This is a genomic window from Paraburkholderia sp. J11-2 (genome assembly GCF_905220185.1).
Taxonomy (GTDB): domain Bacteria; phylum Pseudomonadota; class Gammaproteobacteria; order Burkholderiales; family Burkholderiaceae; genus Paraburkholderia.
In genome coordinates, this window is the sequence record NZ_CAJMYY010000001.1 from 399,853 (window position 1) to 505,552 (window position 105,700).

The 105,700-nt window shown below is 65.1% G+C and carries 89 protein-coding genes, 1 tRNA gene and 2 pseudogenes (1 of these 92 cut by a window edge); 58 read left to right on the forward strand and 34 right to left on the reverse strand.

All coding sequences use genetic code 11. From position 1 onward, the window contains the following. The 3 genes from U5A57_RS01845 to nagE form a co-directional block, all read left to right on the forward strand. Positions 1-204, forward strand: partial view of an SIS domain-containing protein gene (locus U5A57_RS01845; protein ID WP_321907821.1) — the 3' portion only. It extends 804 nt beyond the left edge of the window; only the last 204 of its 1,008 coding nucleotides appear in the window; its start codon lies beyond the left edge, outside the window; it ends in the stop codon at positions 202-204. 12 nt (positions 205-216) lie between these two features. After that, a complete protein-coding gene (gene ptsP, locus U5A57_RS01850) occupies positions 217-2,808 on the forward strand; it encodes a phosphoenolpyruvate--protein phosphotransferase (protein ID WP_321907633.1) in 2,592 nt (863 codons plus the stop codon). 120 nt (positions 2,809-2,928) lie between these two features. Continuing rightward, entirely contained in the window at positions 2,929-4,689 is a 1,761-nt protein-coding gene (nagE, locus tag U5A57_RS01855) for an N-acetylglucosamine-specific PTS transporter subunit IIBC (RefSeq protein ID WP_321907635.1), read from the forward strand. Positions 4,690-4,772: 83 nt separating this feature from the next. Here nagE and cydB read toward each other — a convergent pair whose 3' ends face one another. From cydB to rpoH, 4 genes are all read right to left on the reverse strand, one after another. Then, positions 4,773-5,909, reverse strand: coding sequence for a cytochrome d ubiquinol oxidase subunit II (gene cydB, locus U5A57_RS01860; RefSeq protein ID WP_321907637.1), 1,137 nt, complete (start codon positions 5,907-5,909; stop codon positions 4,773-4,775). Positions 5,910-5,946: 37 nt separating this feature from the next. Next, a complete protein-coding gene (locus U5A57_RS01865) occupies positions 5,947-7,533 on the reverse strand; it encodes a cytochrome ubiquinol oxidase subunit I (RefSeq protein ID WP_321907640.1) in 1,587 nt (528 codons plus the stop codon). Then, positions 7,520-7,822 (reverse strand): cytochrome oxidase putative small subunit CydP, encoded by a 303-nt coding sequence (gene cydP, locus U5A57_RS01870; protein ID WP_321907643.1) that lies wholly within the window; start codon positions 7,820-7,822, stop codon positions 7,520-7,522. The genes U5A57_RS01865 and cydP overlap by 14 nt, the downstream gene beginning before the upstream one ends. Positions 7,823-8,010: 188 nt before the next feature. Then, positions 8,011-8,946: an RNA polymerase sigma factor RpoH gene (gene rpoH, locus U5A57_RS01875; protein ID WP_321907645.1), complete on the reverse strand. Its 936-nt coding sequence runs from the start codon at positions 8,944-8,946 to the stop codon at positions 8,011-8,013. A gap of 578 nt (positions 8,947-9,524) precedes the next feature. Between rpoH and U5A57_RS01880 the strand changes: the two genes are divergently transcribed. Further along, positions 9,525-9,908 (forward strand): nuclear transport factor 2 family protein, encoded by a 384-nt coding sequence (locus U5A57_RS01880; RefSeq protein WP_233879491.1) that lies wholly within the window; start codon positions 9,525-9,527, stop codon positions 9,906-9,908. A gap of 140 nt (positions 9,909-10,048) precedes the next feature. Here U5A57_RS01880 and leuA read toward each other — a convergent pair whose 3' ends face one another. Both leuA and ybiB read right to left on the reverse strand, forming a co-directional pair. After that, complete coding sequence (gene leuA, locus U5A57_RS01885) at positions 10,049-11,695, reverse strand: 2-isopropylmalate synthase (RefSeq protein ID WP_321907649.1); 1,647 nt, start codon at positions 11,693-11,695, stop codon at positions 10,049-10,051. Between the two features lie 583 nt (positions 11,696-12,278). Next, the gene (gene ybiB / locus U5A57_RS01890) at positions 12,279-13,241 is read right to left on the reverse strand and encodes a DNA-binding protein YbiB (protein ID WP_321907651.1); all 963 of its coding nucleotides are present in this window, start codon (positions 13,239-13,241) and stop codon (positions 12,279-12,281) included. 288 nt (positions 13,242-13,529) lie between these two features. Between ybiB and U5A57_RS01895 the strand changes: the two genes are divergently transcribed. Together U5A57_RS01895 and maiA are read left to right on the forward strand one after the other, a co-directional pair. Next, positions 13,530-14,228, forward strand: a complete 699-nt coding sequence (locus U5A57_RS01895; protein ID WP_321907654.1) for a fumarylacetoacetate hydrolase family protein — start codon at positions 13,530-13,532, stop codon at positions 14,226-14,228. Positions 14,229-14,272: 44 nt separating this feature from the next. Beyond that, positions 14,273-14,920, forward strand: a complete 648-nt coding sequence (maiA, locus tag U5A57_RS01900; RefSeq protein WP_321907656.1) for a maleylacetoacetate isomerase — start codon at positions 14,273-14,275, stop codon at positions 14,918-14,920. A gap of 97 nt (positions 14,921-15,017) precedes the next feature. On the opposite strand, the gene ftsY is transcribed toward maiA, so the two are convergent. Beyond that, positions 15,018-16,187 carry a signal recognition particle-docking protein FtsY gene (gene ftsY, locus U5A57_RS01905; protein WP_321907658.1) on the reverse strand — a complete coding sequence of 390 codons (1,170 nt, stop codon included), beginning with the start codon at positions 16,185-16,187 and terminating at the stop codon, positions 15,018-15,020. Between the two features lie 290 nt (positions 16,188-16,477). Here ftsY and rsmD point away from each other — a divergent pair, with 290 nt between their 5' ends. The 3 genes from rsmD to U5A57_RS01920 all read left to right on the forward strand — a co-directional run bounded on the left by rsmD (position 16,478) and on the right by U5A57_RS01920 (position 18,072). Next, on the forward strand, positions 16,478-17,119 hold the full coding sequence (rsmD, locus tag U5A57_RS01910) for a 16S rRNA (guanine(966)-N(2))-methyltransferase RsmD (RefSeq protein WP_321907659.1): 642 nt from the start codon (positions 16,478-16,480) through the stop codon (positions 17,117-17,119). A gap of 108 nt (positions 17,120-17,227) precedes the next feature. Next, a complete protein-coding gene (coaD, locus tag U5A57_RS01915) occupies positions 17,228-17,731 on the forward strand; it encodes a pantetheine-phosphate adenylyltransferase (protein WP_321907661.1) in 504 nt (167 codons plus the stop codon). Positions 17,732-17,811: 80 nt separating this feature from the next. Then, entirely contained in the window at positions 17,812-18,072 is a 261-nt protein-coding gene (locus U5A57_RS01920; RefSeq protein ID WP_321907664.1) for a YfhL family 4Fe-4S dicluster ferredoxin, read from the forward strand. 70 nt (positions 18,073-18,142) lie between these two features. Here U5A57_RS01920 and hisC read toward each other — a convergent pair whose 3' ends face one another. The 8 genes from hisC to U5A57_RS01960 form a co-directional block, all read right to left on the reverse strand. Further along, complete coding sequence (gene hisC, locus U5A57_RS01925) at positions 18,143-19,210, reverse strand: histidinol-phosphate transaminase (RefSeq protein ID WP_321907667.1); 1,068 nt, start codon at positions 19,208-19,210, stop codon at positions 18,143-18,145. A gap of 15 nt (positions 19,211-19,225) precedes the next feature. Next, positions 19,226-19,828 carry an aminoacyl-tRNA hydrolase gene (gene pth / locus U5A57_RS01930; RefSeq protein ID WP_321907670.1) on the reverse strand — a complete coding sequence of 201 codons (603 nt, stop codon included), beginning with the start codon at positions 19,826-19,828 and terminating at the stop codon, positions 19,226-19,228. 149 nt (positions 19,829-19,977) lie between these two features. Further along, a complete protein-coding gene (locus U5A57_RS01935) occupies positions 19,978-20,586 on the reverse strand; it encodes a 50S ribosomal protein L25/general stress protein Ctc (RefSeq protein ID WP_321907671.1) in 609 nt (202 codons plus the stop codon). Positions 20,587-20,752: 166 nt separating this feature from the next. Continuing rightward, positions 20,753-21,709, reverse strand: coding sequence for a ribose-phosphate pyrophosphokinase (locus U5A57_RS01940; RefSeq protein ID WP_321907823.1), 957 nt, complete (start codon positions 21,707-21,709; stop codon positions 20,753-20,755). 89 nt (positions 21,710-21,798) lie between these two features. Next, positions 21,799-21,875, reverse strand: a tRNA-Gln gene (locus U5A57_RS01945). Positions 21,876-21,925: 50 nt separating this feature from the next. Beyond that, the gene (gene ispE, locus U5A57_RS01950) at positions 21,926-22,828 is read right to left on the reverse strand and encodes a 4-(cytidine 5'-diphospho)-2-C-methyl-D-erythritol kinase (protein ID WP_321907672.1); all 903 of its coding nucleotides are present in this window, start codon (positions 22,826-22,828) and stop codon (positions 21,926-21,928) included. An 87-nt stretch (positions 22,829-22,915) separates the two neighbouring features. Continuing rightward, entirely contained in the window at positions 22,916-23,578 is a 663-nt protein-coding gene (gene lolB / locus U5A57_RS01955; protein ID WP_321907673.1) for a lipoprotein insertase outer membrane protein LolB, read from the reverse strand. Continuing rightward, positions 23,578-25,413 (reverse strand): tetratricopeptide repeat protein, encoded by a 1,836-nt coding sequence (locus tag U5A57_RS01960; RefSeq protein WP_321907675.1) that lies wholly within the window; start codon positions 25,411-25,413, stop codon positions 23,578-23,580. Before U5A57_RS01960 ends, lolB begins: the two co-directional genes overlap by 1 nt. A 122-nt stretch (positions 25,414-25,535) precedes the next feature. On the opposite strand from U5A57_RS01960, the gene mutM reads away from it, so the two are divergent. After that, entirely contained in the window at positions 25,536-26,366 is an 831-nt protein-coding gene (gene mutM, locus U5A57_RS01965) for a bifunctional DNA-formamidopyrimidine glycosylase/DNA-(apurinic or apyrimidinic site) lyase (RefSeq protein WP_321907677.1), read from the forward strand. Between the two features lie 15 nt (positions 26,367-26,381). Beyond that, the gene (mutY, locus tag U5A57_RS01970; protein WP_321907678.1) at positions 26,382-27,515 is read left to right on the forward strand and encodes an A/G-specific adenine glycosylase; all 1,134 of its coding nucleotides are present in this window, start codon (positions 26,382-26,384) and stop codon (positions 27,513-27,515) included. A gap of 29 nt (positions 27,516-27,544) precedes the next feature. Here mutY and U5A57_RS01975 read toward each other — a convergent pair whose 3' ends face one another. The 11 genes from U5A57_RS01975 to kdsD form a co-directional block, all read right to left on the reverse strand. Continuing rightward, positions 27,545-28,180, reverse strand: coding sequence for an LON peptidase substrate-binding domain-containing protein (locus U5A57_RS01975; RefSeq protein ID WP_321907680.1), 636 nt, complete (start codon positions 28,178-28,180; stop codon positions 27,545-27,547). Between the two features lie 42 nt (positions 28,181-28,222). Further along, a complete protein-coding gene (gene rapZ / locus U5A57_RS01980; RefSeq protein ID WP_321907682.1) occupies positions 28,223-29,116 on the reverse strand; it encodes an RNase adapter RapZ in 894 nt (297 codons plus the stop codon). 150 nt (positions 29,117-29,266) lie between these two features. Beyond that, a complete protein-coding gene (hprK, locus tag U5A57_RS01985; protein ID WP_028201859.1) occupies positions 29,267-30,235 on the reverse strand; it encodes an HPr(Ser) kinase/phosphatase in 969 nt (322 codons plus the stop codon). 171 nt (positions 30,236-30,406) lie between these two features. Beyond that, a complete protein-coding gene (ptsN, locus tag U5A57_RS01990) occupies positions 30,407-30,862 on the reverse strand; it encodes a PTS IIA-like nitrogen regulatory protein PtsN (RefSeq protein ID WP_028201860.1) in 456 nt (151 codons plus the stop codon). Positions 30,863-31,225: 363 nt separating this feature from the next. Continuing rightward, positions 31,226-31,582, reverse strand: coding sequence for a ribosome hibernation-promoting factor, HPF/YfiA family (hpf, locus tag U5A57_RS01995; protein ID WP_028201861.1), 357 nt, complete (start codon positions 31,580-31,582; stop codon positions 31,226-31,228). Between the two features lie 173 nt (positions 31,583-31,755). Then, the gene (locus tag U5A57_RS02000; protein WP_321907684.1) at positions 31,756-33,273 is read right to left on the reverse strand and encodes an RNA polymerase factor sigma-54; all 1,518 of its coding nucleotides are present in this window, start codon (positions 33,271-33,273) and stop codon (positions 31,756-31,758) included. A 278-nt stretch (positions 33,274-33,551) separates the two neighbouring features. Then, on the reverse strand, positions 33,552-34,343 hold the full coding sequence (lptB, locus tag U5A57_RS02005; RefSeq protein ID WP_321907686.1) for an LPS export ABC transporter ATP-binding protein: 792 nt from the start codon (positions 34,341-34,343) through the stop codon (positions 33,552-33,554). Further along, on the reverse strand, positions 34,340-35,029 hold the full coding sequence (lptA, locus tag U5A57_RS02010; RefSeq protein ID WP_321907687.1) for a lipopolysaccharide transport periplasmic protein LptA: 690 nt from the start codon (positions 35,027-35,029) through the stop codon (positions 34,340-34,342). The genes lptB and lptA overlap by 4 nt, the downstream gene beginning before the upstream one ends. Positions 35,030-35,060: 31 nt before the next feature. Further along, entirely contained in the window at positions 35,061-35,660 is a 600-nt protein-coding gene (gene lptC / locus U5A57_RS02015; protein WP_321907689.1) for an LPS export ABC transporter periplasmic protein LptC, read from the reverse strand. Beyond that, the gene (locus U5A57_RS02020) at positions 35,657-36,211 is read right to left on the reverse strand and encodes an HAD family hydrolase (RefSeq protein ID WP_321907691.1); all 555 of its coding nucleotides are present in this window, start codon (positions 36,209-36,211) and stop codon (positions 35,657-35,659) included. Before U5A57_RS02020 ends, lptC begins: the two co-directional genes overlap by 4 nt. Then, entirely contained in the window at positions 36,211-37,197 is a 987-nt protein-coding gene (kdsD, locus tag U5A57_RS02025; RefSeq protein WP_321907693.1) for an arabinose 5-phosphate isomerase KdsD, read from the reverse strand. The genes U5A57_RS02020 and kdsD overlap by 1 nt, the downstream gene beginning before the upstream one ends. Before the next feature lie 208 nt (positions 37,198-37,405). Between kdsD and U5A57_RS02030 the strand changes: the two genes are divergently transcribed. From U5A57_RS02030 to U5A57_RS02090, 13 genes are all read left to right on the forward strand, one after another. Further along, on the forward strand, positions 37,406-39,418 hold the full coding sequence (locus U5A57_RS02030; RefSeq protein ID WP_321907695.1) for a cation:proton antiporter: 2,013 nt from the start codon (positions 37,406-37,408) through the stop codon (positions 39,416-39,418). A 111-nt stretch (positions 39,419-39,529) separates the two neighbouring features. Then, on the forward strand, positions 39,530-40,096 hold the full coding sequence (locus U5A57_RS02035; RefSeq protein ID WP_321907697.1) for an adenine phosphoribosyltransferase: 567 nt from the start codon (positions 39,530-39,532) through the stop codon (positions 40,094-40,096). Positions 40,097-40,128: 32 nt separating this feature from the next. Then, positions 40,129-40,743: a LysE family translocator gene (locus U5A57_RS02040; protein WP_321907698.1), complete on the forward strand. Its 615-nt coding sequence runs from the start codon at positions 40,129-40,131 to the stop codon at positions 40,741-40,743. A gap of 18 nt (positions 40,744-40,761) precedes the next feature. Beyond that, positions 40,762-41,631 (forward strand): NUDIX hydrolase, encoded by an 870-nt coding sequence (locus U5A57_RS02045; protein ID WP_321907699.1) that lies wholly within the window; start codon positions 40,762-40,764, stop codon positions 41,629-41,631. Positions 41,632-41,702: 71 nt separating this feature from the next. Further along, the gene (purU, locus tag U5A57_RS02050) at positions 41,703-42,572 is read left to right on the forward strand and encodes a formyltetrahydrofolate deformylase (RefSeq protein WP_321907700.1); all 870 of its coding nucleotides are present in this window, start codon (positions 41,703-41,705) and stop codon (positions 42,570-42,572) included. Positions 42,573-42,821: 249 nt separating this feature from the next. After that, a complete protein-coding gene (locus tag U5A57_RS02055; RefSeq protein ID WP_321907701.1) occupies positions 42,822-44,147 on the forward strand; it encodes a nitrate/nitrite transporter in 1,326 nt (441 codons plus the stop codon). Between the two features lie 45 nt (positions 44,148-44,192). Beyond that, positions 44,193-45,587 (forward strand): NarK family nitrate/nitrite MFS transporter, encoded by a 1,395-nt coding sequence (locus U5A57_RS02060; RefSeq protein ID WP_321907702.1) that lies wholly within the window; start codon positions 44,193-44,195, stop codon positions 45,585-45,587. A gap of 208 nt (positions 45,588-45,795) precedes the next feature. Then, positions 45,796-49,530 (forward strand): nitrate reductase subunit alpha, encoded by a 3,735-nt coding sequence (locus tag U5A57_RS02065; protein WP_321907704.1) that lies wholly within the window; start codon positions 45,796-45,798, stop codon positions 49,528-49,530. Further along, positions 49,527-51,080 (forward strand): nitrate reductase subunit beta, encoded by a 1,554-nt coding sequence (narH, locus tag U5A57_RS02070; RefSeq protein ID WP_321907706.1) that lies wholly within the window; start codon positions 49,527-49,529, stop codon positions 51,078-51,080. The genes U5A57_RS02065 and narH overlap by 4 nt, the downstream gene beginning before the upstream one ends. A 16-nt stretch (positions 51,081-51,096) precedes the next feature. Continuing rightward, entirely contained in the window at positions 51,097-51,822 is a 726-nt protein-coding gene (narJ, locus tag U5A57_RS02075) for a nitrate reductase molybdenum cofactor assembly chaperone (protein ID WP_321907707.1), read from the forward strand. Then, positions 51,819-52,502, forward strand: coding sequence for a respiratory nitrate reductase subunit gamma (gene narI / locus U5A57_RS02080; protein ID WP_321907709.1), 684 nt, complete (start codon positions 51,819-51,821; stop codon positions 52,500-52,502). The genes narJ and narI overlap by 4 nt, the downstream gene beginning before the upstream one ends. 286 nt (positions 52,503-52,788) lie before the next feature. After that, positions 52,789-54,798, forward strand: coding sequence for a type IV pili methyl-accepting chemotaxis transducer N-terminal domain-containing protein (locus U5A57_RS02085; protein WP_321907711.1), 2,010 nt, complete (start codon positions 52,789-52,791; stop codon positions 54,796-54,798). Between the two features lie 36 nt (positions 54,799-54,834). Beyond that, positions 54,835-55,539 (forward strand): response regulator transcription factor, encoded by a 705-nt coding sequence (locus U5A57_RS02090; RefSeq protein ID WP_321907713.1) that lies wholly within the window; start codon positions 54,835-54,837, stop codon positions 55,537-55,539. Positions 55,540-55,567: 28 nt separating this feature from the next. Here the strand turns inward: U5A57_RS02090 and U5A57_RS02095 are convergent, their stop codons facing one another. After that, positions 55,568-56,653, reverse strand: a complete 1,086-nt coding sequence (locus U5A57_RS02095) for an AI-2E family transporter (RefSeq protein WP_158756884.1) — start codon at positions 56,651-56,653, stop codon at positions 55,568-55,570. 100 nt (positions 56,654-56,753) lie between these two features. Then, on the reverse strand, positions 56,754-59,645 hold the full coding sequence (uvrA, locus tag U5A57_RS02100; protein ID WP_321907716.1) for an excinuclease ABC subunit UvrA: 2,892 nt from the start codon (positions 59,643-59,645) through the stop codon (positions 56,754-56,756). A 220-nt stretch (positions 59,646-59,865) separates the two neighbouring features. On the opposite strand from uvrA, the gene U5A57_RS02105 reads away from it, so the two are divergent. The 6 genes from U5A57_RS02105 (at position 59,866) to U5A57_RS02130 (ending at position 66,490) form a co-directional block, all read left to right on the forward strand. Further along, positions 59,866-61,041, forward strand: coding sequence for an MFS transporter (locus tag U5A57_RS02105; RefSeq protein ID WP_321907718.1), 1,176 nt, complete (start codon positions 59,866-59,868; stop codon positions 61,039-61,041). A gap of 152 nt (positions 61,042-61,193) precedes the next feature. Next, positions 61,194-61,733, forward strand: coding sequence for a single-stranded DNA-binding protein (locus U5A57_RS02110; RefSeq protein ID WP_158756887.1), 540 nt, complete (start codon positions 61,194-61,196; stop codon positions 61,731-61,733). A 258-nt stretch (positions 61,734-61,991) separates the two neighbouring features. Then, a complete protein-coding gene (gene hcp / locus U5A57_RS02115; protein WP_321907720.1) occupies positions 61,992-63,659 on the forward strand; it encodes a hydroxylamine reductase in 1,668 nt (555 codons plus the stop codon). Positions 63,660-63,676: 17 nt separating this feature from the next. Next, entirely contained in the window at positions 63,677-64,699 is a 1,023-nt protein-coding gene (locus tag U5A57_RS02120) for a 2Fe-2S iron-sulfur cluster binding domain-containing protein (protein ID WP_321907722.1), read from the forward strand. Positions 64,700-64,853: 154 nt separating this feature from the next. Then, positions 64,854-65,522 (forward strand): transcriptional regulator, encoded by a 669-nt coding sequence (locus tag U5A57_RS02125; RefSeq protein ID WP_321907724.1) that lies wholly within the window; start codon positions 64,854-64,856, stop codon positions 65,520-65,522. Continuing rightward, positions 65,519-66,490 carry a threo-3-hydroxy-L-aspartate ammonia-lyase gene (locus U5A57_RS02130; RefSeq protein ID WP_321907726.1) on the forward strand — a complete coding sequence of 324 codons (972 nt, stop codon included), beginning with the start codon at positions 65,519-65,521 and terminating at the stop codon, positions 66,488-66,490. Before U5A57_RS02125 ends, U5A57_RS02130 begins: the two co-directional genes overlap by 4 nt. 34 nt (positions 66,491-66,524) lie before the next feature. Here U5A57_RS02130 and U5A57_RS02135 read toward each other — a convergent pair whose 3' ends face one another. Then, positions 66,525-67,400: a LysR family transcriptional regulator gene (locus U5A57_RS02135; protein WP_321907728.1), complete on the reverse strand. Its 876-nt coding sequence runs from the start codon at positions 67,398-67,400 to the stop codon at positions 66,525-66,527. Positions 67,401-67,536: 136 nt separating this feature from the next. Between U5A57_RS02135 and U5A57_RS02140 the strand changes: the two genes are divergently transcribed. The 6 genes from U5A57_RS02140 (at position 67,537) to U5A57_RS02165 (ending at position 76,818) form a co-directional block, all read left to right on the forward strand. Next, positions 67,537-68,856, forward strand: coding sequence for an MFS transporter (locus tag U5A57_RS02140; RefSeq protein ID WP_321907730.1), 1,320 nt, complete (start codon positions 67,537-67,539; stop codon positions 68,854-68,856). A 245-nt stretch (positions 68,857-69,101) separates the two neighbouring features. Continuing rightward, on the forward strand, positions 69,102-69,743 hold the full coding sequence (locus U5A57_RS02145) for a response regulator transcription factor (protein WP_321907732.1): 642 nt from the start codon (positions 69,102-69,104) through the stop codon (positions 69,741-69,743). Next, the gene (locus tag U5A57_RS02150) at positions 69,740-70,525 is read left to right on the forward strand and encodes a response regulator transcription factor (RefSeq protein ID WP_321907733.1); all 786 of its coding nucleotides are present in this window, start codon (positions 69,740-69,742) and stop codon (positions 70,523-70,525) included. The genes U5A57_RS02145 and U5A57_RS02150 overlap by 4 nt, the downstream gene beginning before the upstream one ends. A gap of 26 nt (positions 70,526-70,551) precedes the next feature. Then, positions 70,552-71,235 (forward strand): response regulator transcription factor, encoded by a 684-nt coding sequence (locus U5A57_RS02155; RefSeq protein WP_321907735.1) that lies wholly within the window; start codon positions 70,552-70,554, stop codon positions 71,233-71,235. Between the two features lie 237 nt (positions 71,236-71,472). After that, complete coding sequence (locus tag U5A57_RS02160; protein ID WP_321907736.1) at positions 71,473-72,201, forward strand: aquaporin; 729 nt, start codon at positions 71,473-71,475, stop codon at positions 72,199-72,201. 132 nt (positions 72,202-72,333) lie between these two features. Continuing rightward, entirely contained in the window at positions 72,334-76,818 is a 4,485-nt protein-coding gene (locus U5A57_RS02165; protein WP_321907737.1) for an ATP-binding protein, read from the forward strand. 190 nt (positions 76,819-77,008) lie between these two features. On the opposite strand, the gene U5A57_RS02170 is transcribed toward U5A57_RS02165, so the two are convergent. After that, positions 77,009-77,953, reverse strand: a complete 945-nt coding sequence (locus U5A57_RS02170) for a LysR family transcriptional regulator (RefSeq protein WP_321907739.1) — start codon at positions 77,951-77,953, stop codon at positions 77,009-77,011. 454 nt (positions 77,954-78,407) lie between these two features. Here U5A57_RS02170 and U5A57_RS02175 point away from each other — a divergent pair, with 454 nt between their 5' ends. The 3 genes from U5A57_RS02175 (at position 78,408) to U5A57_RS02185 (ending at position 81,389) form a co-directional block, all read left to right on the forward strand. Next, positions 78,408-79,583: a porin gene (locus U5A57_RS02175; protein WP_321907740.1), complete on the forward strand. Its 1,176-nt coding sequence runs from the start codon at positions 78,408-78,410 to the stop codon at positions 79,581-79,583. Between the two features lie 247 nt (positions 79,584-79,830). Then, complete coding sequence (locus tag U5A57_RS02180; protein WP_321907741.1) at positions 79,831-80,265, forward strand: CHRD domain-containing protein; 435 nt, start codon at positions 79,831-79,833, stop codon at positions 80,263-80,265. Between the two features lie 155 nt (positions 80,266-80,420). Continuing rightward, positions 80,421-81,389, forward strand: a complete 969-nt coding sequence (locus tag U5A57_RS02185) for an alpha/beta hydrolase (protein WP_321907742.1) — start codon at positions 80,421-80,423, stop codon at positions 81,387-81,389. Here U5A57_RS02185 and U5A57_RS02190 read toward each other — a convergent pair. Then, positions 81,359-82,246: an EcsC family protein gene (locus tag U5A57_RS02190; RefSeq protein ID WP_321907743.1), complete on the reverse strand. Its 888-nt coding sequence runs from the start codon at positions 82,244-82,246 to the stop codon at positions 81,359-81,361. The genes U5A57_RS02185 and U5A57_RS02190 overlap by 31 nt on opposite strands. A 122-nt stretch (positions 82,247-82,368) precedes the next feature. Between U5A57_RS02190 and U5A57_RS02195 the strand changes: the two genes are divergently transcribed. Both U5A57_RS02195 and U5A57_RS02200 read left to right on the forward strand, forming a co-directional pair. After that, the gene (locus U5A57_RS02195; RefSeq protein WP_321907745.1) at positions 82,369-83,964 is read left to right on the forward strand and encodes an MDR family MFS transporter; all 1,596 of its coding nucleotides are present in this window, start codon (positions 82,369-82,371) and stop codon (positions 83,962-83,964) included. 85 nt (positions 83,965-84,049) lie between these two features. Further along, the gene (locus U5A57_RS02200; RefSeq protein ID WP_321907746.1) at positions 84,050-84,526 is read left to right on the forward strand and encodes a MarR family transcriptional regulator; all 477 of its coding nucleotides are present in this window, start codon (positions 84,050-84,052) and stop codon (positions 84,524-84,526) included. A 35-nt stretch (positions 84,527-84,561) separates the two neighbouring features. Here U5A57_RS02200 and U5A57_RS02205 read toward each other — a convergent pair whose 3' ends face one another. Then, positions 84,562-85,842, reverse strand: coding sequence for an amino acid deaminase (locus U5A57_RS02205; RefSeq protein ID WP_321907748.1), 1,281 nt, complete (start codon positions 85,840-85,842; stop codon positions 84,562-84,564). 127 nt (positions 85,843-85,969) lie between these two features. On the opposite strand from U5A57_RS02205, the gene U5A57_RS02210 reads away from it, so the two are divergent. From U5A57_RS02210 to U5A57_RS02220, 3 genes are all read left to right on the forward strand, one after another. After that, on the forward strand, positions 85,970-86,896 hold the full coding sequence (locus U5A57_RS02210) for a MurR/RpiR family transcriptional regulator (RefSeq protein WP_321907750.1): 927 nt from the start codon (positions 85,970-85,972) through the stop codon (positions 86,894-86,896). Positions 86,897-86,930: 34 nt separating this feature from the next. Then, positions 86,931-88,412, forward strand: coding sequence for a D-aminoacylase (locus U5A57_RS02215; RefSeq protein ID WP_321907752.1), 1,482 nt, complete (start codon positions 86,931-86,933; stop codon positions 88,410-88,412). A gap of 84 nt (positions 88,413-88,496) precedes the next feature. Further along, a complete protein-coding gene (locus tag U5A57_RS02220; protein WP_028201897.1) occupies positions 88,497-88,886 on the forward strand; it encodes a RidA family protein in 390 nt (129 codons plus the stop codon). A gap of 46 nt (positions 88,887-88,932) precedes the next feature. Here the strand turns inward: U5A57_RS02220 and U5A57_RS02225 are convergent, their stop codons facing one another. Together U5A57_RS02225 and U5A57_RS02230 are read right to left on the reverse strand one after the other, a co-directional pair. Next, positions 88,933-89,277: a helix-turn-helix domain-containing protein gene (locus U5A57_RS02225; protein ID WP_321907755.1), complete on the reverse strand. Its 345-nt coding sequence runs from the start codon at positions 89,275-89,277 to the stop codon at positions 88,933-88,935. Further along, a pseudogene (locus U5A57_RS02230) lies at positions 89,274-89,647 on the reverse strand (type II toxin-antitoxin system RelE/ParE family toxin). Before U5A57_RS02230 ends, U5A57_RS02225 begins: the two are co-directional and overlap by 4 nt. A gap of 472 nt (positions 89,648-90,119) precedes the next feature. Here U5A57_RS02230 and U5A57_RS02235 point away from each other — a divergent pair. The 14 genes and pseudogenes from U5A57_RS02235 to U5A57_RS02295 form a co-directional block, all read left to right on the forward strand. Then, a complete protein-coding gene (locus U5A57_RS02235; protein ID WP_415765053.1) occupies positions 90,120-91,079 on the forward strand; it encodes an IclR family transcriptional regulator in 960 nt (319 codons plus the stop codon). Continuing rightward, positions 91,076-92,101 carry a 2-dehydro-3-deoxygalactonokinase gene (locus tag U5A57_RS02240; protein ID WP_321907760.1) on the forward strand — a complete coding sequence of 342 codons (1,026 nt, stop codon included), beginning with the start codon at positions 91,076-91,078 and terminating at the stop codon, positions 92,099-92,101. The genes U5A57_RS02235 and U5A57_RS02240 overlap by 4 nt, the downstream gene beginning before the upstream one ends. A gap of 66 nt (positions 92,102-92,167) precedes the next feature. Next, positions 92,168-92,857, forward strand: coding sequence for a 2-dehydro-3-deoxy-6-phosphogalactonate aldolase (locus U5A57_RS02245; protein ID WP_321907762.1), 690 nt, complete (start codon positions 92,168-92,170; stop codon positions 92,855-92,857). Then, a complete protein-coding gene (locus tag U5A57_RS02250) occupies positions 92,854-93,633 on the forward strand; it encodes an SDR family oxidoreductase (protein WP_321907765.1) in 780 nt (259 codons plus the stop codon). Before U5A57_RS02245 ends, U5A57_RS02250 begins: the two co-directional genes overlap by 4 nt. A gap of 144 nt (positions 93,634-93,777) precedes the next feature. Then, the gene (locus U5A57_RS02255) at positions 93,778-94,785 is read left to right on the forward strand and encodes an arabinose ABC transporter substrate-binding protein (RefSeq protein ID WP_321907767.1); all 1,008 of its coding nucleotides are present in this window, start codon (positions 93,778-93,780) and stop codon (positions 94,783-94,785) included. A gap of 77 nt (positions 94,786-94,862) precedes the next feature. Continuing rightward, complete coding sequence (araG, locus tag U5A57_RS02260; protein WP_321907768.1) at positions 94,863-96,374, forward strand: L-arabinose ABC transporter ATP-binding protein AraG; 1,512 nt, start codon at positions 94,863-94,865, stop codon at positions 96,372-96,374. Between the two features lie 21 nt (positions 96,375-96,395). Further along, positions 96,396-97,412 carry an L-arabinose ABC transporter permease AraH gene (araH, locus tag U5A57_RS02265; protein ID WP_321907770.1) on the forward strand — a complete coding sequence of 339 codons (1,017 nt, stop codon included), beginning with the start codon at positions 96,396-96,398 and terminating at the stop codon, positions 97,410-97,412. Positions 97,413-97,461: 49 nt separating this feature from the next. Further along, complete coding sequence (locus tag U5A57_RS02270) at positions 97,462-98,262, forward strand: SDR family oxidoreductase (protein ID WP_321907772.1); 801 nt, start codon at positions 97,462-97,464, stop codon at positions 98,260-98,262. Further along, on the forward strand, positions 98,259-99,173 hold the full coding sequence (locus U5A57_RS02275) for an SMP-30/gluconolactonase/LRE family protein (RefSeq protein ID WP_321907774.1): 915 nt from the start codon (positions 98,259-98,261) through the stop codon (positions 99,171-99,173). Before U5A57_RS02270 ends, U5A57_RS02275 begins: the two co-directional genes overlap by 4 nt. 319 nt (positions 99,174-99,492) lie before the next feature. Beyond that, on the forward strand, positions 99,493-100,659 hold the full coding sequence (locus U5A57_RS02280; RefSeq protein WP_321907776.1) for an aldose 1-epimerase: 1,167 nt from the start codon (positions 99,493-99,495) through the stop codon (positions 100,657-100,659). 140 nt (positions 100,660-100,799) lie between these two features. Beyond that, positions 100,800-101,615, forward strand: coding sequence for an orotidine-5'-phosphate decarboxylase (gene pyrF / locus U5A57_RS02285; RefSeq protein ID WP_321907778.1), 816 nt, complete (start codon positions 100,800-100,802; stop codon positions 101,613-101,615). A gap of 183 nt (positions 101,616-101,798) precedes the next feature. Next, positions 101,799-102,227 (forward strand): nuclear transport factor 2 family protein, encoded by a 429-nt coding sequence (locus tag U5A57_RS02290; RefSeq protein WP_321907780.1) that lies wholly within the window; start codon positions 101,799-101,801, stop codon positions 102,225-102,227. Between the two features lie 815 nt (positions 102,228-103,042). Further along, positions 103,043-103,483, forward strand: a pseudogene (locus U5A57_RS41645) (ESPR domain-containing protein); the annotation flags it as partial. Between the two features lie 39 nt (positions 103,484-103,522). Further along, positions 103,523-105,700: beta strand repeat-containing protein (locus tag U5A57_RS02295; RefSeq protein WP_415774571.1), on the forward strand; the 2,178-nt coding region annotated here is incomplete at its 3' end.

Genomic DNA, 105,700 nt, shown 5'->3' on the forward strand with positions numbered 1-105,700 from the left:
GAAAAGCGCGGTGCGCGCGTGCTGCTCGCGGCGCCCGCCGACGTACACGGCGCAGCGTTGCCGCTCGAAACGGCTGCCGATGCAGCGCTCGATCCCATCGCGGCCATTCTGTCGTTCTACGTAATGGCGGCGGGCCTGGCGGCCGCGCGCGGGCGCAATCCCGACGAGCCGCGTTACCTGAACAAAGTCACCGAAACCCACTAGATTGGAAAGCGAATGGAACGCATCGAGGAGTCTCGCCTGATGGATCCGCATACTCGCGTCGAGGGGCACATCGTCCTGGTTTCGCCGCTCACCGGGCCGGTCGTGCCGCTCGCGTCGGTGCCCGACCCGGTGTTCTCGGAAGGCTTGTTCGGCGACGGCATTGGCGTCGACCCGCTCATCGGCCGTGTCGTCGCGCCGTGCGACGGCATCGTCGCGCATCTCGCGCGAACCGGCCACGCGGTGACGCTGCAAACGGCCGAAGGCGCACAGGTGCTCGTGCACGTCGGCATCGACACCGTCGAGCTGAACGGCAAGGGTTTCACGACAAAAGTCGCGCAGGGCGCGCAGGTGCGCCGCGGCGACACGTTGATCGAGTTCGATCTCGACGTGGTGGCGTGCAATGCCCCGAGCCTCGTCTCGGTGGTCGCGATCGCCAATTCGGATGCATTCGAAGTGGTCGAGCGCGCGGGCGCGGGCCACGTCGAAGCGGGCAAGTCCGCGCTGCTCGTGCTGCGCGTGCGTGACGGCGCAGAGATCAACACGGCCCACGAACTGGTTGCGAACGAAGTGCGCCGCAGCGTGACGCTCACGCATGCGGGCGGCCTTCATGCGCGACCGGCGGCACGGGCGCGCGAAGCGGTGCGCGGCATCGACGCGCGCGTCGAGGTCCGCTTTGGCGAACGCAAGTCCGCCATCGAAAGCGTCGTGGGCTTGCTGGGCCTCGGTGCGGGCGAGGGCGCGACCATTGAACTCGTCGGCATCGGCCGGGAGGCGCAGCGCGCCGTGGACGCCGTGGCAAACGAGCTCCTGCGCGAAGCGCCCGGTGAGGGCGGCGAAGCGCCGGCGCGGCAGCAGTCGCCCGCGCCCGTGATGCAGGAAACCGCCGCCGCAGCATCCACCGCCGAGCCGGGCGTGCTCGCGGGCGTGTGCGCGGCGCCGGGCGTCGCGGTGGGCAAGCTGGTGCGCTGGGACGAAGCCGAACTCACGCCGCCCGAACTCGCGAGCGGCTCATCGGCCGCGGAGAGCCGTCTGCTCGACCAGGCGATCGCCGCTGTGGACGCCGAACTGAACCAGAGCGTGCGCACGGCTTCGCAGCGCGGCGCGATTGGCGAGGCGGGCATTTTCACGATGCACCGCGTGCTGCTCGAAGACCCGACGCTCGTCGACGCCGCGCGCGACGCGATCAGCCTCGGCAAGAGCGCGGGCTACGCGTGGCGCGAAGCGATTCGCGCGCAAATCGTGGTGCTCGGCCAGGTGGACGATCCGCTGCTCGCGGAGCGTGCCGCCGATCTGCGCGACCTCGAAAAGCGCGTGCTGCGCGCGCTCGGTCTTTCGAACACGGCCGCGCGCGCGCTGCCCGAAGAGGCCGTGCTCGCCGCCGACGAATTTACGCCTTCCGATCTCGCAACGCTGGACCGCAAGCGCGTGATGGCGCTCGTGATGGCACGCGGCGGCGCGACCTCGCACGCGGCGATCATCGCGCGTCAGGCCGGCATTCCGGCGATCGTCGCGCTCGGCGACGCGCTTCACTCGGTGCCTGAGGGCACGGAAGTCGTCATCGATGCGCTCGCAGGCCGCTTTGCCTACACGCCGAGTGCGCTCGACATCGAACGTGCGCGCAGCGAGAAGCAGCGTCAGGCCGGCGTGCGCGAAGCGAACCGCCGCACGTCGCACGAGGCCGCTGCCACGCGCGACGGCCATGCAGTGGAAGTCGCCGCGAACATCGCGACGCTGGAAGATGCCAACACGGCGGTGGAGAACGGTGCGGACGCCGTGGGTCTGCTGCGCACGGAACTGCTGTTCATCCATCGCCAGGCTGCGCCGACCGTGGAAGAGCATCTTCAGAGCTACCAGGCCATCACGGACGCGCTCGCGGGCCGCACGGCGATCATCCGTACGCTCGACGTGGGCGCCGACAAGGAAGTCGACTATCTGACGCTGCCGCCCGAGCCGAACCCGGCGCTGGGTCTGCGCGGCATTCGCCTTGCGCAGGTGCGGCCCGATCTGCTGGACGACCAGCTGCGCGGCCTCCTTGCCGTGAAGCCGGTGGGCAAAGTGCGCATCCTGTTGCCGATGGTGACCGACGTGGGCGAGCTTGTACGCCTGCGCGAGCGTATCGATACGTTCGCACGCGAAGCGGGCCGCACCGAGCCGATCGAAGTGGGCGTGATGATCGAGGTTCCCTCGGCTGCACTGCTCGCGGATCAGCTTGCGCGCCATGCGGATTTCCTCTCGATCGGCACCAACGATCTCACGCAGTACACGCTCGCGATGGACCGCTGCCAGCCCGATCTCGCGGCGCAGGCCGACGGGCTGCATCCGGCCGTGCTGCGTCTCGTGGCAGCGGCGGTCGAGGGCGCGAACAAGCACGGCAAGTGGGTGGGCGTATGCGGTGCGCTGGCGGGCGATCCGCTCGCGGTGCCGCTGCTCATCGGCCTCGGTGTGACGGAACTCTCCGTCGATCCGGTTTCCGTGCCCTCGATCAAGGCGCGCGTGCGCAAGCTCGACTACAACGATTGTCGCGAGCGCGCTAAAAATGCGCTCGCGCTCGAATCGGCGCAAGCCGTGCGTGCGGCAAGCCGCGAAATCTGGCCGCTCGATTGATGGTTTCTGTTTCACCCACCCTAAGCAATCCTTAAAAACACGCCGGTGTGCGCAGCGATCGCGCGCCGGCCTCTCTCACCCACACACGTCAAGCAAGAGATAGAGACTGGAGGCAGTTCAATGGATGGCAATCCGTTTCTCAAGATACAAAGCCTCGGCCGCGCGCTGATGCTTCCCATCGCAGTGCTGCCGGTCGCCGGCATCCTGCTTCGCTTCGGCCAGGCCGACATGCTCAACATCAAGATCATCGCCGACGCGGGCGGCGCGATCTTCGATAACCTGCCGTTGCTGTTTGCGATCGGCATCGCCGTGGGCTTCGCGAAGGACAACAACGGCGTAGCCGGCCTCGCGGGCGCGCTGGGCTATCTGGTTCAGACCGCCGTGATGAAGGACATCAACGACAAGCTCAACATGGGCGTGCTGTCGGGCGTGGTGGCCGGTGTCGTCGCGGGCATGCTGTACAACCGCTTCAAGGACATCAAGCTGCCCGAGTTCCTCGCGTTCTTCGGCGGCAAACGCTTCGTGCCGATCGTCACAGGGCTCACGTGTCTCGTGCTCGGCATCGTGTTCGGCTTTGTGTGGGGACCGGTGCAGGGCGTGATCGACACCGCCGGCCACTGGCTCACCACGGCGGGCGCGATCGGCACCTTCGTGTACGGCTTGCTCAACCGCCTGTTGCTTGTCACGGGTCTACACCACATCCTCAACTCGCTCGTGTGGTTCGTGTTCGGCTCGTTCACGCCGGCAGCCGGCGGCGCTGCCGTCACGGGCGACCTGCACCGCTTCTTCGCGGGCGACCCCACGGCGGGCAGCTTCATGGCCGGCTTCTTCCCGGTGATGATGTTCGGCCTGCCGGCAGCGTGCCTCGCCATGCTGCACGAAGCGCCGAAGGACAAGCGCGCGATGGTGGGCGGCCTGCTGTTCTCGATGGCGCTCACCTCGTTCCTCACGGGCGTGACCGAGCCGATCGAGTTCACGTTCATGTTCCTCGCGCCCGTGCTCTACGCGATCCATGCGGTGCTCACGGGGCTGTCGCTGGCGATCTGCTCGCTGCTTGGCATCAAGCTCGGCTTCACGTTCTCGGCGGGCGCGATCGACTACGTGCTGAACTACGGGCTCTCCACGCATGGCTGGTATGCAATTCCGCTCGGTGTGGTCTATGCGGTCGTGTACTACGGGCTGTTCCGCTTCTTCATCCGCCGCTTCAACCTGCCCACGCCGGGCCGCGAAGCTTCGGCGGGCGATACGGCCATCGCCTCGACGATGTCTGGCGTTGCGGTCGCGGCTGGCGGCTCGGCCACGGCGGCGTCGCTCTCGCGTGCTGCGCGTTACATCGATGCGCTCGGTGGCGCGGCCAACCTGAAGGTGGTCGACGCGTGCACGACGCGTCTGCGTCTCTCGGTGGTCGATCCGGCCCATGTTTCGGAGCCGGCGTTGAAGGCAATCGGTGCGCGCGGCGTGCTCAAGCGCGGCGGCGAAAGCGTGCAGGTCATCATCGGGCCGGAGGCGGATATCATCGCCGATGAAATTCGCGGCGAGATCGCGCGTGGCGGTGCCGCGGCCAGCAAGCCGGCTGCTGCAGCGCAAGCGGTTCCGGCTGCTCATGCTGTTCAGGCCGAAGCGAGCGCTGCTGTCGCGCAGGGCCCGCTCGATCCGAATCCGTCGCGCTGGCTCGCGGTATTCGGCGGCGTCGCCAACATCGTTTCGCTCGACGCGGTGGCGGCCACACGCTTGCGCGTGATCGTGCGCGATCCGGCTGCCGTGGATCGCGAGAAGCTCGGCACGCTCGACGTGGCGTGGATTTCGGCGGATACGCTGCACATCGTGGTCGGCGACGCCGCGCCGCGTTATGCACGTGAACTGGCGCTTCAGCCTGCGTAATCGATTCGCGGTATGCCGATGAAAAACGCCGCAGCGTATGCTGCGGCGTTTTTGTTTTCGGTGTCTCTAAACGGCATCGACGCTTAGTACAACGTATGCTGATTGTCGCGTATGACGTCAGCGGTAATCTTGCCGCGCATGACGCGATAGACCCATGCCGTATAACCGAGCACGATCGGCAGGAAGATGATGACGGCAACGAGCATGATCTCGAGCGTCATCTTGCTCGAAGTCGCGTCCCAGACCGTCAGGCTCGAACGCGGGTCGAGCGACGAGGGCATGATGAACGGAAACATCGAGAAGCCCGCGGTGAGAATCACGCCGACGATCTGCAGCCCCGTGCTCAGGAACGCAAGCCGTTCGAAGCGTGAACCCGCGAGTGCGAACGCGAGCAAGCCGCCAAGCACGCCCAGGAGAGGGGCGAGCGCCATCCACGGATAGAGCCCGTAGTTCGCGAGCCAGAGCCCCGGCCCGGAATCGACGCTCTTGAGGAGCGGATTGGCCACCGTGTCGAGAGGCGCGGGCGACGTGATCGTATAGCCGCCGATGAGCGTCGCCACGAGCGCGCCCGCCACGAGGAACAACACGATCGTGAGCCCCGCGAACAGGCGCAGCGCCTTCGAGGCGCGCATCGCAACGACACCATCGCTCTTGAGCTTCAGGAACGCCGCGCCGTGCGCGGTGAGCATGCAAAGACTCACCAGCCCGCAGACCAGTGCGAACGGATTGAGGAGGGCAAAGAAGCTGCCGTGATACGTCACGCGCAGGTCCGTGTCATAGGCGAACGGCACGCCCTGGAGCAGATTGCCGAACGCCACTCCGAACACGAGCGCGGGCACGAAGCCGCCGATAAAGAGGCCGTAGTCCCAGCCCTGACGCCATCTCACGTCCACGCGCTTGCCGCGATAGTCGAAGCCCACGGGCCGGAAAAACAGCGCGAAGAGCACGAGCAGCATGGCGAAGTAGAAGCCCGAGAACGACGCCGCATAAGCGAGCGGCCAGGCGGCGAACATCGCGCCGCCCGCGGTGATGAACCAGACCTGGTTGCCTTCCCAGGTCGCGCCCACCGTGTTGATGACGATGCGGCGTTCCTCGTCGGTCTTGCCGACGAAGGGCAGTAGCACGGCCGCGCCCATATCGAAGCCGTCGGTAAGCGCGAAGCCGATCAGCAGCACACCGATCAGCACCCACCAGATCAACTTGAGCGTTGCGTAATCCATTGCGTGTTCCCTCGCGGTTTTCGTTGTCTAGCGCCGATCACGTGACCTTGCCGTCGGTCGCAAGCGTCGCCGTCTGCTCGTGGAAGTAACGACCGGTATGCAGCGACGACGGCCCGAGGCGCGCGTACTTGAACATCAACGTGATCTCGATGATGAAGAGCACCGTGTAGAAGATTACGAAGCCCGCGATGCTCAGCATCACGTCGCCGGGCGCGAGGCTCGAAGCCGAAAGGCGCGTGGGCAGCACCTCCGCGATGGTCCATGGCTGGCGCCCCGTTTCCGCGACGACCCAGCCGAACTCGGCGGCGAGCCACGGCAACGGGATCGCCACCAGGGCCCAGCCGAGGAACCAGCGGCGGTTTTCCTTGAGCAGCGAGCGCTGCGCGCAGAACCAGAAGGCGAGCACGAAGGTTACGAGAAAAAGGATGCCAAGGCCGACCATCACGCGGAACGACCAGAACACGGGGGCAACGGGCGGGATCGCCGTTCTGGACGCGGCCCTGACCTGCTCGGAGGTCGCATCGACGACGTTCGGCGTGAACTGCTTCAGGAGCAGGCCGTAGCCGAGGTCGGCCTTGTGCGCTTCGAACACGTCGCGCGTTTCGGTGTCGGCGGTGCCTTCTTTCATCTTCTGCAGCGCGGCGTACGCGAGCATGCCGTTGCGGATGCGCACTTCGGCGCGGCCCATCAGGTCTTTCAGGCCGATCACGGGTGTGTCGATCGAGCGCGTGGCGATGATGCCCATGAGCCAGGGAATGCGGATCGCGTAGTCGGTGCGCTCTTCCTTCTGGTTGGGCAGGCCGAACAGCGTGAACGGCGCCGGGGCGGGCGCGGTCTCCCATTCGGATTCGATGGCGGCGAGCTTGACTTGCTGCACGACGCCGTCGGTGTAGCCCGATTCGTCGCCGAGGATCAGCACGCACAGCGTGGACGCAAGGCCAAAGCCCGCGGCGATCGCGTACGAGCGCAGTGCGAACTCCACATCGCGCCGGCGCAGCAGGTACCACGACGAAATGCCGAGCACGAACATCGACGCCGTCACGTAGCCGGCGGAAACCGTGTGCACGAACTTCACCTGCGCGACGGGGTTGAAAATCACATGGAACAGGCTGGTGAGTTCCATGCGCATGGTTTCGTAGTTGAACGCCGCGCCCACGGGGTTCTGCATCCAGCCGTTGGCGATCAGAATCCATAGCGCCGAAAGATTCGAGCCGAGCGCGACGAGAAACGTGGTGAACAGATGCGCGCCTTTCGACAGGCGATTCCAGCCGAAAAAGAACAACCCGACAAAGGTCGATTCGAGGAAGAACGCCGCGAGCCCTTCCACGGCGAGCGGCACGCCGAAAATGTCGCCCACGTAGTGCGAGTAGTACGACCAGTTGGTGCCGAACTGGAACTCCATCGTGAGGCCGGTGGTGACGCCCATCGCGAAGTTGATGGCGAAGAGCTTGCCCCAAAACTGCGTCATGTCCTTGTAGATCACCTTGCCGGTCATCACGTACACAGACTCCATGATGACGAGCAGCCACGAGAGGCCGAGCGTGAGCGGCACGAAGAGGAAGTGGTAGAGCGCGGTGATGGCGAACTGAAGACGCGAGAGTTCCACCGATTCAATCGCGGGCATGACGGTCTCCTCGTTGTGGCGGCATGGCCGGAGGTTGGGACACGGACGGCTGGGGCCTTGATGCCGTGGGCACGGCCAGGATGGCCTGCGCGACAGCGGCAGGCGGCATGTTCATGTCTTCTGCCTGCGGGTGACTGAAGAATGCGTATTTGAGCGCCATCAGCAGGACAAGCTTGATGACGAGAACGAGGGCAATATCGCGCGCAAAGGTGGGGCCGCGCATCCACTGGAAGATGCGCGTGCGCAGCAACGACGGTGCGCGCTGGCGTTGACCGGATGCCGGGATCATGACGACGGGTGCCCTCGAACGCGTTACGAGGCCAGACCGCGGCGCGGCCTCTGGCTCACCACCTCGAAATCATCTTAGGGTGGAATCAGCGCGGCCGGTGCGAAGGTGCGCAGCTTTCGGAGCGCGCAAAAGAAAAACCCCGTTCGCGGGAACGGGGTTTTCGGTTTGGCTTTTAGACCTGCTGCGGCTTACGCGTAGTCGGCGAGCGCGGTGCGCATCTTCTTCATGGCGCTTGCTTCGATCTGGCGAATGCGCTCGGCCGAAACGCCGAACTCGTCGGCCAGTTCGTGCAGCGTCGAGCCGCCCGAACCGTCGTCGTCGACGTTGAGCCAGCGCGCCTCGATGATGCGGCGGCTGCGCGCGTCGAGCGCTTCCAGCGCGCTCGCAATGCCGTCGGACTGCAGGCGGTCGCGCGAACGTGCGGCCAGCACGGCGCTCGGCTCGTTATGCGAGTCGGCGAGCCAGGCGATCGGGGCGTACGACTCCTCGCCGTCCTCGGTCTGGCCTTCTAGCGCGATGTCGGCACCCGACAGACGCGTTTCCATCTCCACGACTTCTTCGCGCTTCACGTTCAGTTCCTGCGCGAGGCCGTCGATTTCCTCCGGCGTGAACGACTGCAGGCCCTGCTTGTGGCTGCGCAGGTTGAAGAACAGCTTGCGCTGCGCCTTGGTCGTGGCGACCTTCACCATGCGCCAGTTGCGCAGGATGTATTCGTGGATCTCAGCCTTGATCCAGTGCATCGCGTACGACACGAGCCGCACGTTCTGCTCGGGGTCGAAGCGCTTCACGGCCTTCATCAGACCGATGTTGCCTTCCTGGATCAGGTCGGCGTGCGGCAGGCCGTAGCCGAGATAATTACGCGCAATCGACACGACGAGGCGCAGGTGCGACAGCACAAGGCGGCGCGCACCTTCAAGATTGTTTTGCTCGCGAAACTCGGTCGCGAACTGACGCTCTTCCTGGGGCGTCAGCATCGGGATCCGGTTCACGGCTTGAATATAGGCGTCGATGTTGCCCAGCTGGCCGGGCAACAGGGAAGCATTCGCGAGCGCCAATGAGCCCCCGGCCTTGGCCGACGACGGGCTCAGCGTACTCGGAAGGGTCATGGTCATTGCGTTGCTCACGTAGCGAACTCCTCAGGAATCTTGCAAAAGTCAGACACCGACTCCACGGTGGATGTTAGCACTCTGAATCACCGAGTGCTAATACTTGGAGTCTGTAGGGGCTTCAAGGTTCCTTGATTCCTATCGAAATGGTTGTATCGATAGATTACACTAAACGCCGGCGATCAAGCGGGGCGGGGCCTCGCGCCCGGCGCAGGCCAGCGCAAAGGGCAGGCCGAAGGAACACTCTAGAACGGGACAGCAGTCCGGCGCGGAGGCGCGGGAGATAAAGGGTTGAATCAAGGGGCTCTCGACGGAGCCGCGCAGCGCTCGGACTTTGCCACAGAATCTGATGAATAGACATCGGACGAAGCTGAAAGTGCTGCGCTGCGACATCAGGGCGCGGCTGCGGTGACGCGGCTGCCGCCATGCGCGGTTTTCACCGGACGCGTGGCTTATGCGCCATACATGGGGGCGTTGTCTTTGATCGCAAGTATCCTTGCGTGAAATCCTGGTATAAATTTCAGCCAGACATATGCGGAAAATCTTCGGCGTGGGGCTGCGCTCAGGCGCGGGCCGGCGCGCAAGGGGCTTGAGCGATGGCGGCAAAACTAATCGATGCGATTCGCGGACTTGAGCGCGAGCGCTTTCGCGCGATGGTTGATGGCGACGGCACGTCGCTGGACCAGTTGCTGTCCGATCACGCGACCTTCGTCCACACCAACGGCAAACGCGAGACCAAGCAGCAGTTCATCGATGCGATCACGGCGGGCCGCCGCCGCTACCGCCAGATCGAGATCCAGTCGCAGGACGTGCTTCAAGCCGGAAACGAGGCCTGCGTGGTCTCCGGCCGCGTGCTGATCGAGATGGAAGCGAACAACGGTGCGCTGCTCTTTCCGATTGCCTACACGGCGATCCAGACACAAGAGGGTGGTCACTGGCGTCTGCTCGCATGGCAGGCGACGCGTTGCGCGATCGAGTGACGACCGGTAAGTCCACTCGCTGGAACGCCGCTTAGGCGCTTCAGGCGCACGCCGGCGGCCCGTTTTGCCGCCGGCGCTCAACATGCCGCCGATTTCCCTGCTTGACTTCAAACTGCTTGTGTTGCCGCGCGCGGTGGGTGTCAGGCCGCCACGCGCTGGTCTACCGGCGTCCAGGCCGCACGATTCACTGCGCTGACCACTGCCGCCACGCTCGCATGAACAGCGTCGTCGCCCACGCCCACGCCGTGGCGCAGCGGCTGGCCACCCACACGCGCACCGACGAATACGGCCGTGCCACCCTGCGCCGTGCGCTCGCTCTCGAACGAGGTGATTTCGATACGCTCGCCCGCCATTGCCGCGATTGCGGCGGCCACGGCTTGCGCATGCGCCTCATCGGCGCTCACGGCAGCCGGCATGGCCACGTCGCGGCCTTCCCAGCGCACACGGCCTGAACCCACGTTGGCGGCCGGCCCGCGCGTTTCGAAGTACTCACGCGCGAACAGCGCGCAGACGGCATCGCCCGTGATTTCCTCGCCCGACGTATCGGCGACGGTCTGCACGGCGTGGCTGAACTCGATCTGCACGCGGCGCGGCGGTGTGAAGCCCATGCCGCGCTCGAGCAGATATGTCGCGCCACCCTTGCCCGACTGGCTGTTCACGCGGATCACCGCGTCATAGCTGCGGCCGAGATCGGCGGGATCGATCGGGAGATAGGGCACTTCCCAGACCGCGTCGGGCCGTTGCTGCGCGAAGCCCTTGCGGATCGCGTCCTGGTGCGAGCCTGAGAACGCCGTGAATACGAGATCGCCCGCATACGGATGGCGCGGGTGCACGGGCAACTGGTTGCAGCGCTCGACCACGCGGCGCACCGCGTCGATATCGGAGAAGTCGAGGCCCGGGTCGATACCCTGGGTGTAGAGGTTCATCGCGAGCGTGACGAGATCGACGTTGCCGGTGCGCTCGCCATTGCCGAACAGGCAGCCTTCGATGCGATCCGCGCCCGCGAGCAGCGCCATTTCGGCGGCGGCCACCGCCGTGCCGCGGTCGTTATGCGGATGTACCGAGAGGACGATGCTGTCGCGGTACGCGAGGTTGCGGTCCATCCACTCGATCTGGTCGGCATAGACGTTGGGCATCGCCGCTTCGACGGTCGCCGGGAGATTCACGATCATCTTGTGATCGCGCGTGGGGCGCCACGTCTGGGCCACCGCATCGCACACTTCGCGCGCGAAGGTCAGCTCGGTCATGCTGAACGTTTCGGGCGAATATTGGTAAATCCAGTGCGTTTGCGGGTTCTTGTCGGCATGTTCGCGGATAATGCGCGTGCCTTCGACCGCGAGCGCCTTGACTTCTTCCTTCGACTGGCCGAACACGATCTTGCGAAACGACGGGCAGATCGCGTTGTAAAGGTGGACGATCGCGCGCGGCACGCCTTCGAGCGCTTCGAACGTGCGGGCGATCAGCTCTTCGCGCGACTGCACGAGCACTTCGATCGTCACGTCCTCGGGAATGCGCTTTTCCTCGATCAGCTTGCGCACGAAATCGAAGTCGGTCTGCGAGGCCGACGGAAAGCCGACTTCGATTTCCTTGAAGCCGATCGCGACGAGCATCTCGAAGAACTCGGTCTTCTGCTCGATGCTCATCGGCTCGATCAGCGACTGGTTGCCGTCGCGCAGGTCGGTACTCATCCAGATCGGCGCGCGTTCGACGGTGCGCGTCGGCCATTTACGGCCGTTCAAGCGGATGGCGGGGAAGGGGCGGTACTTCTCGGCGGGATTACGCAACATGACGAGCCTCGTTCTTCGTGTTGTCGTATGCGATGGCGGTCGGCAGCGGGCGGCTGGCGGGCTGGCGACGGAGCACGATGCGCGAAACTTCATGCGTACGGGCGGCAACCGCGGACGCGAAGAAGACGGCCACGGTGACGGCGGTAGCCGGCGCGGCGACAGCGGACGTAAACGATGCCCATGCAACGTGCATTTTGACCTCGCGACTCGTCCGGACGGTAAGCGGACGAATGCAGACGACAGGTTGTAGAGATACAGCGGATTTGGGGTACTGCGAGAACTGCTTTGGGAGGACCGCGGTGACCGGAGAGGGGGTCGTTGCGGCGCTACACCAGCTTTAGGCTAGGCGTAGCGATAGGGCCGATAGTCGGCCGAGGGTAATTCGGAGGGTGTTCGGGTAGGAACGCATTCGTCCAATGTAAAACAGGGCCGACGAGTGTGTCAACAACGAATTTGCAGATTGAGCGCGCGACGATGCGTGAAGATGGCCGACGAAGCGCGCCGATGCGCTTTTGCTCGTTGCGCGGATCGCCCGCTCCGCACGGCTTTCAGCGGATTGGGCGATGTGCTTTGGGTTCGAACGTTAGCGCTTCGCGATGCGCTTGATCGTCTCAATCTGGCGCGCGATGGCGTCGGGCACCGGTGCTTCGCCACGCAGCACCGCTTCGATCCATGCCGCCGTAGTGGGCGCGTCGCGACCTTCCGGAAGATCGATTTCGGGCGCGCCAGGCGATGAACGCTCCGGCTCGATCAGCGTCTCGCAGATGCCGTCGTGCAACCAGTCGACCTGCACCTGGCGGCGCGTGTCCGCCACGGCTTCGCCCTCGGTGCCGCGCGCGAGCAGCGCACCGCCCACGGCGGCTTCCGGATGCGCCGCAAAGAGGGCGCTCAGGCTTTCGCGGTACGGCGGGTGCGTGTAGTTCACGAGGCGCAGGCCCGGCTCGGCGAACGGTTGCAGCAGCTTCACGAGCGTATGCGTGGAATTGCGCACGCCCATGCGCCGGCGCAGCGAGAGCAGCCGCGCGAGTTTGGGCGCGAGCGTTTCGATCGATGAAAACGCCACGCGGCTCGACGCCAGTTGCGCTTCGATGTCGGCGTGATCGTGGGTCTCGGGCCGGTTCAGCGCCGCGAAGATTTCCGCGCTCGTCACGCGGCCCGGGTCGGTGGTGACGCCGTGCACGAGCGTTGGCACGCCTTCGCGCCCGAGCAGCAGGGCGAGCAGCGGCACGAGGTTCGGTTGTTTGCGCGCGCCGTTGTAGCTTGGGATCGACACGGGCCGATAGTCGCCTGCCGGCACCGCGAGCGGTGCGAACGAGGCGTGTGCGGCGCGCAGCATGGCAGACAGTTCATCGGCGGTTTCGCCCTTGAGACGGTAGGCGAGCAGCACGGCGCCTAGCTCCAACTCGGGCACGCGTCCGTCGAGCATCGCGGCGTAGAGCGCGTGCGTGTCTTCGGACGAGAGCGAGCGAGCGCCGTTTGGTCCGCGGCCGATCTCCTTGATGAAGCGGGCGCACGGGAAGATGTCGGTGGAGTCGGCGGTGGTCATGGGCAAGCGTGGTTCGTTCGACGGCGTGCGGCGCGCCGCCGTCGTATTGAAATGGGGGATGCGAGAAGTATCGCACGAGCACCCCATGCCTCGCCGGCCATGCCAGCGCCCGCTTCTGGTCAGCCCCCTCCGCGAAGGCTGCTTGAAGGCTTCGCCGCGCGTGCTCACCGTCGCGCGTTACACTCGCGATTGCTCTGGCGTGCAAGCCGCGCCTCACGCCTTACACGCCCTAAAGATCTACAGGCCCGCGTGCCTCGCGCACGCTCCATCACAAAGACGGAGAACTTCATGACGTACGTAATCGAACCGGCGGCGCTCGCCTCGGTGCCGGTGGCCGGCAGCGACTCGCGTTTCCCCGTGCGGCGCATCTACTGCGTTGGCCGCAACTACGAAGCGCATGCGCGCGAGATGGGCCACGATCCGAACCGTGAACCGCCGTTCTTCTTCTCCAAACCCGCCGACGCCGTGCTCTACGTCGCGCCCGGTTCGACCGCCGAGTTTCCGTATCCCGCGCAATCGAAGAACGTGCACTTCGAGATGGAACTGGTCGCGGCGATCGGCAAGGGCGGCAAGGATATTCCGGTCGCCAGCGCGCTCGACCATGTCTACGGCTACGCGCTCGGGCTCGACATGACGCGCCGCGACTTGCAGGCTGAAGCGAAGAAGCTCGGTCGTCCGTGGGATACGGCCAAGGGCTTCGATCATTCGGCGCCCATCGGCCCGATCCATCCGGTTTCGAAGATCGGCCAGCTCGAGAAGGGAGAAATCTGGCTCGCGGTCAACGGCGAGGAAAAGCAGCGCTCGGACATCTCGCAGATGATCTGGCCGGTTGCCGACACGATCGCGTTCCTTTCGACGCTGTTCGAGCTGAAGGCCGGTGACCTGATCTATACGGGTACGCCCGAGGGCGTGGGCGCCGTCGTGAAGGGCGACCTGATGACGGGCGGTGTGGCAGGCATCGGCGAATTCGCCGTGCGGGTCATCTGAGCGGCGCCGTCCGCATCAGGATTCAAGAGGAGCAAGAGAGGAGCATGAAGCTTTACAGCTATTTCCGCAGTTCGGCATCGTATCGAGTGCGTATTGCGCTGAATCTGAAGAACCTGTCGTACGAGTACGTGCCGGTCCATCTCGTGCGCGATGGCGGCGAGCAGCTCAAGCCCGCCTATCGCCAGGTCAATCCCGACGCGATCGTGCCGGCGTTCGTCGACGACGAAGGGCACACGCTGCAGCAGTCGCTCGCGATCATCGAGTATCTGGAGGAGACGCATCCCGAGCCGCCGCTGCTGCCGAAGTTGCCCGCCGATCGCGCGCACGTTCGCTCGCTTGCGCTGCAGGTGGCGTGCGAGATTCACCCGGTGGACAACCTGCGCGTGCTGAAGTACCTCAAGCACACCGTTGGCGCGGACGACGCGACGAAAGACGCGTGGTACCGCCACTGGATCGAGGCGGGCTTCGAGACGTTGGAACAGCGGCTCGCCAGCGATCCGCGCACCGGCAAGCTCTCGTTTGGCGACACGCCCACCGTTGCCGATCTTTGCATCGTGCCGCAGGTCTACAACGCGAACCGGTTCAAGATCGACACGACGCGCTACCCGACCATTCAGCGCATCAACGACTACGCGCTCACGCTCGACGCGTTCGCACGCGCCGCGCCGGGCGTGCAGCCGGATTCGGAGTGAGCGTCTGACCGGCGTACGTCGGTTGCGCCAATGAAAAAGGGCGTCGTTCGTGAGAACGACGCCCTTTGTGTATCTAAATCCACTTAAACGCGCGCTTTTAGCTGCCAAGCAGCGCGTCGGCGAATTCCTCGGCCACGAACGGCTGCAGGTCTTCGACCTTCTCGCCCACGCCGATGAAATACACGGGAATCGGGCGTTGCCGCGCGATCGCAGCGAGAATGCCGCCCTTGGCGGTGCCGTCGAGCTTCGTCACGATGAGGCCGGTGAGGCCGAGCGCGTCGTCGAACGCCTTGACCTGCGCGAGCGCGTTCTGGCCCGTGTTCGCGTCGATCACGAGCAGCACCTCGTGCGGCGCACCGTCGAACGCCTTGCCGATCACGCGCTTGACCTTCTTCAGCTCGTCCATCAGATGCAATTGCGTCGGCAGGCGGCCCGCGGTGTCGGCCATCACCACGTCGATGCGGCGCGCGCGCGCGGCGCTCACGGCGTCGAAGATCACCGCGGCCGGATCGCCGCTTTCCTGCTGCACGACCGTCACGTTGTTACGCTGGCCCCAGATGGCGAGCTGTTCGCGTGCGGCGGCGCGGAAGGTGTCGCCCGCGGCGAGCAGCACGCTTTGGTCGAAGCTCTGCAGATGCTTCGCCAGCTTGCCGATGCTGGTGGTCTTGCCCGCGCCATTCACGCCCGCGATCATCATCACGAGCGGCTGGGCGCGACCGAGCATGAGCGACTTTTCGAGCGGCTTGAGCAAGTCGATCAGCAGCTCGCGCAGGGCGTCCTTCACCTGTTGCGCTTCGGTCAGCCGCTCGGCGCGCACTTTCTGGCGCAGCGTTTCGAGCAGATATTCGGTGGCGTCGACGCCCGCATCCGACATCAGCAGCGCGGTTTCGAGCTCCTCGTAGAGGTCGTCGTCGATCTTCGCGTTGACGAAGATGCTCTGGATGTTCGAGCCCGTTTTCGAGAGCCCCGACTTCAGGCGCTTGAGCCAGGATTGCTTGGCGGCAGCCTCGAGCGCGGGCGGCGGGACGATCTCGATGGTTTCCGGTTCGTCATCGCTGGCGGCGCTCGCTTCCTGCGCCGGGGCAGGCTCGACCGGCGCGGCCTCGGCCGCAACTACAGATGGTGCAGGCGACGTTTCGCTCGCCGTGCCGGCGGGCGCTTCAACGGCCTCGTCCGGCGCCTCGAGCGTGGCTTCGCCTTGCGCGTTCTCGGCCGGCGCGTTCTCGGCGTCCTTCGAGCCGCGGAATCGTTTGAAGAAACTGAACATGGTCTGGGGTGGGTCAGGCGCGCTGCGGGTCGGACCGAGGGGCGGTCAGCGACGGCATGGGAAGAGGTAACGCGCGGAAAACATGGCATTTTATCAGGCACATTACCTGGAGTCGCGGCGGCGTCGCCGCAGGGTCCTTGCGGCGTGCGCGCGGCACGTGCGCGCCCCTGTGGTAACGTGCGCGCATTGGAGGGTGCGATGTGGAAGCGTCGTGCCCGAACCCAGCAGCCGAGTTCCGCCGGCAGATTGACTGCCAGCGGTCAAATGAACGCAGCCGTACGACCCAACGCATGACCCGCTCCTCATCCTCACGTGGCCAAGGCGGCCGTTCCCATCAGTCCGATCCGCGCGCGCGTGGCGGCGGCGGAACACACACGGTCCGCATCATCGGCGGCGACTGGAAGCGCACGCCGCTGCCGGTGCTCGATCTCGATGGACTACGCCCGACCCCCGACCGCGTGCGCGAAACGCTCTTCAACTGGCTCGGCCAGCGCCTCGACGGCCTGCGCTGCCTCGACCTGTTCGCGGGCAGCGGCGGCCTTGGCTTCGAGGCGGCTTCGCGCGGTGCCGCGCGAGTCGTGATGGTGGAGCGCAGCGCGCGCGCCGCGGCGCAGTTGCGCGCGAACCAGGCGCGCCTTGGCGCGCGCATGATCGAAGTCGCGGAAGCCGACGCGCTGCGCCTGGCGGCCAATCTCGCGCCAGGCTCGTTCGATGTGGTGTTCCTCGATCCGCCGTTCGGCGAGACCGCGCTGCTCGAGCGTTCGCTCGAACTGGCCGCGCCGCTTGTCGCCTCGGGCGGATGGCTCTACGTGGAGTCCGGCGAGCCGGTCGATCCGGCGGCACGGCCCGCGCTGGCGGGCTGGAGCGTGGTGCGCGAGGGCCGGGCGGGTGCGGTTCACTATCATTTGCTGCAGCGCGAAAATGAGGAATAATGCGCGTTCGATAAGAAGCGGCGGGCGGCCTGGCCGTCACGCGCGCATATGTGCAAGCGTCGCCACGGCAGTGCATTGCACCCCATTTCTGTTGAGAGGAGAAGCCTCATGGTAGTCGCCGTGTACCCCGGCACCTTCGACCCGCTTACGCGCGGCCACGAAGATCTCGTGCGGCGCGCGTCGAGCATTTTCGACACGCTGGTAGTCGGCGTTGCGGACAGCCGCAACAAGAAGCCTTTCTTCTCGCTCGACGAGCGGCTCGAGATTGCCCACGAGGTGCTCGGCCATTATCCGAATGTCCAGGTCATGAGCTTCAAGGGGCTTCTGAAGGACTTCGTGCGCACCAACAACGCACGCGTGATCGTGCGCGGGCTGCGCGCGGTGTCGGACTTCGAGTATGAATTTCAGATGGCGGGCATGAACCGTTATCTGCTGCCCGACGTCGAAACGATGTTCATGACGCCTTCTGACCAGTATCAGTTCATTTCGGGCACGATCGTGCGCGAAATCGCCCAGTTGGGTGGAGATGTCAGCAAGTTCGTGTTTCCTTCAGTGGAAAAGCGCCTGCAGGACAAGGTGGCCTCAATGGGCGGCCCGGTTACGAAGGCGTGAACGCGCGGCGAAAGCAGCGTAAACTATAGGGCTAAGCAACGTGTGAGCCGGCCTTCGTGCTGGCAGGAAGTGAGATAAGCATGGCCCTGATGATTACCGACGAGTGCATCAATTGCGACGTGTGCGAGCCCGAGTGCCCGAACGACGCGATCTCGATGGGCCCGGAAATCTATGTGATCGACCCGGGCAAGTGCACCGAGTGTGTCGGCCATTTCGATGAGCCGCAGTGCATTCAAGTGTGCCCGGTCGAGTGCATCCCCAAGAATCCGGAGCATGTCGAGTCGCCGGAGCAATTGATGCAGAAGTACCACGCGCTGATCGCGGCGAAGAACGCCGCCTGAATCTCGCAGAATCCTTCGGGAATAAAAAACGCGCCAACAGGCGCGTTTTTTATTTCATCTTGCCGTCTTCTTACGCGACGATGGCCTTCAATGCATCGACGAGCGTGTCGCATTCGGCATCGGTGCCGATCGAAATGCGCAGATGCTGGTTCACGCGCGGCGCGTTGAAATGGCGCACGAAGATCTCTTTTTCACGCAGTTTGGCCGCAATTGCCGCCGCGTCGTGCGCAGGGTGCTTCGCAAACACGAAGTTTGCCGCTGAAGGCACCACTTCGAAACCGAGCGCCGAGAGCGCGGCCGTCAGACGCTTGCGGCTTGCGATCACGCGCGCGCTTGTCGTCTTGAGCCATTCGGCGTCTTCGTACGCGGCCGTCGCGGCGGCTTGCGCCAGACGGTCGAGCGGGTACGAGTTGAAGCTGTCCTTCACGCGGTTGAGCGCGTCGATGAGATCGGGCTGGCCGAACGCGAAGCCCACGCGCATGCCCGCGAGCGAGCGCGACTTCGAAGTCGTGTGCACGACCAGCAAGTTGGGATAGCGGTCGATCAACGCAATGGCCGATTCGGCGCCGAAATCCACATAGGCTTCGTCGACGACCACCACCGACTCCAGGTTCGCCGCGACAAGACGCTCGATTTCCGCGAGCGGCAGCGCGTGACCCGTGGGCGCATTCGGATTCGGGAAAATCACGCCGCCATTGGGCTGCAGGTAATCGTCGACGTTGATCGTGAACTGCGCGGTAAGCGGCACCGTACGGTACTCGACCTCGTAGAGCCGCGCGTAGGTCGGGTAGAAGCTGTACGTGATGTCCGGAAAGAGGATCGGCTTGTCGTGCTTGAGCAGTGCCTGGAATGCGTGGGCGAGCACCTCGTCCGAGCCGTTGCCGACGAACACCTGGTCCGCGCGGATACCGTGATGCGCGGCCACAGCGGCGCGCAGGCGCTTCGCGACGGGATCGGGATAGCGGCGCAGCGACTCGCCCGTTTCGCCGAGCTCGTGGCGGATCGCCTCGAGCACGCGCGGGGAGGGCGCGTAGGGGTTCTCGTTGGTGTTCAGCTTGACCGGCTTCGCGAGCGCGGGCTGTTCGCCCGGCACGTAAGGCACGAGCCGGTTGACGATGTCACTCCAGTAACGACTCAAGACGCTCTCCTTGTTTCAACCATTGCGATGCAACTGCATCACCGCGCGTTCGGCCTCGCCCTTCACGAACGTCGGCATCACGGCGAGCGCGCGCTCGATCGAGGCGTCGATCACATCCTGCTCTTCGCGGCGCGGCGGCTTGAGCACGAAGTTCGCGACATCGGGCTTGGCGCCTGCGCGCGCGCCCTCGGGAATCAGATCGCGCGGATGGCCGATGCCGATGCGCAAACGCCAGTACTGCTGCGTCGACAGATGCGCGGAAATATCCTTCAAGCCGTTGTGTCCGCCGCTGCCGCCGCCGAGCTTGAGCTTGACGGTGCCGGGCGACAGATCGAGCTCGTCGTGCGCGACGAGGATCTCGTTGGGCAGGATCTTGTAGAAGTTCGCGAGCGCGACGACCGACTGCCCCGAGCGGTTCATATAGGTCTGCGGCTCGAGCAGATGCACTTCCTCGCCGTAGAGGCGCGCCTTCGCATAGTGGCCGTGGAAGCGCCGCTCGTCGCGCAGCGTCGTGCCGGCTTCGCGCGCGAGCTGGTCCACGAGCCAGAAGCCCGCGTTGTGGCGCGTCGCCGTGTATTCGGCGCCCGGATTGCCGAGCCCGACGATCAACCTGATCATTGTGGTGTTCCGCCTGCGGAAATCAGTCAGTCGACCCGCAAGTGTACGAAAAAGTGCGAAAAAAAACCCGCCGGGGCGAACCGCGGCGGGTCACGTCGTCCGTTTCAGGGAAACGGATCGAGAGGATCGGCTCGTTGAAGCCGCTGCGCTTACTCAGCAGCCGGCGCTTCTTCGCCTTCAGCAGCCGCCTGGGCGCCAGCCGGCACGGGTGCCGACGCGACGACCGGGTTTTCGCTCTCAACGTGCGGGACCAGCGTCACGCCTGCGGGCAGGGTGATGTCCTTGGCGTGCAGCGATTGGCCGGCTTCGATCTTGGCGAGGTCGACTTCGAGGAATTCCGGCAGTTGGCCCGGCAGACACTGGATTTCGATTTCAGCCAGAACGTGCGAGATGATCGCGCCACCCAGCTTCACAGCCGGGTTCGTTTCCTGGTTCATGAAGTGCAGCGGCACCTTCGTGTGGATTTTCTTGTTCGGATCCACGCGTTGGAAATCCACGTGCAGCACGAGCTGACGGAACGGGTGGTATTGCACGTCGCGCAGCAGAACTTGTTGCGACTTGCCGGCCACTTCGAGGTCGAGGATCGACGAGTGGAAGGCTTCCTTCTTCAGGGCGTGCCAAAGCGCGTTGTGGTCGAGTTCGACCAGTTGCGGCTCCGAACCAACACCGTACACGATGCCAGGGGTCTTGCCAGCATTGCGCAGGCGGCGGCTCGCACCCGTACCTTGCAGGTTACGCTCGAAAGCGATGACTTTCATTTGATTCTCCAATGCACTGCCCGCGACCAGGCAGTAAAACGGGGCCTTTCCAGCCATTGCCTTGTGAGGCCCCCAGCGATGCAGCGCGAACCTTCGTCCGTTCGCGCCGATTACGTGCAAAAGCGCGGCGCTCTTGCGAACACCGCGCCTTGCGCGTCAATTCTGATCAGCTTTCCGCGAAGAGCGACATCACCGAGTCGCCGCGACGGATACGCGAGAACGTTTCGGCAAGAAGTCCTGCGCTCGTGAGCGCGCGGATCTTCGCGCACGAACGCGCTTCGGCGCCCAGCGGAATCGTGTCGGTCACAACCAGTTCGTCGAGTGCCGAAGCAGCGATACGCTCGCCTGCGCCACCCGAGAGAACCGGGTGCGTGGCGTAAGCGAAGACCTGCTTCGCGCCGCGTTCCTTCAGCACTTGCGCTGCCTTGCAGAGCGTGCCGGCGGTGTCGACCATGTCGTCCATGATCACGCAGGTGCGGCCTTCGACTTCACCGATGATGTTCATCACTTCGGCGACGTTCGCCTTCGGACGACGCTTGTCGATGATCGCGAGATCGCAGCCGAGTTGCTTGGCGAGCGCACGGGCGCGCACCACGCCGCCGACGTCCGGCGAAACGACCAGCAGGTTCTCGTGATTCTGCTTGCGCAGATCGCCGAGCAGCACGGGCGTTGCGTAGATATTGTCGACGGGAATATCGAAGAAGCCCTGAATCTGGTCGGCGTGCAGATCCATCGTGATGATCCGCTCGACGCCGGCGATTTCCAGCATGTTCGCCACGACCTTCGCCGAGATGGCGACGCGCGCCGAACGGGGGCGGCGGTCTTGACGGGCATAGCCGAAGTAGGGGATAGCGGCTGTGATCCGGCCTGCGGATGCGCGCTTGAGCGCATCGACCATGATCATCAGTTCCATCAGGTTGTCGTTGGTCGGTGCGCAAGTCGACTGAAGGACGAAGACGTCCTTGCCACGCACGTTTTCCTGGATTTCGACCTGGATTTCACCGTCGGAAAAACGGCTAACCATAGCCTTACCGAGGGGAATACCGAGGATCTTGACGACTTCCTGGGCAAGCGCGGGATTCGCGTTGCCAGTAAAAACCATCAGGCCGTCATGGCTGCTCATCATGCACCTGCTGCGGACTTGGGGGGCGGAGAGGAACTACTTAGGCGAACTGCCCTGGGTAACCCACAGAGCGAACTGCCTGGAATTTTTGGCAGGGGAGGAAGGACTCGAACCCTCGCATGCCGGAATCAAAATCCGGTGCCTTAACCAACTTGGCGACTCCCCTACACTCAACTTCGAGCCTGGCTGACCGGTAGGTCGATCAACCACGCAAAACTATGCCGCGAAAGCGAAGAGTGGATGTGTATTCAGACTCGAGGCTACCGCGCTTCTCCAGTCCGGTTGTTCCGCAAGCAGTTTGGCTTGTGCCGATTCTGCTTCGGACCGACTGGCGAATGCTGCAAAAACGCTGGCACCCGATCCGGTCATCCGCGCTGGTGCGATGCTATTCGAGACACGCTCAAACCATCGAAGCACCTGCGCTACTTCCGCGTATTTTCCTGCGACAACCGCTTGCATGTCGTTATGGCCGAAGCTTTCTGGCCATCCGTTTTGCGTTGCTTGCTGTGCAAGAAAGACTGCTATTGTGCAGGCCTTTGTGTCCCTTGTCAACGATTTTTCTGAAAAAATCTCGGCAGTAGGAACATGAACCCGCGGCGTCACAACCAAAAAATGACGCGGGGGCAATTGTACAGCCTCCAATGCTTCTCCAACACCCTCCGCGAATGCATTTTTCCCGAACACGAAGAAGGGTACGTCCGCGCCCAGCTTGAGTGCGAGTGCCTGCAGTTCTTCGCGCGGCAAGTTGAGTTTCCAGAGGCGGTTGAGCGCGAGCAGCGTCGTGGCCGCGTCCGAGCTGCCGCCGCCAAGACCGGCGCCCATTGGCAGCCGCTTTTCGATATCGATCTCGACGCCTTCGCTCGTGCCCGTGTGTTGCTTGAGCAACGTGGCTGCGCGCACGGTGAGGTCATGCTCGGCCGGCACGCCTTCCACTTCTACGGTGCGCGTGATGCGGCCGTCCTGGCGACGCGTGAAATGCAGCGTGTCGCCCCAGTCGAGCAACTGGAACACGGTCTGCAGATCGTGATAGCCATTGGGGCGGCGACCCGTGATGTGCAGGAAGAGATTGAGTTTCGCGGGCGCTAGGCAGTCGCGCAGCGAGTCCTGGGTTTCGATCATGATGCTTTACGGATGCCTGAATCCTGGCCGGCGCATGCCGGCCAGATATTGCTGAAGAGAGACAGTAACTGACAGTAACCGGCGCGCTTACTGGTCGAGCACGAGCTTGATCTGGAGCGGCGGATCTTCGCGCGTGAGATTGACGCGCTTCACGCCCGTGCCCGGCGTGTCTGCATAGGCGACGTAATCGATGGTCCAGCCGTCCTGCTCGATCTGCGAAAGCCGCTGCGGATTCTGCGGATCGGGCGTGGTGCGCGCGTGCGACGAGGGCGCAACCGATGGCTGCAGCCAGTAGCGCAGCCCTTCCACGGGCAGTGCGAAGCCGAGCGCCTGCTGCATGAGCGTGCTCACGTTGTCGGCCGTTAGCGGCTGACGGTTGGGCAGTTCCAGCGTGGCTTGCGACGGCGCGGACGTGACGAGCGCGAGCGTTTGGCCGAGCGGATTGAGCAGTTGCAGCGTCACCGTGGAGTCGGTCTCGCGCCAGTCGAAGTTGCCGTACGCGTTGCGCTGCTGGCCGTTCTGGTCGACGTACTGCACAGCGAAACGGCCATGATAGGCGCGGCTCGTTTGTGTAGTCAGCGAGGTCGTGGCGTTCGAGGTGGACGGCTGGCGCGGCGGCTGTTGCGTGGCGCAGCCCGCGAGTACAAGGAGCGCTGCCGCTGCTGCGCCAAGCGACGCGCGCCGCACAAAGCGGGCGGCGCGCGCAGCGGATAGTGCCTTTGAGGAAACCGAAGTGAAAAAATCTGCCATCAGAGATCGTTGACCTGGAGGCGCTTGAGCGTCTTCAGGAGCGTGTCGTTGTCGGGTTCGAGCTTGCGGGCCTCGCGCCACGCTGCGCGTGCGCCGTCCTGGTCGCCGTTCTTCCAGAGCACTTCGCCGAGGTGCGCGCCAATTTCCGCGTTCGGCTGGAGACTGTAGGCCTTGCGCAAGAGCTTGATCGCGTCGGCATTGTCGCCCAGGCGGTATTTCACCCAGCCCACGCTGTCCATGATGAACGCGTCGTCCGGGGCGAGCGCCGAGGCTCTTTCAACCAGCTTGTCGGCTTCCTGCAGGCGCTGGTTGCGGTCCGCGAGTGAGTAGCCGAGCGCGTTGTAGGCCTGCGGATTGTCAGGCTGCGTCTTGATCAGCTTGCGCAGTTGCGCTTCCATGATGTCGTAATGGCCGTTCTTTTCCGCGGCCATCGCGTAGTCATAGGTGAGGTCCGGGTCGTCCGGGAAGTCGGCGGTCGCCTTCGCGAGGCGTGCCTCGGCTTCCGGGTAGCGCTTCGCGTCGAACAGGATCGCGGCGTCGGTGCGCGCGATCAGCGCCTGGTCGCGCGGATCTTCGGCTTGAATGCTCGCGAGCTGGCGGCGCGCGTCGTCGGTCTTGCCTTCCTTGTCCAGGATTTGCGCACGCGTGATCTGGGCCGGCACGTACTGCTGGCTGCTCGGCTGGATCTTGTCGAGCCACTTCTGCGCACCGGCATCGTCCTTCTGCTCGACCGAGAGTTGCGCGAGGTAGATATAGGCCTGACCGGGGTCCGCGGCCGGATTCTTCTCGGCCAGTTGTGCGTATTGCGTCAGATACTTCTGCGCAGCGTCGAACTTCTTCTGCTGCACGCTGATGAGCGCAAGCGCCATGAGCGGCATCAGGTCGTTCGCGTTCTCCTTGTGCAGGATCTCGAACTGCTTTTGTGCGTCGTCGAGTCGGTCGGCGGCGAGATACGTTTGCGCGAGTGCAAGACGGCCTTCGCGCGACTTCGGGTTCTGCTGGACGTACTTCTCGATCGACGCAATGCCTTCGGCACGCTCCTCCGGCCCCATCTGCGCGAGCATCAGCGCGGCGGGAAGGTAGTCGGGCTTGAGCGCGAGCGCCTGCTCGAACGACTTGCGCGCGCCGGGCACGTCGTCGGCGAGCAGTTGCTGGCGGCCGATCGCGAGCTGCGCCTCGGGGCGGTTCAAGTCGTCCTTGAGCAGCGTCTTGAGCACATTCAGGCCGCCCACGCGATTCGGGCCGCGCGACAGCAGAAGCTGCAACGAGAGGATGGCCTGGCCGCGGCTGTCAGCCGGGACTTTCGCCAGTTCGCGCGCGAGCAGCGGCTGGGCGTCGTCGGGCTTGCCGGCGAGCACGAGCAGCGAGGCGTCGAGTTGCGCGGCGCGCTCGGAGTCGGGCGCGTACTGCTGCCAAAGCTGGACCGCGGTCAGTGCGTCAGAAGGGCTTTGCGCCGCGAGCGCGATTTCGGTCGCGCGCTGCGCCATGCGCGGGTCGTGCGTGTCGCGCGCGAGCGCGAGATACGTTTGAAAGGCGGGCGCAGGCTGGTCGCGTTGCAATGCGATTTCCGCGGCGAGCACCTGGAAGACGATCTGGCTCGACAGCGGTACGCTCGGCAGATCCTTCTTCTCGTCGGGCGAGGCGGGACCGAAAGCGTCCGGCATGGTGACGGAAGTGTCGTCCGTGTCGGGGGACGGATCCTGCGCATACGCGCTCGACGTGGTCAACGCCCAGGCCGCGAGAACAGCGGCCCCTACGAGGCGACGCGCGAAGGCGGCAGGCATGCTGGGCGTCGTGGGACGCTTCGCGAACAGCTTAACGAAAGACAGTTCCATGGAATTCCGTCGAATGTTTCGGTCGATTGTAACGCGCTGGCTACAATACGCGCACAACGCGCACACACGTTTACGCAAGTTGCAGACCAACCCGGACCAGCATCGGAATCAGGCCGCCAGACATGCCAGAGTTGCCAGAAGTTGAGGTTACCCGAAGGGGGATCGAACCGTGGGTCGCGGGCCGCCGCGTTGAGCGTGTGGAGGTGCGCAACCCCTCATTGCGCTGGCCTGTGCCGGCCACGCTCGCCCGTACGCTGCGCGGCCGCACGATCCGTTCCGTTGGCCGGCGCGGCAAATATTTGCTGTTCGAGGTCGACGAAGGCTGGTTCATCGTGCACCTGGGCATGACCGGCACGCTGCGCGTGCTGCGCAATCTGCCCAAGCCTCCGGCCGCTGAGAAGCACGACCACGTCGACTGGTTCTTCGACGATTTCACGCTGCGCTTTCGCGACCCGCGCCGTTTCGGCGCCGTGCTCTGGCACCCGCGCGAAGCGGGCGACGTGCTCGGGCATCCGCTGCTGGCGGGGCTCGGCATCGAGCCGTTCACGCCGGCCTTCGACGGCGCGCTGCTCTTTCGCGAGACACGCGGGCGCAAGGTCGCCGTCAAGCAGGCACTGCTCGCGGGCGACATCGTGGTGGGCGTCGGGAACATTTATGCGTCGGAGAGTCTGTTCCGCGCCGGTATCCGGCCGACGACCCCGGCCGGGCGCGTTTCGCTCGCGCGCTACGAACTGCTCGCGGACGCCGTGCGCGCCGTGCTCGCCTCGGCCATCGAGAAGGGCGGCAGCACGCTGCGCGACTTCGTCGGCAGCAACGGCCAAAGCGGCTATTTTCAGCTCGAATACTTCGTTTATGACCGCGCGGGCCAACCCTGCCGCGTGTGCGGCACGCCGATCAAGCAGATCGTGCAGGGCCAGCGTTCCACTTATTTCTGTCCGCGCTGCCAGCGGTAAGCACCAAGCTTTGACATGTACCGAACTTCGTCCACCTCCGCGCCGCTGCCGGCTGGCGCCTATCCCGCTGAACTGCTCACCGGCTTTGCGCCGCGCCTGATTGCCTGGCAGCGCGAGCACGGCCGTCACGATCTGCCGTGGCAGAACACGCGCGACCCGTATCGCATCTGGCTTTCGGAAATCATGCTGCAGCAGACCCAGGTCTCGACCGTGATTCCGTACTACGCGCGTTTTCTCGAGCGCTTTCCCACGGTCGAATCGCTCGCCGCCGCGCCCGACGACGACGTGATGGCGCTCTGGGCCGGCCTTGGCTACTATTCGCGCGCGCGCAATCTGCACCGCTGCGCGCAGGTGGTCGCGCAAACCCACGGCGGCAAATTTCCGTCGACGGTCGAGGCACTCGCAGAACTGCCCGGCATTGGCCGCTCGACGGCGGCGGCGATCGCATCGTTCGCGTTCGGCGCGCGCGAGACGATTCTCGACGGCAACGTGAAGCGCGTGCTTGCTCGCGTGTTCGGCGTGGAAGGCTTTCCTGGCGAAAAGCGCGTAGAGAACGCGATGTGGACGCTCGCCGAAACGCTCGTGCCGGGTCCCAAAGCGAGCGACGCCGATGTAAGCGCGTACACGCAAGGCTTGATGGATCTCGGCGCGACGCTGTGTGGGCGTGGCAAGCCCGACTGTGCGCGTTGCCCGTTTGCCGACGACTGCGTGGCGAATACGACGGGGCGTCAGCGCGAACTACCCGCCGCGCGCCCGAAGAAGACCGTGCCCACGCGGCGCACGTGGATGCTCGTGCTGCTCGACGGCGACGCGGTGATGCTGGAGAAGCGCCCCCCATCGGGTATCTGGGGCGGTTTGTGGAGCCTGCCCGAAGCGGCCGACGAACCCGCGCTCGCCGAGCGCGCGCGTGAGTTCGGCGTGACGCCTGAGCGTGCGGCCTCAAGCTCCACGCTCGCGCCGCTTACGCACACGTTCACGCACTTCAAGCTCGACATCGAGCCGCGCGTGATCGAACTGAAGCGCAACGTCGGGCCGCTCGAAGTGAACGATGGACAGAGCACATGGGTGTCGCTTTCCAATATCGACGCGTATGGGGTGCCTGCGCCTGTGCGCAAGCTGCTCGACGGATTGCGTGGACCGCTGATCTGAGTCAGCGAGAAAGCAGCGTCAACGTCGCATCAAAGCAGCTGATGCTGCTGCATGTAGTGATGCACGATTTCGATACGCGCGCCCGCGTCGTTCAGCTCCATGAGCTTCTGACGCGCGCGCAGTGCGATTGGCAGCACCTCGGCGAGACGGTTCGATACCCACGAGGGATCTCCGAAGCGAAACGGCTCAGCAAACGGCAGGCTCGCGGGATCGCGCTCGCGAATCGTCGCGATGATGCGTTCGAGCACTTCCGCGCACGCGCCGAACTGCGCGAGCTGCTTGCCGCCTTCTAGCGGTATGTCTTCGGGAATCAGTTCGGCCATGCCGACTAGCAGGCCGTCGGCTTCCACGCGATGCGAGAGCAGATGAAAGCGCTGCGTGCCATGTGCCTTGATGTGCAGCATGCCGACGGTTTCGACATCGCATTGCTCGATGAGCGCGAGGCAGCCAACGGACTCCGGCACGGCGGTCTCGTCGGGCTGTGCGACTTCGGCGCCGCTTTTGAGCAGACACACGCCGAACGGCGTGCGCTCGCGCAAGCACTCGCTCGCCATGTCCAGGTATCGCGCTTCGAAGATCTTGAGCGGCAGCAGGCCGCCAGGGAAGAGCACCGTATGCAGCGGGAACAGCGGCAAATCGGCAAGCACGGCAGGAGACGAGGACATGGCGCAACGCTTTCGGTTAAGGGCCGCGCGATGCGCAGCCGGTTAGGCGATCAGCCGTGACGACTCTCCGACATCGAGAGGCGCGTCGCGGTGACGCACGATAACGTTCGACTCGCCGGCAAAGCGCGTGGCGAGCGTCTGGGCGATGAACACCGAACGATGCTGTCCGCCCGTGCAGCCAATCGCAACGGTGAGATAGCTGCGGTTGTCGGCGCGAAAATGCGGCAGCCACTTCGCGACGAACGCATAAACATCGTCGATCATTTCGTGGACGGCCGGCTGCGCATTCAGAAAGTCGATCACGGGCTGATCGAGCCCGGTGAGCGGCCGCAGACGAGCGTCGTAATGCGGGTTCGGCAGCGTGCGAACATCGAACACGAGATCCGCGTCGAGCGGCACACCGCGCTTGAAGCCGAACGATTCGAACGTGAGCATGAGCGAGCCGCGCTCGCCTTCGACGAACACCTTCACCCACTGGCGAAGCGCGTTGGAACTCAAGTTGCTCGTGTCGACCTGATGGCCGAATTCGGCAAGGTTCGAGACGAGTTCGCGCTCGTGCTCGATGGCTTCTTCGAGCGACTTGAGCATGCCCACGTTCGCATCGTGTGCGGCGGAGCCTGAAAGCGGATGGCGGCGACGTGTTTCCGAGAAGCGCTGGATGAGCGACTGCGTGCTCGCATTGAGGAACAGCACGCGCACGTCGTGGCGAAGCGCCAGGTCGCGGATCATCTCCGGCATGTCGTCGAACGACGAACTCGAGCGCGCATCGATAGCAACGGCGAGGCGTTCGTAGCCGTCGTCGCTGAGATATTGCGCGAGTTGCGGAAGAAAGCGCGGCGGCAGATTGTCGACGCAGTAATAGCCGACGTCTTCGAGCGCATTGAGCGCCACTGACTTGCCGGAACCCGAAATGCCGGTGATCAGGATGATACGCATGGGAGAGTCGATGAACCCGATTGGGTCATCATAGCATCCGATCCGCGCGCCTGTATTGGCTCTCCGGGCCGCGGAGGCTTGTTTCGAGGGCGCGCGGCGTGAATCGCGCGCCTCGCCGGCCGCGCCTCGCCGGCCACGCGTCTTCGTGCGTCAGATCAGCTTGCCGGGAAACTGGCTGTCGGGGTCCTGCATGGCAAGACGCTGGCGGTCCATGAAGTCGCGCAGCGTGTCGATGCCGCGCAATTGCAGGATCGTGTTGCGCACGGCGGCCTCGACCAGCACGGCGAGGTTGCGGCCCGCGGCCACCTGGATCGTGACCTTGCTGATCGGCAGGCCAAGGACGTCCACGGTCTGGCTTTCCAGCGGCAGACGCTGGAACTCGCCGTCCGGGCGGCGCACGAGTTGCACGATGAGCTTGAGCTTCATCTTCCGGCGCACGGCCGTTTCACCGAAGATCGTCTTGATGTCGAGCAGACCCAGGCCGCGCACTTCGAGCAGATTCTGCAAGAGCGGCGGACAGCGGCCTTCGACGAAATCGGGGCCGAGGCGCACGAAATCCACTGCGTCATCGGCCACGAGGCCATGGCCGCGGCTGATCAGTTCCAGACCCAGTTCGCTCTTGCCGAGACCCGAGTCGCCCGTGAGCAGCACGCCCATGCCCAGAATGTCGAGAAACACGCCGTGCAGCGTCGCGCGCGGCGCGAGGATGCGCGACATGTAAAGGCGCAGGCTGTCGATGACGGTGGCCGCCGACATCGGCGTGGTGAAGAGCGGCGTGGACGAACGCGTACAACGCAGCACCAGCTCGGGCGGCGCGGTCATGCCGTCGGCGACCACGAGGAACGGCGGCTCGAGTGCGATCAGCTCGGCCATGTGACGCGAGCGGTCTTCGTCGGTTTGGCGCTGGTAGTAATGGATTTCGGCGTCGCCGAGCACCTGGATGCGGTTCGGGTGGATCAGGTTCAAGTGGCCGACGAGGTCCGCGCTCGCCGTGGCCGTGGCCACCGTTTCGGTCGAAAAGCCGCGTTCCCAGCCTTCGTGCCCCGTCAGCCAGCTGAGTTTCAGCGTGGTGGCGTTGTCGTCGAAGATGCTTTGGGCGTTGATGCTGGAAGTGTCCATGAGTCGGTGACTCCGCGAGATGACTCGCTTAACGGCTGACTAGATTGTGTGACCCGGTTGGCTCGCGGCTGCTTGCGCCTTGCGCTGCACCCCTGCAACGAGCTTCGCGCGCGCGCTCTTCGGCCGCGCGTACCCGCTCGCGCGCCCCGCGAGACGCCGCCGCGTATTACATCAAGGTTGCCACTGGGTGAGCAGGCGATGCAACGTTTCGCGGTCTTCTTCCGTATGGAGCCGCTCACGTGTTTCGCGATCCGACAACAGTTGTGCGATCTCGGACAGGATTTCAAGGTGCTGCTGCGTGGCCTGTTCCGGCACGAGCAGGAAGATGAGGAGCGAGACGGGCTGACCGTCTGGCGCTTCGAAGGCGATCGGCTCGGCGAGGCGCACGAAGGCGGCCTGCGGCTGCTTCAGGCCCTTGATGCGGCCGTGCGGGATCGCGACGCCTTCGCCGAGGCCCGTGGAGCCGAGTCGCTCGCGTGCGAAAAGATTGTCGGTAACCGTGCTGCGGGCGATGCCGTTCTGGTTTTCGAAGATCAGGCCAGCCTGTTCGAAGACGCGTTTCTTGCTGGTAACGGACAGGCCGACGACGACGTTCTCGATGGGAAGTATTTTGGCTAAACGATTCATGTTGGCAGGCGAAAACGTGGCCTGAATGCTCCACACCCCGACCGCTGCCCGCTTTGGCGGCAGCTTTGGATCTGGCGACGAAGCCCGGTGCCGGGACCGTGGGGACCTGTTGGTGCGAATTGCCCCGTTAGACCCCGTAATACGACTGGATCATTATAGAACAAGCGCTCACGCCGATGGTGCGATGCGCCACGCATGAGCGCAACCCTCGTGCTCCGGTTGCACCCAGCGGTAAAACCCTGCACTGCACCCACTCACGAAAAAGCCGCCCGGTTCGGGCGGCTTGGCCTCGTGGGGCGGAGGATCAACTATCGACTCCAGCCCCGGTTCATGGCGCAGATTGCCACAAGGAACACTGTGGGATCACTGCGGCGGGATTTCGATGATGGGCGCAGGCTGGTGCTTGATCGCCTCATGTTGATGTCCCTGCACGCGGTCTTTGTGACGTACGACCTGGCGATCGAGCTTGTCGACCACGAGATCGATGGCGGCGTACATGTCGCCGTTCGCGCTCTCCACAAATATGTCCTTGCCTTTCAGATGAAGGTTCACTTCTACCTTCTGTCTCTTATCCTTTTCCTTATGGTTGTCGACCGAGAGGACCACATTGCCATCGATTACCTGATCGAAATGTCTTAGCACCCTGTCCAGTTTGGTGATCACGTATTCTCGCAACGCTGGCGTTACTTCGAGATGGTGTCCACTGATCTTCAGATTCATAGTGCTTCTCCAGGCTAATGGCCGCGTAACGCGTGAAGTGCGGCAATGCCGGTCGACTGTCTGCCAGTGCGCGGCTCCCCGAAAGGCCTGCGACGGCGGGCTAACTCGGCCGGCCATGTCCGCCAACGGGCGTAGCGACCGGAAAACGCTTGCTCCGTGAAAGCCGGAACAAGCTAAAGAGACTTGCGCAGATTGACCGCTGGAATCTTCAACGCCTCACGATACTTCGCGACTGTGCGTCGCGCGACCACGAAGCCCTGTTCCGCCAGCAGTTCGGCGATGCGGCTGTCTGAAAGAGGGGATTTGGTGTTCTCGGCTCCTATGAGTTGCTTGATGAGGGCGCGGATGGCGGTGGACGATGCAGCGCCTCCGGTGTCCGTCGAAACATGCGATCCGAAGAAGTACTTAAATTCAAGTGTCCCGAATGGAGTCAGCATGTATTTACCGGTTGTCACACGCGAGACAGTTGATTCGTGTAGGCCCAGCGTATCAGCAATCTCCCTCAAAACCAAGGGGCGCATGGCGATTTCGCCGTGCACGAAAAAGTTCTTCTGACGCTCGACGATAGCCTGCGCGACACGCAGGATCGTCTCAAAGCGCTGCTGGATATTCTTGATCAGCCAGCGCGCTTCCTGCAGCTGTTGGCGCAGCGAACCGCTGCCAGGGTCGCCGCGGTTATTGCGCAGAATATTCGCGTACAGATGGTTGATGCGCAGCTTCGGCACCACCTCCGGGTTCAGTTCGGCATGCCAGTTCTGGCCGGCCTTCTTCACGATGATGTCCGGCACCACGTAATCGGCTTCGGCCTTGCCATACGACGCGCCCGGGAACGGCTCGAGCGAGCGGATCATCGCATGCGCATCGCGCAGCTCGTCGTCGCCCGTCTTCAGTTGCTTGCGCAACCGCGTGAAGTCGCGCGCGGCGAGCAGTTCCAGATGGTTCGACACGATCTCGAGCGCGAGCGTGCGCGTGGGCGACGAATTGACGCGCAGCAACTGCAACTTGAGGCACTCGGAGGCCGAGCGCGCACCCACGCCCGCGGGGTCGAAGCTATGCAGCAGCGCTAGCGCCGCATTGAATTCATCGACGTCGACTTCGAGCTCTTCAGGGATGTCGGCAAGAATTTCCTCACAAGTCGCGCTGAGGTAGCCGTCTTCGTCGAGCGATTCGATGAGGAACGTGATGAGCGCGCGGTCGCGCTGGCTCGCGTTCGTTTCGCGCAGCTGCGCCATTAGATGGTCGCGCAGCGTGGTGGTCGATTCGTGGATTTGCAGCGGCGGCAGGTCGTCGTCGTCGGAGGCGTTGCCGGAGCGGCCGTAGTCGTCCAGGTTCCACTGGCTCGCGTCGCCGTTCGAGTCGCCGCCGAGGCCGTCGTACTCATCCACGCCGCGCGGCTCGCTCTCGCTGTTTTCGCCGCTGCCGTTGGATGCCGTGGTCGACCCGGTCGCGCCCTGCATCGGCTCCGCGCCCGAAGGCGTGGGCGGCTGCGCGATGACCGAGCCGTCTGCGGCCACGCGCAGCGGGCTCGCGATCCAGTCGTCCTCGTTCTCGAGCAGCGGGTTCTGCGCGATCGCCGTTGCGACCTCCTGCTGCAGTTCGAGCGTCGACAGCTGCAGCAGCCGGATGGACTGTTGCAGTTGTGGCGTGAGCGCAAGATGCTGCGAGAGGCGGAGTTGGAGGCTGGCTTTCATGGCGGTGTGCGAACCATTGTAAAGAGTTTGCCACGCGGACGAAACCACGGGACATTCGCAAAAACGAGCGTGTGCCGCGCTGCCGTGTGCCCGGAATTTGGTGCGCAAACAGGGTCGCCGCTCGCCCTGCCGTGCACCGTTTTGGGGGCAAGGTCGATACAGCGGAGTTACACGGGGAAACGCGAAAGATAAGGCCGGAAAAACGCGAATGCGGATCGCGCGCGCGGGCGGGCGCTGCGGTACTGCGGTGAGTGGGCGCGCGAGGCGCGCCCTGGAACTTACATGCGGAAGTGTTCGCCGAGATAAACGCGGCGCACGCTTTCGTTCTCGATGATCTCGCCGGGCGCGCCGGCCGCGAGCACGGTGCCGTCGCTGATGATGTACGCGTGGTCGCAGATGCCAAGCGTCTCGCGCACGTTGTGGTCCGTGATCAGCACGCCGATGTTGCGCTGCTTGAGGAACTTCACGATCTTCTGGATTTCCAGCACGGCGATCGGGTCCACGCCCGCGAACGGCTCGTCGAGCAGGATGAAGCTCGGATCGGTTGCGAGCGCGCGCGCAATTTCAACGCGCCGGCGTTCGCCGCCCGAGAGCGACAGCGCCGCGTTCTCGCGCAGATGCGCGATCTGCAGTTCGTCGAGCAGCGCTTCGGCACGCTCGGTGATGACGTCTTTCGACAGACGTTTGCCGTTGCCGTCCACCTGCAGTTCGAGCACCGCGCGGATGTTCTCCTCGACGGTGAGCTTGCGGAACACCGAAGCTTCCTGCGGCAGATACGAAAGACCGAGCGCCGCGCGCTTGTGAATGGGCAACAGGCTGATGGACTGGCCGTCGAGGTCGATCTCGCCGGCGTCGAGCGGCACGAGGCCCACGATCATGTAGAACGACGTGGTCTTGCCGGCGCCGTTGGGGCCGAGCAGACCGACCACTTCGCCGCTTTTCACGTCGAGCGAAACGTCCTTGACGACGGTGCGCGAGCCGTAGCGCTTCTTCAGGTTGCGCACGACGAGCGTGCTCGTCTTGCCGGCCAGCTGGCGGCCGTAGCTTTGGGGTGCGGTAACGGTATTCACTGTGGCGGCGCTTCCTGCAGCTTGGTGGACGGCGTGAGCGCTGCCGGGGCGCCGGCGGTCGGCTGTGCGCCGGTGGTGTTGCGCGGCGAGAGCATGGCGCGAACGCGGCCGCCCGGGTTGCCGGGACCTGCGACGTCCTTGCCCGACTTCGCCGTGTAGAAGTCGTTCTGGCCGTCGTACGTGACGACGCTGCCGTGGACCTGATCCATCACGGTGGAGAGGCCCTGCAGGCGGCGCACGGTGGCGCGCGTCGTGAGCGTGGTCAGGTCCTGCCTGCCGTCGTAGTCGATGCGCTCAGCCGTGCCGTCGACGTATTCGTCGAGGCCTTCGCGCTTCTGGCGGAAGTAGGCGAGCTTTTCGGCGGGCGTGCCCGGCGCGACGGTGCCGGTTGCGTACTGGTAGCCCTGCGGGTCCTGCGTCACGACGAGCTTGTCGGCCTTGATGAGGATCGTGCCCTTGGTGGCGACCACGTGGCCGGTGAAGACGGTCTGCTGCTTCAGATCGTCGTACGTCATGTTGTCCGCTTCGATATTGAGCGGCTTGTCCTTGTCGGCGCGCTCGGCGTGGGCCGCGGGCGCGAAGCCGGCGAACAGCAGCGCGCTGGCGAGCGCCATCAGCGCAGCGAAGCGTGCGCGGCGCGCGTCAGGCGAACGGCCGTTCAGTGGACGGGGAAGCGAATCGTTCATGCAATCGTGCCTTGCGTGGACGGCCCGGCGTTCAGGACGAGCCGCCGGAGTCAGCCGGGGCGATGGCTCCACGGACGTTGCCGAAGAGCTGGATGACCCGGGTGACATTGTTGTAGTTCATGCCGCTGGTGGCCGTCATGACCGACTGGCCGCGTCGAAGTTTAACCGGCTTTTCGGTCAGGATCACATCGTCATTCACGAGCACTTTGAAATGCTCGGAATCAGCCTGCATTTCCGGGTCGCCTGCGCCAGCCGCGCGCAGAATGCGCGCGTCGTCGTACAGATTGACGATCGAGGCGTCGGCGTTGACCGTGCCGCGCAGCCCGGTGGCCGTGACGATCGGCTTGCCGGGCTGGAATGCGCGCACGGCCGGGTTCGTGAGGTCGCTGTTCTCGTCGTCCTCGTAATGAACCATGTGCGTGGCGGTGAGCCGGTACTGCGTGGAGCCCGACTGGTCGAGTTCGGACACCGAGAAGTTGTCGGCGAAATAGTCGGGCGTATGCGTGAGCGCACGCGGCGCCGCCTCTTTTTCGCGCGGCTGGACGGCCTGCAGCAGCCACCATGTGAAACCGGCGAGCGCGGCGACGCACACGAGCGGCACGAGCGAGGTGAGGCGGAACTTCTGGTTCATCGCGGCATCCCGGCCAGCGGCGCGCAGGCCTCGGCGAGCAACGCGTCGTAATGGTTCTGCGCGCGCAGGATCAGGTCGGTGACTTCGCGCACGGCGCCGTGGCCGCCTACCTTGTCGGACACCCAGTGGGCGCGCGACAGCACGTCCGGATGGGCGTTGGCGGGGGCGGCGGCGAAGCCGCACTGGAGCATCACGCCGAGGTCGGGCCAGTCGTCGCCCATGTAGCCGCACGCTTCGGGGGCAATGCCCGTTTGCGAGAGCAGTTCGGCAAACGCCACGCGCTTGTCTTCCACGCCCTGCCACAGGTGCGTGATCTTCAGCTCCTTCGCGCGCACGGCGACGATTTCCGAGCGGCGCCCGGTGATGATGGCCGTGTCGATGCCGGCTTCGCGCAGGAGTTTCGCGCCGTGGCCGTCGAGCGAGTTGAACGCCTTCATCGTGTCGCCGGCGCCGGTGAAGAGCAGGCCGCCGTCGGTCAGTACGCCGTCGATGTCGAAAATCATGAGGCGCACACGCGCGGCGCGCGCGGTTGCGTCGAGTGGGGTAGCCATCAGATCACCTTCTTGGAAAACAGGTCGTGCATGTTGAGCGCGCCGATCAGCGTGCCCTCGGCATCGACGACCAGCATCTGATTGATGCGATGGCGCTCCATCAGTTCCACGGCTTCGACAGCAAGTTGATCCGGCCCGATGGTGCGCGGGCCTTTCGTCATGACCTGCGCGATCGGCAGGTCGCGGAAATCGCCCACGCGCTCGAGCACGCGGCGCAGGTCGCCGTCGGTGAAAATGCCGGCGACGTGGCCGTCGGCGTTGACGACCGCCGTCATGCCCATGCGCTTGGCCGTGAGCTGGAAGAGGGCGTCGCGTACGGTCACGTCGTCGCCCACCTTCGGGATTTCGTCGCCGGTGCGCATCACGTCGCGCACATAGGTCAGGAGGCGCCGGCCGAGCGCGCCGCCCGGATGCGAGCGCGCGAAGTCGTCGGCGCCGAAGCCGCGTGCGTCGAGCACCGCCACCGCAAGCGCGTCCGAGAGCGCGAGCGCCGCTGTCGTGCTGGCCGTGGGCGCGAGGTTCAGCGGGCAGGCTTCCTTCTCCACGCCGGCGTCCAGATGGACGTCGGAGAGCTGGCCGAGCGTCGACTGCGGGCGATTGCCCGTCATGCCGATGAGCTTCGCGCCGATGCGCTTGACGAGCGGCAGGATCGCCACGAGTTCTTCGGATTCGCCGGAGTTCGACAGGCCGATGAAGACGTCGTCCGCGGTGACCATGCCGAGGTCGCCGTGGCTCGCTTCCGCCGGATGCACGAAGAACGCCGGAGTGCCCGTGGAGGCCAGCGTGGCCGCGAGCTTGCGGGCAATGTGACCCGATTTGCCGATGCCGGAAACGACCACGCGTCCGCGGCAGCTGAGGATGAGGTCGACCGCGCCGACGAAGTTGTCGTCGAGCCGGTCGCGAAGCCCGCGCACGGCGTCCGCTTCGATGTCGAGCACGTCGCGAGCGAGCTTCAGTGCCCGGTCGCCATTGATTTTCGCTATCATCCGCGGAGTATAGCAAAGGCGTCTGCGCGCCGCGCCAGCGCCCCCAGCGCCCAAACCCCGTGCGCGAGCCGCCTGGCTTATCCAGCAAGCAGTTTCTCTGAGCCCTTCCCATGTAGCCGCCTTTGCGTCGATCATTGACCCGGCGCCGGGCAGAATTTGCATTGCCGCTCACGCAAACCGCGGCCGACGAACGAGGACGCTTCACACGATGATCTCCCCGCTGGAAATGACGCTGTTCCTGCTGCTCGCCTCGGTGGTTGGCGTCGTGCTCTTTCGTTATCTGAATCTGCCGCCGATGCTCGGCTATCTCACGGTCGGCATTCTCGTGGGCCCGCGCTCGCTCGGCATCGTGCCGGACACGCACGGCGCGCAGAACCTGGCCGAGTTCGGCGTCGTGTTCCTGATGTTCTCCATCGGCCTCGAGTTCTCGCTCTCGAAGCTGCGCGCCATGCGCCACGCCGTGTTCGGCCTCGGGCTCTCGCAGGTGCTCGGCACGATCGTGGTGGCGCTCGTGCTCGGGCTCGTGCTGGAGCCGTGGGTCCATATCACGTGGCAGGCGTGCGTGGCGCTGGGCGGCGCGCTCGCCATGTCGTCCACGGCCATTGTCAGCAAGATGCTTTCCGAGCGGCTCGAAATCGAATCGGAACACGGCCGCAACATTCTGGGCGTGCTGCTGTTCCAGGATCTGGCTGTGGTGCCGCTGCTCATCGTGATTGCGGCGTTCGGTGGCTCGTCGGCTTCGCTCGTCGAGTCGCTCGGCACGGCGGCCGTGAAGATCGTGCTCGCGCTCGGCATTCTGCTCATCGTCGGGCAGAAGTTCATGACGCGCTGGTTCAACGTGGTCGCGCGGCGCCGCTCGCAGGAGCTGTTCGTGCTCAACGTGCTGCTCGTCACGCTGGGCGCGGCGTTCATCACCGACAAGTTCGGCCTCTCGCTCGCGCTCGGCGCCTTCATCGCGGGCATGCTGATCGCGGAAACGCCGTACAAGCACCAGGTGGAAGAGGACATCAAGCCGTTTCGCGACGTGCTGCTCGGCCTCTTCTTCGTGACCACGGGCATGCTGCTCAACCCGCACGTGATCTGGCAGCACCCCATCATGGTGGCGGCATTCTTCCTTGGGCCGCTCGTGCTCAAGGCCGTGCTCATCACCGCTCTCACGCGGATTTTCGGCGCTTCGCCGGGCGTGGCCATGCGCACGGGCCTCGGCCTCGCGCAGGCCGGTGAATTCGGCTTCGTGCTGCTGAACCTCATTCTCGACAAGCATCTCGTCGATGCCACGCTGCTCCAGGCGATCCTCGCGGCCATGCTGCTGTCGATGCTCGCCGCGCCGTTCCTGATCCAGAACGCGGACCGCATCGTGCTGCGCCTCTCCTCGACGGAATGGATGCAGCAGTCGCTGATGATGACGCGCATCGCCACGCAAAGCATCAAGCAAAGCGGCCACGTGATCGTGTGCGGCTATGGCCGCGCGGGGCAGAACCTCGCGCGCATGCTCGAATACGAAGGCCTCTCGTACGTGGCGCTCGACCTCGACCCGGACCGCGTGGCGGCTGCCGCGGCGGCGGGCGAGTCGGTGGTGTTCGGCGACGCGGCGCGCCGCGAGTCGCTCGTCGCGGCGGGCATCCATCGTGCGGCAGCCGTGGCGATCACGTATGCGAACACGCAATCGGCGTTTCGCGTACTCCATCACATCCACGAACTGGAGCCCACCTTGCCCGTGATCGTGCGCACGGTGGACGACGCCGATCTCGAACGCCTGCTCGCCGCGGGCGCGACCGAGGTGATCCCGGAGATCGTGGAGGGGAGCCTCATGCTCGCCTCGCACATGCTGGTGCTGATGGGCGTGCCGATGCGGCGCGTGGTGCGCCGCGTGGAGGAACTGCGCGACGAGCGCTACAGCCTCCTGCGCGGCTACTTCCACGGTACCGACGATGTGGGCGAGGACGGTCACGAGCAGGTGCGGCTACAATCCGTACCGGTCGACGAGCGCGCCGATGCCGTGGGCCGTACGCTCGCGGAACTGGGCCTGTACGAACTCGGCGTCGAGGTGACGGCGATTCGCCGCCACGGCATTCGCGGTGTGGAGCCGGACCCGTCGACGAGGCTGCGCGAGGCCGACATCGTCGTGCTGCGCGGTTTGCCCGAGCAGCTCGCGCAGGCCGAGGAGCGGCTTTCGCGCCATCGCAAGCCGGGCGCCGGCGCGGGCGCGGCGGCGGCCTGATACGCCGCCGCTGCTACGATCGCCGTCCCGTCTCGACATCGCGCCTTCGGGGTCCTGCCCCGTTTAAACCGTCCAACCGCTGTTCTTTACTAGTCATTACCCGGAGAAATCATGTCCAACGCACCTGCGAACCCGAGCGCCGAAGCCGCCCAGTTCGTGAAGAGCCTGATCCGCACGGTGCCCGACTGGCCTCAGCCGGGAGTGCAGTTCCGCGACATCACGCCGCTCATCGGCCATCCGAAGGGCCTGCGCGTGCTGATCGACCTGTTCGTCGAGCGCTATGTCGACGCGAAGCTCGACTACGTGGCGGGGCTCGATGCGCGCGGCTTCATCATCGGGCCGATCGTCGCTTACGAGCTGAACGTCGGTTTCATTCCGATCCGCAAGATCGGCAAGCTGCCGTACAAGACCGTCTCCGAAACCTACCAGCTCGAATACGGCGAAGCGACGGTCGAAATTCACGAGGACGCCTGCGGCAAGGACGACCGCGTCGTGATCGTCGACGACCTGATCGCCACCGGCGGCACCATGATGGCCGGCAAGCTGCTACTCGAACGCCTCGGCGCGAGCGTGGTGGAGGGCGCCGCGATCATCGACCTGCCGGATCTGGGCGGCTCGAAGCTGCTCACCGATGCCGGCCTGTCGCTCTTCACCGTGACCGCCTTCGGCGGCCACTGAAACCCGAACGCATCACGCCACGAGTCGATCTCATGCCGAATTTCGCGCTCTTTCTCGCCACGTCCATCGCCATTACCTTCGCGCCGGGCCCCGACAACCTTCAGGTGCTCGCGCGCGGCATTTCGCAGGGCCGCGCCGCCGGTCTCGTGGCCGCGCTCGGCTTCGCCGCGGGTGTGACGTTCCACATTACGCTCGCCGCGCTCGGCGTGGCCGCCGTGCTGCGCTCGTCGCCGCTCGCGTTCCAGATCCTCAAGCTCGCGGGCGCCGCCTATCTCGTGTGGATCGGCGTGAAGGCGCTGCGCAGCCAGGGCCTCGCCGCCGCCGGCGACCGGCCGCGCCAGCCGCTTGCCGCGATCTTTCGGCAGAGCGTGATCGGCAACATGATGAATCCGAAAGTGACGCTGTTCTTCGTCGTGTTCCTGCCGCAGTTCGTCGACTCGCATGGCGCGCAAAGCGTCACGCTGCAGATGCTCGAACTCGGCCTCGTGTTCATGGCGCAAACGGTCGTGGTGTTCTCGCTCTTCGGGCTGTGCGCGGGCACGATCGGCGGCTGGCTCAAGCGCCGCCCGCGCGCGGGCGTGTGGCTCGATCGTCTCGCTGGCCTCACCTTCATCGCCATCGGCATTCGCATCGCCCTGCGCGACTGATCTACGGAGTCCTGATCGATGACCTTGCCTTGCATTCTCGACGCGCGTCGTTTCGACGCCGGCACGCATCTGCCGTTTCATATCGGCGACGAGCGCGTGGGCTGGATACGCCAGAACGACGTGGCGCTGCTCGCACGCTGGCCCGACGTGTTCGAGATCGACGGCGATGCGGGCAGCGCGCGCGTGACGCTCGCCCCGCACTTCGATAGCGTCGATGCACGCAGCGCAGCGCTTGCCTCGGTGATCGGCGCACTCGCGGGGCAAGGGCACATTCCGGGCTGGCGCAACGAAACCTACGCGATCCGCAACGCCTTCGACGCGCCGCCGCTCGCCTTTATCGAACGCGCGGCCTCGCGCTTTTTCGGCACGATGACGTACGCGGTGCATCTGAACGGCATCGTAGAATACGCAGATGCCGTGTCGCCCGGCGCGCCGCAATTGTGGATCGCGCGGCGCAGCGACACCAAGGCGACCGACCCCGGCATGCTGGACAACGTCGTGGCGGGCGGCATCGGCTGGGGCTTCGGCATCGAGGCCACGCTCGTGAAGGAGTGCTGGGAAGAAGCGGGCATCGCCGAAGACCTCGCGCGCGCGGCGCGCGCGGGCCGCACCGTGCACGTGCTGCAGTCGCTGCCGGAAGGCACGCAGGCCGAGCAGATCTTCATCTACGATCTCGTGCTCCCGGCCGACTTCGTGCCGCACAACCAGGACGGCGAGGTAGGCGAGCATCGCCTCGCGCGTATCGACGAAGCCGCGCGCTGGATCGAAGAAGGTGCGATGACGGTGGACGCGAGCCTTGCAACGCTCGACTGCCTGCTGCGCCGCCAATGGATAGACGAAGACGCGTGCGAGGGCATTGCCGCGATCTTCGAACCGCCGACGCTGTGAAAGGGCGCCGGTTCTTTTAAGCCCAAAGCCCTTTTAGCAACACCAAAGTATTGACGGGAGTTACCCAGGTCATGTCGACCGATCACAGCTTCATTCTCAAACTGTCGTGCGCCGACCGGCCGGGCATCGTGCATGCCGTGTCGGGCTTTTTGTTCGATCGCGGCAGCAATATTCTCGACTCGGCCCAGTTCGGCGACAGCCACACGGGCGAGTTCTTCATGCGCGTGCACTTCCAGCAGGTGGGCGGCGACCCCGGCCTCGACGGCCTGCGCAGCGCGTTCGAACCGCTCGCGCAAGAGTTCGGCATGCGTTGGGAACTGCATGACGCGAACGTGAAGCCGCGCGTCGTCATCATGGTCTCGAAGATCGGCCATTGCCTGAACGACCTGCTGTTCCGCTATCGCACCGGCCAGCTGCCTATCGAAATTCCGGCGATCATTTCGAATCACAAGGACTTCTACCAGCTCGCCGCGAGCTACAACATTCCGTTCCACCACTTCCCGCTGCTCGGCGGCACGGAAGCCGACAAGGCCGCGCAGGAAGCGCGCGTGCTCGAGGTGGTGAACCGCGAAAGCGTCGATCTCGTGGTGCTCGCGCGTTACATGCAGATCCTCTCGCCGCAGCTTTGCCGGGCGCTCGAAGGCCGTGCGATCAACATCCACCATTCGTTCCTGCCGAGCTTCAAGGGCGCGAAGCCGTACTACCAGGCGTTCGACCGCGGCGTGAAGCTCATCGGCGCGACGGCGCACTATGTGACGTCCGATCTCGACGAAGGCCCGATCATCGAGCAGGAAGTGGAGCGCGTGGACCACAACATGACGCCGGACCAGCTCACCGCGATTGGCCGCGACGTGGAGTGCGTGACGCTCGCGCGCGCGGTGAAGTGGCACGTCGAGCATCGCATCGTGCTCAACGGGCACAAGACGGTCGTGTTCCGCTGATCTTTCGCCGATTAAGCGCGACATCATGCCGTAGCGTGTTTTATGACGCGCTACGGCTTTTCGAATTATTCTTGTTGCTCACCGGCGCATTCGCACGCATGCGATTTTCCTTCCGCGCCAACTTATTCCCCCCCGGTACTACTCCTTAAGATCTAGCGGCGCATCGTCGCGCACTCCCTGCGGAGAATAGGCCGCGCCTTTCGTCTTTCCTACGCTTGTCACGTCAACTAAACGACAAGAGGGAAAAACATGAAAGCCGCCCTATCTCCGCAGGCGGAACCCGTAGCCGATAGCCGCGCCTGGCGCGTGCTCGGTTCGAGCACGTTCGCTTTCACGATCTGTTTTGCCGTCTGGATGATGTTCGCGATCCTCGGCATCCCGCTCAAGAAGCAGCTTCACCTCACCGACACCGAATTCGGCCTGATTGCCGCGATGCCCGTGCTCACCGGTTCGCTGGCCCGCGTGCCGCTTGGCATCTGGACCGATCGCGTGGGCGGGCGCATGGTCTTCTTCGTCACCATGCTCGCGACGATCGTGCCGATCTGGCTCGTCTCGTACGCGACGCAGTTGTGGCAATTCCTCGTGCTCGGCCTGTTCGTGGGGCTCGCCGGCGCGTCGTTTTCGGTCGGCACGCCTTATGTCGCACGCTGGTTCCCGAAGTCGCGCCAGGGGCTTGCCATGGGCATTTTCGGCGCGGGCAACTCAGGCGCCGCGCTCAACAAGTTCGTGGCGCCGGTGCTGATCGTCGCGGCCGGCACTTGGACCGTCGTGCCGAAGGTGTACGCCGTCGCGATGCTCCTGACCGCGCTGCTGTTCTGGATGTTCTCCGCGAGCAACCCGGCGCATCGCGTGTCCGGCACGGCCACCGTGGCGAGCCAGATGCGCGTGCTCGCCGATGCGCGCGTGCTGCGCTACGCGCAGTACTACTCGGTCGTGTTCGGCGGCTATGTCGGCCTGTCGCTGTGGATGCCGCAGTACTACGTGAACCAGTACGGCTTCGGCATCGAGCAGGCTGCGTTTCTTGCCGCCTGTTTCTCGCTGCCCGGCGGCGTGCTGCGCGCGCTCGGCGGCTGGCTCTCCGACCGCTACGGCGCCTATCGCACGACGTGGGCCGTGATGTGGGTCGCGCTCGCGTGCTTCTTTTTGCTCAGCTACCCGCCGACCGATTTCACGATCCATGGCGCGCATGGCCCGATCGGTCTGCATATCAGCACGGGCCCGGTGTTCTACACGGTGCTGATGTTCGTCGTCGGCATTGCGATGGCGGTGGGCAAGGCCTCGGTCTTCAAGTTCATCGGCGACGAGTACTCCGAGAACATCGGCGCCGTGTCCGGCGTCGTGGGGCTGGCGGGCGGTCTCGCAGGCTTCGTGCTGCCGATCCTGTTCGGCCTGCTCGTCGACCTGACGGGCGTACGCACCACCTGCTTCATGCTGATGTTCGGCGCCACCGTGGTGAGCCTGCTGTTCATGCACTTCTCGTTTCGCCCCGAAGCGCTTGCGCATGGCAGCGCGAAGCTCGCGCGCAAGGTTCGGGCCGCAACGCCTGCGTTCAAGGAAACCACGTACTCCGAATGATTTCACTTGCGCCGCGCGTGCGGCGCCTACTGTACGAGCACAATCATGTCCAAATATCTCCTGACCCAATGGGAACCCGAGAACACCCGGTTCTGGCAGGCTTCCGGCGAGCAGATCGCCACTCGTAACCTCTGGATTTCGATTCCGGCGCTGATGCTGGCGTTCGTGGTGTGGTCGCTGTGGAGCGTCACGGTCGTCAATCTCGACAAGGGCGGCTTTCACTTCACGAAGAACGAACTCTTCTGGCTCACGGCGCTGCCCGCGCTCTCGGGCGCCACGCTGCGCATCTTCTATTCGTTTCTCGTGCCGATTTTCGGCGGCCGCCGCTTCACGGCGATCTCCACAGCGAGCCTCCTGATCCCCGCCGTCGGCATGGGCTTCGCGCTGCGCGATCCGTCCACCTCGTATTCGACGCTGCTCGTGCTCGCCCTGCTGTGCGGTCTTGGCGGCGCGAACTTCAGCTCGTCGATGGCGAACATCAGCTTCTTCTTCCCGAAGGCGCGCAAAGGGTTCGCCACCGGGCTCAACGCCGGTATCGGCAACCTGGGTGTCTCCCTCGTGCAGTTCGTCACGCCGATCGTGATCTCGACGGCTGTGTTCGCGGGCCTGCTCGGCGGCGGCCAGACCTGGATGAAGGATGGCGTCGAGCACAGCATCTGGTTGCAGAACGCGGGCTTCGTGTGGATTCCGCTCATCGTCGTCGCCTCGATCGCGGCATGGTTCGGCATGAACGACATCGCCGATGCGAAGGCCTCGTTCAGCGAGCAGGCCGTGATCTTCCGCCGCGCGCACAACTGGATCATGTGCTTCCTGTACGTCGGCACGTTCGGCTCGTTCATCGGCTTCTCGGCCGGCCTCGCGCTGCTCACGAAGGCGGAGTTTCCCGCCATCAACCCAACCGCATGGGCCTTCCTCGGGCCGCTCGCCGGCGCGCTGACGCGCCCCGTCGGCGGCTGGATCTCGGACAAGCTCGGCGGCGCGCGCGTCACGCTCTGGAGCTTCCTCGCGATGATCGCCGCGGTCATGGGCGTGATCGTGTTCCTCCCGGGCGGCGCGCTGGGCGGCGCACAGGGCAGCTTCCCCGGCTTTCTCGCGATGTTCGTCGTGCTGTTCGCGCTCACCGGCATTGGCAACGGCTCGACCTTCCGCATGATTCCCGTGATCTTCCTGACGCAGCATCAACGCGCCGCGAAGGGCAAGGGCGATGCGGCGCAGCACGGCGCGCTCGCCGAAGCGGGCAAGGAGTCGGCGGCGGTGCTCGGCTTCGCGGGCGCAATGGGCGCATACGGCGGCTTCTTCATTCCAAAGAGCTTCGGCACCTCGCTCGACATGACTGGCTCGCCCGTTGGCGCGCTCGTGTGCTTCATCGGCTTCTATGTGGTGTGCGCGGCGGTGACGTGGCTGTTCTACGCACGCCGCAACGCGTCCATGCCTTGCTGACCCGGACTGGTTCGGACTAGTCCTTTGGGCGTAGCGCGGCGCATGGGGACTCATCCCAAAGCGCTGCGCGAACACTCCCCTTGATGAATGGGCAGGCCAGCGCCTGCTCGCCATACTCGGAAACGATATGAGCGCGATGCGCCACACGTGCGACGCACGCGGACGGCGCGAGGCGCAATCGATTCCAGCAGCAGTCCCGGAGAACCTGATGAGTTATTTTCTGGACCGGTTGAAGTTCATGTCGCGCGTGAAGTCGACGTTTTCGAAGGGTCACGGCGCGGTGGTGAACGAGGACCGTAAATGGGAAGACGGCTATCGCAGCCGCTGGCAGCACGACAAGATCGTGCGCTCGACCCACGGCGTGAACTGCACGGGCTCGTGCTCGTGGAAGGTCTACGTGAAGAACGGCCTGATCACGTGGGAAACGCAGCAGACCGACTATCCGCGCACGCGCGCGGACCTGCCCAACCATGAGCCGCGCGGCTGCCCGCGTGGCGCATCGTATAGCTGGTACGTGTACTCGGCGCAGCGCGTGAAGTATCCGATGATTCGCGGCCGCCTGATCGAGATGTGGCGCGAGGCGCGCAAGACGCTCGGGCCGGTTCAGGCGTGGGCCTCGATCGTCGAAGACCCGAAAAAGGCCGCGCACTACAAGCGTGCGCGCGGCCAGGGCGGTTTCGTGCGTGCGGGCTGGGACACGGCCACCGAGATGATCGCGGCGGCCAACGCCTACACCATCGGCAAGTACGGTCCCGATCGCGTGATCGGCTTCTCGCCCATTCCGGCCATGTCGATGGTCTCGTACGCAGCGGGTGCGCGTTACCTGAGCCTGATCGGCGGGGCGTGCCTCTCGTTCTACGACTGGTATTGCGACTTGCCGCCTTCCTCGCCGCAGGTGTGGGGCGAGCAGACCGACGTGCCGGAATCGGCCGACTGGTACAACTCCACGTATCTCATGGTGTGGGGCTCGAACGTGCCGCAAACGCGCACGCCCGACGCGCACTTCTACACCGAGGTCCGCTACAAGGGTACGAAGACGGTGGCCGTGTCGTCCGACTTTGGCGAGATGGTGAAGTTCGGCGACATCTGGCTCGCGCCGAAGCAGGGCACCGACGCGGCGCTGGCGCTCGCGATGGGCCATGTGGTGCTCAAGGAGTTTCACGCCACGGGTAAGTCCGCGTACTTCCGCGATTACGTGAAGCAGTACACCGACATGCCGATGCTCGTCACGCTTAGCCGACGCGACGGCGCGCTCGTGCCGGACCAGTTTCTGCGGGCGTCGCAACTCGCCGCGAATCTCGACGAAGCGAACAACCCGCAATGGAAGACGCTTGCCATCGATGCGGCGACGGGCGACATCGTCGCGCCGAATGGCTCAATTGGATTTCGCTGGGGCGAAGGCGAGCACGATGGCGGCAAGAAGGTGGGCCGCTGGAACCTCGAAATGAAGGACGGCGGCAGCGGCCGCGAGATCGATCCACGCCTCTCGCTCATCGATCAGCATGACGAAGTGGTCGAGGTAGGATTCCCGTACTTCGGCGGCGAGGAGAACCAAGGCGCCGCGTTGCTCGCGCGGCGCGTGCCCGTGAAGCGCGTGACGCTCGCCGACGGCACGAACGTGCTCGTGGCCACCGTCTACGACCTGCAGATGGCCAACTACGGCGTCGATCAGGGTCTGGGCGGCCCGAACGTCGCGGCCTCCTATGACGACGACGTGCCTTGCACGCCCGCGTGGCAGGAGAAGCACACCACGGTGCCACGCAAGCTCGTGATCCAGGTGGCGCGCGAGTTCGCCGACAACGCCAACCGCACGCGCGGCAAGAGCATGGTGATCGTGGGCGCGGCGCTCAATCACTGGTATCACAACGACATGATCTACCGCGGCATCATCAACCTGCTGATGATGTGCGGCTGTATCGGCCAGAGCGGCGGCGGCTGGGCGCATTACGTGGGCCAGGAAAAGCTGCGTCCGCAATTCGGCTGGGCGCCGCTCGCGTTCGCGCTCGACTGGTCGCGCCCGCCGCGCCAGATGAACGGCACCTCGTTCTTCTACAACCACACGAGCCAATGGCGTCACGAGAAGGTGAGCGTGGACGAGATACTCGGGCCCGGCGCCGACCGCGCGCGCTACAAGGACCTCTCGATGCTCGACCTCAACGCGAAGTCCGAGCGCATGGGGTGGCTGCCTTCAGCGCCGCAGCTTGGCGCGAATCCGCTCGACGTGGTGGACGCCGCGCAGCGCGCGGGCGTGCCGCCGGTGCAGTACACGGTGGACCAGTTGAAGTCCGGCGCGTTGAACTTCGCCTGCGACGATCCCGACAACCCCGCGAACTTCCCGCGCAACATGTTCGTCTGGCGCTCGAACATCATGGGCAGTTCGGGCAAGGGCCACGAGTACTTCCTCAAGTACCTGCTCGGCACGCAGAACGCGCTGTTCGGCGACGAGGCCGACGCGATCAAGCCCTCCGAAGTGAACGTGCGCGAAGCGGCCGAAGGCAAACTCGACCTGCTCACCGTGCTCGACTTCCGCATGAGCACGACGTGCCTTTACGGCGATATCGTGCTGCCCTCGGCTACGTGGTACGAGAAGGACGATCTCAACACGTCGGACATGCACCCGTTCATCCATCCGCTTTCGGAGGCGGTGCAGCCGCTGTGGGAGAGCAAGACCGACTGGGAAATCTACAAGGCTATCGCGAAGAAGTTTTCGGAGATCGGCGGCGAACATCTGGGCAAGCGCACGGACCTCGTGTGCACGCCGCTCATGCACGACACGCCGGGCGAGCTTGGCCAGGCGTTCGAGCCGAAAGACTGGCGTCTTGGCGAATGCGATCTGATCCCGGGCAAGACCGCGCCTTCGATGACGCTCGTGGAGCGCGACTATCGCGAGATCTACAACAAGTTCACCTCGGTCGGGCCGCTGCTCGAAAAGCTTGGCAATGGCGGCAAGGGCATCAACTGGAATACGGTGCACGAGGTAGGCGAGTTCGCGCAGCTCACGGGCATTCAGCACAACAGTGGCGCGGCCGAGGGACGCCCGCGTCTGGAAACGGCCATCGACGCCGCGGAGATGATCCTCACGTTCGCGCCTGAAACCAACGGTCATGTGGCGGTGAAGGCGTGGGACGCGCTCTCGAAGATCACGGGCCGCGATCACACGCACCTGGCCGAAGGCCGCGAGCACGACAAGATCCGCTTTCGCGACGTGCAGGCACAGCCGCGCAAGATCATTTCCGCGCCGACATGGTCGGGGCTCGAATCGGAAGAGGTGAGCTACAACGCCGGCTATACGAACGTGCACGAGCTGATTCCATGGCGCACGCTCACGGGCCGCCAGCAGTTCTATCAGGATCACCGCTGGATGCTCGACTTCGGCGAGGGCCTGTGCAACTACAAGCCGGCCATCGACACGAAGACGACCTCGTCGATGCTCGGCACGAAACCCAACGGCGAGCACGAACTCGTGCTGAACTGGATCACGCCGCACCAGAAGTGGGGCATCCACTCGACCTACTCGGACAACCTGCGCATGCTCACGCTGTCGCGCGGCGGGCCGCACGTGTGGGTCTCGGAGGCCGAGGCGAAGGAGGCGGGTCTCGTCGACAACGACTGGGTCGAAGTGTTCAACGTGAACGGCACGCTCACGGCGCGCGTCGTGGTGAGCCAGCGCGTGCCGCGCGGCATGTGCCTCATGTATCACGCGCAGGAAAAGATCATCAACGTCCCGGGCGCGGAAACGAGCGGCATGCGCGGCGGCATTCACAACTCGGTCACGCGTACGGTGCTCAAGCCCACGCACATGATCGGCGGCTACGCGCAGCTTGCGTACGGCTTCAACTACTACGGCACCGTTGGCAGCAATCGCGACGAGTACGTGATCGTGCGCAAGATGAAGAAGGTCGAGTGGCTGGAAGGCCCGATGAAGGAAGGAGCAGCATCATGAAAATCCGCGCCCAGGTGGCGATGGTCCTGAACCTCGACAAGTGCATTGGCTGCCATACGTGCTCCGTCACGTGCAAGAACGTGTGGACCTCGCGCGACGGCGTCGAGTACGCGTGGTTCAACAACGTCGAGACGAAGCCCGGCATCGGCTATCCGAAGGAATGGGAGAACCAGGAGAAGTGGAACGGCGGCTGGGTGCGCCACGCGAGCGGCAAGATCGAACCGCGCCAGGGCCCGAAGCTCAAGGTGCTGGCGAACCTGTTCGCGAACCCGAACCTGCCCGGCATCGACGACTATTACGAGCCGTTCACGTACGACTACGAACATCTGCAGAAGGCGCGTCTCTCGCAAACGCCGCCCACCGCACGCCCCGTGTCGGTCATCACCGGCAAGAAGATGGACAAGATCCATTGGGGTCCTAACTGGGAAGACGATCTGGGCGGCGAGTTCTCGTCGCGCAGTCGCGACAAGCTGTTCGAGAACGTGCAGAAGGAGATGTACTCGAGCTTTGAGAACACCTTCATGATGTATCTGCCGCGCTTGTGCGAGCACTGCCTGAACCCGGCGTGCGTGGCGTCGTGCCCCTCGGGATCGGTGTACAAGCGCGAAGACGATGGCATCGTGCTGGTCGATCAGGACAAGTGCCGCGGCTGGCGCATGTGCATCTCGGGTTGCCCGTACAAGAAGATGTACTTCAACTGGAAGAGCGGCAAGGCCGAGAAGTGCATCTTCTGCTATCCGCGCATCGAGGCGGGGCAGCCTACGGTGTGCTCGGAAACGTGCGTGGGCCGCATCCGTTATCTGGGCGTAATGCTCTACGACGCGGACCGCATCAGCGATGCAGCATCGGTTCAATCGACACAGGATCTGTATCAGGCGCAGCTCGATGTGTTCCTCGATCCGCACGATCCCGCCATCCAGGCCGAGGCGCGCCGCCAGGGCGTGCCGCAAAGCTGGCTGGATGCGGCCGTGCGCTCGCCCGTGTACCGCATGGCGGTCGAGTGGAAGATCGCGTTTCCGCTGCACCCCGAGTACCGCACGCTGCCGATGGTCTGGTACGTGCCGCCGCTCTCGCCGATCCAGTCGGCTGCGGACGCGGGCCATATCGGCATGGACGGCGTGATTCCCGACGTGGCGAGCCTGCGCATTCCCGTGCGCTATCTCGCCAACCTGCTCACCGCCGGCGACGAGAAGCCCGTGATTTCAGCGCTCGAGCGCATGCTGGCGATGCGCGCGTACAAGCGCACCCAGACCGTGGACGGCGTGAACGACAATGCGGTCCTCGAGCGCACGGGCCTCACGCCCGCGCAGGTCGAGGACATGTATCGCATCATGGCGATTGCGAACTACGAGGACCGCTTCGTCGTGCCGTCGTCGCACAAGGAAATGGTCGAGGACTCGTTCAACGAGAAGGGCAGTTGCGGCTTCTCGTTCGGCAATGGGTGCTCGGGCGGCGTTTCGGAGGGCTCGCTGTTCGGCTCGAAGGTCGAAGGCAGCGTGGTGTACGTCGATATGCCGAAGTCGCGTCGCAAGACGCCTTCGCAAGCTTGAGCGGGAGGACATTGTCATGTCGATTTATCCGGTTCTCTCCGCGCTGCTCGATTATCCCGAACAGCCCTTGCTCGATGCACTCGACGAGATCGAGGCCGCACTCGAGGCCGTGCCGAAGGGCGGCTGCGCGACGCACGAATTCGCGCCGCTCATTGCGGCGCTGCGTGAGCGCTCGCTGGTCGAGTCGCAGGAAGCGTACGTGGCCACGTTCGATCGCAATCCTCGCCACTCGCTGCATCTGTTCGAGCACGTGCACGGCGAGAGCCGCGCGCGCGGCCAGGCGATGGTCGATCTGCTCGACGAATACCGTAGCCACGGCCTCGACGTCGCGACGAACGAACTGCCCGACTACGTGCCGCTCTTTCTCGAAGTGCTCGGCCTGATCGACGAGGACGAGGCGAGCGCGCTGCTTGGCGAGGCGATCCACGTGCTCGCGGCGCTCGGCAATCAGCTCGAAACGAGCGCAAGCCCCTATGCGGGCATTTTTGCGGTGCTGTGCGAGCTGAGCGATGTCGAGCCGCTGCCGCTCGTGGGCGCGCCCGTGCGCGACATGGACGAGGCGCTCGAACGCTTCGGCACCGGCGCGGACGGCGTCGAGCCGCTCATGCACGCGTTCGGCGCGAGCCATTCGCCGCAGGTCGTTCAATTCCACCCGCGAGCGGAGTATGCAGCGGCCACCGCGAGCACTTCGACTGACTGCGCGGCGGCTTGCGCGCCTGACTGCGCAAAGGAATCGCCATGAACACGTTCAATCAGTTTTTGTTCGGCATCTATCCGTATATTGCCGCCGCCATCTTCCTGTTCGGCAGCCTCGCGCGCTTCGAGCGCGAGCAGTACACGTGGAAGGCGGACAGCTCGCAAATGCTCTATCGCGGGCATCTGCGCCTGGGCAATATTCTCTTTCACGTCGGCGTGCTCGGGCTCTTCTTCGGGCATCTGTTCGGTCTGCTCACGCCCGTTGCGGTGTGGGACTGGCTCGGCGTGCCGCATGCAGTCAAGCAGCTCGTGGCGATGGTCGCGGGCGGCGTGATGGGCTCGATGTGTCTGGTGGGCCTCTCGATCCTGCTGCACAGGCGGCTTTCGAACGCGCGCGTTTCGGCCGTCACTCGCGTGGGCGACAAGGTGCTGCTGTTGTGGCTGCTCGTCACGCTGCTGCTCGGGCTCTCCACCATCGGCGAATCGGCGAGTCATATGGACGGCGCGATGATGGTGCGGCTCATGACCTGGGCGCAGCACATCGTCACGTTCCGCGGCGACGCCGCGAGCTACGTAGCCAGCGCGCCGCTCATCTTCCGCCTGCACCTGTTCATGGGCATGACGCTGTTCGTGATCTTTCCGTTCACGCGGCTCGTGCACGTGTGGAGCGGCTTCGCCTCCATCACCTATCTCTCTCGCGCGTGGCAACTCGTGCGCAGCCGCTAGCGCCGACGCTAGCGGCCGGCGTTTGCCTCTGGACGGCCGTGGGGATCGGTCGTTCTTCGCGGGGAACGAGCCACACTCGCATTCCCCGCTTTTTTCACGATACGCGCAGGCCCGGGGACGGCGCATCTCGCGAGGCCGGGACTCGCCCGGGAAGGCCGACGATCTGACGCATAGTGTCGCAGTTGCCCGCCTGGACCGCGACTTAGCGCAAGATCGGCCTCGCTCCGTCAGATAATGCAGGGTATAGGCACCGCCGTTTCGGCGCGGCCGATCCCCGGTACCGGCCATGACTCCGTCTTCCGATTCCGCCACCGCTTGCGCCTCGTCTGCCGGCTTTTCCGGCCCGCAGGCCGCGCCGTTCCCGAAGCGGCTCTCGACGCGCATCGTCGTGCTTTCCACGGTTGCGCTCGCGCTCGTGCTCGCGATGATCAGCGGCACGCTCTGGCTGTCCTGGCAGCTCGAAGGCGGCGGCGCGGCCATCAACGATGCGGGCAGCCTGCGCATGCGCGCGAACGCGGTGGCGATCGCGCTGTGGGAAGCCCGCACCGGCAAGCCTGCGCAAGTCGACGCCCAGTTGCATCAGCTCGACGAGACGCTGCGTGAACTGCGCGACGGCGATCCGGCGCGGCCGCTCTTTCTTCCCGCGGATGCGGGCATCCACGCGCAGTTCGAACGCGTCGCGACAGCGTGGGACGAGGCGCTCAAACCCGCTGCGCTGCGCGAGCTCTCGGCCAGCGGAGGCGAGCCCTCGACGTACATCGGCCTGCTGCCCGGCTTCGTCGACGAGGCGAACCGGCTCGTCAGCCTGATCGAGCGCGAGAACGCGCGCAAGACCGCGTGGCTGCGCATTTCGCAGGTCGTTCTCGCGGCGCTTTCTTGCGTGGGCACGCTGGCGATCGTCTATCTGCTCTACCAGTGGTTCGTGGCGCCCGTGCAGCGCTTGCAGGACGGGCTCGCGCGCATCGAGGCGCGCGAGTTCGACACACGGTTGCCGGTCGAAACGTACGACGAGTTCGGCCATCTCGCGCAAGGCTTCAACCGCATGGTTGCGGAGCTGCAAGCGCTGTACCGGGACCTTGCCGCACGCGTGGACGCCAAGACCGCGCAACTGGCGGCGCAAAACCGCGAACTGGCCACGCTCTACGAGATGGCGGCGTTCCTCAACACGCCGGGCGCGGCGGAAAGCGTATGCCACGATTTCCTCACGCGCGTGATGCGCGAATTCGACGCCGACGGCGGCACGGTGCGCGTCGTTTCGCCTGACGACGGCAATCTGCATCTGCTTGTTTCGGAGGGCATGCCCGAATCGATTACACGTGCGGAGCAGTGCATGCCGGCGGCGGACTGCACGTGCGGCGGCGCGACGGCCGAGGTGCCGGTCGTATTCGGCCTGATGGGGCAGCCTGGCGCGCCGGCAGGCAGCAAAGAAAGCGGCGAGAGCGGCGCAAGCAGCGCCTTCACGCAGCGCTGCCTGAAGGCGGGCTTCGTGAGCGTCGCGGTGTCGGCCATCGTCGCGCAGAACGAGACGCTCGGCACGTTCTCGCTGCACTTCCGGCGCGAGCGGGAGATTCCGCCGTCGGGCGTCCAGTTGCTTCAGACGCTCGGCCGTCACCTCGGCGTCGCGCTCATGAACCGGCGGCTCGTGGCGCTCGGGCGTCAGCTCGCCGTATCCGAGGAGCGCAATCTCGTCGCCCAGGGGCTGCACGACAGCATCGCGCAAGGCCTGAGCTTCCTGAAGATGCAGGTGCATCTGCTCGACGGCGCGGCGCAGCGGGGCGACCTCGGCGAGATTCGCGAGATCGTGCCGCTGCTTGCGGGCGGCGTGGAAGAAAGCTACGACGACGTGCGCGAGTTGCTGCTGAATTTCCGCACGAAACTCGCGCCAGGCAAGCTGCGCCTCGCGGTGGAGGACACCGTAGCGCGCTTTCGCCGCCAGTCGGACGCCGAACTGACGCTCGACTATCGCGACGAAGATGGCCCGCCGCTGCCGCCCGACCAGCAATTGCAGGTGCTGTTCGTGCTGCAGGAGGCGCTCTCGAATGCGCGCAAGCACTCAGAGGCGCTGCACGTGCGGGTGAGCGTCGTGAACGCTCGCGACTTCCGCCTCACGATCGAGGACGACGGCGTGGGCTATGATCCCGCCGAAATCGCCTCGCGCGGCGAATCGCACGTGGGCTTTCACATCATGCGTGAGCGCGCGAGGCGTCTTGCTGCCGGGCTCACGCTGGAAAGCGCGCCGGGGCGCGGCACGCGCGTCGAACTGGTCCTGCCCGCCGCAAGCCGCATGGCCGCGTGAAGGTGGCCGAAGACATCGCGACACGACAACGAACCCATGACCATACGTATCCTGCTCATCGACGATCACACGCTCTTTCGCTCGGGCGTGAGCGCGCTCCTGCAGCGCCAGCCGGACCTGGAAGTGGTGGGCGAGGCGTCGGACGGCGTGGAAGGCGTCAAGCGCGCGAAGCAGCACTTGCCCGACGTCGTCCTGCTCGACCTGAACATGCCGGGCCTCTCGGGGCTCGAAACGCTGCAACTGCTCGTGGAAGACCTGCCGGACACGGCGGTCGTCATGCTCACCGTCTCCGAGGAAGCCGACGAACTCACGGCGGCGATGCGCGCGGGCGCGCGCGGCTTCCTGCTCAAGAGCATCGACGCCGACGCACTGGTGGCGGCGATCCGCAAGGCCGCGAGCGGCCAGCCGGTCATTACCGAGCACATGACGGCGAAGCTCGTGGAGCAGATGCGCAAGCCCGCACAATCGGCCGGCGCGACTGGCGCACAGGGTTCACCCGGCGGCGCGCGCGCAAGTGCGGAGACACTCACGGCGCGCGAGCGCGACATCGTGCGCGAGCTGGCGCGCGGGGCGAGCAACAAGGAGATTGCGCGCACGCTCGACCTGGCGGAGAGCACGGTGAAGATTCACGTGCGCAACATTCTGCGCAAGCTGGGTCTCGCGAGCCGCGTGCAGGTGGCGATCTACGCAATCGAGCACGACGGCATGACCGACGTGCCCGCCGAGCCGCGCGGGCGCTGAAGGCCGCGCGCGCTTGGGACAAGGCGGCTCAGACGAGCCGCAGATAGATGAGTTCGCGCTTGATATACGCGTAAAAAATAGGCGCGGCAATCACGCCCTGAATGCCGAACGCGGCTTCCATCACGAGCATCGCGACGAGTAGTTCCCACGTGCGCGCCTCGATCTGGCCGCCCACGATGCGCGCATTCAGGAAGTACTCGAGCTTGTGGATCAGGATGAGGAACACGAGCGCCGTGACCGCCGCGGGCAGGCTCACGGTGAGCGCGATGGCGACGATCAGCGTGTTCGAGATCAGGTTGCCGATTACGGGCAGGAGGCCGACCACGAAGGTCACCACGACCAGCATCTTCGCGAGCGGCAGCGGCGCGTGAAACACCGGCAGGGCGAGCAGGAGGAAAAGGCCGGTGAACACCGTGTTGATGGCCGAAATCTTCACCTGCGCGAACACGATGCGGCGGAAGGCGTCGGCGAAACGCGCCACGCGTGTAACGAACGCCGTGGAAAGCGGCAGCCGCGTGGCGTTCTTTTGCGCGCCAATGGCGATGATCGCGCCGATGATCATGCCGATCACGATATGCCCGAAGATACGCGCGGCGTTCTTGCCGCCCTGGCCTAGCTGGGTGGCGTGCTCGTGCATGAGCGCGAGGGCCTTGAGCTTCATCTGGGCGACGTCCACGGGCAGATAAGCGGCGATGGACTCGGGAATGCGTCCGCGCGCCTGGTCGACGAACGTCATCATCTGCGCCATGACCTTCTGCACGCTCGGCACGTCGCTTTCGAACTGCTCGATCACGCCCACGGTGAGCCCCGTGAGGATGCCGACGATCACGATGGAAACCAGCACCACCGAGAGCCAGCGTGCGCGGCTGCTCGACATGCGCCGCTCGATGAGCGGCGAAATGGTATGGACGAGCTGGAAGACGAGCATGCCCGCTAGCAGCGCGCCGAGCAGGTTCAGGTGCAGCACCGCCAGCATGCCGGCGAGCGCGGCCACATAGCTGCCGATCTCCACTGCCGAAAGTTTCGGCAGGCTCATGTCGCTCGTGAGCCTGACCGGCCTTGGCCGTAGGTCGCGCACCTGTTTATCTTCTGTCGCTTCGTTGCGCTTGACCATGTTGGGTGTATTCCGTCTCCAAACTTCGGGGGCGCACGCGCCCCCGACCCGTTGTTGCTGCAGCTATTTCTACTGCTAAATTTCCGGTCCGCTTAGCGGGTCATTGCCCCGACGCCGTGTCCAGCGCGGCAATCTGGCGCTTGAGCAGCGGCGCGAGATAGCGGCCCGTGAAGCTTGCCTTCGATTTCGCCACCTGTTCGGGCGTCCCCTGGGCCACGATCTGCCCACCGCCCGCGCCGCCTTCCGGTCCCATGTCCACGACCCAGTCGGCGGTTTTGATTACATCGAGATTATGCTCGATGATGACCACCGTGTTGCCCTGATCGCGAAGCCGATGAATCACTTCGAGCAAAAGCGCGATGTCGTGGAAGTGCAGGCCGGTGGTCGGCTCGTCGAGTATATACAGCGTGCGGCCCGTGTCCCGCTTGGAAAGTTCGAGCGAGAGCTTCACGCGCTGCGCCTCGCCGCCCGAAAGCGTGGTGGCCGACTGGCCAAGGCGGATATAGCCCAGGCCCACGTCCAGCAGCGTCTTGAGCTTGCGCGCCACCACCGGGACCGCCTTGAAGAACTCGTAGGCGGCTTCGACCGTCATGTCGAGCACTTCGCTGATGTTCCGGCCCTTGTATTGAATCTCCAGCGTTTCGCGGTTGTAGCGCTTGCCGTGGCAGACGTCGCAGGGCACGTACACGTCGGGCAGGAAGTGCATTTCCACCTTCAGCACGCCGTCGCCCTGGCAGCTTTCGCAGCGGCCGCCCTTCACGTTGAACGAGAAGCGGCCCGACTCGTAGCCGCGTTCCTTGGCGGCCGGCACGCCCGCGAACAACTCGCGGATGGGCGTGAAGAGGCCCGTGTAGGTGGCCGGGTTCGAGCGCGGTGTGCGGCCGATCGGCGACTGGTCGACGTTGATGACCTTGTCGAAGTGCTCCATGCCCTCGATCGCCTCGAACGGCGCCGGCTCCGCCGACGATCCATACAGATGCTGCGAGACGGCGTGATAAAGCGTGTCGTTGATGAGCGTGGACTTGCCTGAGCCCGAAACGCCCGTCACGCAGGTGAGCAGGCCGACCGGCAGGTCGAGCGTGACGTGCTTGAGGTTGTTGCCGTGGGCCTCGACGATGCGCAACTGGCGCTCGCCGGGCTCGATGCGCTCGTCGGGATAGTCGATGCGGCGCGCGCCCGAGAGGTACTGGCCCGTCATCGAGGCCGGATCGTGCTCGACTTCGTCGGGCGTGCCTTGCGAAATCACCATGCCGCCGTGCTCGCCCGCGCCCGGGCCCATGTCGACCACGTAGTCGGCCATGCGGATCATGTCCTCGTCGTGCTCGACCACGATCACGGAATTGCCGAGGTCGCGCAGATGCTTGAGCGTGGAGATCAGGCGGTCGTTGTCGCGCTGATGCAGGCCGATGGACGGCTCGTCGAGCACGTACATTACGCCCGTCAGGCCCGAGCCGATTTGCGAGGCGAGGCGGATGCGCTGCGCCTCGCCGCCCGAAAGCGTCTCGGCGCTGCGTTCGAGCGAGAGATAGTCGAGCCCGACGTTGTTCAGGAACATGAGGCGCGCGACGATTTCCTTGACCACCTTGTCGGCGATCTCGCGCTTGGCGCCTTCGAGGCGCAGCGTCTGGAAGTAGCCGAGCGTGTCGCGCAGCGGCCAGCCGCTCACCTCGTAAATGGCGCGTGCCTCATCACCCGAGCCGATGCGCACGAAGCGCGCTTCACGGCGCAGGCGTGTGCCTTCGCAGTGCGGGCAGGCCTGGTTGTTCTGGTACTTCGACAGCTCCTCGCGCACGGCGGCCGAGTCGGTCTCGCGGTAGCGGCGCTCGAGGTTCGGGATGATCCCTTCGAATACGTGCTCGCGCACCGACGTGCGGCCGCGCTCGTTGATGTACGAGAACGGAATCTCCTGCTTGCCCGAGCCGTAGAGCAGGATCTTGCGCACTTTCTCTGGCAGCTCCTCGAACGCGGTGTCGATGTCGAAGTCGTAGAACGCGGCGAGACTCTGCAGCATCTGGAAGTAGAACTGGTTGCGCCGGTCCCAGCCCTTCACCGCGCCCGCCGCGAGCGAAAGGGACGGGTGCGCCACCACGCGCTTCGGATCGAAGAACGTGATCTGGCCCAGGCCGTCGCACTCGGGGCACGCGCCCATCGGGTTGTTGAACGAGAAAAGGCGCGGCTCCAGCTCCGGCAGCGAATACGAGCAGATCGGGCAGGCGAACTTCGAGCTGAACAGGTGCTCCTTGTTCGTGTCCATTTCGAGCGCGATGGCGCGGCCGTCGGCTAAGCGCAGCGCGGTTTCGAACGACTCCGCAAGCCGCTGCTTCATGTCGGGGCGCACCTTCAGGCGGTCCACCACCACGTCGATGGTGTGGCGCTCGCTCTTCTTGAGCTTGGGCAGCGACTCCACCTCGTAGATCTTCGCTTCCCCTTCGTTGGCCGTGCCGCCGCCCGAGCGCACCCGAAAGCGCACGAAACCCTGCGCCTGCATGTCGTCGAAGAGCTCGGCGTGCTCACCCTTGCGGTCCACGATCACGGGCGCGAGGATCATCAGCTTCGTTTCTTCGGGCAGGGCGAGCGCGGCGTCCACCATCTGCGAGACGCTTTGCGACTCCAGCGGAATCTCGTGGTCCGGGCAGTAGGGCGTGCCGATGCGGGCGTACAGCAGCCGCAGATAGTCGTGGATCTCGGTGACGGTGCCGACCGTGGAGCGCGGATTGTGCGACGTCGCCTTCTGCTCGATGGAAATAGCCGGTGACAGACCCTCGATCAGGTCGACGTCGGGCTTTTCCATGAGCTGCAGGAACTGGCGTGCGTAGGCCGAAAGGCTTTCCACGTAGCGGCGCTGGCCTTCCGCGTAGAGCGTGTCGAAGGCCAGTGAGGACTTGCCCGAGCCCGACAGCCCGGTGATCACCACGAGCTTGTGGCGCGGCAGGTCCAGATTGACGTTCTTCAGGTTGTGGGTTCGGGCCCCACGGATACGGATCTGTTCCATGAACCTGCGGGAGAAAGGGAAACCAAACCTGCTACTATAACGACTTTTCCAGACCGCCGTTACGGCTTGCTGACGGTCTTCGAAAGGGCCCGGAGCGGCAAGTGCAAGGGCCTCGAAAGAGGCGCGTCAGGGAGCGTCCCGGTCAACAAACGTGCGGGCACTTGCGGTCCAAACACATAACGCTCCGATGTCCTCCAATTCACCCGCTACATCCTCACGCATGAGCGCGCCCGAGTTGCGCGCGACCGTATCGCTCGCGGCGATTTTCGCGCTGCGCATGCTCGGTCTTTTCATGATCATGCCGGTGTTTTCCGTCTACGCGAAAACCGTTCCCGGCGGCGACAACCTTCTGCTGGTCGGCATCGCGCTCGGCGCGTACGGCGTCACGCAGTCGCTTCTCTATATTTTCTACGGCTGGGTGTCGGACATGGTGGGCAGAAAGCCCGTCATCGCCGCCGGCCTCGTCATTTTCGCGATCGGCAGCTTCGTCGCGGCGGGCGCGCACGACATGGTGTGGATCATCGTCGGCCGCGTGATTCAGGGCATGGGCGCCGTTTCTTCGGCCGTGCTCGCGTTCATCGCCGACCTGACCGCCGAGGAGCACCGCACCAAGGCCATGGCGATGGTGGGTGGCTCGATCGGCATGTCGTTCGCCGTGGCGATCGTGGGCGCGCCGATCGTGTTTCACTGGGTCGGCATGAGCGGCCTGTTCGCGCTGGTTGGCGTGTTCTCGATTCTGGCGGTGGGCGTGGTGATCTGGGTCGTGCCCGACGCGCCCAGCAAGCCCGTGCACGTGCGCGCGCCGTTTGCCGAGGTGCTGCACAACGTGGAACTGCTGCGCCTGAACTTCGGCGTGCTGGTGCTGCACGCCACGCAAACGGCGCTTTTTCTCGTCGTGCCGCGCCTGCTCGTCGACGCGGGCCTGCCGGTCGCGTCGCACTGGAAGATCTATCTGCCGGTCATGGGCCTCGCGTTCGTCTTGATGGTGCCGGCCATCATCGTCGCGGAGAAGCGGGGCAAGATGAAGGCCGTGCTCGTTTCTGCGATCGGTCTTATCCTGATCGGCCAGCTTCTGCTCGGCTCGCTTGCGCATACACTTGTCATCGTGTCGGCCGTGCTTTTCGTGTACTTCCTCGGCTTCAACATTCTGGAGGCTTCGCAGCCTTCGCTCGTCTCGAAGCTGGCGCCGGGCAACCGCAAGGGCGCGGCCACGGGCGTGTACAACACCACGCAGTCGATCGGGCTCGCGCTCGGCGGCGTGGCGGGCGGATGGCTCCTCAAGCACGACGGCGCGAGCGCCGTGTTCTACGCGTGCTCGGGGCTCGTCTTGTGCTGGCTTATAATCGCGGCCAATATGAAGGCGCCGCCCAGGCGGGCTGAAGCCAAACGCGCTTAAAGCCAGGCGGGCCTGAGTTAGAACCAACGGTTCACAGCAACGCAATTCGCGGAGGCGGTCCGCGACCGGGGTAGGCGCTCGAAACACATCGGGCGCTCGCCGGCGCGAACCGCGCGGCCGCTCCTCGCAACGGAATCAAACAGGAGAAATTCATGGCATCCGTGAACAAGGTGATCCTCGTCGGCAACCTCGGCGCCGAACCGGAAGTGCGCTATCTGCCTAGCGGCGACGCCGTGGCGAACATCCGCCTCGCGACCACCGACCGCTACAAGGACAAGGCGTCCGGCGAGTTCAAGGAAATGACCGAATGGCACCGCGTGTCGTTCTTCGGGCGTCTGGCCGAGATCGTCTCGGAGTACCTGAAGAAGGGCTCGTCGGTGTATATCGAAGGCCGTATCCGCACGCGCAAGTGGCAAGCGCAGGACGGCACCGACCGTTACTCGACTGAAATCGTCGCCGACCAGATGCAGATGCTGGGCGGCCGCAGCGGCGGCGCCTCGGCGGGCAGTGACATGGGCGACGACGGCGGCTACAGCCAGCAGTCGGCTCCGCGCGGCGGTGGCCGTGCGTCGGGCGGCGGCGGCGCGCCTCGTTCGAGCGGTGGTGGTGCGGGCGGCGGCGCAGGCGGTGGCCGTTCGAGCGCGCCGGCTGGCGGCGGCTTCGACGAAATGGACGACGATATTCCGTTCTAAAGCGTCCAGGCGTATCTGCTGGGCCTGAAGCCCCGGCTCGACCGCAAGGTCGGCCGGGGCTTTTCATTGGCGTGTACGAACCGGGCGCCGACCTGCGACGTTTTCGCACACGTAGCCACTTCCTCGAATGAAGCGACACGTTTTCTGATTTTTGTCACGGCAGAACTCCAGCCGGCGCGTCACCATTTAAAAGATGCATGAAATTTGCATCTTACAAGACTGCTCGCGCCGTCACCCCACAAGGAAAAGGAGAAAGCCGTGTTTTGCTATCAATGTGAACAGACTGACCGCACCCAGGCCACCCCGGGGTGCGCCTCGGCCAAGGGCAACTGCGGCAAGGACGCTACGACTGCGGATCTGCAGGACCTGCTGATCTACGCAGCCAAGGGCATCGCCCAGTATGGCGCGCTCGCGCGCGGCCTCGGCAGCCCCGATCGCGAAGCCGACCGCTTTATGCTCTACGCGCTGTTCACGACGCTCACCAACGTCAACTTCAACGCCAGCCGTTTCGTGGCGATGCTGCGCGAAGCCGCGCAACACCGCGATCGTGTGAAGTCGACCTACGAGGCGCACGCGCTCGCACAAGGCGTTGCCGTTGCGCAGCCGGGCGGCGCAGCGCTCTGGCAACCGGGCAACGATCTTGCCGAACTGCAGGCACAGGCTGCGCTCGTCGGCATCAAGGCCGGGCTCCCGAAGGCGGGCGAGGATGTCGTGGGCTTGCGCGCGCTCGTGCTCTACGGCCTCAAGGGCGTGTGTGCCTACGCTCACCATGCGCGCGTGCTCGGTTACGAAAGCGAGGAAGTCTACGCAGGCGTCGAAGCCGCGCTCGTGTTTCTCGCGAGCGAACCGACGCAGGCCGGCGACCTGCTCGAACACGCGCTCGCGCTCGGCAACCTGAACCTCAAGGTGATGGAACTGCTCGACGCGGCGAACACGGGCCGCTTCGGCATGCCAGAACCCACCGCCGTGCGCGTGACGCCGGCCGCGGGCAAAGCCATCCTGGTTTCGGGCCACGATCTCGGCGATCTCGAGGCGCTGCTCGAAGCGACGCAGGGCACCGGTGTGCAGATCTACACGCACGGCGAAATGCTGCCCGCGCACGCTTACCCGAAGCTCAAGGCGTATGCGCATCTCGCAGGCAATTACGGCGGCGCCTGGCAGGATCAGCAAGCCGACTTCGCGAACTTCCCCGGCCCGATCCTGATGACGTCCAACTGTCTGATCGAGCCGCTGCCGCAGTACCGTCAGCGCATCTTCACGACGGGCCCGGTGGGCTGGGCTGGAGTGCGCCATCTCGAGCACCACGCGTTCGCGCCGGTCGTGCAGGCCGCGCTCGCGCTGCCGGGCTTCCGCGAAACGGCGCCGCAGGAAACCATCACCATCGGCTTTGCGCGCAACACGGTGCTCGGCGTGGCCGACAAGGTGATCGACGCCGTGAAGGCCGGCCAGATCCGCCACTTCTTCCTGATCGGCGGCTGCGACGGCGCCGCGCCTGGCCGCAACTACTACACGGAGTTCGCGCAGGGTGCGCCGAGCGACACCGTCGTCATGACGCTCGGCTGCAACAAGTACCGCTTCAACCGTCACGAGTTCGGCGACATTGGCGGCATTCCGCGCCTGCTCGATCTGGGCCAGTGCAACGACAGCTACTCGGCGATCCAGATCGCCATCGCGCTCTCGAAGGCCTTCGACTGCGGCGTGAACGATCTGCCGCTCACGCTCGTGGTGTCGTGGTTCGAGCAGAAGGCGGCCGCGGTGCTGCTCACGCTGCTCGCGCTCGGCCTGCGCAACATCCATCTCGGACCGACGCTGCCCGCCTTCCTCACGCCGAACGTTCTCGACATTCTCGTCAAGCAGTTCGGCATCTCGCCAATCGGCGACGCGCAAGCGGACCTGAACGCGGCGCTCGCGCGCAAGGCCGCTTGAGCGCGGGTGAAAACGTCATGAGTTATCAAATCGAGCTCACCACGCGCGACGGCCAGGCGTTCGGCTTCGCGTGCGAGCCGGGGCAGGACGTGCTGAGCGCGGCGGCGGCGGCAGACATCACGCTGCCGTCGCAATGCCGGCGCGGCAGCTGCGGCGCGTGCCATGCGACCGTGACCGAAGGCGCGTACACGCTCGGCGATCACAGTGCGGACGCACTTGCTTCGGCCAACCCGAACGCGGTTTTGCTGTGCCGCACGAAGCCTTCGGCCGACTTGCGCGTCGCCGCGCCGTACGATCACACGAAGGTGTTGCTGCAGCCGGTCGCCACGCGTACGGCGCGCATCGCCGCGCTGGAAACGATTGCCGACGACACGCGCCGTCTCGAACTGGTTCTCGAACCCGACGACACCAGCGGCAGCGCCGCCGAGTTCGAGGCGGGCCAGTTCGCGGAGCTGGCGTTGCCCGGTGGAAGCGTGAAACGTCCGTTCTCGCTTGCCAACACGAGCAACTGGGAAGGGCGCCTCGAGTTTCTGATCCGGCTGCGGCCGCAAGGCGAGTTTTCGGCGTATCTGCGCGATCGGGCGCAGCCCGGCGATGTGCTCACCGTGCACGGCCCGCAAGGCGGTTTCGGTTTGATCGCCGATAGTTTGCGTCCGCGCTGGTTCGTGGCGGGCGGCACGGGCCTCGCTCCCGTGCTCTCGATGCTGCGCCGCATGGCCGAATACGGCGAGATGAACGACGCGCGCCTCTTTTTCGGCGTGAATCGCGAGAGCGAGCTTTTCATGCTCGACGAGTTCGACGCGCTTCGGGCGGCGCTGCCGCAACTGCACGTTGAGCTTTGCGTGCGCGAAGCGGCTGATGGCAGGCATGGCGCGCACAGCACGCCCGTCGACGCGCTCGCCGCCGCGCTCGCAGGCGCCAGCGCGGCGCCCGATCTCTACGTTTGCGGTCCACCTGCAATGGTGAGCGCCGCACAGGCGGTCGCGGCGCGCTCGCGCGTGCCGTCTGCACAGTTCGTCAGCGAGCGCTTCACGGCCTGAGTGGCAATGCCGTGTGTGGTTTATCTCCGTGTCTGTTTTGACCTCGCCTTCGGGCGGGGTTTTTTTTCGCGCGTCGGAGGGCCATGCGCAGCCACGCCAGCGATCCATTCAAGCAATTGACATTCAGTCATTTACTGTCAAAATGTCCAACATCATGATGCCAACCCGCAAACCCTGTTCCGGCCCCTCCACCGACGAAAACGCGCTGCTTCTGCGCGAAGGCGGGAAGATTGTCGCCGCGCTCGGTCAGACGCTCGCGCCGCTCGTCGAAGTGGTGTTGCACGACCTCACGCGGCCCGAGCATTCCGTCGTGGCGATCGCGAACAATCTGTCAGGACGACAGGTCGGCGACGCCGCCACCGAAATGGGTCTCGCGCGCATCACCGACTCCGGCTTTCCCGAAGTTGTGGCCAACTATCCGAACCGCTTTCCCGACGGGCGTCCGGCCAAAAGCACGTCCATCGGCCTGAAGAACAGCGCGGGCGAATATGTCGCGGCGCTCTGCCTGAACATGGATGTGTCGCTGATCGGCGCGGTGACGGCGGGCCTCGGCCAGCTGATCCAGACCGGCACGGCCGCGCCCGTGGCCGAAACACTCGCGCCGCGCGCCGCGGGCAGCGTGCGCGAGGCGCTCGAACGCTTCGCCGCCACGCGCAACACCACGCCCATCGGCATGACGCTCGCGCAGCGCCGCGAGGCCGTGCGCGAACTCGCGGCGAACGGACTTCTGAACCTGCGTCATGCGCTCGCCGACGTGGCCACCACACTCGGCGTAGCGCGCTCGACCGTCTACACCTACCTGCCAGCCGAAGACCGACCATGAGCACTCTGCCTATTACCTTCGAAGACGTCGCCGCCGCCCACGAACGCCTGCGTGGCGTCGCGCATCGCACGCCGGTTCTGACTTCGCGCACCGCGAACGAACGCACGGGCGCGCAGCTTTTCTTCAAATGCGAAAACTTGCAGCGCATGGGCGCGTTCAAGTTTCGCGGCGCGTATAACGCGATCGCGCAGTTCACGCCGGAGCAGAAGGCGGGCGGCGTGATCACGTTCTCTTCGGGCAACCATGCGCAGGCGATCGCACTGTCGGCGCGTCTGCTCGGCGTGAAGGCCGTGATCGTGATGCCGCACGACGCGCCCGCCGTGAAGGTGGAGGCCACGCGCGGCTATGGCGGCGAGGTGGTGTTCTACGACCGCTATACCGAGGACCGCGAGGCGCTTGGCAAACGGCTCGCCGCCGAGCGCGGCCTCACGCTGATTCCGCCCTACGACCACGCGCACGTGATGGCCGGGCAGGGCACGGCCGCGAAGGAACTCTTCGAGGAAACGGGCGAACTCGATCTGCTGATCACGCCGCTTGGCGGCGGCGGACTGCTATCGGGCTGTGCGACCGCGGCGCATGCGCTCTCGCCTGCGTGCACGGTGATCGGCGTCGAGCCTGAGGCGGGCAACGACGGTCAGCGCAGCTTGCAGACGGGGGAAATCGTTCACATCGACACGCCGAAGACGCTCGCCGACGGCGCGCAAACCCAGCACCTCGGCAACCTGACTTTCGCGGTGATTCGCGAGCGCGTGAGCGAGATCGTCACGGTGAGCGACGCGGAACTCGTCGATACGATGAAGTTCTTCGCTAGCCGCATGAAGCTCGTGGTCGAACCCACGGGTTGCCTCGCGGCGGCAGCGGTGCTGCACGGCAAGGTGGACGTGCGCGGCAAGCGCGTGGGTGTGCTGATCTCCGGCGGCAACGTCGATCTGCTGCGTTTTGCGGAGCTGGTACAGGCAGCCGGCTAAGCGCCCTGCCGCGGCGCCTTTAGCACGGGGCGCCTCAGCCGAGCAATTGCGCGAGCGCCGCGCGTGCGTTCGTCACGTGCGCGGACTCGCCGGGGCGGCCCGGCAACAGATGAAATTCGGCTGCAGGCAGTGCGGGCAAGCCGAATGAAGCCGGGCACGCCATCAGTCCTTCGCCGATCGCCGACTCGTTCAGACACGAGATTCCCAGCCCCGCCTTGAGCGCGAGCTGCAGCCCGGCCACGCCCGAAGCCGAATGCGAAATCAGGTAGGGCATGCGCGCTTCGTCGAGCAATCTCACGACGCGGCGCTGCAGCTGGCAGGTTGCCGGCAGCAGCACGAGCGGCCAGGGCGGCGTAAGCGCGGGCCGCTCGCGCAGCGCTTGCGCCGCGCCCACCCACACCAGTTTCTCGCGCCGTATCGACGTGCTCTTGTGCGTGCCGCGGCCTTCCTCCACGAGCCGCAGCGACAGCCCGATGTCGTAGGCGTTCTCGTCGGCGGTGCTGTCGATCACGGCGCTCGGCTGCACGGTCACATGCAGGCGCAGGCGCGGATGCTGGCTGGCGAAGCGCCGGAGGATCTCGGCGATGTCGTGCGGCCGGTAATAGTCCGTGATCGCAATGCGCACCTCGCCGTCGAGCGTGCGGCCGAGCATGTCGTCGAAGGCGGCGTCGCACAGCGCGACGATGCGGCGCGCGTGGTCGAGCAGCTTCGCGCCCGCGGGCGTGGCGGACATGCCCTGCTTGCTGCGCACGAAAAGCGGCTGGCCTACGCGCTCCTCGAGCTTCTTGAGCTGCTCGCTCACCGACGACTGCGACAGGAACACCCGCTCCGCCCCGGCGGAAACGCTGCCCGCCTCGGTCACCGCGATGAATGTGCGCAACTGCGCGAGGTCGAAACCGCGTGCGTTCATGGTTCAGCTTGATCCAGTGTGCTTTTTGCCAATTCACGATTCGGAAATTCCGAATTTATAGATTGGAAATTCCCGCTTTTCCGATGAATGTTGCGCCTCTACGATGCCCTCGGTCAACCGTTTTCTCGAGGTCATCATGGAACGAAGTACAACGCGGGGCGCGGCACACCGCTGGAAAGTGCTCGCGGTGGGCGTGGCGGCGAACGCCAGTTTTGCGGCAGCGCTCGGCGGCATTCCCGCAACGGGCGTATTGATCCGCTCGGGTTATCACATCGGCACGGGCGAACTGGGTGTCGTGCTTGGCATGCTGGGCCTTGGCATCGTGCTGAGCGAACTTCCCTGGGGACTCCTGACGGATCGCTGGGGCGATCGGCGCGTACTGCTCACGGGGCTGACCGCCACCGCGCTCGCACTCGTTGCGATGGCGCTCTGGGGCGCACCGGTGGGCGCACATGCGCCCAGCGCGACGGCGCTCGCGCTGGGCCTGCTCGCACTCGGTCTGCTCGGCGGCAGCGTGAACGGTTCGAGCGGGCGCGCGGTGATGGCGTGGTTCGCCACCCACGAGCGCGGCCTTGCGATGAGCATCCGGCAAACCGCTGTGCCAGCCGGCGGCGGGCTTGGCGCGCTCATGCTGCCAGCGCTCGCCGAGCATGTGGGATTCGCGGCGGTGTATGGCGCGCTCGCTTTCCTGTGTGCGGTATCCGCCGCACTCACGATCGCCTGGCTGCACGAGCCTGCGCATACGCAGGACCGCGCGAATGCGCCGCTCGCCTCACACGCGCCGGCTGCGCCCGTGCAACGGTCGGTCTCGCCGCTGCGCAGCGTAACCGTGTGGCGCATGGTGACCGGCATTGGGGTGCTGTGCATTCCGCAGGTGGCCGTGCTCTCGTTCGCGAGCATTTTTCTGCACGACGTCGGCCATGCCGGCACAGCGGCAGTCAGCGCGACGCTTGCGGCGGTGCAGGGCGGCGCGGCGTTCATGCGTGTGTACGGCGGGCGCTGGACCGATCGGCACGGAGAGCGGCGGACCTGGTTGCGCGGCAGCGCCGCACTCACCGTCGCGCTTTTCGTTGTGCTGGCCGCACTGACGGCCTTCGCGTCGCATACGCATCGCGCAAACGGCGCGTTCGTCGTGCTGCTTGCCGCAGTGATCGTGTTGGGCGGCATTGCCGCTTCCGCCTGGCACGGCGTTGCTTTCACCGAGCTCGCGACGCTCGCAGGCAGCGGCCGTGTGGGAACCGCGCTCGCCATGGGCAACACTGGCGCATTCCTCGCGTTCTTCGTCGCGCCTTCAGCCATCCCGTTGCTGTTGTCGTGGTTTGGGTGGCCCGCGGTCTGGGTGGCGGCTGCGCTTTGCGCCGCGCTGGCATGGCCTGCATTCGCCGCACCGCGCGAGCGCGGCGCCGGGCGCACTGGCGAAAGTCGACAACGCGCTCGTGAGCGTGCCACGGCTTGATGATGCCGTGTGTAGGATTTGTCTCGGAATATCGACCGATGCGACAAATAATTCTACAAAATCGCATCTGTTAGGCATAACGCATGACGAAGCTCGAATTAAGGATCATTTAACGTTTCGGAAATCTCCGATTTCGACGGCAGGATTTCAATGGTCAGATGAACGACCTTGCCGATGTTGTTGGCTGCCGGTGCGCCCACGCGGCGCACCGCACCCACACAAATCCACCTCGAAGGAGATTCAGTGTGAAGCTACGTGTCGTCCTCGCCGACGATCATCCATTCGTTCTGCTTGGCGTTCGCTCCGCGCTCCTCGCCGGAGACGATATCGAGGTCGTGGGTGAAGCGTGCGGCGCGCCAGAGTTGTTGCAGACGCTCGAAACCGTCCCGTGCGACGTCGTCGTCACCGACCTCAACATGCCACCTGCTTCCGGCGAAGCCGAAGACGGCCTGCGCCTCGTGCGGCGTTTGCGCCGCGACTGGCCTCATGTGCCCGTGGTCGTGCTGACCAGCGTTGCGAACGCCGGCATCCTGCGCGCCGTGGCGCACGCGGGCGTGATCGCCATGTTGCGTAAGACCGAACCCATGGACGAACTCGCCGCCATCGTGCGCGCAGCCGCACAGGGGCTTGCCTATCTCAGCCCGGCCGTCGAGCGCGAACTCGCGGCGGCCGCCTGCCTGCCCGACATGTGTGTGCCGCGTTTGACGCCGCGCGAATCGGAGGTGATCCGCAAATTCGCAAGCGGCAGTTCGATCACGGAAATTGCGCGCGCCCTCGGCCGCGACGTGCGCACGGTGAGCAGCCAGAAGCGGGACGCCATGGCGAAGCTCGGCGTGAGCACCGACGCGGGACTCTTCGCCTTTGTCAGGGCTCACGGACTCTTATGAACCTGCTTTCCTTGCCGCTGGCGGACGATGCCGACGTGGCTGCCGCTACCCGCCGCACCGTGCGTGAGCGCAATCGGCACGCGGCCCTCGCGGCGCGCAACATGACCGATACCGCCGACCTCGCGGCACCGGTGCGCGTCATCATCGCCGACGATCATCCGCTCGTGGTGTATGCGCTGGAAAGCATGCTCGTCAACTATCCCAACGTGCAGATCGTCGCGCGTGCGCGCAGCGTGCCCGAACTGTTCGACGTGGCGGAGCAGCACGCCTTTGATCTCGTTCTGATGGACCTGTACATGGCGTTGCCCGGCGAGCTGGACGGACCCGAGGCTATCCGCGCCTTTCGCGCCGGTTTCCCGCAAAAGGCGGTGGTCGTGCTCACCATGGAAAGCGAGGCCTCGGTGCTGCGCAAGGCGATCGATCTCGAGGTGAACGCCGTACTGAGCAAGCGCGACCGCATCGACCTGATCCCGGTTGCGATCATGTCCGCGATGGCGCGCGAACACTATGTCGGGCCAGTGGTGCGTGACCTGCTGACGGAAGCAGCACGCGCCGAGCGGCGCGAAGAAGTGTCTCGTCTTCTCACGCGGCGCGAATTCGAGGTCATCACGCATTATGCAAAGGGGCTCGGCGTCACGGAAATCGCTGGTCTGCTCGGGCGCAGCGTCAAGACGATCAGCGCGCAAAAGTGCGCGGCGATGAAGAAGCTCGCGCTCGGCAACGATATCGAGCTCTATCGCTTCGCGGTCGAATGCGGCGTGTCGAAGGGCGACCCAACCTGATCGATCCTGTGCACGCAAGGCCCCCGATGCAGACTACCCGGGCCGCTCGAGAAGACGCGCTTCGCCTGGGCGAGCCGCTGCGCGCGATCGTGGCCGATGACCACGCGTGCATCCGGCTGGGCGTAGCGAACCTGCTGCATGCAACGGCGCGAGCCCTCGTCGTTGGCGAAGCCAGCAACACGCATGCGCTCGCCCTGCAGCTCGATATGACCGCTTGTGACGTCGTCATTTCCGATCTCTGCATGCCGGGCCTTGACGGCGGATATGGCTCCCTTACGCTGCTACGGCGCCTCGCGCAAACGCGATGCGCGCCTGCGATCGTCGTCCTGAGCATGGTGTCGACGCCGCAGGTTCTGACGGGGCTGGTGCATCAGGGCCTGAACGTCATTGTCGACAAGCGCGACGTCGCGCACGATCTCCTCGTTGCCGTTGCCGCCGCTCGCGCCCGCATGCCGTTTCTCTCGCGCCGCGCACGCGAAACGCTTGCGCGGGCCGACGCCACGTGCGTCCCCTGCTCGGGCATGCCGAGCGCTCGCGAATGGGAGGTCTTTCAGCTTTACACGCAGGGTATGTCGGTCGGTCAGATTGCCCAGCGGTTTCAGCGCAGCCGCAAAACCATCAGCGCGCAAAAACGCAGCACCATGCGCAAGCTCGGGCTCGTCACGGAGCGCGATCTGAGCGACTTCGCGACGCACGCGGGGCTGACCTGATTCAGCCCGGCGCGACGCGTCCCCGATTCATTCCAGCGTCTGTAGGAATTTCTCTCGCCGTGTATCGCGCATTGCGCACAGCGTTTTAAGAGTTCTCCTATCTGAATGCGGGGCTCGTCTCCCCATAATCCCAAGCTCAATGCGTGGCTCGTCAGATATTGCCGTTCCGGCAATGCGATCAAACGACGGCCTAGTCGGAACAGGGCCGGGAAGCAGTCCGGAAACGGAGACGAAACAATGAAGCTCGGTAGGCGTTTGGCGGTCGAGGGCGCGGGAACCGCGTGGCTCGTGTTCGCCGGTTGCGCAGCCACGGCGCTCAATGCGAGCCCGCCCTCCCAGGGCTTCAACGTTCTCGAGATCGCCGCGACCTTCGGGTTCGCGCTCACCGTGGCGAACTATGCCGCCGCCCGCGCGGCGAGCGCCCACTTCAATCCCGCAGTCACGATCGGCTACGCGGTCTCCGGGCGCTTTCCCGTGCGCGATACCGGGCCCTACCTCGCCGCGCAGACCATCGGGGCCATTTTCGGCGCGGCGTTGCTCGTACGCGTGGCAAGCGGGCGCCCGGGTTTTTCCGTCGCGGTGTCCGACCTCGGCAGCAACGGCTACGACGAGCATTCGCCGAGCGAATACGCCCTCTGCGCCGTGTTCCTGCTGGAACTGTCGGTCTCGTTCGTGTTCGTCTTCTTCCATCTCCTGATGTCGAGCACGCTCGCGCGCCGCAAGACTGCGGCGCTCGCCATTGGCGCATGCCTTGCCGCCATCTATCTCGTCGCGATCCCCGTGAGCAACGGCGGCGCGAATCCGGCGCGCTCGACCGGTCCCGCGCTGTTCGTCGGCGAGTGGGCGCTCGATCAGCTCTGGCTCTTCTGGGCGGCCCCGTTGCTGGGGGGAGCCGCTGCTGGCGTGACGTACCGCCTCATGCGCCGCCCGCGCAGTGTCCCCACGCCTTCTCGTGACGGCGTTTGAAATCCGGTATGGCGCGTGCCGATGAGGTCGATTCTCCGCATCTTCCGTCTTCGTGCGCTCCCGGCTGCATCGAGGCGGGGGGGCGGGCACGCGTGCGGATTTGCCTGCCTTAGCGCGCTCGCCGCCGCATGGATGCTCGTATTTTCCGTGGCGGCGGCGAGTGCCGCTACGCCGTGCGAGCCAACCGGCGAGGGCATCGCGCGCACGCGGCCGGTCGCCACGTCGTTGCCGCCGCAGCTCGTCGTCGGTGTGGTAGCGGGGGGCTGGGCGCCGCTCGAAGTGGTCGACGGCGCCACGCTCACCGGTTTCAGCGCCGACTACCTGCGCCTTCTTACCGGCGCTGGCGTCAAGCTTCAGCCACGCGCCTTTGCGGACATGCCAGCGTTGCTCGCGGCGGCCTGCGCGGGCGATATCGACATCGTAATGAGCCTCGCGCGCACGCCGTCGCGCGAGCGCTGTCTTGCTTTCACGGTGCCGTACCTGACCGGCACCACGGCATTCGTCACGCGTGCCGGGAATACCGCGCTCGCGACCCAGCCAGCGCGCCTCGCGCGCGCGACCTTCGCCGTCGAGCGCGGCTACGCACTCGAATCCGCATTGCGCGAGCGCTTCGCGCAGGTGCGCATCGAAACGTTCGCGACTACACAGGCCGCGCTGCGCGCCGTCGCGCAGGGTAAGGCCGACGTGTATGCGGGCTTTTCGCCTGTGGCGCGCTATCAGCTTACGCTCGAAGAATTCGCCGATCTGCGTGTCGCCTTCGAGGAGCGCGACCGCATGCGCGAGTTGCGTTATGGCGTACCGGTCTCCAGGTCGGTACTGCGCGACCGGCTCGATCTTCTTCTGGGCGGTGTGCGGCCTGCCGCGGCAGCGGCCGTGCGCGCGCGCTGGTTCGACGGCGGCGCGCCGGGAGAGGTGCGACCGTCCGCGTTCAGCCTGAGCGCCGACGAGCGCGCGTGGCTGCGCGCCTTGCCGCCGCTGAAAGTGGGCTACGACAGCAGCTGGCTGCCGTTCAGCTTCACGAACAAGGCCGGCGAGCCGTCGGGCATGGCCAACGACTATCTCGACTATCTGGGGCGCACCCTCGGCATTACCTTCGAGCGCGTGCCTGTTTCCCCCTGGACGAGCGCGGGGGGCGCGTTGCAACGTGGCGAGATCGCGCTCGCCGCGACCGCTGTGAGGGACGGCGTGTTCGACTCCGGCGTGGCCTACACGGACGCGTTCGAGCACTATCCGCTCGTCATGGTGGGGCGTCGCGACGAGCCGATGGCGCGCTCGCTTGGCGACTTTGCGGGCCGGCGGATCGTGCTGGCGCCGCATGTACCGGAAATGCCGGTGCTGCCAGGTACGCAGGTCGAGCGCGTCGCAAGCCTCGCGGCCGGGCTCGCGATGGTCGATCGCCACGAGGCCGATGTGCTGGTCGGCAACACGGCCGCGCTCGACGGGCCGCTCAGCGGCACGTATCTCGAGACGCTGAAAGTGCTGGGCGCGGTAGGTGTCGATGATTCGACCGCGTTTGCCGTGCGCTGCGACCTCGCCCCGCTCGCGGGCCTCATCAATCGCGCGCTCGGTGCGATGTCGCCCGCCGAACAGCAGCGGATCCGCAATCGCTGGACCGCAGTCGTTTCCACCCGGGCCGGCGGCTGGAGCGTGAACGCGCTGCGGCTCCTGCCGCTCCTGATCGTCTTCGGCGTGCTGCTTCTCGTCACGCTGCGCGCCTACGTGCTGCTTCAGCGCGAGATGCACAGGCGGCGGCGCGCGGAGCAGGTGCTCGCGCGGCAGGTGGAACTGCAAGACACGATGATGGAGATGATCCCGTATCCCCTCGGGGCACGGGACCTCGAAAACCGCTATCTCGCGGTCAATCGCGCCTACGAGGAATCGACCGGCCTCACGCGCGCCCGCGTCCTCGGGCGCGCGGGTTCGGCCGTGATGGCATGGGGACCCGAGAACAGCCGCCGCATGGACGATCTCTACCGGCTTACGATCGTCGAAGGGGAGAGCCAGCGTGTCGAGCTGATCTTCGAGAACACGCTTGGGGAGGCACGTCATGGCATTTTCTGGACGCGCCTGTGCCGCGACCCGCAGGGCGCGCCGTTCTGCGTACTTGGCACGATGATCGATGTCACCGACATTCGGCGCGCCGAGCTGCGCGAACGCGAATCGGAGCGGCTCCTCGCGGAGGTGACGGGTTCGCTGCCCGCGATCGTGTTCCAGTTGCGCCGCGCGCCCGATGGCCGCTACTCGTTTCCGTACATTGGCGGCGACACGCAGCGGCTCCTCGGCAACACCGTCGACGCTCTGCGCCGCGCGGATTCGGTCGATCTTTCGCGGGTGGGGCGTCACGATCGCGCGCGCCTCGCCTCGCAGCTCGAACGCTCAGCGCGCCGGTTCATTCCCGTGCACGCCGAGTTCCGCTTTCAAGGCGCGGCCGGGTTCGTGTGGGTGCGTGCGGAGTTCGCGCCGCGCCGCGCAGAAGACGGCGCGATCGTCTGGAGCGGCTATGCGCTGGATGCGAACGACGAGCACGCTCGCGCAGACGAACTCGAGCAGGCGCGCGACACTGCAGAGGCGGCCTCTCGCGCGAAGGACGACTTTCTCGCCATGATGAGCCACGAGATCCGCACGCCGATGAACGGCGTGCTCGGTCTTGTCGAGGTGCTCGAGCGCACGCCGCTTAACCCGGATCAAGCGCAAATGGTCGGCATGGTGCACGAGTCGGCGGGGGCGCTGCTGCAGATACTCGACGATCTGCTCGACTACTCGAAGATCCAGGCCGGCCACCTCGTGATCGACTCGCAGCCGTTCGACATGCGCGAGCTTGTCGACAACGCCGTCGGACTGCTGGCCGCGCGTGCACACGAGAAGGGACTGAAGGTGCGCGTGGATGTGGAGCCGGAGGTCGCGGCGCTCTTGCGCGGCGACAGCGTGCGCCTACGGCAGATCCTCTTCAATCTGCTCAGTAATGCAATCAAGTTCACGCTGGCGGGCGAGGTGAGCGTGCATGTTCGCGCACGCGATGTCGGCGCGCTCTGCTCTCATCAGCGGCTATCGATCTCGGTGAGCGACACGGGAATCGGCATTGCGCCCGCAGCGCAGGCGCAGCTCTTCGAGCCGTTCGTGCAGGCCGAGACCTCGACTACGCGACGCTTCGGCGGCACGGGGCTCGGCCTCACGATCTGCCGCAAGCTCGCTGCGCTGATGGGCGGCGCGCTCGAGCTAGAGAGCGAAGTGGATCGCGGGACGTGCCTCACACTGCGCATCGAATTGCCCGTGGAGGCTCGAAGCGGCTCGGCGGCCGGGCTGCGCGGCAAGCGCGCGCTCGTGACCTGCGAGGACGTGAGCGTCGAGGCCGCATTGATGCATTTCGGCGCGGCGCTCGGCATGCAAATGCGCCGCGTCGCGCCGGCGGACCTCGCCCGCGCCGCGGGCGCGGACAATGCCGATCTCCTGTTCGTCTCGGAAGCGCTGGTCGACCGGTTGGGCAAGTTCGGTGCACCTGTGCTTTGCCTGACGGAGAACCCCAAGCCGAGCGGATACCGCGTGGCCGAGAGCGGCGTGCGCGTGAGCGTCAACCCGTTGTCGTGGCGTGGCTTGAGCGCCGCTTGCGCGATGGCGCTGGCGGGGCTGCCGGTCAAGGCGGCCAGCCCGCCACGTCCGGCCACCGATGTCGAGACGACGCTCCCAGCGCCCGATCGCGAGCAGGAACGCGCTGGCGGGCGCCTCATCCTCGTGGCGGAAGACCATCCCGTCAATCAGGAGTTGATCCGCCATCAACTGGCACTGATCGGGTTCGCATGCGATGTCGTCGACGACGGTGCGAAGGCGCTCGAAGCGCTGGCGGAATGTGAATACGGCTGCCTGATAACCGACTGTCATATGCCGAACGTTTCGGGCTACGACCTCGCGCGGCGCGTGCGCCAAATGGAGCAGAAGGCGCACGGCAGGCGGCGCTTGCCGATACTCGGCATCACGGCCAATACGGCGCCCGAGAACATGAGCCGGTGCAGCGAAGCGGGCATGGACGATTGCCTCATCAAGCCGACCCGTGTGGCCACGTTGCGCGAGCATCTCGCGCGCTGGTTCGGCGTGGAGAGCATGCGGCGCACCGTGCATGCCGAAGCCACGCGCGAGGCAGGCGGACAGAGGACAACAGCGGGGCAGGCAGCGTCGCGGGCTTCAAGGGCTCCGAATGCCCCGGGGGTCTCGGAGTCGCCTGCCGCTTGGGGCGGCGGTGCTGATGAAACGCTCGCGGAAAAACCCGCTCACGCACGGACGTTCGAGCCGCTGGATCTCGCGCACATGATCCAGGTCTGGGGCGGGGAGGCGACCGTGAAGACGTTGCTCAGCTCGTTCGTTTCGGCAATGCGCGACGATCTTGACGCGTTGCCGCCGCTCCTTGAGCAAGCCGATGTCGCACGCTTGCGCGAATGGCATCACCGGCTCGCCGGTGCGGTGGGCGTGCTGCAATACCCTGCGCTGCTTGCCGAGCTTGAGACGTTTCGCCGTCACATGAACAGTCACACTGCCGGGCAATTGCGTGAGGAAGGCTATGCGCTCATCCGCACGTGCCAGGCGATGCTTGGCGGAATCGAGCAACAGGCCGCTCTGCTCGCGTGAATGATGCGAATCAGGAAATGGACCGGCGCGAGCGAATAGAGCAAAAAGCGGCAAAAGCGGTGTTTCGCGCAGGCGAAAAAAAACGCGGCCGAAGCCGCGTTCAAGCTTGGAGACCCTTCGATGAAGAGTCACTTCTCGCAGTTCCTAGCTTAGTCGGCAGGCGGAAAGAAATCGAGACAATTTCGATCAATTAACTATTACAGGGAATGCTGGTAATCGCGCTTGCCGCTGCGGTGTCGTGCCGGCGAAACCATTCGACTGTGAAGTCAACGAACGAACGTGTTTTTGCCGGAACGTGCCGGCGGCCAGGGTAGACGAGCGAGAGTTCCTTGTCTGCGTCGCGAATGTCCCATCCGGCAAGCACGCGCACGAGCTGGCCGGATGCGAGATCGGTGTCCACGTGGTTTGCCGGCAGGATCGTGATGCCCATACCCGCGATCGCGGCCTGACGCAGCATCACGGAATTGTTCACAGCGTACGCCGGCTCGATCAGCACGGGTTTGCGCACGCCGCCCGGGCCCTCGAAATGCCATTCGTTGCCGTGAATATCGGCGGAAGGCGCAAGCAGCGTGTGTCGGGCGAGATCGGCGGGGCATTGCGGCGCAGCATGGCTTGCGAGGTAGGCGGGCGATGCGACGGCAACCGGCGCGACGCTCAAAAGCGGACGGCGGATCAGCGTGCCGCCGCTCACCTGGCGCGGCGCTACGATGCCCGCGTCGAACCCCTCCTCGATCAGGTCGACCGGACGGTGCAGCAACGTGAGCGAGAGGCGGACTTTTGGGAACGCGTCGAGGTAACGCTTGAGCATCGGCGTGAGGTCATGCAGCGAAAACGATGCGTGGGTAACGACGCGCAACGTGCCGGACGGCACCGATACGCCATGCGCGATATGCGTTTCTATGCGCGCCAGATCGTCAAGCACCTGGCGGCAGCCCTGCGCATAGGCGGCCCCTGCCTCGGTGAGCGATGCGCTGCGCGTGTTGCGGTTGATGAGCCGCGTTTCCAGATGGGCTTCGAGCAACGCTACATAGCGGGTGACCACCGCGTTCGACATGTTCAGACTCGTCGCCGCGCGGCCGAACGAGCCGTGCTCGGCAACGCTGACGAACACGCGCATGGCCTGAAGCTGATTCATGTTTTTGGGGGGCGTGGACACGAGGTGGATGGGGGCTGCGATGAAGAAATGAAGTCGGAGGGCGCGCGTGGGTGTTCGCCGAGAGCGATAGTACCGATGCGCGTTGGGCGAGCGGAATGGGATTCGTCCGAATCGACGCTTTATCCCGAATTGCCAGTGTTGTCGGACTGCAACGCTTTATCGGGATACCGAATGAAATGGCCGCGAGAGAGAAAAACAAGATAAGTCGTGAGCATTGAGTCACAAGCGTTTGAGGGTTTACCGCAGCAGGATTCAATTAATTCGAAAAGGCTTTTGCCGAGATATCGGGTGGTCCGTCGAAATGCGACGCCCATAAACTTCGCCATGCAAATCAACGCGGTGCTGCATGCACCGCAATACGGAATCGCTATGCCGGCGTGAGGTCGGCGACGGCATCCATTTTTGCCGAAAGGCCTTGCATCGAAGGAAGCATATGAAAAAGAAACTGGCTATCGCGGCGGCAGTCGCTGCGACTTTTGCATCGGCGTCGTACGCGCAAAGCAGCGTCACGCTCTACGGTATTGTCGACGCCGGTCTTACCTACACGACCAATGTCGCGAAGATGAATCCCGATGGAACTGTCAGCGGCAACCGGAATTTTGCCCTGACGAGCGGTAACCTCTCGGCGAGCCGCTGGGGCTTGCGCGGCGTTGAGGATCTCGGTGGTGGCCTGAAGACGATCTTCACCCTCGAAAGCGGCTTCAACATTGCGAACGGCCAGCAGAACGGCGGCCTGTTCAATCGTCAGGCGTACGTCGGTCTGACGCAAGACCAGTACGGCACGGTCACGTTCGGTCGCCAGTTCGACTCGATGATCGACTACGTGAGCCCGCTCACCGCTGTGGGCACCTGGGGCGGCAACTACACGGCGCACCTCATCGACAACGATGACCTGAACGGCACGTTCTCGCTCAACAACTCGATCAAGTACACCAGCCCGAACTTCTCGGGGTTCCAGTTCGGCGGCCTCTACGCGTTCTCGAACCAGGCTGGCGGCTTCGCGGTCAACCGCGCGTACAGCGCCGGTATGAGCTATGCATACCAAGGCCTGCGTCTTGGCGCGGCCTACACGCAGATCAATGGCGTGGATGCCAACGGCGGCGGCGCGGTCCAGGGTTCGCCGATGGCGTACACGCTTAACCAGGCCAGTTTGAATGGCCCGATCGGCGCGATCGGCGCGAATGAGCGTCAGCGCAACTGGGGTGCAGGCGCGAGCTACACCTACGGTCCGATGGTCGGCGGCGTCGTGTTCACGCAGTCGCGCGTCAACGACTCGCTGGGCAATTCGCTGCGCTTCAACAACATCGAAGCCAACGCACGCTACAACCTGACGCCCGCTCTCGGCATCGGCGCGATGTACACGTACACGAACGCGAACGGCTCGGTGCTCGACGCGAACGGCAGCAACTCGGCGCACTGGCACCAGTTCGCTCTGCAAGCCGACTACTCGCTCTCGAAGCGCACCGACGTGTACCTCGAAGGCGTCGGCATGTGGGGTGCTGGCCAGAACGCAGTAGGTATCACGCAAGTGGGCTTCCAGGGCAACGACAACTTCTCGTCGTCGAAGAACCAGGGGATCATCACGACGGGTATCCGTCACCGCTTCTAAGCATTCGGAGGCGTCGCGTTCCCGGTTGGGGTTGTTGCAAGCATCGCAGAAGGGAGCGCGTAGCGCCGGATGGCAAGAAGGTAGTACTTGGGTTGAAAGGCGCCGCTTGCGGCGCCTTTTTTTATTGCACGCGGCTTACGCAGGGCCGACATCGGCGCAGCGAACGCGCCCGGCGGATTTGCTCTAGCATGTGGGAGCGCGGTTTGCGCCTTCTGGTGCAGCGCGCCACAAAAACAGGAGAAATTCCATGAATTTGCTTCGTCCGCTGCAGTTCGCTCTCGCTCTGTGTGTCCTCGCTTCCAGTGCCGCGTACGCCGACACCGTCGCGCTGAAAGCCGATCTCGAACCGTCCAGCGAAGTGCCGCCGCGTGTGAGCCAGGGCCACGGCATGCTCAACGCCACGTTCGACACGTCCACGAAATCGCTGAACTGGACGGTCACCTACGAAGGCCTCTCCGGCCCGGCGACGGCTGCGCACTTCCACGGTCCCGCGCCGGTTGGACAGAACGCCGGGGTGCAGGTCCCGATTCCGAAGGGCGAAACGGCAAGCCCGATCAAGGGCTCCGCCACGCTCAACGAGCAGCAGGTGACCCAGCTAATGGGTGGCCAGTGGTATTTCAACGTTCATACCGCGCAGAACCCGTCAGGCGAGATTCGCGGCCAGGTGCTGCCCGCCAATTGATCGGCGCGCGATCGTTCGCCTCACTCACCGCATTGCGCGCGCCGCTGGTTCCCGCAATCGAAGTCTGATTGCGGGACTATGTCAATTGACCGTCGACATTAACCGCCACCGAGTGCAGGTTGAGCCCAGTTTGAATGCCGCGGAGGGCTGAACCGATGAGCTGGCAAAGCAGGCTGATCTGCAGGTTCTTGCGCCGCAGCTTTCTGCCGCAAACACGCAAGTCGATCAACGTCGCACGTGTGCGCATGCTGACGGCGAGACGCATCTGGACGCCAGGCGTGCCGAACGGCTGGCGCTTGAGCGAACAGTACGACGCCTCCGATGTCCCGTTGCGCGGCGAGTGGCTCATCCGCGAGCGCTCGCCCGCGCAACGCACGCTTCTCTATTTGCACGGCGGCGGCTATTACTTCTGCTCGCCGCGCTCGCAGCGCGCGATTTCGTTTGGTCTCGGCAAGCGCGCTGACGCCGACGTTTTCTCGCTCGACTATCGTCTCGCGCCCGAGCACCCGTTTCCGGCAGCGCTCGAGGACGCATTGGCCGCGTATCGCCATTTGCTGGCAAACGGAACGCGGCCGGGTTCGATTGTGATTAGCGGCGATTCGGCGGGCGGCGGGCTTGCGCTAGCCGCACTCGTTGCCTTGCGCGACGCGGGCGATCCGCTCCCCGCTGGCGCCGTGCTCTTTTCCCCCTGGACCGATCTCGCGGCCACGGGCGCTTCGATACGCGAGAACGACGGGCGCGATCCCATGTTCAGCGGTGAGGTATTCGCGCGCATTGCGCCGTTCTACCTCGGCTCGGCAAGTGCGACCGATCCCTACGCATCGCCGCTCTATGCGGACTTTCGCGGCTTGCCGCCGCTAAGCCTCTTCGTGGGAAGCTCCGAAACGCTGCTAGACGACACGCGCCGCGTCGTCGAACGCGCGCGCGCCGCCGGCGTGCCGGTGGAGTGCGAGATTGCCAGCGGCATGCCGCATATCTGGCCGATCTATGCGCCGTTCATGCCTGAGGCGCGCCGCACGCTCGACGTCGCCGCGAGCTTCGTGCGCCGCGTGACCGGTGCGCCGGCGCGAGGCGACGAGAAGCCGCAGCCGCCTCAATCGAGCGAGACGTCGATCGCGTCATAGGCCGCGTGCACGGCGGCTTCGCCGTAGCGGCGCTCGAGCCGGCGCACGGTGAAGTGACCATGCGCCACCTGCTGGAAATGGTCGATGAACACGGTATTGACCATGGCGCCGAGCACCGCGCCGATGGCCGGTATCGATTTCGCCGCGACCTGCTCGCTCACTTGCACGGAGAAACGCGCGGCCACGGTCTGCATGAGCTTGAGGAGCGCGGTCGAGCCGTGCGCGGCAAAGCCCTTCGTGGCCATTTCCGACGATGCCGCCGATACCGCCTTCGCAAGCGCGCCGCGCACGATGAAATAGCCGAAGTCGGCTTCGTCGTCGGCAGGCGAGCGGCCGCCCATGCCGAACACGGTCAGGCATTGCAGCTGCGTCTCGGTGCTGGCCAGATCTTCGCCTTCGCTGCGCGCGATGTCGCAAATCGACCGAAACATCAGCGTGGTCGTGACGGGCAACTCGACCGGCAGCGCGAAAAGGCCGAATGCGCCGCCCGCCGCGCCCGTGGTCGCTACTGCGAACTTGTGCAGCAGGTTGCTCCGCTTTGTGCTCGTGCGAGGTTCGGCGGTGGAGAGGGCGCTTTGTTTGCCGAGCGTTTTCAGTGCGAGTTGCAGACACTTGCGCAGCGCGGCTTGCGTCGCGTCGGCCACTTTGTCGTTCGCGACGCCGGGCAGCCGCGCCAGCAACTTTTCCACCGGCGCACCCACGATGGCCGCGAGCTTCATGCCGAGCGGCGGCGTTTCGAGCTGATGTTTGGCGCGCCGCAGCGCGTCGAGATCGAACGCGGTGAAGGCCGCGGCAGCACCCGCGCGGGCCGCTTCGGCAGCGGTGGGTTCGCTCGTGGGTTCGGTGATGGGTTCCATTGCGCTCCCGGATTTTCAGCGACGACGGCGGGGCATCGCCACCGTTCGACGCCCCAGTGTAGTGGATCGCGCCATGCTATGATGAACAATCTTTGACGCGTCAACCGTTGCTGGATCAAAAAATGGCCGTTCATACTGCTGCCCACCATTCGAGCGGGCAGGTTCTGCCGTTCCGGGAGTCGCTGCTCGCGATGCTCGGCGTCTCGTTCGTGACGATGCTCGTCGCGCTCGACCAGACCGTCGTGGGCACCGCGCTGCCGACCATCGTCTCCGAACTGCGCGGCTTCGAGCTTTACGCGTGGGTCGCCACGTCTTATCTGCTCACTTCGGTTATCACCGTCCCCATTTTTGGGCGCCTCGGCGACTATTACGGGCGCAAGCCGTTCGTGATCGCGTCGATTGTCGTCTTCACCGCCGCTTCGGTGCTGTGCGGCGCCGCCAACAGCATGCTGTTCCTTGTGATCGCGCGCGGGTTGCAAGGCATCGGCGGCGGCATGCTGGTCGGCACCGCGTTCGCCTGCATTCCCGATCTCTTTCCCGATTCCGTCGTGCGCCTGCGCTGGCAGGTGCTCATGAGCTCTGCGTTCGGTATCGCCAACGCGGTCGGGCCGTCGCTCGGCGGCTTTCTCACGCAGTACTACGGCTGGCGTTCCGTGTTCTACGTGAATCTGCCCGTGGGCCTGCTTTCGCTGTTTTTCGTGTGGAAGTATCTGCCGCATCTGCGGCATGTCGCGCACGAGGCGCGAATGCGCCTCGACTGGCCGGGTGCGCTTCTCATCGCGATCGCACTCGGCAGCCTGCAGCTTTTCGTGGAGCGTCTGCCGGGGCACGGTCTCAGCGCTTCGGCCATCGGCCTGCTCGCCCTCGCGCTGGCGGCCGGCTGGGCGCTCTGGCAATGGGAGCGCCGTTGCCCGCAGGCCATTCTGCCCGTCGACATGTTCCGCAACGCGAGCCTGAATGCGCTCTTTACGCTGGCCGTGCTGGGCGGCTTCACGATGTTTTCGCTGCTGTTCTATGCCCCGCTCCTGTTCCAGGGCGGCTTTGGCATGACGCCGAAGGACGCGGGCGTCGTCATCACGCCGCTCGTGGTGTTCATCACGATCGGCAGTATCGCGAACGGGCGCGTTGTCTCGCGCATCCGCAATCCGAACCTGATGCTCTACATCGGCTTCACGATGATTGCGGCGGCTTGCTTCGCGGTGGCGCTCGCCACGCGCGGCACGCCGCGCGGCCTGCTCATGGCGTTCATGATCATGGCGGGCGTCGGCCTTGGCTTCGTCATGCCGAACCTCACCGTGTTCGCGCAGCAGACCGCCGGGCGCGAGCATCTGGGCATCGCCACGGCGCTGCTGCAGTCGCTGCGGATGATCGGCGGCATGATCGGCACGGCGCTCACCGGCACGATGGTCACGCAGCTCTATTCGCGCGGTGTGCAGCGCGCGCTGGATGCCGATCACGCCACGCACTGGCTGCCGCAGCTCGCCGACCCGCAGATCCTCATCAACCGCGACGCGCAGGCAACGCTGATCGCCGATCTCACGCACGCCGGGCATAATGGCGCGCCGCTGCTCGAAGCCGCGCGCGAAGCGCTCGTGGGCGCGATTCACCTGGGCATTGCCTTGGCGGCGGTGATCGCAGTGGTGTCGATCTGGCAAACCCGGCGCGTGCCGCCGGTCAAACTGCAGCGCAAGGTGGAGCCCGTCATTCACGCGGATTGAATTGCCTCGGCCCGCAGCCGGCCCGCACTGGGCCAGCAGCGGGTACCGGCAGAAGCCGGCAAGAAAGCCGGCAGGAAAACAAAGCATGGAAATTCAGGATCGCATCGCCATCGTGCAGCAGTTTGGACGGACCTACCGCGCGTTCATGTCGGCGTTCGAGGCGCAGGTCGGGCATCCGCTGCCGCGCTGGCGCATTTTGCTCGCGCTTTACGATCAGGACGGCGTGTCGTCGCAAAAGCGGCTCGTCGAGCGGCTGCGCGTGGACCCGGGCGCGCTCACGCGGCAGTTGAAGGCGCTGGAGTCGCTCGGCTGGATCGCGCGCCGCGCCGACGAGCGCGACAACCGCATCACCAACGTCACGCTGACCGACGCGGGCCGTGCCGTGATCGAAGAGGGCCTGCCGCGCCGCAACGCGTTCCTGAACGTAACGATGTCGCTGCCCGACGATGCGCTCGCGGCGCTGTCGGGCGCGCTGGGGATGATGGAGGCGCGCATCGGCGAGGCGGCCACGGCGGCGGCCGCGCTCGCGCAGGCTCGTGAGGCCGGCTCCGACGCGCGCTGAGCCGGCCTCCCAGTTTTCAACGAGGCATGGCGCACTCAGAAGAACGTTTCGATCACTTCCGTCACGCGATATTTCGCATCGACCATCAGCACCTGGCGCCACTTGTCGAACGTGAGGCAGGGGTGCGAGATGTCGAACGCAATCATGTCGCCGACCTTCAGGTCCGCGCCCGCCGGAATCTTCAGGTAGGCGTGCTGATCCATCATCTGGAACACTTCCCAGCCTTCGCTTGCCGCCACTTCGCGCGGTGCGCCGCCACTCGCCGGGCGATAGTGACGCGACGGTTCCGGAAAGCCGGCGTCGAACGCGGCGTCGCGCTTGCCGAAGCCGATGATGGCGCGGCCCGGCTCCGGAATCGACTGCACGTAGGCCCAAAGCTGCAACGCGGGCAGGAGCGCCACGCCCATCTCGCGCGCCACGGGGTTGCGCGTGAGGATTTGCGATTGAGCCTGCTTGTAGACGCCCACATCGTGCGTGACGTAGCAGCCCGGACGCAGCACCACGTCGATCGTGCCGGCTTGCGTGGCCGGCGCAAATTCTTCCGCGACGATGTCGTACCAGGCCGAGCCCGCGCCCGAGAGCAGCGCGGGCGCGCGCGCGAAGCGGCCGGCGGCGGCCAGTTCCTGGGTGACGTTTAGCGCGTCGCGCAGGAAGGTGCGCACTTCGCTTTCTTCCTTGAGGATGCCCTCGTAGATTTCCACGCCTGCCAGCTTGAGCGAGTCGGGATAGCGCGCGATGGCGGCGAGCACGGCGTTGCGCGTGTCGGTGTCGCGCACGCCCGTGCGGCCGCGCGGCACGCCCAGTTCGAGCAGCACCTGCAGCGTGCGGCCCGCTGCGCGGAAGAACTCGCCCAGGTGCTCCACGCCCTCGACCGAATCGACGAGGCAAAAGAATTCGAAGCTCGCGTCGCTCAGCAGCTCGGCGATGATCGCCATGTTGTGGCGGCCTACGAGCTGGTTCGCCATCAGGACGCGGGAGATACCGCCGCGGTAAGCGGCGCGCGTCTGGTGCGCCGTGGCGAGCGTGATGCCCCACGCGCCCGTCTCGATCTGACGGCGAAAGAGCTGCGGCGCCATCGTCGTTTTGCCGTGCGGGGCGAGCTTCACGCCATAACGCGTGACAAAGTCCTGCATCCACTTGAGGTTGTGCTCGACGCGGTCGGCATAGAGCACAGCTGCCGGCAGGCTCACGTCCTCTTCGAGTAGATTCCATTCGAGGCGCCCCGCGTCCCCGAGCGGCACGCTTGCGCCCGGTACGTTGCCAAGGCCCTTGCTGTTCGGGTCGATTGCTGCACTCTGATAGTTTGTAACTTTCATTTGCCTTCGCTCCATATGCTCCATGCGTCTTATCTACACCGGCGTCTCATGGACCGGCGTTGACTCGGAGATAGTACACAAAGTAACATCGCTTCGTGAATTGTTATTTATTAACAGACTCCCTGCAATGAACACCGCTGCCGATCCGGCTCGCTTCGACATCGTCGCGCGTATTGCGCAATGCGTGCCCGAACTGCGTCCGGCCGAGCGCGACGTGGCCGCGCTGATCCTCGACGATCTTGCCAGCGCCGCGCGCGCGAGCATCGGCGAACTGGCGCAGCGCGCGGGCGTGAGCATTGCCTCGGTCACGCGCTTTGCGAAGGCGGTGGGCTGCCACGACGTGCGCGAACTCAAGCTGCGGCTCGCGCAGGCGGCCGCCGTGGGCGACCGCTTCCTGCGCGGCGGCCACGCTGGCGACTCCGCGGGCGCGGACAAGCCGCGCGCCGCCGATGCCGAAGCCGAACCGCTCGCCACCCGTGTTTACGACGAAATTCACACGGCGCTTGCGCGCAATCACGAACTGCTGCGCCAGGCGCCGTTTGCGCAGGCCGCCGCAGCGCTGGCGCGCGCCCGCATGATCTACGTGTTCGGCATGGGCGGCGGCTCGAGCGCGCTCGCCGACGAAATGCGCTTTCGCCTCGTGCGCCTGGGCCGTCCTGTGGCGTCGTACCAGGACAGCTTGCTGCAGCGCATGGTGGCGAGCACGCTTTCGTCCGAAGACGTGGTCGTCGCGCTTTCCGTAACAGGGCGCGTGCCCGAACTCGTCGATGCGTGCCGGATCGCGCGCGACTACGGCGCGAAGCTCGTCGCGCTCACCGCGCCGGCTTCGCCGCTCGCCGCGCTCGCTGACTGGCTCGTGCCGATCGTCGCGAGCGAGACCGATTTCATCTACAAGCCGTCGTCGTCACGTTACGCGATGATGATGGCACTCGACGTGCTCGTGACCGAACTGGCGCTTGCGCAACCGGAGGCCAGCCGCGAGCTGCTGCGCCGTATGAAACACACGCTGGACGCGCATCGCGGCGGCGGCGAACGCCAGCCGCTCGGTGACTGAGCGTCGAACTGAGAGCCATCCTGAGGAGACGCGTATGCATTCGCACCCCGAAGCCGCCGACACGTTGATCGTCGGCGCCATGCTTTACGACGGCACCGGCGCACCGCCCGCCGAGCGCGACGTGGCGCTGCGCGACGGACGCATCGTCGCGATCGGCAACCTGTCCAACTGGCTCGCGGAAGAGGTGATCGAGGCCAATGGGCGCGCGCTCGCGCCGGGTTTCATCGACGTCCATACGCACGACGACACGCATGTGATCCGCTCGCCGCAAATGCTGCCCAAGATCAGCCAGGGCGTGACGACGGTGGTGGTGGGCAACTGCGGCATCAGCGCGTCGCCGGTCACGCTCAAGGGTGATCCGCCCGATCCGATGAACCTGCTCGGCGAGCGCGATGCGTTCGCCTATCCGACGTTCTCCGCTTACGTCGATGCGGTGAACGCGGCGCGGCCCGCCGTGAACGTGGGCGCGCTGATCGGCCATACGGCGCTGCGCAACAATCACATGAACGATCTGCAGCGCGCCGCCACCGGCGACGAGATCGCGGCCATGCGCGCGCAGCTCGAAGACGCGCTCACGCACGGCGCGCTCGGCCTTTCCACGGGCCTCGCGTATGGTTCCGCGTTCGAGGCGTCGACCGAAGAGGTTGCCTCGCTGGCGGAGCCGCTCGCGTTCGCCGGCGCGGTCTACACGACGCACATGCGCACCGAGTTCGACGCGATTCTCGAGGCGATGAACGAGGCGTACCACATCGGCAAGCATGCGCGCGTACCGGTTGTGATCTCGCATCTGAAGTGCGCGGGCCCTTCCAACTGGGGGCGCAGCACGGAGGTGCTCGCGTCGCTCGAAAGCGCGCGCAAGTATCAGCCGGTGGGGTGCGACTGTTATCCGTATAGCCGCAGTTCTTCCACGCTGGACCTCAAGCAGGTGACAGGCGACATCGACATCACGATCACGTGGTCCACGCCGCACCCCGAGCAGGCCGGCAAGCTGATCAAGGACATTGCGGCCGAGTGGGGCGTGTCGCAGCAGGAAGCGGGCAAGCGCCTGCAGCCGGCGGGCGCGGTGTACCACAACATGTCCGAAGACGACGTGCGCCGCATTCTTTCTCATCCGGCCACGATGGTCGGCTCGGACGGCTTGCCGAACGACCCGTTGCCGCACCCGCGCCTGTGGGGTGCGTTTCCGCGCGTGCTCGGTCACTACGCGCGCGACGCGGCCTTGCTGCCGCTCGAAGAAGCGGTGCGCAAAATGACGGGTCTTTCTGCGCGGCGCTTCGGCCTTTCGCAACGCGGCGAGGTGCATGTGGGCTGGCACGCCGACCTCGTGCTGTTCGACCCCGCCCGCGTGCGCGACGCGGCGACCTTCGAGCAGCCGCAGCAGGTGGCGGAAGGCATCGACGCGGTGTGGGTCAATGGCGTGCTCTCGTACCGCGATGGCCAGCCCACGGGCGAGCGCGCGGGCCACTTCGTCGCGCGTGGCAAGCGCGATGAACAGGCAGAGGCGAACGCCTTTTAAGCAAGCTTTATCTATCGAATTTCGACCCTCGGCGCGCGTGGCCCCAAAAGCCGCGCGCGCCGCACGATCTCAAAGGAGCAAACGATGAAACGAATTGGAGCGGAAGGCGGCAAGGGCCAGGGCGGACAACATCTGCCGTTCGCGCGCGCCGTGGAAGCCGACGGCTGGCTGTATGTCTCGGGCCAGACGCCGATGGAAGGCGGCGAGGTGATCAACGGCGGTATCGTCGAGCAGTCGCACAAGGCCATCCAGAATCTTTTCGCCATCCTCAAGGAAGCGGGCTACGGCGCGGAGCACGTCGTGCGCTGCGGTGTGTGGCTCGACGACGCGCGCGACTTCACGTCGTTCAACAAGGTGTTCCGCGAGTACTTCGGCGAGCATCCGCCGGCACGCGCTTGCGTGCAGTCGAGCATGGTGGTGGACTGCAAGGTCGAAGTGGACTGCGTGGCTTACAAGGCACCGGCCGGGAAGTAAGGGCGCAGCGCATTGCGCGCAGCGTGACAGGAAGCGGCTGCCGGAGTTATCCGGCAGCCGTTTTTTCTTGCGTGCCGCCGTCGCGCGGGGAGGGCACGGTGATGCGCATTTCGACCTTCATGCCCGCGGCTACGGCCATGTTGATGAGCGAATCGAGCGAGAACAGATCGATCTTGCCGCGCATGAGGTCGGACACGCGCGGCTGCGTCACCCCGAAGAGCGCGGCGGCCTGCGTTTGGGTCAGCTTGTTGCGCTTGATGTGCTCTTCGAGGGTGATCATGAGGTCGCTGCGCAGCGTCATGTTCTGCGCGGCTTCGGGCGTGTTTTCGAGCGCGTCCCAGACGCTGTCGAAGCGTTGGCGTTCGTGGTTCCCGTGACTCTGGCGGCTCATGGTTTGGACTCCTTGTTTAAGGCGTCGCGATAGCGGCGCGCGGCAAGCGAAAGATCGACGAAGGCCGTTTTCTCGGACTTCTTCTCAAAACAATGCAGCACATGAATGGCATCGCGGATGTGCGCGACGTAAATCACGCGAAACGCGCCGTTCGAATCGCGAATGCGTATTTCACGCGCACCGCGGCCTACCGGATTCACGGGCTTCCAGTCGTTTGGGTCGAGGCCGCGTTGCACGCGCCGCAATTGCCGCCCGGCTTCCTGACGTACCTGTTCCGGAAACTTCCGCAGATCCGCGAGCGCGCTGCCGCAAACTCCAATGGCTTGGCATGAGCAGAATTATACAAAATTTTATATAAATTCCAGAGCATTGGGCGGCCCGGTATGCACCGGGTATGACTTCGCTCAAGTCTCTGCAGGCTTGCACGGGCGCGCCCTCGCTTGCGTCAACGATCCCGCGGTTTCCGTCCCTCGTTAGCCGTTCGGCTGAGGGCCGTCGTTTTGTTGATTTCCCAATATATGAGCGACCCAATCACATATTGGAGAACTCGAAAAAACCTGCCTACAATCCAGCCATCCGACATGCCGCGATGACCTCGTGCGCGGCAAACACCGTCGGCAGACCCAGATAAATCCGGCGCACGCGCAAGGCGCGCAGCGAACCGGACAGCAAAGGAGACGTCCGCCATGCTTCAGCCAGCGCTTTGCGCGGCCACGCGCCGCCCGCCGCTACATGCCCGATGTGCCCCGGCCGCCCATGCGCCGCGCCGTCTCCCGAAGCAGGGTTCGCGCGCCGCCTGACGGCGCGCGCCTTTTCGACCGTCAGCCTTCATCGCCCTCGCCATGAACAAAGCGATGTCTTCCACACTCGCCGCGAACCTCCCCGAAGAGGCCGCGCCCGTGCAAAACGCCGCGCCCAGCGCCGCCGCAGTGCAATCCGCAGCGCAGCCAAAAGCCCGCCCCGCCGCCGATGAAATCGGCGTCGCGAGCACGCTGCTCGACGGCTCGATGCAGCAGGCCGGCACCCAGACGCTCCTGCGCGGCCTCGCCATTCTCGAAGCCGCCGCGGCCGGCGTGCGCGACCTGCGCTCGTTCGGCGCCGTGCTCGGCACGACGCGCAGCACCACGCACCGCCTGGTTTCGAGCCTCGTGCAAGCGCGCTACCTGCGCCAGGTGCAGGGCGGCTATCTGCTCGGGCCGAAGCTCATCGAACTCGGCACCATCGCGCTCGAGCAGATGCCGCTCACGGCCGTTGCCCGCCCGCATCTGCAGGCGCTCGCCGACGAAACGCTCGACACGATCCACCTCGGCGTGCGAGACGGCGACGACGTGCTGTACATCGACAAGATTCCTGGCCAGCGTGGGCTCGAGATGCGCTCGCGCGTGGGGCACCGCATGCCGCTCGCGTCCACGGGCATCGGCAAGGCGATGATGCTCGACCTCACGCCGCAAACGTGGCGCGATCTGTTCGACGCGTCGCGCCGCACGCTCGCGGGCGTGAGCTTCCGCCCCGATCACAGTCTCGAACCGGAAACCTTCCTCAAGCGCATGGCCACTTACTCGGCGGGCGGGTACACGTTCGATCTGGAGGAGAACGAAATTTCGATCCGCTGTGTCGCGGCGCCGGTGCGCGACGCGTCTGGCGCGATCGTGGCGGCGCTTTCGGTGGCGAGCACGATTCCCTATATGCCGCTCGAGCGAATGGACGAACTGATTGCGGTCGTGCAGCGCGAAGCGCGCGCGATTTCGCAGGAACTGGGCTGGCGCGCGCCGCAGCCCACCACGCGCAGGATTCGCCGATGAAAGCGCGTGAGAAGCCTGCAAGCGGCGCGGCGACCGAAGCTAGCGACGACGCGCTCGCCCGCGAAGCCGCGCTCATCGCGCTCGACTGGGGCACGACCTCGCTGCGTGCGTATTTGTTCGATGCGGCAGGCAAGGTGATCGCCACGCGCGTTTCGACGGCGGGGATCATGAATCTGCCTGTGCCAGCCGAAGAAGGCGGCTTCGACGCCGCCTTCGACGAAGCGTGCGGCGTGTGGCTCGCGCAAGCGCCCGCGCTGCCGGTGCTGGCGGCGGGCATGGTCGGCAGCGCCCAGGGCTGGGTGCAGGCGCCTTATGTCGAGACGCCGGCGAGCGCCCAGGCGTTGGTGGCCGGCATTGTGCGCGTGCGCGCTGCGTGCGGCGCCGAAGTCGCCGTGGTGCCGGGCGTCCTGGAGCCGGGGGCGCTGCCCAACGTGATGCGCGGCGAGGAAACGCAGATTTTCGGCGCGTTGAGCGGATCAAGCGACGAGAATGCGGCGCAACCGTCGCTCGTCGGCCTGCCCGGCACGCACGCGAAATGGGTGGTCGTGGAGGGCGAGCGCATTGCGCGCTTCTACACCTTCATGACGGGCGAGGTCTACGCGGCGCTATGCGCGCATACGATCCTGGGTCGCACGATGAAGCATCCCGTCGAGCCCGATACGGCCGCGTTCCTGCGCGGCGTGAGCGTGGCGCGCGAGCAGGGCTGCGTGGGCCTGCTTGCCACGGCGTTCAGCACGCGCACGCTCGGCCTCACGGCCCAGCTCGCCGCCGACGAGCAGCCCGACTATCTCTCGGGGCTCGTGATCGGGCACGAACTGGCAGGCCTCGAAGCGGCGCTGGCGCGGCGCGACGTGGCGCTGGCCGGTTGCGCGCCGCAGCTCATCGGCGCCGAGTCGTTGTGCGAGCGCTACCGCATGGCGCTTGCCGCATTCGGATGCAGCGGCGCGCATCTCGTGCGTCATGCGACCGAACACGGACTCTGGCGCATTGCGGTGCAGGCCGGACTCGTCGCGCCGCGCTAAACGCGCACCGACGAATCGAGCCTGCGGAATCGAACCAGACACGAAGCCAAGCAACAGGAAGCCGACATGGAACCCGAACTGAATCTGCCCGCCCCGTACACGCCACACGCCGGCTTCGTCGCTGCGTTCGGCGCGTGCGGCATGGTCGCGATCGTGCGCGGCATCAAACCCGCCGAAGCCGCCGAGCATGGCCGCGCGCTTTACGAAGCGGGCTTCCGGATCATCGAGGTGCCGCTCAATTCGCCGCAGCCGCTCGACAGCATCGCGGCATTGCGCGAGGCGCTGCCCGAGGACGCGATGATCGGCGCGGGCACCGTGCTCACGACCGAGCGCGTGCGCGACGTGCGCGAAGCGGGCGGCGAGCTGATCGTGATGCCGCACGCCGATACCGATGTGATTCTCGCCGCGAAGCTCCAGGGCCTCGCGTGCGTGCCCGGCGTCGCCACGCCGACCGAAGCGTTCGCGGCGCTCAAGCACGGCGCCGACGCGCTCAAGATGTTCCCCGCCGAGCAACTCGGGCCGGCCGTGACGAAGGCGTGGCGCGCCGTGATTCCGCCGGTGGTGCCGCTGCTGCCCGTGGGCGGCGTGAAGCCCGACAACATGGGGCCGCAGCTGGCGGCAGGCGCGAGCGGTTTCGGCCTGGGTTCGGCGCTCTACAAGCCGGGCCAGGACCCGGCGGCTACGCGCGCGAACGCGCTGGCTTTCATCGAAGGCTGGCGGGTGACGCAACTGAGCGCGCACGGAGCGCAAAAGTGAATCGCCTCGCGGGCAAGGTCGCACTCGTGACGGGCGCCGGACGCGGCATCGGTGCGGCGATCGCGCGGGCGTTCGCGGCCGAGGGCGCCGCCGTCGTGCTCGCGGAACTCGATGGCGCGACGGCCGCAGCCACAGCGCGCGAGATTGCAAACGCCTGCGAAGGCGCGCGCACGCTCGCGGTCCAAACCGACGTGACGCAGAGCGCTTCGGTGCGCGCCGCCGTGGAAGAAGCGCAACGCGCGTTCGGCCCGGTCGACGTGCTCGTGAACAACGCCGGCATCAACGTGTTCGCCGACCCGCTCACGATGACCGACGACGACTGGCGCCGCTGCTTCGCCGTCGATCTGGACGGCGTGTGGAACGGCTGCCGCGCGGTGTTGCCGGGCATGGTCGAGCGGCGCGCGGGCAGCATCATCAATATCGCCTCGACGCACGCGTTCCAGATCATTCCGGGCTGCTTCCCGTACCCAGTGGCGAAGCACGGTGTGATCGGGCTCACGCGTGCGCTCGGTATCGAGTACGCGCCGAAGAACGTGCGCGTGAACGCGATCGCGCCGGGCTACATCGAAACGCAGCTCACGCACGACTGGTGGAACGCGCAGCCCGACCCGCAAGCCGCGCGCAAGGCCACGCTGGAGCTGCCGCCGATGAAGCGCATTGGCCGCCCGGAGGAAGTCGCGATGACGGCGGTGTTTCTCGCTTCGGACGAAGCGCCGTTCATCAACGCGAGCTGCATCACGATCGATGGCGGCCGCACGGCACTGCATCACGAATGAAAGATGTGAACAAGTAATTCGCAGCACGAAGGAATAACGAACACGCAGCAATCCGCCGAAACGCTGGCCGCGCGTTTTCGGTGGGTAAAAGAAGAGGCGGCCGATACCCTTCCCGTGACTGAAGAAGACAAGGAGACTGACAACATGCAACGACGCATCTTTCTGACGCTGATAGCCGCCGCGGTCACCGCAAGCGTGACGCTCGCGCAAGCGCCCATTGCACAGGCCGCCGACCAGGTGAAGATCGGCTTTCTCGTGAAGCAGCCCGAAGAGCCGTGGTTCCAGGACGAATGGAAGTTCGCGGAAATGGCCGCGAAGGAAAAGGGCTTCACGCTGGTGAAGATCGGCGCGCCCTCGGGCGAGAAGGTGATGAGCGCGATCGACAACCTGGCCGCGCAAAAGGCGCAGGGCTTCATCATCTGCACGCCTGACGTGAAGCTCGGACCGGGCATCGTTGCCAAGGCCAAGGCCGACAACCTCAAGATGATGACGGTGGACGACCGTCTCGTGGACGGCGCGGGCAAGCCGATCGAGTCGGTGCCGCACATGGGCATCTCGGCGTACAACATCGGCAAGCAAGTGGGTGATGGCATTGCCGCTGAAATCAAGAAGCGCGGCTGGGACATGAAGGACGTCGGCGCGATCGACGTGACTTACGAGCAGCTGCCGACGGCGCATGACCGCACGACGGGTGCGACCGATGCACTCGTGGCCGCAGGCTTCCCGAAGGCGAACATCGTGATGGCGCCGCAAGCGAAGACCGACACGGAAAACGCCTTCAACGCCGCCAACATCGCGCTCACGAAGAACCCGCAGTACAAGCACTGGGTCGCTTACGCGCTGAACGACGAAGGCGTGCTCGGCGCCGTGCGCGCAGCGGAAGGCCGCGGCTTCAAGGCCGACAACATGATCGGCATCGGCATCGGCGGTTCGGACTCGGCGTTGAACGAGTTCAAGAAGCCGGCCCCGACGGGCTTCTACGGCACCGTCATCATCAGCCCGAAGCGCCATGGCGAGGAAACCTCGGACCTGATGTACACGTGGATCACGCAAGGCAAGGAGCCGCCGCTGCTCACGCTGACGAGCGGCATGCTCGCCACGCGCGACAACGTGGAAAGCGTGCGTCAGCAGATGGGTCTCGCTTCGAAGTAAGTTTGAGAGACGTGGTTTGAGGTGTTTCCCGTTGCGGGGCGCATGCCCCGCAACGCATCGAATGAGAGGAAACCGAAGTGTCAGCGACACTGCGTTTTGACAATATCGGCAAGGTGTTCCCAGGCGTGCGCGCGCTCGACGGCGTGTCGTTCGAGGTGAACGCGGGCGAAGTGCATGGCCTCATGGGCGAGAACGGGGCGGGCAAGTCCACGCTCCTGAAGATCCTCGGCGGCGAGTATCAGCCCGATTCCGGCCGCATCCTGATGGATGGCAACGAGGTGCACTTTTCCGATGCGGCGGCTTCGATCGGCGCGGGCATCGCGGTGATTCACCAGGAGCTGCAGTACGTGCCCGACCTCACCGTGGCGGAAAACCTGCTGCTCGGCGCGTTGCCCAATGCGCTTGGCTGGGTGAAGCGTGGCGAGGCGCGCAAGTTCGTGCGTGAGCGCCTCGCCGCCATGGGCGTGGATCTCGATCCGGCTGCCAAGCTGCGCAAGCTTTCCATCGCGCAACGCCAGATGGTGGAAATCTGCAAGGCGCTCTTGCGCAATGCGCGCGTGATCGCGCTCGACGAGCCCACCAGCTCGCTCTCGCACCGCGAGACTGAGGTGCTGTTCAAGCTCGTGCGCGAACTGCGCGCCGACAATCGCGCGCTCATCTACATCTCGCACCGCATGGACGAGATCTACGAGCTGTGCAATGCGTGCACGATCTTCCGCGACGGCCGCAAAGTCGCCTCGCATGAAAAGCTCGAGGAGGTGAGGCGCGAAACGCTCGTCCACGAAATGGTGGGCCGCGAGATCAGCGACATCTACAACTACACGCCGCGCGAGCATGGCAATGTGCGCTTCGCCGTGCGCGGCATTGAAGGCCATCCGCTGAACGAAGCGGCCAGCTTCGAGGTGAAGGCGGGCGAGATCGTCGGGTTCTTCGGGCTCGTCGGTGCGGGGCGCAGCGAACTGATGCAGCTCATCTACGGCACGCACAAGCGGCGCGCGGGCGAAATCGAACTCGATGGCAAGACCATTCGCGTGAAAAGCGCGAGCGACGCGATTCGCCATGGCATCGTGCTGTGCCCGGAAGACCGCAAGGAGCAGGGCATCGTTGCGATGGCAACGGTATCGGAGAACATCAACATCAGCTGCCGCCGGCATTTCCTGCGCGCGGGCATGTTCCTCGACCGCAAGAAGGAAGCGGAAACGGCGGATCGCTTCATCAAGCTGCTGAAGATCAAGACGCCGAGCCGCCGCCAGAAAATCCGCTTTCTCTCGGGCGGCAACCAGCAGAAAGCGATTCTTTCGCGCTGGCTCGCCGAACCGGACCTGAAAGTCGTGATTCTGGACGAACCGACGCGCGGTATCGACGTCGGTGCGAAGCATGAAATCTACAACGTGATCTACCAGCTTGCCGCGCGCGGCTGCGCGATCGTGATGGTGTCGTCGGAATTGCCGGAAGTGCTCGGCGTGTCGGATCGCATCGTGGTGATGCGCGAAGGCCGTATTTCGGGCGAGTTGCCGCGCAGCGCGGCGAGCGAACACGCGGTGCTTGACCTCGCGCTGCCCAAGCGCGTGCAGGCCAAGGCTGCATGAGTGGACGGGGAGGAAACTGAAATGCAAGCAAGAGAAAATCTGGCGGCTGAAACCGCCAAGAGCGTCGCCGACGCGTTGATTCCGAGTCCCACCGACAAGCAGAAATGGTGGCAGCAGATCACCGAGTACAGCCTGATCGTGATTTTCGCGGTCATGTTCATCGTGATGTCGCTGACTGTCGATCACTTCTTCTCGATCGAGAACATGCTCGGCCTTGCGCTGTCGGTCTCGCAGATCGGCATGGTGGCCTGCACGATGATGTTCTGTCTCGCCTCGCGCGACTTCGACCTTTCCGTGGGTTCGACGGTCGCGTTCGCGGGCGTGCTTTGCGCGATGGTGCTCAACGCCACGAACAACACGTTCATCGCCATCGTTGCGGCGGTGGCGGCGGGCGCCGCGATTGGCTTCGTGAACGGCGCGGTGATCGCGTATCTGCGCATCAACGCGCTGATCACCACGCTCGCCACGATGGAAATCGTGCGCGGCCTCGGCTTCATCGCCTCGCACGGCCAGGCCGTGGGCGTGTCGTCGGATACGTTCATCGCCATGGGCACGGCCTCGCTCTTCGGCGTGCAACTGCCGATCTGGGTGACGCTCGTCTGCTTCATCGTGTTCGGCGTGATGCTCAATCAAACCGTGTACGGGCGCAATACGCTCGCGATCGGCGGCAATCCGGAGGCGTCGCGCCTCGCCGGCATCAAGGTCGAGCGCACGCGCGTGTGGATCTTCCTGATTCAGGGCGCAGTCACCGCGCTCGCGGGCGTGATTCTCGCCTCGCGTATCACGTCGGGCCAGCCGAACGCGGCCGAAGGCTTCGAGCTGAACGTGATCTCGGCGTGCGTGCTGGGCGGCGTCTCGCTGCTGGGCGGCCGCGCAACGATCTCGGGTGTGGTGATCGGCGTGCTGATTATGGGCACCGTCGAAAACGTCATGAATCTGCTCAATATCGACGCGTTCTACCAGTACCTCGTGCGCGGCGCGATCCTGCTCGCGGCAGTGCTGCTCGATCAGTTGAAGAACCGTGGAACACGAGATTAAATCCGGCGATTAAACCCCGGACTGAGCCATTCATCAGGAGCCCAACACGATGTCGTCTCCCGCTAACGCGCTCGCGCGCCACGCGCATGAAAACTACGCGCGCTACCCGAGCCTGGCCGACCGCGTGGTGCTGATCACAGGCGGCGCGACCGGCATCGGTGCGTCGTTCGTCGAACACTTCGCGGCGCAGGGCGCGCGCGTCGCGTTCTTCGATATCGACGCGAGCGCAGGCCAGGCGCTTGCCGACGAACTTGGTGACTCGCGCCACAAGCCGCTTTTCGCGGCCTGCGACCTCACCGATATCGGCGCGCTGCGCGCCGCCATTGCCGACGTGAAAGCGGCGCTCGGGCCGATTCAGGTGCTGGTGAACAATGCCGCCAACGACCGCCGCCATACGCTGGCCGAAGTCACGCCGGAATCCTTCGACGAGTGCGTCGCTGTGAACGTGCGGCACCAGCTGTTTGCCGCACAGGCCGTGGCGGAAGACATGAAAGCCGCACGCGCGGGCTCGATCATCAACCTGGGCTCGATCAGCTGGATGCTCAAGCAGTGGGGCATGCCTGTCTACACGCTGAGCAAGTCGGCGGTGCAGGGGCTCACACGCGGGCTCGCGAAGGATCTCGGACGCTATGGCATCCGCGTGAATTCGCTCGTGCCGGGCTGGGTGATGACGGAGAAGCAACGCCGCCTCTGGCTCACCGACGAGGGGCGTGAGGACATCAAGCGCGGCCAGTGCATCGACGCCGAACTGCTGCCCGAAGACCTCGCGCGCATGGCGCTCTTTCTCGCCGCCGACGACAGCCGCATGATCACGTCGCAGGACATCATCGTGGACGGAGGCTGGGCATGAGCGCAAGCGATGGCGCTTCGAGCGAAGCGGTGGCCGAACTGCTCGTGCACGCGAAGTGCGAGCTGGGCGAGGGCGCGACCTGGTGCGCACGCCGCGGCCGGCTCTACTGGGTCGACATCACCGGCAAGCATCTCGCGCGTTACGACCCGCGCGACGGCAAGCACCTGACCTGGGCGATGCCGGAACGCCTGGCGTGTTTCGCGCTTTGCGAGGACGAACGCACGCTGTTGCTGGGTCTTGAGTCCCGCCTCGCGTTCTTCGACCTGGAGACGGGCGCGATCGAGACCATTGTTGAAGTGGAGCCCGGCGTGCCCACGCGCCTGAACGACGGGCGCTGCGACCGCCAGGGCCGCTTCGTGTTCGGCACGAAGTACGAGGGCACGCCGAGGCAAGCCATTGGCGGCTTTTACCGGCTCAATCGCGACCTCACGCTCGAACGCCTGCCGCTGCCCGCTCCGGCGATCTCGAACAGCATCGCGTTCAGCCCGGACGGCGCGACGATGTACTACTGCGACACGCTCTCGCGCGAGATTCGAGCGTGCGACTACGGCGCCGATGGAACGATTGCAAACCCGCGCACGTTTGTCACGCTCACCGATGACACCGGTGTGCCGGACGGCTCGACCGTCGACGCCGAAGGCGGCCTCTGGAACGCGCAGTGGGGCGGCGAGCGCGTGGTGCGTTACGGCGCCGATGGCGTGGAAACCGAGCGAGTAAAGATTCCCACAGCGCAGCCAAGCTGCGTTACGCTCGGCGGTGCGCTTCTGGACACGCTTTATGTCACGAGCGCGCGCGAGGAAATGGACGAGGAGGCCCTCGCGCGCGAGCCGCATGCAGGCGGCGTGTTCGCGGTCCGGATTGGCCGCCAGGGCCTTGAAGAACCGCGGTTTCAAGGGCGTCGGCGCGTTTGAATTCGTTGTATCGCGTGTCACCCGCAATGCATGCGCGCGCTTATGTCAGACGATAGGTGCGCGCTGACCGCGGGTGAGTGCGCGAACCGCCGCGCGTAGCGAGCAGCCCAAATAGACGGATAGCCGTTGCAGTTCAGCAACAGATGCAGTCGATCGATAGTGTGCAGTTGGCTTTGCCAGTACCACTAGAAGGGCGAACACAAGAAGCGGCCGCAGGCCTGTGCAAATGCGAGCAGACGAGCAAGCGCACGGCGCCGGAAGGCCACCAGTGAGCCGCCTTTTGCGGCGGCAATCAAACATGCCTCTCGAGGAGCATCTTATGAGCGTCGCGAATTCCGCTGTGCGTCGATCCCCCCGTTCCACCACTCACGCAGGCGCTGCCGCAAGCGCGCCGTCTTCCGCGCCCGTTGTCTCGCCTGCCGCCGCCGCGCGCCGCGCGCGGCTCGAAGCCGCCACCCATCCTGTCATGCCGGGGCCAAGCACTTCGGCGGTGGCCATCGGCGCGGCCGGCTCGAGCGACGTGGCCTGCGTGACGCTCGCGAACGCGTATCTGAGGCTCGACGTCGCGCCCCAACTGGGCGGCGGAATCACACGCTTCGACTGGCGCAGCGAAGGTGCGCTCGAACCCGTGTTTCGCCGCTGCGAGCGCGTGAGCGCGCGCATGGACCCGAACGAGCTTGCATGCTATCCGTTGCTGCCGTATTCGAATCGCATTGGCGAGGGGCGCTTTCACTTTGGCGGACGCGATATCGAAGTGCCGCGCAATCGCGCGAGCGAACCGCTGCCGATTCACGGTGACGGCTGGCTCGCACCGTGGAGCGTCGAAAGCGCTGATCGAGAAAATGTGCGGCTCGTGCTCGACCGCAGCGACGGCGAACCTTATTCGTACCGCTCGGCGCTCACCTACGCGCTCGACGGCGCCACGCTCACGATCGCCCTTGAAGTGGAGAACACGGGCCGCGACGCGCTGCCGTTCGGCCTCGGCGTGCATCCTTTCCTCGCGCGTGACGCCAGCACCGAACTCTCCGCACCCGCAAGCGGCCTGTGGCTCTCGGGCCAGGACTGGCTGCCGGTGCGCCACGTGCCCGCGCCGCCTGCCTGGCAATTCGGTATTGCCTATCCGCTGCCGGCGCAGCTCGTGAACCATGCGTTCAGCGGCTGGAGCGGACGTGCCGCCGTGGTGTGGGAGCGCCGCCGGCTCTCGCTTTCGATCTGCGCCAACACCGACTATTACGTGCTCTATACGCCGCCCGGCGCGGACTTCTTCTGCTTCGAGCCCGTCGATCATCCGATCAATGCGATGAATCTGCGCGGCGGTGGCGACGCGAACGGCATGACCGTGCTCGCGCATGGGGAGCGGCTCGTGCGGCGTTTTTCGTTCACTGTCGAGCGCATGGACATGCGCGCGGCGGCGAGCCCGCATCGTGCCGGAGCGCGCGGCCGGGCGGGGACGCGCGGCGGCAAGGGCGCACGCTCGCGGGCCTGACGCATGGCGGCGCTATGCGCTCATTTCGTCCGATGATTCGTCTCGCGGCCGCGCCGGAGGTGGCGTGGCGCGGCCGGAGATCCTCAGCCGGGTAAAATACGCGCCGTTTTCCTTATTCGGCTCGCTGCGAGCTTCCTATCATGACCTCCTTCACCCAGACCCTCGGCGCCGCCTGGCAGCGCACTGGCTCTCTGCTGTGCGTGGGCCTCGACCCCGAGCCGACGAAATTCCCGGCCGCGCTGGCCGGCCGCAGCGACGCGATTTTCGAGTTCTGCCGCGATATCGTCGACGCCACGGCGCCTTATGCGAGCTCGTTCAAGCCGCAGATCGCGTACTTCGCCGCGCACCGCGCCGAAGATCAGCTCGAAGCGCTGATTGCGCACATCCACGAAAAGCATCCGGGCCTGCCCGTCATTCTCGACGCCAAGCGCGGCGACATCGGCAGCACCGCCGAGCAGTACGCGCGCGAAGCGTTCGAACGCTTCAAAGCGGACGCGGTGACGGTCAATCCGTATATGGGCTTCGACTCGATCGAGCCGTGGCTCGCGCATAAGGGCAAGGGCGTGATCGTGCTGTGCCGCACGTCGAACCCTGGCGGTTCCGATCTGCAGTTCCTGACGGTTGACGGCAAGCCGCTTTATCAGGTCGTGGCCTCGCTCGCGGCGCAAAAGTGGAACGCCAGCGGCGAGCTTGGCCTCGTGGTGGGCGCGACGTTCCCGAAGGAGATCGAGACCGTGCGTGCGATCGTAGGCGACATGCCGCTGCTGATTCCGGGCATCGGCGCGCAAGGCGGCGATGTCGAGTCGACCGTGAAGGCGGGCCGCACTGCAAACGGCACGGGCATGCTCATCAACTCGTCGCGCGCGATCATTTACGCGAGCAATGGCGAAGACTACGCGCAGGCAGCTGCAACGGCTGCCAGGGACACGCGGGACCGCATCAACGCGTTTCGCTGAATCGAAAGGCAGATCGAGAACCGCTTTGCCTTTCGAACTCCTCCTATGTGATCGGACGAACCGCTTAACTAAGATCAATCTTGTTAGCCGATTCGAACACAGTTCGGGCTGCGTAACTGGTTGCGCTCGCTTGCGTTTGTTAGGCTCGCGATCCGAATGGTCATGTAGAGAGAGGAATCCAAGATGATGAAACGCCTACTCCTGGCTGCTGCAGCGGGGCTCGTGCTTGCCAGTGCGGGTGCCCAATCCAGGGAGCCGGTGACAGATGAAGCGGCGATTCAGCAGGTGGAGCAAACCTGGGTGCGCGCCACCGCGAAGGGCGACAAGGCGGTATTGGACCGTCTGCTCGACAATTCGTACGTCGAAACGACTGCCAATGGTCAACGCCGTTCGAAGTCGGATGTGTTGGTCGCCCCGCCGCCCGCACCTGGTTCGTCGCAAACTCTGGCCGACGTCGAGGTGCGATTCAATGGCGATACGGCCGTGGTGACGGGGGTCAATCAATACCGCCACGTTGCGACCGATGAGCCGCAGAACTACACCTTCACCGACGTATTCGTCCGGCGCGATGGTACGTGGCGAGCTATCGCTTCGCAGTCGTCCCGCTACTAAACCAGACGGCAAGGCGAGTCCTTGCCAGTTCGGCCAATTCTTGCATTCGTGCGCCACTCGTCGCGGCGGCGCTCGCATCTATCTCTGTCAGGCACGTCTCTCGACGTGTCCTTTCACTAGCTTCACCAGTCAACATCCCCCTTGCGGTGCTTGCGCCGGCCGGCCGCGCCGTTGCGATGGGTCGTTCTCCACTGCACGTCGCGGTTGGTGCGGCGAACGGTTTTCCCTCAGTCGTTCACCCTGGACTTGCTTCACGGACAGCATTGACCGGCGCAGCGCCGCGCATTGCGACATCGTGCATTTAAAACATTCTTAATATTTCGTTTTGCATTAGCTCTATTCCCCGGCGCGATGCAGAGAAATTAAGAGTTCTCTGATACGTCTCGCCTCTTCTCCTCCGTAACATCGCATGCTTCATAGCGGGAAGAGTGTGCGCACATCCGACATGGATCGCACGCCTGCTCGCCGCCCATTGGGGAGCACCCGATAGACGGGAATGTTCAGTTGCGACGGCGACGTGGCATTCGCCGTCTGGCAGCGCCGTCCGTGATTCGTCTTTATCCGCCCGCTGCATGTGGCGCTGCATTTCGCGTAATCGAATTCCTCCGATTGGTTCCGATGCTGTCGGAGCAGAAACTACGTATATGGAGTCGAGCGGCACGTCAGACTGAACTGCATAAACAAATCAATGATTCGCGCTTCGCCGGGATTCGCCGCGAAGCGAGGCAATTCGAGCCGGTCTGAACGAGGCTTCAGCTGGGAACGGACACACAAATATTTTTTGAACATCTTTATAGATTAATTGGGATTGCTAAATGAACAGGACATATCGTTCAGTTTGGAATGAAGCGACAGGGACGTGGGTCGCCGCTTCGGAATTGGCCACCGGCCGCAAGAAGAAGGCGTCGTCTGCGTTGGTGTTGAGATGCTCTGCGGCTGTCGGGCTTGCCGCTGTGTCGCTGAGCGCGGCCGCGTCTGCCCTCGATGGCGGCAACATTGGCGGTAACGGCACTAGTGCTGCACTTTCCATCGGTACTGGAAGCAGTGCGACTTCTAGCGGCGATATCTCAATAGGTGCCGGCAGCAATACCTACCACACGGTTGCCTCGGGCGGCAATTCCATTGCAATGGGTATTAACGCAACCGCGTCGGCCGCCTCTACGATTGCAATCGGCACGGCCTCTCTGGCCACGGGGTCTACGGCGCTCGCATTGGGCTATGCGGCGACTGCTTCGGCAGGGAACGCCTTGGCGTTGGGCGTAAACGCGGTTGCCTCGGGCGTTAGCGCGATTGCGATGGGTAGCAGTGCAGTGGCTGGAGGTGCTACCTCGCTGGCAATGGGCAGCGGAGCGAATGCCGGGAACACGAACTCGGTGGCGATCGGCAACGGTGCAAACGCCTCGGTTGCGAACTCTGTGGCGTTGGGTAACGGTGCGACCACCGGCACGGTGGTCGGTACCCCGAGCGGCGTGATCGGCGGCACGACCTACAACTACGCGGGCACGAACCCGACCGGTACAGTCAGCGTGGGGGCGGCGAATACCGAGCGTACGATCACGAACGTGGCGGCGGGCCAGGTGACGGCGGCGAGCACCAATGCCGTGAACGGCTCGCAGCTCTACGCGACCAACACGCAGGTTACGGTCAACTCGACCAACATCTCGAATCTTCAGGGCTCGGTCACGACGCTTCAAGGCCAGGTCACGACGCTGCAGGGCAACGTCACGACGCTGCAAGGCAACGTCACGACCATCAATGGCCAGATCACGAACATGCAAGGCCAACTGGCCAATGCGGTGCTGTACGACTCGTCGGCGCACAACTCGGTGACGCTGGGCGGCACGGGCGCGACCTCGGCGGTGGCGCTGCACAACGTGGCGAACGGTGTGCTGAGCGCATCGAGCCTCGACGCGGTGAACGGCTCGCAGCTGTACGCTACGAACACGAACGTCACGAACCTCTCGAACACCGTCAACAACATCAACAACGGCGGCGGGATCAAGTACTTCCATACGAACTCGACGCTGGCAGACTCGTCGGCAACGGGCACGAACAGCACGGCAATCGGTCCGCAGGCGGCGGCCTCGGCGGCCAACGCGATCGCGATTGGCAATGCTGCGAACGCTTCGGTTGCGAACTCCGTTGCACTGGGCAACGGAGCGACCACGAGCGCGGCTGTGGGTACGGCAAGTGGCGTGATCGGCGGCACGACTTACACCTACGCGGGTACGAGCCCGACGGGCACGGTGAGCGTTGGCGCTTCGGGCTACGAGCGCACGGTCACGAACGTGGCGGCAGGCCAGGTGACGGCGGCCAGCACGGACGCGGTGAATGGCTCGCAACTTTTTGCGACGAACACGCAGGTTACGAAGAACACGTCGGATATCTCGAATCTCTACAGCGAGATCACGAACATCAGCGGAGGCTCCGTCGATGCCGTTCTGTACGACTCGTCGGCGCACAACTCCGTGACGCTGGGCGGCACGGGTGCGAGCGCGGCAGTAGCACTGCACAACGTGGCCAACGGTGCGCTAAGTGCATCTAGCCTTGACGCGGTGAACGGTTCGCAGCTGTACGCGACCAACACCAATGTGTCGAATCTGGCAGGCAACGTGACGACCCTTCAGGGCAATGTCACTACGCTGCAAGGTAACGTGTCGAACATCAACAGCCAGATCACGAACATCAACGGCAAGCTCAACGATGCCGTTCTGTATGACTCGTCGGCACATAACTCGGTGACGCTGGGCGGCACGGGCGCGTCTGCGGCAGTGAAGCTGACCAACGTGGCCAACGGCACGCTGAGCGCATCGAGCCTCGACGCGGTGAACGGTTCGCAGCTGTATGCGACGAACACGAACGTGTCGAACCTTGCGGGCAACGTGACGACCATCAACGGCCAGATCACGAACATGCAGGGCCAACTGGCCGATGCGGTGCTGTACGACTCGTCGGCGCATAGCTCGGTGACGCTGGGCGGCACGGGTGCGACCTCGGCAGTGGCGCTGCATAACGTGGCGAACGGCGCGCTGAGCGCGTCGAGCCTGGACGCGGTGAACGGTTCGCAGCTGTACGCGACCAACACGAACGTGTCGAACCTCGCGGGCAACGTCACAAACCTCGCCGGTGACGTGACGACCATCCAGGGCAACATCTCGACGCTCTCGGGTGATGTGACGACACTCAACGGCCAGATCACGAACATCAACGGCAAGCTCAACGATGCGGTTCTGTACGACTCGTCGGCACATAACTCGGTGACGCTGGGCGGCACGGGTGCCACTTCGGCAGTCGCGCTGCACAACGTGGCCAACGGCGCGCTGAGCGCTTCGAGCCTTGACGCGGTGAACGGCTCGCAGCTGTACGCGACGAACACGAACGTGTCGAATCTCGCGGGCAATGTGACGAACCTCGCCGGTGACGTGACGACCATCAACGGCCAGATCACGAACATGCAGGGCCAACTGGCCGAT

Coding starts and splice junctions, on each gene's coding strand:
- ptsP (WP_321907633.1), top strand. CDS start 217: ATGGAACGCATCGAGGAGTCTCGCCTGATGGATCCGCATACTCGCGTC.
- nagE (WP_321907635.1), top strand. CDS start 2,929: ATGGATGGCAATCCGTTTCTCAAGATACAAAGCCTCGGCCGCGCGCTG.
- cydB (WP_321907637.1), bottom strand. CDS start 5,909: ATGGATTACGCAACGCTCAAGTTGATCTGGTGGGTGCTGATCGGTGTG.
- U5A57_RS01865 (WP_321907640.1), bottom strand. CDS start 7,533: ATGCCCGCGATTGAATCGGTGGAACTCTCGCGTCTTCAGTTCGCCATC.
- cydP (WP_321907643.1), bottom strand. CDS start 7,822: ATGATCCCGGCATCCGGTCAACGCCAGCGCGCACCGTCGTTGCTGCGC.
- U5A57_RS01880 (WP_233879491.1), top strand. CDS start 9,525: ATGGCGGCAAAACTAATCGATGCGATTCGCGGACTTGAGCGCGAGCGC.
- leuA (WP_321907649.1), bottom strand. CDS start 11,695: ATGTTGCGTAATCCCGCCGAGAAGTACCGCCCCTTCCCCGCCATCCGC.
- ybiB (WP_321907651.1), bottom strand. CDS start 13,241: ATGACCACCGCCGACTCCACCGACATCTTCCCGTGCGCCCGCTTCATC.
- U5A57_RS01895 (WP_321907654.1), top strand. CDS start 13,530: ATGACGTACGTAATCGAACCGGCGGCGCTCGCCTCGGTGCCGGTGGCC.
- maiA (WP_321907656.1), top strand. CDS start 14,273: ATGAAGCTTTACAGCTATTTCCGCAGTTCGGCATCGTATCGAGTGCGT.
- ftsY (WP_321907658.1), bottom strand. CDS start 16,187: ATGTTCAGTTTCTTCAAACGATTCCGCGGCTCGAAGGACGCCGAGAAC.
- rsmD (WP_321907659.1), top strand. CDS start 16,478: ATGACCCGCTCCTCATCCTCACGTGGCCAAGGCGGCCGTTCCCATCAG.
- coaD (WP_321907661.1), top strand. CDS start 17,228: ATGGTAGTCGCCGTGTACCCCGGCACCTTCGACCCGCTTACGCGCGGC.
- U5A57_RS01920 (WP_321907664.1), top strand. CDS start 17,812: ATGGCCCTGATGATTACCGACGAGTGCATCAATTGCGACGTGTGCGAG.
- pth (WP_321907670.1), bottom strand. CDS start 19,828: ATGATCAGGTTGATCGTCGGGCTCGGCAATCCGGGCGCCGAATACACG.
- U5A57_RS01935 (WP_321907671.1), bottom strand. CDS start 20,586: ATGAAAGTCATCGCTTTCGAGCGTAACCTGCAAGGTACGGGTGCGAGC.
- U5A57_RS01940 (WP_321907823.1), bottom strand. CDS start 21,709: ATGAGCAGCCATGACGGCCTGATGGTTTTTACTGGCAACGCGAATCCC.
- ispE (WP_321907672.1), bottom strand. CDS start 22,828: ATGATCGAAACCCAGGACTCGCTGCGCGACTGCCTAGCGCCCGCGAAA.
- lolB (WP_321907673.1), bottom strand. CDS start 23,578: ATGGCAGATTTTTTCACTTCGGTTTCCTCAAAGGCACTATCCGCTGCG.
- U5A57_RS01960 (WP_321907675.1), bottom strand. CDS start 25,413: ATGGAACTGTCTTTCGTTAAGCTGTTCGCGAAGCGTCCCACGACGCCC.
- mutM (WP_321907677.1), top strand. CDS start 25,536: ATGCCAGAGTTGCCAGAAGTTGAGGTTACCCGAAGGGGGATCGAACCG.
- mutY (WP_321907678.1), top strand. CDS start 26,382: ATGTACCGAACTTCGTCCACCTCCGCGCCGCTGCCGGCTGGCGCCTAT.
- U5A57_RS01975 (WP_321907680.1), bottom strand. CDS start 28,180: ATGTCCTCGTCTCCTGCCGTGCTTGCCGATTTGCCGCTGTTCCCGCTG.
- rapZ (WP_321907682.1), bottom strand. CDS start 29,116: ATGCGTATCATCCTGATCACCGGCATTTCGGGTTCCGGCAAGTCAGTG.
- hprK (WP_028201859.1), bottom strand. CDS start 30,235: ATGGACACTTCCAGCATCAACGCCCAAAGCATCTTCGACGACAACGCC.
- ptsN (WP_028201860.1), bottom strand. CDS start 30,862: ATGAATCGTTTAGCCAAAATACTTCCCATCGAGAACGTCGTCGTCGGC.
- hpf (WP_028201861.1), bottom strand. CDS start 31,582: ATGAATCTGAAGATCAGTGGACACCATCTCGAAGTAACGCCAGCGTTG.
- U5A57_RS02000 (WP_321907684.1), bottom strand. CDS start 33,273: ATGAAAGCCAGCCTCCAACTCCGCCTCTCGCAGCATCTTGCGCTCACG.
- lptA (WP_321907687.1), bottom strand. CDS start 35,029: ATGAACGATTCGCTTCCCCGTCCACTGAACGGCCGTTCGCCTGACGCG.
- lptC (WP_321907689.1), bottom strand. CDS start 35,660: ATGAACCAGAAGTTCCGCCTCACCTCGCTCGTGCCGCTCGTGTGCGTC.
- U5A57_RS02020 (WP_321907691.1), bottom strand. CDS start 36,211: ATGGCTACCCCACTCGACGCAACCGCGCGCGCCGCGCGTGTGCGCCTC.
- kdsD (WP_321907693.1), bottom strand. CDS start 37,197: ATGATAGCGAAAATCAATGGCGACCGGGCACTGAAGCTCGCTCGCGAC.
- U5A57_RS02030 (WP_321907695.1), top strand. CDS start 37,406: ATGATCTCCCCGCTGGAAATGACGCTGTTCCTGCTGCTCGCCTCGGTG.
- U5A57_RS02035 (WP_321907697.1), top strand. CDS start 39,530: ATGTCCAACGCACCTGCGAACCCGAGCGCCGAAGCCGCCCAGTTCGTG.
- U5A57_RS02040 (WP_321907698.1), top strand. CDS start 40,129: ATGCCGAATTTCGCGCTCTTTCTCGCCACGTCCATCGCCATTACCTTC.
- U5A57_RS02045 (WP_321907699.1), top strand. CDS start 40,762: ATGACCTTGCCTTGCATTCTCGACGCGCGTCGTTTCGACGCCGGCACG.
- purU (WP_321907700.1), top strand. CDS start 41,703: ATGTCGACCGATCACAGCTTCATTCTCAAACTGTCGTGCGCCGACCGG.
- U5A57_RS02055 (WP_321907701.1), top strand. CDS start 42,822: ATGAAAGCCGCCCTATCTCCGCAGGCGGAACCCGTAGCCGATAGCCGC.
- U5A57_RS02060 (WP_321907702.1), top strand. CDS start 44,193: ATGTCCAAATATCTCCTGACCCAATGGGAACCCGAGAACACCCGGTTC.
- U5A57_RS02065 (WP_321907704.1), top strand. CDS start 45,796: ATGAGTTATTTTCTGGACCGGTTGAAGTTCATGTCGCGCGTGAAGTCG.
- narH (WP_321907706.1), top strand. CDS start 49,527: ATGAAAATCCGCGCCCAGGTGGCGATGGTCCTGAACCTCGACAAGTGC.
- narJ (WP_321907707.1), top strand. CDS start 51,097: ATGTCGATTTATCCGGTTCTCTCCGCGCTGCTCGATTATCCCGAACAG.
- narI (WP_321907709.1), top strand. CDS start 51,819: ATGAACACGTTCAATCAGTTTTTGTTCGGCATCTATCCGTATATTGCC.
- U5A57_RS02085 (WP_321907711.1), top strand. CDS start 52,789: ATGACTCCGTCTTCCGATTCCGCCACCGCTTGCGCCTCGTCTGCCGGC.
- U5A57_RS02090 (WP_321907713.1), top strand. CDS start 54,835: ATGACCATACGTATCCTGCTCATCGACGATCACACGCTCTTTCGCTCG.
- U5A57_RS02095 (WP_158756884.1), bottom strand. CDS start 56,653: ATGGTCAAGCGCAACGAAGCGACAGAAGATAAACAGGTGCGCGACCTA.
- uvrA (WP_321907716.1), bottom strand. CDS start 59,645: ATGGAACAGATCCGTATCCGTGGGGCCCGAACCCACAACCTGAAGAAC.
- U5A57_RS02105 (WP_321907718.1), top strand. CDS start 59,866: ATGAGCGCGCCCGAGTTGCGCGCGACCGTATCGCTCGCGGCGATTTTC.
- U5A57_RS02110 (WP_158756887.1), top strand. CDS start 61,194: ATGGCATCCGTGAACAAGGTGATCCTCGTCGGCAACCTCGGCGCCGAA.
- U5A57_RS02120 (WP_321907722.1), top strand. CDS start 63,677: ATGAGTTATCAAATCGAGCTCACCACGCGCGACGGCCAGGCGTTCGGC.
- U5A57_RS02125 (WP_321907724.1), top strand. CDS start 64,854: ATGATGCCAACCCGCAAACCCTGTTCCGGCCCCTCCACCGACGAAAAC.
- U5A57_RS02130 (WP_321907726.1), top strand. CDS start 65,519: ATGAGCACTCTGCCTATTACCTTCGAAGACGTCGCCGCCGCCCACGAA.
- U5A57_RS02135 (WP_321907728.1), bottom strand. CDS start 67,400: ATGAACGCACGCGGTTTCGACCTCGCGCAGTTGCGCACATTCATCGCG.
- U5A57_RS02140 (WP_321907730.1), top strand. CDS start 67,537: ATGGAACGAAGTACAACGCGGGGCGCGGCACACCGCTGGAAAGTGCTC.
- U5A57_RS02150 (WP_321907733.1), top strand. CDS start 69,740: ATGAACCTGCTTTCCTTGCCGCTGGCGGACGATGCCGACGTGGCTGCC.
- U5A57_RS02155 (WP_321907735.1), top strand. CDS start 70,552: ATGCAGACTACCCGGGCCGCTCGAGAAGACGCGCTTCGCCTGGGCGAG.
- U5A57_RS02160 (WP_321907736.1), top strand. CDS start 71,473: ATGAAGCTCGGTAGGCGTTTGGCGGTCGAGGGCGCGGGAACCGCGTGG.
- U5A57_RS02165 (WP_321907737.1), top strand. CDS start 72,334: ATGCTCGTATTTTCCGTGGCGGCGGCGAGTGCCGCTACGCCGTGCGAG.
- U5A57_RS02170 (WP_321907739.1), bottom strand. CDS start 77,953: ATGAATCAGCTTCAGGCCATGCGCGTGTTCGTCAGCGTTGCCGAGCAC.
- U5A57_RS02175 (WP_321907740.1), top strand. CDS start 78,408: ATGAAAAAGAAACTGGCTATCGCGGCGGCAGTCGCTGCGACTTTTGCA.
- U5A57_RS02180 (WP_321907741.1), top strand. CDS start 79,831: ATGAATTTGCTTCGTCCGCTGCAGTTCGCTCTCGCTCTGTGTGTCCTC.
- U5A57_RS02185 (WP_321907742.1), top strand. CDS start 80,421: ATGAGCTGGCAAAGCAGGCTGATCTGCAGGTTCTTGCGCCGCAGCTTT.
- U5A57_RS02190 (WP_321907743.1), bottom strand. CDS start 82,246: ATGGAACCCATCACCGAACCCACGAGCGAACCCACCGCTGCCGAAGCG.
- U5A57_RS02195 (WP_321907745.1), top strand. CDS start 82,369: ATGGCCGTTCATACTGCTGCCCACCATTCGAGCGGGCAGGTTCTGCCG.
- U5A57_RS02200 (WP_321907746.1), top strand. CDS start 84,050: ATGGAAATTCAGGATCGCATCGCCATCGTGCAGCAGTTTGGACGGACC.
- U5A57_RS02205 (WP_321907748.1), bottom strand. CDS start 85,842: ATGAAAGTTACAAACTATCAGAGTGCAGCAATCGACCCGAACAGCAAG.
- U5A57_RS02210 (WP_321907750.1), top strand. CDS start 85,970: ATGAACACCGCTGCCGATCCGGCTCGCTTCGACATCGTCGCGCGTATT.
- U5A57_RS02215 (WP_321907752.1), top strand. CDS start 86,931: ATGCATTCGCACCCCGAAGCCGCCGACACGTTGATCGTCGGCGCCATG.
- U5A57_RS02220 (WP_028201897.1), top strand. CDS start 88,497: ATGAAACGAATTGGAGCGGAAGGCGGCAAGGGCCAGGGCGGACAACAT.
- U5A57_RS02225 (WP_321907755.1), bottom strand. CDS start 89,277: ATGAGCCGCCAGAGTCACGGGAACCACGAACGCCAACGCTTCGACAGC.
- U5A57_RS02235 (WP_415765053.1), top strand. CDS start 90,120: ATGAACAAAGCGATGTCTTCCACACTCGCCGCGAACCTCCCCGAAGAG.
- U5A57_RS02240 (WP_321907760.1), top strand. CDS start 91,076: ATGAAAGCGCGTGAGAAGCCTGCAAGCGGCGCGGCGACCGAAGCTAGC.
- U5A57_RS02245 (WP_321907762.1), top strand. CDS start 92,168: ATGGAACCCGAACTGAATCTGCCCGCCCCGTACACGCCACACGCCGGC.
- U5A57_RS02255 (WP_321907767.1), top strand. CDS start 93,778: ATGCAACGACGCATCTTTCTGACGCTGATAGCCGCCGCGGTCACCGCA.
- araH (WP_321907770.1), top strand. CDS start 96,396: ATGCAAGCAAGAGAAAATCTGGCGGCTGAAACCGCCAAGAGCGTCGCC.
- U5A57_RS02270 (WP_321907772.1), top strand. CDS start 97,462: ATGTCGTCTCCCGCTAACGCGCTCGCGCGCCACGCGCATGAAAACTAC.
- U5A57_RS02275 (WP_321907774.1), top strand. CDS start 98,259: ATGAGCGCAAGCGATGGCGCTTCGAGCGAAGCGGTGGCCGAACTGCTC.
- U5A57_RS02280 (WP_321907776.1), top strand. CDS start 99,493: ATGAGCGTCGCGAATTCCGCTGTGCGTCGATCCCCCCGTTCCACCACT.
- pyrF (WP_321907778.1), top strand. CDS start 100,800: ATGACCTCCTTCACCCAGACCCTCGGCGCCGCCTGGCAGCGCACTGGC.
- U5A57_RS02290 (WP_321907780.1), top strand. CDS start 101,799: ATGATGAAACGCCTACTCCTGGCTGCTGCAGCGGGGCTCGTGCTTGCC.